Consider the following 109,927-nt stretch of genomic DNA (forward strand, 5'->3'; position numbering starts at 1 on the left):
ACCTTCTCCTATTGTTCCCCAGAAGTTTCCTATATCATTAATTCCTGCAACATCAAACCAGAATACTGAATTTAATGCATGGTGTAAACCAGTAGGAATTAATAATCTATTAAAGAATGCATATAAACCTGATCCAATTGCTCCTGTAGAAACAATTGCCTTACCAAATGCTACTAGTGCTCCATAAACTACTGGCCATACAAAGAATAATACAAGTGATGCTAATAATGATGCTAAAGCTGTCATTATAGCAACGGATCTCTTACCACTAAAAAAACCTAAAGCATCTGGCAGCTTAGTATTTTTAAATTTATTATAGCAAGCTGCACCAATTAAACCTGAAATTATTCCAATAAATTGAGTTTGAGTTTTTGAGAATGCTGCTGGAACCTCAGCTGCATCAATTCCCTTAAACATAGCAACTGCACCTGTGCTTAGTAATGTTGTAATTACAAGCCATGAAACTAACCCTGCAAGGCCTGCTGTTCCATCATTATCATCAGACATACCAACACCAACACCTATAGCAAATAATATAGCCATATTATCGATTAAGGCTCCACCAGCCTTTAATAAAAATGCTGAAACAATACTGTTAGCCCCCCATCCTGTTGGGTCAAGCCAGTAACCAATACCCATTAAAATACTTGCAACAGGTAAAGCTGCTACTGGAAGCATTAAAGATTTTCCTAGTCTTTGAAGATACTTCATCATAAAATAATTCCTCCCTTTTTATTAATACAATTTTTGACGTATATTATATATAATTCCATAAATAAACAACAAAAAAAGCCAAAAAGGAATTAGGTGCATTTAATTCCTTCTTGGCTCATGCTCAACCGTATTGATTACACGCCAAAATTCGTATTTTTAATTTACATACTAATAATAACATCTTATGATAAGGTTTTCAAGACTTATTTCATGTCATTATGCTAATTTTTCTTAACATATCTTCAATTTTCTCAAAATATCTGTATATTCTTATATATTTTAAATTATTTTTCTATTAATTTATTGACAAATCATTGTTTATATATAATAATTTAATATAGACGTGTTACTGTTTAATCAGGCATGAGTCCAACAAATTAACTTTTTTAGGACTTATGCCTTTTGTTTTTTAAGTTATCAATTTAATTATGGTATTTATTTTTACTATAATATAAATACTATAATTAGCATAATAAAAATTTGTACTAGAAAGGATGTGGATTCCTGAATATATTCAGGATATATTATGTTTGATTTTTTAAAGAAAATTTTCAAAACAGATTCTTCAACAACAAATGAAGTTGTAGCTAATCCTAATACACTTGTAGCTCCTGTTTCTGGTAAGGCTATTCCTTTATCAGAAGTTCCAGATCCAGTTTTCGCTGAAAAATTAGCAGGTGATGGAATGGCTATAGTTGCAGAAGGAGATACTGTTGTAGCTCCAGCTGACGGTGTACTTACTTTAGTTTTCAAGACTAAACATGCTTTTGCTATGACATTAGACAACGGTCTTGAATTACTTGTTCACATTGGATTAGAAACTGTTTCTCTTGAAGGAGAAGGTTTTGAACAATTAGCTGAACAAGGTGCTAGAGTTAAAGCCGGTACACCAATAATGAAAATAGATAGAGAGCTTATTAAGAGTAAAGGATTATCTTTAGCTACTCCAGTTTTAATAACTAATGTTGATGCTGCAAAATCAATAACTCCTGTTGAAAGTGGAGATGTTGTTGCTGGTAAAACAGAAGTAATAAGATTTGAAGTTTAATAAACATAAAAATCAGCCTAAAATTAGGCTGATTTTTTATTTGCTTAATGAAACTTTAAATCTTTCTATGTGCATTGCTAAATATGCTATCTCGTCTTCGGAAATATTATCTATCTCTAATATTTTACAAATTATTTTGCCTACCTCAGATGCTATCTTATAAGATAATCTATATCTTTTCCTAATAACATCTATTAAATCATTTTTTATTGGAGAATTTGTCATGATTCTTTCAATAGTAAATCTTATATGTGTTAAAAATCTTGCATAATCTAAAGATTTCTTATTTATTTTTACCTTTAATCTTTTTTCTACATGTTGAACTATAGCATTACTTAAATAACTGGATTTAATTGTAGTTGATAACTTTCCATTATTTCTTGCCGAATGAATATGAAGTGTGATAAAACCCTTTTCTCCTTCAGGTATTTCTATTTGTAACTCTTTTTTAATTCTATCAGAAATTTTTTGAGAAAGTTGAAATTCTTGAGGATATAATGTTTGTATCTCAACTAAAAATGGATTTTGTATTTCCTCATTATTTTTTAATCTTTTTATTGCATAATATAAGTGATCAACTAAGCTTATATGAATATTTTCACTAAGTTCTTCCCCTAATTCATCTACTATTTCTGCAATTACTTCTTCAACTATTACTATTAAATCGCTATCTACCCTATTTACAATTTCATTAAAATTCCTTTGATTATCTTCATTTTCAATAATAAAAATCTTCTCTACTACAGTGCCTTTTTTTATAATTTCTCCAGGTTTTTTTCCAAATCCTATTCCTTTTTGAAATAATATTTTTTCCCTCTCATCTTCTTTTACCAATAAAATATTATTATTAAAAGATTTTATCACTTCCGAATCACTATTTAATACAATATTCTTCATATTTCCTTCCTCACATAATATTATTTGCCTAAAATTTATCTAATCTAATATTTTATAAAATGTTAAATGATCTCTCCAAGCCCCATTTATGAATAAATATTTTTCATTTAAGCCTATTTCTTTAAAACCACAAGATATTAATACACCCTTTGATCTTTCATTATCAACTAATACAGAAGCTTCAATTCTATGTAAATCTAATTCTTCCTTTGCATATTTTGCAACAAGCATTACAGCTTCCTTCATATAACCTTTTCCTTGAAAATCCTTATCTATTGAATATCCTATAATTCCACTTTTAAAAACACCATTTACTATATTTGATAACTTTATTTTACCTATTAAATAACTATCTTTATAAATTCCAAAATCATAAGCTGATCCATTCATCAATTGTCTATAACTTTCTAACAACATAGATTTATGAGTTTCATAAGTATAGAAGCTTTTGTCTCTTAAAGGTTCATAAGGTCTTAAATGTTCTTCATTCCTTATATAATAATCCAATAAATCCTTTGCAGCATCTGGTGTGAAGTTTCTTACATTTATATTTCTTCCTTTCAAATCTATTAAAAATCTTCTATTTATATCATTATATTCAATTCTATTTATTCCAAAACTTAATTCATCTAAAAATATTCCATTTGCAAAAAGATTTTCTGTAAATATTCCCTCTAAAGTAAATCCTAAATCTAAAAAGGCTCTATAATCTATATTCTCATTTACATATATATTAACTTTATATATATCATTATCCTTAAATATAGCTTTTAAAATACTCTCTATTGTTTCTCTTAACAAATCATGTTTATTTTCTCTATAAAACTTAAATTTAACTGTACACTTTTTATTATCCCTATCAAACTCTATTATTGTAAATCTACCTATAAATATATTATTAATATCCTTTACAATATAATCACTTAAGGTTCCCTTAACCAATTCTATAGTTACTGTTTTGTTATCATTCATATGTTTTCTCCTCAGAATATACTTATAAACCTATTATACATATAAATTATATCCTTTTACAATATTACACATTATTTATAAATAACCTTCATATAATTAATAAGAACTTTAAGAGGTGTTTTCTAATGCTATCTAAAATGAATAAAACAAAAAAGTTTTTTAAAAAAATAATTTTTCGAATTATTATTATATTATTATTTTTTATTTTAATAAATTCTTTTTTACAAGGTAAGTTTAGAAAATATAAGGCGGATACTCCTTCGTTTAATAATATAAGCTATATTTCTGAAGAAAGTTTAATAAGGAAAATTAATGGGGTTAATAAATTAATAACCTTAGAATTAGAACTTTCACAAATAGTAACAATAGATAAAAGCATTGGTAATTTAGATTTACTTAAAAAGTACAAAAGAATAAATTTTTTTGCTGATTGTTCTTATTATATAGATTTATCTATAATAAAAGAAGAGGATATTATAATAAATCAAGAAAAAAAACTCTTATTTTTAACTGTTCCAAAACCAAAAATATATAATATTTCGATTAATGAAGATAAAACTATATTTGAAGCATCACAAAATGGTTTTCTTAGATTTGGAGAAATAAAATTATCTACAGAAGAATTTAACTCCCTTCAAGATGAAGTTCTTACTAATTTTGAAGAAAAGCTTAAAGGCAATGAAATATATCAAGAAGCATTGAATAAAAGTAAAATATCACTGGAAAACTTTTTATTAAGTTTAATAAAAGAAGATCTAGAAATTAAAATATACTTCAAATAAATATTTACTAAATAGTTTTTAAGAGTATAATATATTTAAATCATTTTAAATCTACATTTAAAGGAGATGAGCAAATGAAAAAAATAGTTCTAGCTGGTGGCTGTTTTTGGGGAGTTGAAGAATTTTTATCAAGAATTCCAGGCGTTATAGAAACAGAAGTAGGCTATTCTAATGGAAGAACAAAGAATCCTACTTATGAAGAGGTTTGTAATAACAATACATATTTTGCTGAAACTTGCTTAGTAACTTATGATGAAAATATAGTATCTCTAGAAAAAATTCTTAAAGAATACTGGTCAATTATAGATCCAACTACACTAAATAAACAAGGCAATGATGTTGGAAGTCAATATAGAACAGGAATTTATTATTTAGATGATGATGATTTAGATATTATATTAAAAAGCAAAGAAGAAGAGCAGAAAAAATATGAAAAAAGAATTGTAACTGAAGTTAAGCCTCTTGTTAATTATTATAAAGCTGAAGAATATCATCAAAAATATCTAAAGAAAAATCCTAATGGATATTGTCATATAAAATTATAATTTCTACTATTTGTATTTTAAAATTTTTACATATTATTTGAAGTTTTAATTTTAATATATTAACATATAAATCTATTTATATTTATATAAAAAGAACTCTATTATCTATAATTAATATAGTTTAATAGAGTTCCCTTTTTATTATAATTATTTATGGTTACTTATTCTTTCTATTGTACAAGAATAATTGAGTAAGAAGTCCTGTTAAACCGGCTAACATAACGCACAAACCTTGAATTCCAATATGTTTTTGACCTATAATTATCATTCCTAAAAATATTATAAAAGCAATAATATTAATAGTAATTTTTGCCGCTGTACTCATAGACTACATCTCCATCCATCTGATTTCACCAGGTTCTAAAGTGACTTCACTCTATTTCCTTCATCATCATAGACATTTGTAACCTGTTCTTTATCTGTGTTATTTAAAATAGCATATTTCTTTATGCTTGGATACGCATGTACTTCGCAATATAAGTTGTCTGCATACCATTTCTTAAATTCATCTTCTTTATGTGCTGAATAATATAAAGCTCTCATTAATATTCGAGTATTTTGCTCAGAATATGGAAGTCCTGCAATGTAAACACATCTTCCCTTTCCATAATCATTGCTTGCCATATTAACTTCTCCATTGCTATAAGCAATTATTTGTGTAGATAACTTTATAGCATAAATATTTTTCATTCCTTCACCAAAATCATAATCTTCTACTATATCTTCTGTAATAAAGTGTTTTTCTACTGGTGTATGGAAATACTTATCAGTGTGTAATGTAAAATCTAATTCTTTATCTACTCCAAATGCATCTGCTAATTGGAAGAAACGACCGCCATGTTCAACAGCTGTTGGTTCACCAACTCCAACAAATCCTCCACCGTTATAAATCCATTCACGTATAGTTGATACAAATTCAGGATCCTTCCAAATATCTCCACCAGAGAATGCTGTATGAGCATCTCCAGCATTTATTATTACATCAATATCTTTTGGAATACCATTCTGTTTTATATCATCAAAGCTAATAAATGTTACATCTACGCTGGCTCCACTTAGTGCATCTAAAATTCCATTGTAAGAATAAATTTGCTTGCAGTATAAAGCATGAGCAACCATATAAGCATGCCAACTTCTTAATTTTCCCCAGCTATTTAATATTGCTACCTTTAATCCACAATATGGAGTTACTCCATTAATAGTATCATAAATTTCTCTAAATTCATCGCAAACCTTTTTTATATAATCAACAAATTTAGGGAATTTATAAGCCAGGCTTGGATATCCACCATATCCTATACGATCTACTGGTTTTCTCATAATAGCACGTCTTGCACCTAACCAATTTTCTGTAGCTTCTATAGTTGGGTCATTTCCTTCACGGAAAACATCTGGGAAGAAATATGGTAAAAACCTACCTTCTCTATATTTTACTCCTGGAATATCAGCTATTAAACGAAGAGTAGCTCCTCCTCCAACACTTCCTACAACTGCGTCTAAACCTATTTCCGGAAAATATTTACCATATGGTTCAGTACCTATCCAGTTATCTCCAAGGAACATCATTGCTTCTTTTCCTGCTTCATGCGTTAAATCTACAAGTTCCTTTGCCATTTTAGCAACAAATCTTTGAGTAAAATCCATATAGTCTAAATATTCCTTTGTAGGAACACAAAAGCTTGAATTATAATATCCATTTTGTACAAATACTTCTGGACGTAATCTATATCCATATTCTTTTTCAAAAGCTAAAATTGCTTCTGTAGATACACTTGCTCCATATCCACACCAGTCTACAAACTTTTCTTTACCTAAGTTATTGAATATTAATGTAAAGTGATAAAAGAATGTTGTAAAACGTACAACATCTGTATCTGGATTGTCCTTTAACCATTGTTTTAAATATTCAACAACATATTTATTTGCATTTTCTTTTCTTACATCAAAAGGTATATCATGAGGAACTTTATCCCCCCAATTATTTGTAATATGGTTATACATTTGCGTTGGATCCCATATTAAATATGCAAGGAAAGAAACTGTATATTCATGGAAAGGAGTGCATCCCTTTACTATAACTACATCCCTATCTTTATCATATTCCCAATTCTCAACTGGAATAACTTCATTAGCAGTTCTATCTATAACTTCCCACCATTCCTTTGGATCATGAATATAATCAGCTTTTACTTGTTGATCAAAATAAGTATCTAAGAAACTTATTTCTATTGTATCGGATGTTGCTAATACATATTGACTCATTAAATAAGCTTGTTGACATTCATCCATATGTTTTTCTGCAAAATCATTATGATGACGTGCAACAAAATATGTTGTATAAATCTTTGCTTCTAACTTTTTAATATCATCACTAAGTTTTGTTCCATCGCTATCACGAATAGCATCTGCACCCCAACGAGATAATAATTCTTTTGTCTCCTTAAGAAAATTACTTTCACTCGGTAACGTTACTCTACCTTTAGTCTTTGCCATAATAATATACTCCTCCTAATTTTTCACCTAATCTATAATCTATTAATCTTTTAATCCTCCAAGACTCATACCTTGTGTAAGTTTCTTTTGTAATAAAATATATAAAATTAACGTAGGCAACATTACAATTACTAAACCTGCATACATAATTCCATAATTTGTTGCTGTTTTTTCAACTGCCATTAAATTTTGTAGTCCTACTGGTAATGTCTTATTTCTTGTAGTCATTAATGTAAATGCAATAATATATTCATTCCAAAATGCTAGAAAATTAAATAATATAACTGTTATAACACTTGATCTAGCCATAGGAATCATTATTTTAATCATTGTTTTAAAATATCCACAGCCATCAATTAAAGCAGCTTCTTCATAAGCCTTTGACAATGTTTTAAAATAACCTGTCAGCAAATAAATTGTAAATGGTAAGGCAGTTGATGCATAAACTAAAGCTAATATAAATCTATTGTTTAAGAAAAACTTAACACCAAATATTTTATTAGCTGAACTCAACATTAAAAATATTGGAACTACAATATAATTAACATTAATAAATAACCCTGCCATAAATCCAGTACTTATAAACTTTTTACCTTTAAAATTAAATCTTGCTAAACAATAAGATGCTGGCAATGCAACTATTAATAATAATACAAGTGCTAAGGCAGTAACAATTACGGAATTCAATAAATATTCACCCATTTTTGCCTTTCCAAAAGCAATAACAAAGTTTTCCCAAATTAACTTTTTAGGAAAAGCAAAGGGATTAATATCTTTTCCAACAAACTCAGCATTAGATTTAAGACTCGCCATAAAAACCCAAGCAACTGGCACAATAATTGAAACTGCTAGAGTTATTAATGCTATATAAATAAATATTTTATATAAATTTCTAGCACTACTTACTTTGTTTTTTTTAACATCTTTCATATCCTTCCTCCTAAAACTCTAACACTTCACGTTCAGTAATCTTATTAATTACTGCTGACAATATGAAGGAAAATGTGAATACTACTACTCCAATTGCCATACCATAACCATATGCTGATGATGTATATGCCTGCTTATACATATAACTTAAGAATACTTCAGTTTGTCCGTTGGGCCCTCCACCAGTCATAATTTGAACCATTAAAAAGCTTAGGTTAATTGTACTAATAACAAAAAATGTTAAAGTCGTACGAATATTATCCCAAATAAGAGGTAATGTAATTACAAAAAACTGCTTAATTTTGCCTGCTCCATCTAATCCAGATGCTTCATATAAACTTTCTGGAATTGATGCCATACTTGCCATATACATAACCATATAGTATCCAATTGCCTGCCAAATAAGGGCAAATATTAAAGAGTAAATTACAATATTAGGGTCTCCCATCCACATTCTTTTTAAATTATCTAACTTTAGAAAAAAAATAAATCGCTTTTCTGACTTTCTTTTATTCACTTTAACCCACCCCCCATTTAAATCAAACGGTGAGTTATAATACTCACCGTTTATTGCTTTATAACTATAATTTTAGTATCAACTACTTAAGTGCTGCTCTACATTTTTCAAAAGTTTCATTTAATTGAGTTTTCCATTGATCAGCAGTCATTGACCCATCAACTAGTGAGTCAATTGCTCCATATACAGCCTTATTAAAATCTAATCCTTCAATTGTGTCTGTTGCAGCCCAGTTACCTAATGCAGGTAATACTCCTTCTTGTTCGTAAATGCTATAGAATAATTTCATATCTCCATCAAGCTTATCAACAATTCCTTTTACTGGTTGAACAACTGGAGTAGCAACCATTTGTCCATCTTTATTTTGAACTTTATTGTCTAACATAATATCAATGGCTTCATCTGAATATAAGAACTTAATAAATTCTTTTGCATCATCGTGATTTTTACCTTCTTTAGGTACCCAAACTTGTTCAAAGAATGTATAAGCGTAACGTTTTCCACCTTCTTCATATGCTGGTAATGGCATAAAACCCCATTTAAATCCCTCAGGTGTTGATTCTGCCATTTCTCCAACTACCCAGTTTCCATTTGGCATAAAGGCTACTTGTCCATCAATTACAGCTTGTTGATTTTTCTTAAATCCACCATCACTGTTTGCATTTGCTACTGTTGCATCCCAAGTGTATTTAGATAATTTATCAACTGTATCTATTACTAATTGACCTTCCTTAGAATTCCAAGTATTTTCATCATATTCTAAGGCCTTCTTGTAGTAATCTGAACCACCTGCTTGATATAATAATGCAAATAATGTTCCATCAAAGTATCCTGAAGTTGGATAAGTAAATAATGCTTTTCCTTCTGCTTTTAATTTATCACCATATGTCCACATTTCATCCCATGTAGCTGGTAATTTTTCATTTTCAAATTGAGAAGCATCATACCATAATCCTGTTGGTGAATAGAATATTGGGGCCAAATAAGTCTTGCCATCCCCATACGGTTGAGTGATAGCGTTTTCAGCAAATCCATCAGCTAGTTTATCTTTTAATTCTCCTGTAAATACATCTGATATGTCTAATAGAGCTTCTTCCTTAATCATTGTTTCAGTAAATCCACTCTTTTGTCCAATATTATAGTAAACTACATCTGGATATTCTCCATCTAACATTTGAGGACGTAATTCTTCATCTAACTTTGATGATAGTTGCAGCTCAATATCTACATCTGGATTAGCAGTTTCAAAAGCTGTTTCAAGATTTCTCCAGATATCTCCTCCGTTACCATCTTCAAATGCAGCAACTTTTAATATTCTCTTGCCCGATGTTTCACCTGATGTTTCATCTGTTGACTTAGAACCACATCCAGTAAATGAAGTTGTGACCATAAGAGCCATTAATGACATACATAATAACTTTTTCATAAATATCAATTTCCCCTACCAAAAGATTTGTGATTTATTGTTATTTACACCATGTTTGTTTTACTTTCTATTCATAGTATAATTTATAGTAAACGTTTTTTATATAAATATATTGTGGTGTTTTTTATATATATTGTTATTGTTAAACTGATAATAAGATCTCCTTGAATTTAAATCAATATAAAACAATCCCGTTTAACACTTTAAGCTAGTAATATAGTGGCTTTTAAGATATTTATTATTCTTTAGTAATATTGTCATATTATGTAGTAAAATTTTACTTATATTGTGATATAATTATTAATATTATGGAAATAGATTGGGGGATCTAAATTGAGTATTACACGATATCTAATAAATAACAAAAAACCTTATGATCAAAATTATGAACTACTTTACATAAGCAAATCAAAATTTGAAAATGATTGGCATAGTACAGCCCATTTTCACCCCTTCACCGAAATATTCTTTATAACTGATGGTAAAGGAGCTTTTCACTTAGATGATGCCATTGTTAATGTTAATAAATGGGATTTAATTGTAATTAATCCTAACTGTCTACATACAGAAAAATCATCTTTATCAGATACTCCACTAGAATATATTGTTCTAGGCATAGATAATCTGTTATTAAATTTTCCTGAAACATATAGCTTAACTGAAAATGAACAACAACCTAATCTTTATAGACTTATGAACTTTTCAAAAGATAAAGATTTAATACTTAATTATTTAAATCAATTGATTAACGAAATTGAAAATAAAGAATTTAATTACGAACTTATTTGTAAATGTATTTTAACACTATTTATAACTCACATAATACGCAGAACAGCTTCTCTACAATTCGTAGAGGAATCCCAAGAAAAATTAAATTTAGAATGCATAAAAATAAAGAACTATATTGATTCACACTATTCTCAAAATATAACACTAGACTTTTTATCAGACTTGACTTATATGAATAAATTTCATTTAGTTCATACATTTACTAAACAAATAGGAATATCTCCTATAAATTATGTTATAAACAAGCGTATTCAAGAAGCTAAAAACTTATTAAGTACTACTGGCTATTCTATAAGAGATATAGCTTCAATCGTTGGTTTCTCAAGTTCATCTTACTTTAGTCAAATGTTTAAAAAAGTAACTGGAGTATCTCCAAAAAACTATAGATTAAAAAATGCTAAAAGTAAATAAAAAATAAGGAGCAGTTTCTGTCATAAAGCAAAACCAGCTCCTTATTTGCAAGCAACTAAATTACACCTATTATCTCTTTTATAACTTCTCCAGCTATTATCATCCCTGCAACTGGTGGAACAAAAGACATACTTCCTGGTATTTGTCTTCTAATTGTACACTTTTTAGTTCCCCCTGTACATACACAACCAGTTTTACAAGTAACTACATCTTCATCCTTTGGCTTTCTTGGTTTCTCCTCTGAATAAAGAACCTTAAGGTTTTTAACTCCTCTTTTTCTTAATTCATATCTCATAACTTTAGCAAGAGGACAAATTTTTGTGTCGTATATATCAACAATTTTAAATTGTGTCGGGTCTAGCTTATTACCTGTCCCCATTGAAGCAATTATATTAATATTTCTTTCATAACAATATTGTGCTAAAGCTAACTTTGCTGAAACAGTATCTATTGCATCTATCACATAATCAACATCATCTGTAATTATATCTTTTATATTTTCAGGAGTTACAAAAACTTCATGAGTAATAATATTACACTTTCTGTTTATAGTAAGAATTCTCTCCTTCATAACTTCTACCTTTGATTTACCTATTGTTTTATATGTAGCATGTATCTGTCTATTTAAATTAGTTAAACATACTGTATCATCATCAATTAATACAATACTTCCTACTCCTGCCCTCACTAGAGCTTCTACAGCAAAGCTTCCTACACCACCAACACCAAATACCATTACTTTTGAATTTTTTAACTTTTCTAATCCTTCTGTCCCTATTAGTAACTCAGTTCTAGAGAATGGATGTTGTAGCATTAATTATCTCTCCTTTTTTATTAAACATTATATCTTATTTTAAAACATAATTTGTTCATATACAATGATTATTATTTCCCAAGAAATAAAATGCATTTTTAAACTTTTGTTTATTTAAATACTATCTTTTATATGTTAATATAATTAAGAATTAACTTAATCAAATTTATTTTAAGGAGGTCAAGTAATGACTTTTGGAATTATTAGTGCTATGACTGAAGAATTAGAACTTCTTCTTAAAGAAATGAATATTGAAGAAAAAACAACAAAAGCTAATATGACTTTTTATAAAGGTACATTAGGAGATAAAAATATAATAGCAGTAGTTTGCGGAATTGGTAAAGTTAATGCTGCAATATGTAGTCAAATATTAATATCTGAATATAAAGTTTCTTCTATTATTAATGTTGGGGTTGCTGGTGGAATTGGTAAAGATATATATCCTGGAGATGTTGTTATAGGAACTGATCTAGTTGAACATGATATGGATACTTCTGCTTTTGGTGATCCAGTTGGACAAATACCAAGACTAGATACTTTCTCCTTTAAATGTGATGAAAATTTAGTTAAAGCAGCTCTTAATGCTGCTAATGAAATAAAAGAAATAAATAGTTTTACAGGAAGAATAGTATCTGGTGATCAATTTATAGCAAATATTGATAAAATAAAATGGTTATCTGAGACATTTGATGCAATATCTTGCGAAATGGAAGGCGCAAGCATAGCTCATGTTTGTTACTTAAACAATATTCCTTGTGTTGTTATAAGATCAATATCAGATAACGCTAATAACGGAGCTCATATGGATTATGAGAAATTTATGCCAATAGCTATTAGAAACTCTACTACAATATTAAAAAACATGTTAAAAACACTTTAGGCAGCAAATGCCTAAAGTGTTTTTATTTCAGGATATAGCTTTAAGTCTTCCTTTTGTATTCTATTTACTAATAAAGTTAATACTTTTTGACTTTCTTTTATAAATTCTGCTTTATTACTTAATATCTTGTTTTTAGTGTTAAACTTATTTTTATATTCTGTAAATATGTTATGGATATCTCCCATTTCTTCGCTGTATTCAGTAGCTATTTTCTTTAATTTATCATTATTGCTGTTTATAAGTTCTGGGTATAAAAATTTATCTTCTGTTTTCATATGAATATTTAATTTTCCAGCAAGGGTATTTATATCCCATACCATATCATCAATATTATCTTCTAAATTACTTGATTTTATATGATTATCTAATTTTTTAAATAGTTCTTTTATTTCTGTATGTTGTCTTTCTAAATTACTTATATTCATCTCCATAACTCCCTAACTTTCCTATTTTAAATTTGCTTATATTATAAGAAAATTACAAGGGGAATTATGTGATTAAAATCACACAGTTATAAAACTTATTAATCATAATTAAAATTCTTTAAACATCTCCCTTTTAACACCGCAAACTGGACATTTGTCTACTGTAACTCCAATTTCAGTAAAACCGCAAATTGGGCAAATATAAATTGATTCATCTCCTATATCTTTACCTTCTTTAGCTTTATCTTGAGCTTCTTTGAACATCTTTGCATGTATTTTTTCCGCTTCTAGTGCATAATGGAAAGATTTTTGAGCTTCACTTTCTCCTTGAAATTTTGCTGTTTCTAAATATACAGGATACATTTGTTCTACTTCGTGTAGTTCTCCATCAATGGCTCCTTGAAGATTTTCAACAATGTTTGTATGGCCAAATACAGCACCTGCAGCAACAGTGGCATCCCCTACTTGATCTCTTAATACATTAAAATGATTTTTAGCATGAACCCATTCCGCATAAGCTATTCCTCTGAAAAGTCTTGCTATATTTGGATATCCATCCTTTTCTGCTGAATCCGCCCAAATTGTATATCTCATGTGAGCCATGCTTTCTCCACCATAAGCTGATCTTAAAAAATCTGCAGTCATTGCATTTTTTAATGACATTTTTATACACATCCTTTCTTAACAATTACAAACTTTATTATTTCCAATAGTATATTAAATAATTCATTCTTTTATATTTACTTGTTAAATTTTTAAATATAAAGTCTTACTCCATTCTTTTTAAGCCAGTTATGTCTTTCTTTATAATCTGGAAGAATACTCTCTACTTTATTCCAAAAATTCTTAGAGTGGTTTTTATGAACCATATGACTCATTTCATGAACAACTACATAATCTAATACCTCTAACGGAGCCATAGAAAGCCTCCAATTAAATAACAAATCGTTTTTATAGGAACAGCTTCCCCATCTTTTCTTTTGTTCTTTTGACTTTATATTTCTAGGCTTAACATCAAAATACTTCTGGTAATACTCAACTCTTTCCTTAACTTTTCTCAAAGTTGTTTCTCTATAAAAATTCTCTATGGCAAGTTTTATTGCTTTAGTATCATTAGTATTACTTTTTACTATTAATTTTTCTTCAGAAAGTTCAGCTTTTATCTTTTTATAATTATCCTTTATATCTATATATAATTTATATTCTCTTCCAAGATATAGATAAGTTTCCCCTTCAATGCCTTCTCTTTTTATCTTTTTTGCATTTATAATACTAACTTCATTCTGCTTCTCTATTATCCATTTTGCCTTTTTCTTAACTATATCTATTACTTCCTCTTCTTTTAAAAAGTCTGGAGAAATAACCGTCACTTTCCCATCTAACTCTACTTTAATACTTAATGTCTTCCTTTTTCTATATATAAGTTCAAAATCTATATTTTTTCTTTCATATTGAAAACTTAATTTCATATTTACCTCTTAATCTATATTTACATAATATTTCTTTATAATTATAACATTTATTAAAATCCTTTATATTTCTTATAAATTATTAATCTAATATTTTAATAATATTAAAAAAGAAGAACTATAAGAATAAAATTCTTATAGTTCTTCTTTTAGCTGTTTGAGTTTTGACATATACTTTTTAAAATTTATGAATAAATATGCCACTTCTTGGCTTTGGCTCAAACCAAGTTGATTTTGGCGGCATAATATTTCCACTATCTGCAATATTCATTATATCATTTATTTCAGTGGAATACATTGAAAAACTTACTTTCATATCTGTATCTGCTCTTCTTTCTAATTCTTCTAATCCTCTTACACCACCAATAAACTCTATTCTATTAGAAGTTCTTGGATTATCTATGCCTAATATAGGTTTAAGTAAATTATTTTGAAGAATGGACACATCTAACTGCTCTATTATATCTTTTTCATTAAAGCTGCCTTCTTTAGCTTTTAATAAGTACCACTGCTTCTCTAGATACATTCCAAAAGTATGCTTTTCCTTTGGCTCAACTGGATTTTCACTTATATTTATTTCAAACTTCTCTTCTACAGCCTTTAAAAATTCATCTTTTGTAAGACCATTTAAATCTTTAACAGTTCTATTATAGGCTAAAACTTCTAATTCACTATCAGGATAAGCAATGACTAAAAAATAATTAAATTCTTCTTCACCAGTATAATTCTTAGTTTCTTCTCTTTTTATATTAGATACTTTTGCTGCAGAAGCAGCTCTATGATGTCCATCTGCAATATATAAATAATCCACAGTTTTAAAAATTTCTGAAATTTTATCCACATCTTTTCTGTTATTAATTATCCAAACTGTGTGAGTAACTTCATCTTCAGAAGTAAAATTATATAAAGGCTCTTTTTCCATCCAAGCTTCTATTATCTTTGATATTTCCTTGTTTTCTCTATAAGTTAAAAATATTGGACTTGTATGAGCACTTGTTTTATAAATATGTTTAATTCTATCTCTTTCTTTTTCTTCTCTAGTAAGTTCATGTTTTTTAATTATATCATTATTATAATCATCAATAAAGGCACAAGCTAAAAGACCTACTTGGCTTCTATTTTTAATTTTTTGTTTATATATATAGAAAGAAGGTTCCTCATCTTTAATATATAAGCCTCTTTCTATCATTCCATCTAAATTTTTCTTTGCTTGTTCATAAACTGCATCACTATAAACATCTATATTTTCTGATAAATCTACTTCAGCCCTATCAACATGTAGAAAAGAGTACGGATTATCTTTAACCATCTCCCTAGCTTCTTCTACATCCATTACATCATAAGGTAAAGATGCTATTTGATCTGCTAATTCTTTTATAGGCCTCATAGCCTTAAAAGGTCTTATTATTGCCATACAAATCCTCCTTAGTATTTTTTAATTAAAAAAATCCTTTATTATTGAAACAACTTCCTCTCCAATTCTATCTTGTGCTTCTATAGTAGATGCCCCTATGTGAGGTGTGCAGCTAACTCTTGGATGCTTAACTAACCGTTCATTTGTATTAGGCTCTACTTCAAAAACATCTATTCCCGCACCAGAAACTCTTCCTAAATCTAAAGCCTCTAAAAGAGCCTCCTCATCTACTACTTTTCCTCTTGCACAATTAATTATATATGCCCCTTCTTTAATTATGCTGAATTCTTCTTTTCCAATTAAATATCCCTTACTCTCATCATAAGGAACATGTAAAGAAACAAAATCAGCTTTTCTTAATAAGTCCTCTAATTCATAATATTCAAATTTAATATCTTCAATCTTTCCAAAACAGTCATTATATATAACTTTCATTCCCAAAGCCTCAGCCTTAATTGCAAGAGCTTTTCCTATTCTACCCATTCCAACTATTCCAAGGGTTTTGCCTTCAATTTCAACACCCTTATATTTTTTCTTATTCCACTCGCCTTTTCTCATAGTGTAATTTGAAGTTCCAAGAAATCTTGCTACTGCAAACATATGAGCAAGGGCTAGTTCTGCTACAGAGTTAGAACTTGCATAAGGAGTATTTTTAACAACCATACCATATTCCTCTGCAGTTTTTATATCTATATTATCAACACCAACTCCTGCCCTAATTATAAGCTTCAATTTTCCTGTTGAAGCCTTTTCTAATATTTCTTTAGTTACTTTTGTTGCTGATCTTACTACTAAGCAATCATAGTTCTTTAATTTATCACCAAGTATATCTTTATCATAATGTTTTGAAACAACTTCAAATCCTAAAGTTTCTAATTTCTCTATTGCTCCTTCTTGTAATCCATCATTTAATAATATTCTTATCAAAAGGATCCCCCCTATAAATAGCTATATATTGATTAATTAATTATTTATGCTAATAAGAGTTTAGATATTACTCTAAACTCTTTATAAAAAATCCTATTTATTTATTACTTATTGCAATGCTTTTAATCTAACCCCAAAATATCATTTATATTAACAAGCAATTCTTCTAAATCTTCCATTGTACAATCTGCCATATGGGCAATTCTAAAAGTCTTATCTTTTAAACTACCATATCCATTAGATATTACAAAGCCCCTTTTTCCTAATTCCTTGTTTAATTCTGATATATCGATATTTCTTGTATTTTTTACTGTAGTTAGTGTATTTGATAAATGATTTTCATCTGCAAATAAATCAAAATACTTTTTAGCCCAATTTCTAACTACTTTTGCTAATTCTAAATGTCTATTAAATCTGTTTTCTAATCCTTCTTTGTTAAGGATATAATCAAGTTGATAATCTAATGCAAACATATGAGAAATTGATGGAGTTGAAGGATATTGATAATCCTTTTTTTGAATATAATTATACAATGATAATAAATCTAGATAAGTTCCCCTATTTTTAACCTTTTCTGCTCTTTCCTTAGCCCTTTGTGAAAAAGTACATAAAGATATTCCCGGTGGAAGACCTAAAGCCTTTTGAGATGAAGTAATACAAATATCTATGCCCCATTTGTCAACTTCTATCTTTGTTCCAGCTGCTGAGCTTACTGCATCAACTATAAATATAATATCATCATATTTCTTAACTATTTCGCCAATTTCATCTATAGGATTCATTACTCCTGTTGATGTTTCATTATGGGTTACTGCTATTAAATCATATTTACCTGTTTTTAAAACATCATTTACCATTTCTGCATTAATAGCCTGCCCCATTTCAACTTCAAATAAATCTGCTGGAACATTATTTGAAACTGCCATGTCATACCATCTTTTCCCAAAAGCCCCTACGGAAAATACGGCTGCCCTTTTTGCAGTACATGATCTTATAGCACCCTCCATAAGACCACTTCCAGATGTAGTTGAAAGTAAAATTTCACTATTTGTAAAAAATACTTTTCTTAAATTATTGCTTATTCTTTTTTGTAATGAAGAAGCTTCCTTACTTCTATGACCAATTAAAGGTTGTGCCATTTGCTCCAAAACTTCTGGTCTAACTTCAACTGGTCCGGGAATAAACAACTTTTTATGCATCTTATCCCCCCCATTTATTTATTGCTTTTTGCTAATACTTTACTGATAATTTTACTACTTTTTAGAATGATAAACAACACCTTTTTATCAATTTATTAAAATTATTAGAATTATCAAAAATAATATTATGTATATTCCTAGTTTTTTATTAATATGTTATTATATTTATATGTTTTTTGTTAATATATTAATAAAAAATCACTTTATTGCTTTACTGTGCAAAATTAAAAATAAAAAGGATTTTTATTTAACTAAAAATCCTTTTATTCTAATTATGTATTTTTATTACTTATTTCTTTCAAGGTATCTCTTATTTCTGTTAATAATAATTCTTCCTTTGTTGGTTCTTTAGCTTTAGTCTCTTGCTGCGCTAATTTTTCATTTTCCCTTTTTCTATTTAACTTGCTTAAAAACTTTATAAAAATAAATAATGATAATGTAATTATTAAAAAGTCTACAACATTTTGAATAAACTGACCATATTCTAATACTGCTGGATCCTTGCCAGGTATTTCTCTTAAAGTATATGATAGATCTTTAAAATCAACTCCACCAATTATAGCACCAATTATAGGCATTATTATATTGCTAACTAATGATGATACTATTTTATTAAAAGCTCCTCCTATAATAACCCCTATTGCTAAATCTATTACATTTCCCTTCATAGCAAAATCTTTAAACTCTTTTATTAATCCCTTACCTCTTTCTTTAATCTCCATTCTATCACTCCTCAATTATTTCATAACTTAGATCTAGAACCGATTCTGTTTCCCTGCAATATTTTATACATAGGCATTGGCCTAATACTCTTGGACATCTATAACATAAACACTTCTTATCATTTCCATCACAAGATTTTTTATACTCTGGGCAATATCTACAATTAATACCACTTCCAACTGGCATTCTACTAATTCCTCCTTTAAAATAACTTTATAAAATTTATCTATTCTTTTAGTTTATCATATAAAAAATGATAATCAATAAAGTAACATCTTTTAATTGAAACCATATAATAATTACATAGAAGAGGCTTTTCACTCATTGAATGATTTGAAAACTTCTAACTCCCATCTATAAACTTATTAAATTTTATTAGTTCCCTTCTCTCGATAAAAGGAGCCTAATCATTAAAATTAATAATGATTAGGCTCCTTTTATAATTAAATTTTTGTTTAATATAAAATATCAGTTATAAATTAGATAGTCAATTTTTTTAAAAGAATAATTGAAATATTACCAATAAAATTATTCCTGGTATCCCCAAAAATCCAGCAATTAACGCAGTCACTGCATTTATGGCTATAGTAAATCCTAAATATGATCCTAATATATTCGCTAAATATAGCAAAACTAATCCTATTATTCCATTTATTAAAATTTTAAATGGCCATTTTAAAATTTTTAACACAATAATTAATAATACTAATCCTATCAAACCGAAAAATAAAGTATCCATTAACCAATCCCCCTTTAAATTATAATATGCAATATTACATAGCTATATTATTTCTATCTTCTTTAAATGTTTCTTTTTAGCTACTGATAGTAAATAATCAAATCTATTTCGTGCTGCGTTTTCACTATTAATTGCAAGTTCTATTAATTGAGGATCAGTTACAGAATTAAATAATGTTCTAGCCACTTCTAATTCAATAATTGTTTCATTAATAGACTTAAGCAATTCAATATCTTCTTCTGTGTATTGTTCTTCATTTTCTTCTTCCTTTTGCTGATCTTTAACTTTATCTTTCTTATTAAAATAATCGAATAAAACCCTTAAAATAAATTTCCTATCCATATTAATCCTCCTGAATATTATATCTAAATTTTTCCCATTTTTTAGAAAAAATATTCATTTGGATTTTATCTTTTACATAAGAGGTGCAAAAACTCTTAAAATTGCAGCAATAAATCTATTTGATAACCTTTCTTTTCTACAATCCTCAATAGAGATTTCTTGTGACTTAGATAAAATATCTAAAAAATCTTCTTTAATTTCATTAATTGATTTAGTTTTATACAATAAAACTCCACATTCAAAATGAAGATATAAACTTCTATAATCCATATTTATTGTTCCAACCACTCCAATTTCATCATCTGAAACAAAGGTTTTTGAATGTATAAATCCTGGAGTATATTCATAAATTTTCACTCCTGCTTTTAAAAGCTGTGGATAATAAGCTCTAGTAACTCTATGAACATACCATTTATCAGGGATATGAGGAGTTACAATTCTAACATCAATTCCACCCTTTGCAGCAACTGTTAAAGCTGTTACAAGCTCATTATCTACTATTAAATAAGGAGTTACTATATAAACATAATCCTTAGCCTTATTTATAATATTTAAATATACATTTTCGCCAACTGCTTCATTATCTAAGGGAGTATCCCCATAAGGCTGAACATATCCGTCACATTCAAATTTTCCAGTATAATTTATATAAGGCTTATATTTTTCAAATTCAATTTCTTCCCCTGTTGTAAATTTCCAAACTTGAAGAAACATCATAGTTATCTTCCATACTGCATCTCCCTTAAGCATTATAGAAGCATCTTTCCAATAACCAAATCTCTCTTTTTCATTTATATATTCATCAGCTAGATTAATTCCTCCTATGAAAGCTGTATGTCCATCTATTACTGTTATTTTTCTATGATCTCTATTATTCATAATTACGGATAAAAAAGGTACAAAAGGATTAAATACAACTGTCTTAATTCCCTTCTGCCTTAATTTCTCGTAATACTTATAATTCAAGGTTGTAAGGCATCCCATATCATCATATATAAGTCTTACATCAACACCTTGCCCTACCTTTTCTTCAAGGATTTCTAAAATTTCATCCCACATCTTTCCTTCTTCTATTATAAAATATTCAAAAAGGATATAATGTCTTGCTTTTTTTAGTTCCTCTATTAAAACCTTAAAAAATTCTTCTCCCGGAGATAAATATTCTGTAATTGTATTTTTATAAATTGGACTTGATGCATAATCCTTTAAGTATTTTGCTTGAGTATAGAAATGCTTATCTTGCTTATATATTTCATCTAATACTTCTTCATTCTGATCAAGTAAATATTCTGTTTCATTATGAATTTTTAATATTTTTTCTCTAAACCTTTTTGTTGTCTTCTTTAAACCAAAAATAAGATAGAATAGTCCTCCAAATACAGGAAATGCCAAAACTGGTATTGTCCAAGCTAATTTATAAGAAGGATTATCTTCTGTGCTGACTATGTACACTACAACAAATAAACTAACTAAGGTAAGTATTGAATATAAATATACAAAAGAATCTGCAAGTTTCCATATTCCAAAAGTTAAAAATAAGAATTGAAGTAAAATTAAGAGTCCGACTATAAACATTCTACTAAATAAAAATTTTATTATTCTAATAAATCATCACCACACTATTTATTTTATTTCTTTTCTTCCTTCTAAGGCCTTTGAAAGAGTTACTTCATCTGCGTATTCTAAATCTCCTCCTACAGGAATACCTGATGCTATTCTTGTTACCTTAACATCTAAGGGTTTTAATATTCTTGCTATATACATGGCTGTAGCCTCTCCCTCAATATTTGGGTTTGTTGCTAATATTACCTCTTTAATATCTGCACTCATTCGTGATACAAGTTCTCTTATTCTTATATCTTGAGGACCTCTTCCCTGCATAGGTGAAAGATTACCATGAAGTACATGATAAACTCCATTATATTCTTTAACCTTTTCTACAGTCATTATATCCTTAGGCTGCTCTACCACACAAATAGTTTCCTTATCTCTACTTGGATTGCTGCAAATTGAACAAGGATCTTTGTCTGTAAAATTTCCGCATACAGAGCAGTATTTTATTGTTCCTCTTGCCTTTACAAGTGCTTCTGCAAATTCCTTAACCTCATCCTCTGGAAGATTTAATATATGCATAGTTAATCTTTGAGCTGTTTTGTGACCTATACTTGGAAGCTTTGCAAATTCTTCTATAAGCTTTTCTATTGCAACTGGATAAAAATCCATAATATCACCCTTCCTTATTATAAAAAGGCGAAATTACTTCGCCTTTAACTCTTTTTTATCTTTAATAGTTTGTTTAAGATTAGAATAATCCTGGTATATTCATTCCACCTGTTAACTTGCCCATTTTATTTGCTGTTTCTTCTTCTGCTTTTCTTAACGCTTCATTTACTGCAGTTAACACTAAATCCTCTAACATTTCAACATCATCTGGATCTACTACTTCTGGTTTTATATTTATAGAAATTACTTCTTTTTTTCCATTTGCTTTTACAATTACAGCTCCACCGCCTACTGAAGCTTCAAATTCCTTAGTTTCAAGATCTTTTTGCATTTGCTCCATTTCTTTTTGAAGCTTTTGAGCTTGCTTCATTAGATTATTTATATTTCCTCCGCCAAATCCGCCTGGAAATCCTCCTCTTGCCATAAAAAATCCTCCTTCATAAATTAATCTTTAAAATAAATTATTTTCTCACTTTATATATATTATCATGTATTTATGTGATTTTCATTGTTATTTGTATTAATTTTTAAATTATTCATCTAAAATATTAACTATATCTGAACCTAACTTTTCTAATATAATATCTTCTGTTGACTTTTCCTCATTTAAATCATTTTCTACAACAAATACTACTTTTATCTTTTCTTTAAATACTTCTGATAATACCTCAGTAATAACATTCATATTTTCTGGCTTTTCTAACCTATCTTTATTAAACTTATATTGTTCTTCATATTCAATAGTTAAAACCCCATTTTCACATTTAACTGGTTTCCCAGTTACAATTGATGCATAAATAATCATTTTTCTTCTTGCCTTAAACTTTTCTAAAATATCCTGCCAAGACCTTTGTATATCCCTTAAAGTTACCTTTGAATATTCGTTTAATACTTCCTTAGGACTTTCTTTCCTTACAACATTTTTAGAACTATTAACTAAGTTAGATACCTTTTTAACTTCATTCTTTTTTTCGTCTCTTAATGAAACTTCTTCAACTGGAACAGCTGTAATAATTCCTCTTTTTAATTTTTCTTCTAAACTATTTAATCTAGATAATATAATTTCATTCGAAGTATCATATTCAATTTTGCACATTTTTATTATAGCAAGCTCTAAATATATTCTTGCTTGCTTACTAAGCTTAGCATCATTTTCAGCTTCTTGGAGTATTCTTATGCATCTCATCGCTTCTTCAGCTCTTATTTTACTTGCTTGTTCCTTTATTAGTATAATATTTTCCTCAGACATATCAAGGACTTCCTCTGGATTATTAGTTACCTTAATCATAAGGATATTTCTGTAATGACTTATTAAATCCTTAATAAACAAGTATATATCTTTTCCGCTGTTAACTACTTCATCAACTACATTAATCGACTTTTCTATATTTCTTTGAATTATTCCGTTAGCTAGATCAAATAAATTGTCATTGGTTACTAAACCCAACATATTTAAAAGTATGTCATATTGCACTGTTCCATTTCCCATGGATATTGCTTGATCTAATATACTCAAAGCATCTCTCATAGCTCCATCAGAAACTCTTGCAATAAGATTTAAACTTTTTTCATCAGCAATAACATTTTGATCCTTTATAATCTTTCTTAATCTTCCTGTTATATCTTCATAATTTATTCTTTTAAAATCAAATCTTTGGCATCTTGAAAGAATAGTTATTGGAAGCTTTTGAGGGTCTGTTGTTGCTAATATAAAAATTACATTTTGGGGAGGTTCTTCTAAAGTTTTTAGAAATGCATTAACAGCTCCAGTTGACAACATATGAACCTCATCCATTATATAAACCTTATATTTTGCTTCTTGAGGAGGATATTTTACATCATCTATAATATCCCTAATTTTATCAATACCATTATTTGAAGCTGCATCTAGCTCTGTTACATCTATTGCTAATCCATCATTTATTTTCTTGCACATAGAACATTCATTGCAAGGTTCTCCATCTTTTAAATTTAAACAATTTAATGCCTTTGAAAATACCTTTGCTGTACTAGTCTTTCCTGTTCCTCTTGTTCCGCAAAAAAGATATGCATGAGCAATTCTATTATTTAATATTTGATTTTTTAAGGTTGTAGTTATATGTTCCTGTCCTACTACATCATAAAAGTTCCTAGGTCTCCATTCCCTATATAAAGCGGTATATCCCATGACTTATATCCTTCCTTGCTTAGTTTTCTTATACTTATATTATAGACTAAAGTTTTTTAATTAACAATTAAGTGATAATAATTTACAATTATTAATAAAAAAGTGCCTTGTACCTTTTTGTACAATAGCACTTTAATTGTTTTTACACTCTTTTTTAATAATAGAAAATTGAATAAAAGATAAAATTAAACTAAATAATCCTAATATCCTAAATGATATCTCTAAAGAAAATAAATCACCAATATATCCACTTATGGGAAATAAAATTATCATACTTAAAGAATAAAACATACTTTCTAATGAAAGTATTGTTGCTCTTTGTTCAGATTCTATCATTGAATTTATTAAATTACTGCTAATTGGTTGAAGTATTGCTGTAAATAAATTTATTATCCATAAATTTAATAATATAAAATTTCCCTTTGAATAACCAATAATAACTATAAATGTACTTAATAATACTGGTATTAATGCTATTGCTTTACTTCTATATCTGTTATAGATTTTACTACTAAATACTGATCCTAAAGATGCTATTAAACCATTAATTAATAAAATAATCGATATAGCTAGTCTCGAATATCCATTATCACTTAAGTATTGTTGATTATAAAAATAAATTGTAGCTGAGAAGGCATAAATAGAAGAGAAAAAAGTAAGATAATTTAAAATTCTCTTATTTGATTTTAATATTCTTACACATTCCTTAAAATGATTTTTAACATCAATTTTGCTTTTTTCTTTATTAATCTTCTCTACTATTTTTGCTTCCTTAAAATTAATAGAAACTAAAAGGGCACATAATGAAATTATAACAGCAACTATATAACTTAATTTAAAATTATTTTTCGATAAAAAACCCCCTACAAAAACCGCTAAGGCTGATGACACTTCTATAATCAAATTTAATCTTCCGTTGATTCTTAAGTATTCATCTTCCCTATTTAAAATCTTTAAACTATCATAAACTAGAGCTTCTTCAGAACCTGACTGAAGATTGTAGCCTAATGCTGAAAAAATAAAAGAAATTGCAAAACCTAAAAAGCTAGCAGAAAATAACATTAATATTGCTGAAATCAATGAAAAACTTCTGCTAAATACTATTGCCTTTTTTCTTCCTATTAAATCTGCTATAGCTCCTGTGGGCACTTCAGATATTAAGCCTGTTATATGAAAAATTCCTTCAAGTAATCCAATTTCTATAAGGCTCATTCCATTAAAAGCTAGATATAAAACCCATATGGCTGAAGTTATGTCAAACGAAGATAAAAATTTATATATATAATCTATTTGTACATTCTTACTTATTTTGTTCATTTCAATCACTCCAATTTGTACTTTGTATTTTAATATAAATTTTGCCTCTGTAAATTGGAGTTACTATTCACAATTTAAGAAATAGTCCTTACCTATTTCGCTTATATTGTATTAATCCAACTTAATAATTTATCTTTGTCTTCTTCTTTTCTTTCATCAAGTATAGGTACTGCTAATATAGGCAGCCATTCCAAAATGTCCTGCTTACACTTTTTAGATTTATTAGAATAGATTTCTAGGTATAAATCTGCCATTTCTTCATCAATAAGAGCTAAAGACATATAGGTTTTGCAGGCATCAGCCTCTTGACTTCCATTTGCTGCTTTAATCCAATTAATTACAAAATACTCATTCTTATCCTTCATAATATTGAAAGGATTAAAATCGCCATGACATAGGCCTGAACCTCTTGGTAGATTATTTAACTTAACTAATAATTTGTTTTTTGTTAATTCATCAATAAAATTACTATTCTCTATTTTTTCTTTTAAGCTATCATGTAAATTAAAAGAAAGATGTACTTTTATTTGTTGAATAAATATTTGTAAATCTACCATTATTTCAAGGTAGGAAGCTAAGTTCTCCCTGTCTTGCTTTATGCATTCACCTAAATCCATTCCCTCAATATAATCCATTTTTATAGCCCATTGATTCTCTATTTTTATAACTTCATGAATTTTAGCAACAGGTAAACCTATTTCCTCCATTAAAGAAGCAACAGTTGCTTCATAAAACACAGATGTCTTATCACAACCTGGATTAAATACTTTTATTGCATACTCTTTATGCTTATACACCTTTGATTGATTATCTCTTCCAATAAACTTTCCTATCTCCCTCATTTTTATCCCCTTATATATAGATAATTTACTAATTGCTAACTATAATCAATTATACTATATTTTGTAATTACATTCCTTATTTTTTTATTTTTCTTTTTATTTTTTTATATTTATTTTTATAGATTGCTTTAATAAAATTTTATAGTAAAATTAATATAACTAATGTTAAGGGGGAATTAAATTGAGTTTATACGATAAGCAATACTTAGCAATTATTGAAAACATATTAAAGAATGGATATTATGACAACAATAGAACTGGAATGCCTACTTACAAGCTTCCTCATCAAATAATGCAGTTTGATTTACAAAAAGAATTTCCTATATTAACTACTAAAAAGGTCGCTTTTAAAACAGCTATTAAAGAAATGTTATGGATATATAGAGATCAATCAAATGATGTAACAAAACTACAAGAACAAAATGTACATATTTGGGATCAATGGGTGGATGAAAATAATACTATAGGAAAAGCTTATGGCTATCAAATAGCAAAGTTTAAGCAAGTTGATAAGCTTATTGACACACTAAAAAATAATCCGCAAGATAGAAGAATGATTATGTCTATGTGGAATATTGAAGATTTACCTGAAATGACATTACAGCCATGTTGTTATCAAACATTATGGGATGTAACAGATGGAAGGCTCAACTGCATGTTAATACAGCGTTCAGGAGACATGCCTTTAGGAGTTCCGTTTAATACTTCTCAATATGCTGTTTTAGTTCATTTAATTGCTCAAGTAACTAATTTAACACCTGGGTTATTTACTCATGTAATAAATAATGCACATATTTATGAAAATCAAATTGAAGGCATGAAACTTCAGTTAACTAGAAAAGATAAAGACTTTGAAGCACCAAAACTTTGGATAAATCCAGAAATTAAAAACTTTTATGATTTTACAGTAGATGACATTAAGCTTATTGATTATAAACATCACGATCCAATCAAAATGGAGGTATCTGTTTAATGTTATCAATAATTGTTGCTAAAGCAAATAATGATGTTATTGGTGGAGATAATAAACTTTTATGGCATATATCAAAAGATTTAAAGCGATTTAAAGAAATAACAACTGGCCATACAATAATTATGGGAAGAAAAACCTTTGAATCACTGCCAAAAGTTTTACCTAATAGAAAACATATAGTAATAACTAGAGATAGAAACTTTAAAGTTGATTCTGATATGGTTCATATTGTTAATGATATTTCTACTGTTTTAGAAAAGTTTAAAGATTCTGATGAAGAAGCTTTTGTAATTGGTGGTGGAGAAATTTATAAATCATTACTTCCTTATTGTAAAAAAATTTATTTAACAAGAGTTTATAAGAACTTTGAAGGAGATACCATATTCCCTAATCTAGACTTAGAAGATTGGAATATCATAAATAAGTCTGAAATTTTCACTAATGAAAAAGATAATTTAAAATTTGATTTTATTGATTTAATAAGAAAATAAATAATAAAGAAAACGAGGGTTTCCTTTTGGGAAGACCCTCGCTTTCTTTGTCCTATTGTATGTTAATCCTATTGAAGAGTAACCTTATTTTAATAAACTTTTATTACTAAAATTATTCCATTCTCTACACATTAAAAAAACCCTTCTAACTAGAAAGGTCAGAAATTTTAAAACCGTGCACCTAGCTTTGACAATAGCTTATAGACGTTACTATGCAGTTAGCTCTGGCAAGATTGATCCATATCACACGCAGTAATTGCTTATCGCTGCTTCCTTCCGGACCTGACGAGGTTCACACACTTACGTCGTATGGGACCTTGCCATCAACACCACTTACATAGGCAGGCTCTATAAACTAAGGCCTAGGCTAGGAATTCAACCCCACTATAGCGGATTGTGGGTTACAGGGCACCGCTAACTCCCCATCTAGCACGGCATTGGCGGAGAGAAGGGGATTTGAACCCCTGATAGAGTTGCCCCTATACACGCTTTCCAGGCGTGCTCCTTCGACCACTCGGACATCTCTCCATAATATATAGCACTATTAAATTAAGCTACTGCTATATATTATCATATACTTTTTTATATTGCAACCTTTATAGCGACAGTAGTTTTTTGTTAATAATGAACTTTTTTTCTTTTTATCCATAGAATTAATATTATTCCAAGAATTATTGATATTAAACTTACAATTTGAGCTGTCCTTAAACCAAAGACCATTAAACTATCTGTTCTTAAGCCTTCAATAAAGAATCTTCCTATAGAATATAAAATTCCATAGCCAGCTAATACTATTCCATTATCTTTTTCTTTCTTTTTAAGAACTAATAATACTAATACTATACAAACTAATAAATTCCAAATGGATTCATATAAAAAGGTTGGGTGATAATAAGCACCATTTATATACATTCCTCTTTGAATAAACTCAGGAAATCTACTAATAAATTCCTTTGTAACTTCTCCTCCATGGGCCTCTTGATTCATGAAGTTTCCCCATCTTCCTATAGCTTGTGCTAAAATAACCCCCGGCATTATTACATCTACATACTCAAGGAAGTTTATCTTTCTGTACCTTGCAAATAAATATCCTGAAATTAAAGCTCCTATTACTCCCCCGTGAATTGCCATTCCGCCATTTCTTATATTTATAACATCTATAAAGGAATGATAACTTTCGATTTCAAAAATAACATAATATAATCTCGCTGTAATTATTGATACTGGAAATACTACTAAAAAGGCATCCACTATATTTTCAAAATTAAGTCCTTTTTTCTTAGCTAAAATATTAGCTAATATTAAAGCCGCTACAACACCAATAGATATGATTATTCCATACCACATAATCTCTATGCCAAATATCTCAAAAGCTACTCTATTCATATTTATCACCTTGCCTTATTTATTATAAAATACATGTTATTATTATAGTTTATTATCAGCTCTATTTCTAGTATTATAGAAAAAATCTGTAAGCAGCTTACTACAACTTTCACTATATAACCAATTTACTTTAACATACCAGTTAAAAATATTGTAATCTATCAAATTGATTATAGAGCCACAGGCTCCCATATCTCTATTAAAGGTTCCTATATAAAGCTTAGATATTCTGCTTTGAGCAATAGCAGCTGCACACATTGGACATGGCTCTAAAGTAACATACATTTCTGCTCCCTGAAGCCTCCAATTACCTAATTTTTTACAGGCTTCTTCTATGGCTAAAATCTCTGCATGAGCAGTTGGCTTGTTTAGAGTTTCCTTTAAATTATGAGCTCTAGATAAAATTTCTCCATCCTTAACAATAACAGCTCCAACAGGTACTTCTCCCTTATTATATGCAATTTGAGCCTCTTCTAAGGCTATATCAATATAATCCATAAAAATTTCCTTTCCATAAAAAAGAGCTGTAACACAACTTATGTTATGAAACAACCCTGCTTTTAAGTTAATTATACATTGTCAACTTTGAATTATTTAAGTAAAAATTCTCACTTTCTTGACTCTATTTCTATCCACTTTCTCTACAATAAATTTAATATTATTATATTTGACTTCTTCCTTTTCCTTAGGGATTCTTCCTAATTGCCCCATTACTAAGCCACCTATAGAATCAAATTCCTCTGATTCCATATTAACTCCTATAAGCTCTGATATATCATCTAGTTTGGCACTTCCATCAACTATATATTCATCTTCTTTTACTACTATTATTTCATCATCATCTTCTTTATCATATTCATCTTCTATTTCACCAACAATTTCTTCAATTAAGTCCTCTATAGTTACTATACCAACAGTACCACCATATTCATCTAAAACTACTGCCATATGATTTCTTGTTTTCTTCATTTCATTTAATAGTTCAGATATCTTCTTATATTCAAAGGTGTAATATGGTTCTCTTATATAATCTAAGACATTAAAATTTTCATTAGGATTATCAACTAAAATAAGATCCTTTATCCCCAATATTCCTATGATATCATCTATCTTATCTTTATATATAGGTATTCTTGAAAACTGCTCTCTTTTAATGACTTCCATAACTTCTTCATAATTAGCATCAGAAGGCAATGCTACAATATCAACTCTTTGAACCATAACATCTCTGACTTGAGAGTCTGCAAATTCTATAACATTAAAGATCATTTCTTTTTCAACGTCTTCAAGAACGCCCTGCTCTTCGCTTACTCCAACCATAGTTTTTATTTCTTCTTCTGTTATAAATTGTTCCCTATTGTTAGCTTCTCCTCCTAATATTTTTATTAATAAGCCAGAAACCTTTGTAAAAATTGTTACTAACGGATTAAATATTATTACTAGAATACTGATAGGTTTTATTACTGCCAAAGAAACTTTTTCTGAATTTAGTTTTGCTAAAGATTTTGGAGTTATTTCCCCAAATATTAGTACCAAAACTGTCATAATTGCAGTTACAAATCCTATTGAACCTTCACCAAAAGAAGAAATTGCAATTGAAGTTGCTATTGAGGATGCTGCAATATTAACTATATTATTACCGATTAAGATGGCACTTAATATCTTACCAGGATCCTCTAGTAACTTTTCTATTAGTTTTGCTCCTTTTACCTCTTCATCTACCATATGCCTTATTCTAATTTTACTTAAGGCCATTAAAGCTGTTTCTGACATGGAGAAAAAGCCCGATAAAATTAATAATACTATTAGTAAAATTATCTGCCACGTGTAACTGTCCAAACTATTCCTCACTCCTAAAATAAATATATTCTTATATAAATATTATACCATAATTTATATTTAATTCCTTTTATATAAAAAATAAAAGATAAAAGCCCACAAATTTCTTATTAAAATTTGCAGACTTTCCTGGTATCCCCAACAGGAATCGAACCTGTATCTGTCCCTTAGGAGGGGACCGTTCTATCCATTGAACTATGGAGACATATTTATTAAATTTTATAATTTTATATTATTATAACATTAAAAATATGTCAATGTTTTATAAAATCATATTTTTATATATATCAGCTTTTATAGATACTAACTTTGATATATACTTAATTTATGGAAATTATGCTTGAGAGGGTGGAATTATATGATTAGATCTATTATTTGGTATTTATTCTTTTTTATAAGCTTATTAATTAGTATGCCTTGGGCAGTAAAAGCAAAAAACTTAGATAAGAAAGGGTTACTTGAAAAGAAAGATAAGCTTGTAAATAAAGTAACCAAGCTTTGGGCTAATTGCCTTTTAAAAGTAGCTGGAGTTAAAGTTAATGTCTATGGTCTAGAGAATCTTCCCAAAGATAGAACTGTTTTATTTATTGGAAACCATCAAGGAAACTTTGATATTCCAATTTATATTTCAAAAATACCTACATTAAAAGGATTTATTGCTAAAGTTGAAACCGAAAAAATCCCTGGAATAGTAACTTGGATGAAACATATGAATTGTGTTTTTATGGATAGAAGCAGCTTAAGAAAATCAAGTGAAGCTATAGTTAAGGGTATAAAGATTTTAAAAGATGGTCATTCTTTAGTTATTTTCCCTGAAGGAACTAGAAGTAAAAGTGATAATATGGGAGAATTTAAGGCTGGCAGCTTTAAACTTGCTACAAAGTCTAAAGTTCCAATAGTTCCTGTCACCATTAGCGGATCTTATAAGATAATGGAAGCTAATAAGAAAAAATGGATTATAAAACCTTCTATAGTTGATCTTTATATTCATAAAGCTATAGAAATCTCAGATTTATCAAAAGAAGATCAGGAAGAACTTCCTAAAAAAGTTAAAGAAATTATAGCTAGTAAATTAACATAAAAAGAATAGATTTTTACAAAATATATAAAACTATCTATTATAGATATAAATTATATTTTGTAAAAATCTTTTTATTTTAAACTTTTTACTGGTTTAATTGCTTTATTATAACATTAATTTTTCCTTTAAAACTAAGGATTTATATTAATTAACAATTGTAATCATTTAAATATACATTTTATTCCGTTTTATAAAAAATAAATTCTTTTCCTAGGAAATAATTCGAGCATAAATCCTAATTTTAGTGTATACTAAGTAAGTTGATTAATGATAATATATTAATCATAATTTTTTATTAATAGAAAGAGGATTTTGAATGAATGAAATTAAATTTAGTGATTTAGGGCTTAAGGATACCCTTTTAAAATCTATAACAGAAATGGGTTTTGAAAAACCATCTCAAATACAAGCAGAAGCTATTCCCATTGCTTTAGAAGGATATGACATTATAGGTCAAGCTCAAACAGGTACTGGTAAAACAGCTGCCTTTGGCTGTACTATAATTAACGGAATTTCTAAGAAAGATGGACTTAGTGCTATAATACTATCTCCAACAAGGGAATTAGCTATTCAGGTTCATGATGAGCTTAGAAGATTATCAAAATATGATAACTTAAATATATTAGCTATTTACGGCGGAGATTCAATATCGTATCAAATAAAAGCATTAAAAGGAAATGTAAATATAGTTGTTGGTACTCCAGGAAGGTTATTAGATCATATAAGAAGGAAAACTTTATCTTTAGATAATATTAAATATTTAGTTTTAGATGAAGCTGATGAAATGTTAAATATGGGCTTCATAGATGATCTAGAAGAAATAATTAAGCAGGTGCCATCAGAGAGGCAAACTTTACTATTTTCAGCAACAATGCCTGATCCAATTAAAAAGCTTGCAAAACGTTATTTAAAGAAAGATGTTAAACATGTCGCTATTAAGAAGACTTCAATGACGGTTTCTAAAATAAGCCAAAGTTATTTTGAGGTAGCTCATAAATCAAGATTTGAGGCTTTATGCAGAATCTTAGATTTTGATCAGCCAAAATCATCAATGATATTCTGTAAGACAAAAAAAGGCGTTGATGAATTAGTTGAATGTATGCAGGCAAGAGGCTATGTAGTTGAAGGTATGCATGGAGATATGTCTCAAGCTCAAAGATTAAGAACTTTAAAGAAATTTAAAGAAGGTTCTTTAAACTTTTTAGTTGCAACTGATGTTGCTGCAAGAGGTATAGATGTTGAAGGAGTAACTCATGTTATTAACTATGACTTGCCTCAAGATGTAGAAAGCTATGTACATAGAATTGGTAGAACAGGTAGAGCTAATAGAGAAGGAATTGCCTATTCTCTAGTATCACCTAAAGAATATCCTATGTTAAAGCAAATAATAAGCGTTACTAAGAGTGAAATCAATAGAAAGAAAGTTCCAACTGTAGATGAAATATTTAAGAATAAATCTAATAATCTATTAAAGGAAGTTGCTGATAATATTGAAGCTTCAGATAACGAAAGATTTATACCAATAGCAAAAAAATTAGCAGAAAAATACGATGCTGTTGATGTAATTGCTGCCTTAATGAAGAGCAGTTTTAAAGATGATTTGTTTGAATTTTATAGTTCTAATGAATTAAAGGCTCCAAAAGCTGATTCTGAATATGTGCGTTTATTCTTCTCTATAGGTAGAAGAGATGGAATTACTCCTAAAACTATAATTAACTTTATTAAAGATAATGCTAGAATTAAAACATCACATATTGGAGATATTGATATATTAGAAAACTTCTCCTTTGTAAATGTTAGTCCAGATAATAAAGATAAGGTCCTAAATAAATGTATGGGAGTTAAATTTAACAGAAGAAAAGTTAATATTGAAGTAGCTAATAAGAAGAAAAAAAGATAGCTAACTAAGGAAAAGCTGTTTTAGATAGTTAACTAAAATGGCTTTTTATTTTTGTTTAAATAGTTCAAAAACTTTTTACAATTTTCTTGTTTCATATCATATTTTTATTACATACTCAATACATTGTAACATATAAAAGATTTTTAGGAGGTTCTTAATGATTCCGCAAAAATATATATGTCTTTCTTGTACTTATGTTTATGATCCTGAATTAGGTGATCCAGATAATGACGTATATGAAGATACTCCTTTTGAAGATCTTCCAGATGATTGGGTATGTCCGGTTTGCGGTGCTACAAAAGAAGAATTTTACATGTATGAGGACTAAAACAAAAAAACAGTCCATTAAAGACTGTTTTTTATTTGCTCTTATTTAAGCCCTTCTAACTAAATTTTCTTTAAATTCTTCTATAAAATCAATAGTCTCATTAGTTAGTTTGCAGGCTTTATTAATTAAATTATTTATTTCTTTAAGTATTTCTTTAATATCCTCTTTTTTCTTTGATTTTTCATAAGCTAATCTTCCTAATGCAATAAGCCTTTCCTTTTCTTCTTTTTCAAAATTAATTAATGGTACTCTTGCTATATAACCAGACGTTATCATATTAGTTCTATTTAATACTCCCCTAACTAAATAAGTCACTAAGGTTGAATTTAAATAGGATAATAAGAAGAACTCCTCTTCTCCATCACATAAAATACAACAATTAACACCAAAAACACTATCTCTAGGCAGCTTACAGGCAGAAAACTCAACTCCCATAGAGGAGCATATAACCCCTTCCTTAAATAAATACTCCTTATTTCTAACTATAAAGTTAGCTACCTTCTTAGATATTTTAAGAAAATTCTTATCTATAAAAAGCTTTTTCTCTGTATAAAACTTATCTTTACCAGGATTTTTATAAAAAGGCACTGTATATTGAGATTTACATTCCTTAGATAGATATAATTTATCATTTCCTGTAGATATACCAGTTATACATTTATATACATCTCCTATTCTCTTATTATTAAAAAGAAGCTTTATTTCTTTAGGACATTCTATTAAAAATTCTAGATTATCTCTATCATCTTTTAATAATATATTCTCTATAAAATATTTATTGTTTTCCAGTTCTCTCTTTTTAAGTTTTGCTTCAAAATCTCTTTTATTATTAATTCTATTATTTAAAATAACTTTGCCTTGATATTTAGTACCCTTTTGTAAGATTATTATGCTTGTTCTAACATCTGCTCCTTGGTTTAAAAATAAATTAGTAGGACACATTGTAATCTCATGTATAGAACATTTATCTAGTATTTTTTTTCTAAATTTTTTATAACTTTTTGCTGTAAAAAAAGAATCGCTTGTAATAATTCCTATTAGGGCACCTTCCTTAGCTAAATCTATTACTGCTGATATAAACATAAGATACATATTTTGAATTCCAACATCTTTAAATTTTGCTTTCAACCTATCTTTGTTATCTTTAATATATTTTACTTCATGACAATTATAAGGTGGATTTAGCACATAATAATCATATTCTAAAGGACTAATCTTACCATTATAAGCTATATTAGAAATATAAAACTTCAAAAAATCAATATTTTGAAAATTACAATCATATGTGTCCTTGTATCTATATACATCTATTCCATAACATTTAATATTTTTATTTATAAAAGGCCTTAGCATTTCCTCCCTTCCACAGCAGGGATCAAATACGCTCTTTCCTTCATTATTTATAGAAAATAATCTATCTGCAATATAATTACATATGTAATCAGGTGTTGAATAATAGCCTAATTCCCTTTTATTTATAGATTTATCTTTTGATATTTCTTCTTTTATCAACTTATCTTTTCGCCCCATAAACTTTCCCTTACCTTTATAAAAAATTCTCCACTATAATTATATAAAATTAAATTCATTAATTAAAATAAAAACAGTTGAGTAAGAATTTCTATAACTAAAATTCCTTCTCAACTGTATTTTTTCTTATATTAGATATCCCTATAATTAATTAATTCAATATTATTTTCTTTTAAAAGGTTCTTTAATTCTTGTGAAGTAAGAACTTCTAATTCCTCCAGCCTTTTTAAATTATAAGAACTATTTTTTAATAAAAATAAATCTACATATGCAGGATGAGACATTACTTCTACTAATTCATAGTTTTTTTCTATTATTTTTTCAAAGGACTTAACTGAAATAGCTTCATCATAAAAAGCACCCTCAAAAGCTACTACTTTATTATAATCTAACTCATACCCTAAACCGCCTCTTATTGGTAAATTATACTTCTTTAAAATTTTTTCAATAACAGGCTTTAAAATTTCAAAGGTATGAACATGATGATGTGAATCTAAATGAGTAATATTAATTCCCCTTGATTTTACCTTTTCAATTTGAGCACAAAATTCTTCAAATACTTCATTTAAGTCTATTTTATTAAGGTCTTGTTCTGTTAGTAACTTCCTATAAAAGTTTCCTTCCTCATCTACTATAGTTTTATGAGTTTTTAATACTGGCTTATAGGCACTTAAGGTTAAGTGAACACCACATCCCAAACCTTGGTTTTCCTTAAGAAGTTCTACTGCATGATCAAAGGCCGGCATTCCAGCCATTATAGTAGTGCTTCTTACAACACCAGTTTTGTATGCTTCAATTATCCCATAGTTTACAGCCTTGCTAAACCCAAAGTCATCAGCATTTACAATTAATTTCATAAATTCATCCCCCTTATAGGTTTATAATAGCAAAACTTTCCTTAGCCTTCAATATTAACTTAAAGCTCAAATATATAATTATTTTGCATATTTAACTATACAGTCTCTTAAAGTCTCTGTTGCTTCTTTTGTTCCAACTGCATCATTATAGTACTTTGCAAATCTTTCATCTGCAACATACATTTCTGCTAAACCTACATGAGCTTCTGATGAATAAGTCGGCCATGAGAATGTTAGCCATTCCTTATGCTTTTCATAAACCTTCTTAGCAACTTCTGATTCTAAATCCTTTGTTTTTATAACTTCTTCTAAAGCTTCAAACATTTCCTTTTCAATATTTTGCATCTTTTTCATATCTTCTTCAGTCATATTCAGCCACTTTTTATTGGATTCTTCTATAATTTTCTCACCATATTTTTCTCTGATTTCTTTTCCATACTTTCTTTCATTTTCTTCTAATGCTTGTTTTTTAAATCCTTCAAACTTTTCTTTATTTGACATCTCAATCTCTCCTTTATTATAATCTATTGTTTTTTCTACTGTTTGAATAAGCAAATCTAGTTGCTTTCGTCTGGAGATAAGTCTTTCTCTGTGTTCAATTAGGGATTTATTTATATCAAAATCCTTATTATAAATAATTTCTTTAATATCTTCTAACTTTATATCCATGGACCTATAAAGTAAGATTTGTTGAAGTAGGTCTACCTCTTTTTCACCATAAATTCTATAGCCGGTAGAACTAACCCTGCAGGGCTTTAATAAACCTATTTCATCGTAGTATCTTAATGTTCTTGAGCTAACTCCAGCTAATTGTGATAATTTTTTGATTGTATATTCCATACCATTACCTCCTGACAAATACTATAATAAAGTATTCCGTAACGTCAAGGTCAATAACTTTTTAAAACTTTTTTAAAAAATTATATAGAAAAGCTGCCACACTAAAAAATAGTGTAACAGCCTATCTAATTAATTAGTTTTTATATAAGCCCCTTCTATTCCTGAAACTGCATTTCTGCAATAATTTCCTAGAAGGCCCTTAGTGTATTTACTTGGCTTTATTTCTTTTTCTAATTTTCTTTTTTCTAAAATAGCATTAACTTCATCTAATGTAAGGTTCTTATTATCTATATCTACTATATTAATGGCTCTATTTTCAATATCTATTTCAATAATATCACCATTTTCTATATATGCAATTGGACCTCCTGAAACAGCTTCTGGTGATACATGCCCTATAGCAGGTCCCCTAGTTGCACCTGAAAATCTTCCATCTGTTATTAAGGCAACTGTACTATTTAACTCCGGATCAGATGAAATTGCTTCTGTTGTATAGAACATTTCTGGCATTCCAGTTCCCTTTGGACCTTCATATCTTATAATAACAGCATCTCCAGGTTTTATATCCTTATTTATAACAGCATTATATGCATCTTCTTCACAATCAAAAACTACAGCTTTTAATCTTTGTTTCCATTGGGACTTTTGAATTGCTGAATGTTTTATTACACAGCCTAAAGGTGCCAAATTTCCCTTAAGAACAGCTAATGAACCTTCTTCATTAAGGGGTTTTTTGGCTGTAAATAGAATATCCCCATATGGATCATTATTAACATAATTTTTTTCAAATTCGTCTAAGTTTTCGCCTACAGTTTTTCCTGTAACGGTCATACAATCTAAGTGTAAATAATCCCTTAATTCCAGCATTATTCCTGGTAGTCTTCCTATATAACTTAAGCAGTCTGCAGGATATTTTCCACTTGGTCTTACATTTAAAATGTAAGGAACTTTTCTGTGTATTCTATCAAAGTCTTCTGCCGTAATCTTTATTCCTACTTCATTTGCAATAGCAGGTATATGAAGCAATGAGTTACTTGATCCTCCAATTGCTGCATGTACTATTATTGCATTTTCAAAAGCTTCTTTAGTTAATATATTTTTAGGGGTTATATTTTTTTCAACTAGGTTTAATACTGTTTTTGCAGCCTTCTTAATATATTCTTCATGCTCAGGACTAGCTGCAACTATTGCTGCTGATCCTGGTAATGCTAACCCTAAGGCTTCACTTAATAACTGCATGGTAATTGCAGTTCCTAAAAAGGAACATGCTCCATATGATGGACACGCTTTTTCCTTATACTCTTCATATTGTTCTTTTGTAATTTCGTTTCTTTTATACATAGCAGCATAAGTACCTATTTGATTTAAAGTTAAGCCCCCTTCACCAGCTCTCATTACTCCTCCTGGGATAAAAATAGAAGGTACATTGGTCCTTGCCATTCCCATTAAATGAGCTGGAACTGATTTATCACAGCTGGCAATAAATATTCCTCCATCAAAAGCTGTTGCATTTACGTGTATTTCAATCATATTTGCAATCATTTCTCTAGAGGCTAATGAATAGTTTATTCCATCATGACCTTGAGCTTGGCCATCACAAATATCTGTTACATAATAATCAGCAGGATATCCTCCCTCTTTTAAAACAACTTCACTACATAGTCTTGAAACTTTATTTAAATGAGCGCTTCCTGGATGACTTTTTCCATAACTGCTTTCAATTATTATTTGTTTTTTTTCTAAATCCTTCTTTTTCCATCCCATACCCATCCTTAAGCTGTCCATTTCGTAAGCTACTTCTCTTACTTTTTGAAAATTACTCATTTTTATCCTCCTATTTTATAAAAATAGTGTCTTTATATTAAAAGACACTATTCCCCTCATTATTTGTTTATTAATTTTAATGCTAAATCTAAAACCTTAGCTCCATTACACATACCATAATCTACAGATGGAATTACCTCAACATTTAGTCCAAACTTTTCTGCTTTTTTCTTCATGTCGTTTACCATGAATCTTATTTGTGGTCCTAATAGCACTACATCTGCTTCTTCCATATTTCTAAGAGCTGCATCTGTTGATACTGCCCAAATCTTAGTATCTAATCCTCTCTTTTGAGCTTCTTTTTCCATTTTTGTTACTAATAAACTTGTTGACATTCCTGCTGAACAAACTAATAATATTTTTTGCATAATTAATCACTCCTATTATTTCTATGATTTTTATTTATATTCATTTTCGAATATTTCCAACTCAAAACTTCTATTTTCCTGTACTTCCTTGTACCAGTTTCCAGATTTTTTAATTCTTCTATTTCTGTTATCTTCTAAATTAACTTCTACTAACCCGTATCTATTTTTAAATGCATTTTGTGGTGAAACATTATCCATGAAAGCCCATAACATATATCCCTTGCAATTAGATCCATCTTCTATTGCTTTTAAAGTCCAATATAAATGTTGTGATATATATTCAATTCTATAATCATCTTGAATTTGTCCATCTTCATTTTTATATTGAGCTTCATTTTGAACTCCCATTCCGCTTTCTGCTACAATCCACTCTACATTGTTATATTCTTCTTTAAGCCTTATGCCAATATCGTATATTATTTTAGGATATATCTCCCAGCCCCTGAAAGGATTCATTTTCTTTCCAGGTAGATCAAATAATTCGTAATAACGAGCTGGATGGAAAGGTATTTCTTCATTCCATGCTGTTGATCTAGCCTTTACTCTATGTGGATAGTATAGATTTAACCCTAAAAATTCAATAGTATTGTTTTTAATTATTTCTAATTCTTCTTCAGTATAATCAAACATACAGTTGTGTTTTTTTAAATCATTAATTAAATCTTGTGGATATTTTCCTTTTAACATAGGATCCATAAACACTCTATTAAAGTATAAATCATACATATAAGCAGCTTTTTTATCATGCTCTGCACTTGATCTTGGATAAGTAACTTCTGGATTTAATATAGCTCCAATTTTACCTTCTAATCCTAATTCCTTAAATAATTTTACAACCTTTGCATTAGCAAGGTTCTTATTGTGGTTCCATTGCATCCATTTAGCTGTATTTTGCTCATATGGCCATCTTATTGCATCAAGATAAACTCTAGTTTGAACAACAATTGGTTCATTAAAAGTAAACCAGTATTTTACCTTATGTCCAAAATGCTTAAATGCTTGTTCTGCATACTTTACAAATAAATCTACAACCTTTTTAGAACCCCATCCACCATACTTTTCAAATAAATATAATGGTAATTCATAATGTTCTAAACATATCATTGGCTCTACGCCATTTTTCTTTATTTCATCTATATAATCATTATAAAATTGAACAGCTTCTTCGTTTACTTCGCCAGTTTCATAGTCTTTAATAAATCTTGACCAGTCAATTGAAGTTCTAAAGGCATTTAATCCTACTTCCTTCATAAGCCTTGCATCTTCTTTATATCTATTATATAAATCAGCAGCTACAGTAGGTCCAATACCATCATGCCATAATTCAGGAACGGCTTTATACCATCCATCCATATAGTTCATATTTTTTTCAGTTTTTCCTGTCCAACCCTCTGTTTGCCATGCTGATGCTGCAGCTCCTAGTATAAAATTTTCAGGAAGATTTACCTTTTTTAGTGCCATTTTTATATCCACTCCTTAATAATAAAATTGGAAGTTCACAGTATGCTTAATTAAGCTTACCTAAATAATTATTAAGTATTTTATACTGTGAACTTTAAATTAATTGTTAGTTTTTATTACTAATCTTCATTAGATCTTTTCTTAAATCTATTATTTCTTCAGCAAGCTGTCTAACTGTTAATCCTGTCATTAAATGATCTTGAGCATGAATGAATAATAAATCTAATTTAACCTTATCTCCTTGTGCTTCTTTTGTTAATAGCTCTGTTTGCATATTATGAGCCATATTAAATGCTTCTCCACATTTCTTCATTAATTCTTCTGCTTTTTCTATATCTCCGTTCTTTGCTTCTCTTATTGCTTCAATTGCATAACTTCTGCCATCTCCACTAAATGTGATAATTCCAAATGCTACGCTTTCTAAATCTTCCATAAAAATTCTCCTATTCTATTAATTTTTTCTATGACTTAATAATTCTTATGCTATTGCGTCTGATTCAGCTTCTTCAAGTTCTAAAGATTTTTCTTGTTCAACTAATTGTCTATCATAAACCTTTACAAATGGTAGATATACAAGACCTACTACTATTACGTTAATGAATTGTATAACTCCTGCCATTATATCTCCATTAGTTGCTAAGATACCTGATATAAATAATGGTGTTGTCCAAGGAACTGCAATACCTGCTGGTGCTGAAACTAGTCCGAAATACATTGATAAATAAGTTATTGCTCCTGCTAACATTGGTCCTATAACGAAAGGTATTATCATTATTGGGTTTAAAACTACTGGAATACCAAATATAATTGGTTCTGATATATTAAATATTGCTGGTCCTATTGCTAATTTTGATATTGTCTTTAATTGCTTTGACTTAGCAAAAATTATCATTACTACTATTAAGCCTAAAGTTGCTCCACAACCACCTATACCGTTTACAAAGATATCATGGAATTGCTTTGTAACAATATTAGGAAGTTCTGCTCCTGCTTCTAAAGCAAGTCTGTTTTGGTCCATTGCTGGTAATAATATTGAATCCATTACTCCAAATACAACTCTTGTTCCATGGATACCCATTGTCCAGAAAAAGTGATATAAGAAAATTGTTGATAAAGTACCACCAAAAGATAATCCAACAGCTGCTAATGGTGCTCCTAGGAATTTACTAATAAATACAAAGACTGTTTCATAGCTTGTTGCTTCAAAGAATAATCTTATTCCTAAGAATGTAACAAGTATTACTAAAGCTGGTGTTATTGCTGAGAATGACTTTGATACTGCTGGAGGAACTGAATCTGGCATCTTAATTACCCAGTTCTTATTTACTATATATATGAAAATTTCTGTTGAGATTATTGCTGTTAATATTGCTGCAACTAAGCCACCAGCTGAAAAGTTTGTTGTTTGCCAAACTCTACCTAAGTTTAAAATTTCTCCACTTTGTAAAGTTTCGTTTATGTTTAATACAGGTATTAGTAGTAAGAATGCTGATAGAGCAATTGCACCTGCTGATAATCCATCAACTTCTTTATCTTTAGCAAGATAATAAGAAATTGAAAAAACAGCTAGCAAAGATACAATATCAAAGGTTACTCTTACTGGATAAAGAATTTTTGTAGTAAAGTCTGGTATTATACCGTTTACAAAATCTGCATAGCCATCTATAGGTAAGTTACCTAAAATCATAAATATTGATCCAACAATGATAAGGGGCATTGTGATTGATAATCCATCTCTTAAAGCTCTTATATGTCTTTCTGCAGCTATCTTACCAGCAATAGGCATCATTTTATTTTCCAAAAACTTAATAAATCTATCCATTTTTTTACACCTCTTCATTTAATTTATATGGAAGTTAAGTTAAAATTGTTATATAATATCTTTGTACACGTTTACTTATTAATGTCATTTAGTTTAAAGGCCAATAAACTATCTGACATTAATATATCACTTGTGAAAGTTTTTTTCAATACCTGAAATAAATTTTCTTTTATTTTTTTTATTTATTTTATTTTTTACTTTTTTATTGTATAATAACAATAAATTATCACACTATAGAAAGGATTTATTTAATGTCTAAGGAAATGAGTTGCCTTCTTCAAATGCGCAAAAATTACAGCAAATTAAGTGCTAAAGAAATTGAAATAGCTAATTTTATATTAGAAGATCCTCAACGAGTAATTTACTATACTATAGATGATTTTTCTAAGGCTTTAAATGTATCTGAAGCAACAGTTTCTAGATTTGTACGTAAATTAGGATTTAAAAAGTTTCAAGTTTTTAAGGTGGCTTTAGCTAACGAAATTACTACATCTTCTAATTACAAATCTCTAGCTATAAAAAAACCTGAAAAAAACTTTCATAGTTTTAGTAATATTATTTTTGAACTTATTAAAAATTCAAATCATGATAATAACGAAAAAACTTTAGCCAAGCTTAAATCAAATCTAATTATTTATGAAAAGGTTGCCTTTTTAGGAGTTGGAAACGCTAACGAATTAGCTTTTAATGCTTATAATAGTTTTCCTAATGCAAATAGTAAGCTTTTGTACAATCAAGATTTTATATTTCAAAAAAATATTGCTTTTGATTTATCTAAAAATGATTTAGCAGTTTTATTTTGCACAAATGAAGAAGATGAAGATTATATTTTAGAAATAATAGATGTATTGAAAAAAAATCATGTTACAACTATTGGATTTTCTTATAATTCAAACAGTATATTTTCTAAATCTGTTGCATACTCTCTAGCATCTAATATAGAAAATAATTCAGAGTTAACTGAAGATATACCTAATAAAATTTATATCTTGTCTTTAATCAAATATATGTATAATACTTGTTTTTCGGAATAAAAATAGACTATCTCAAAATACATTAAGTTTTTAATTATTTTGAAATAGTCTTTCTTTTATATTTAATTATTTTTCAAAATAGCATCAATAGTTATCTGCATCTTTTCGTTTAACTTATGATCCTCTAATAAAACCATTGATATTAAATCTATAATATACATTACAGAAAATTGGCTATTTATAAATTTATTCTTATCTACAAATTTAGGATTATACACGATAAGCTCTATATCGGATAATTTACTAACCATACTATCCTTAAAGCTAGTCATTCCTACTATTTTAGCTCCTCTTTTTTTAGATAGCCTTAAAGCTTGAATAAGTTCTTCTGTTTCTCCAGAAATAGATATTCCTATAATTAAATCACCCATTGAAACAATAGAACTATTAATTATCATCATATGAGAATCTGTTATACTATGAACATTAAAGCCCATTCTAAGGAGTCTTTGCATCATTTCTTCACCTGTTAAACCTGAGCTCCCTACTCCATAAATATAAATATGTTTTGCTTTTTTAATTTCATTTACAACTTTAAATATAGAATCCTTATCAATAATTAATTTAGTTTTTTCAATTACTTCATTGTAATACTTATATACATAAGAAAAAATTCCTTCTTCTTCATTTTGAGCAGATTCAGAACCAGTTGAACTAAGTTTTATTTTCATATCTACAAAATTATCACAGCCGATTTTTTTTGAAAATCTTGTTATTGTAGCTCCTGAAGTACCTATTTCCTTTGCTAAATCTGTAATATTTATATTTTTTATCTTATCTCCATATTGAAGTATATAATCAGCAATAGCCTTTTCTTTTTCAGAAAACTGAGTATACTTATTTTGTATCTCACATAAAATATCCACTTATTTTCCTCCACTAATTTATTTTATATTAACAATATACATAATTTTTAAAAATTATCCAAGTGGAATAAAATAATTTTCTTAACAAAAAAACAGAGGTAGAAACCAAAAGATCTACCTCTAATATATTTTTTATATTATTATAATACTTTTATAAGCTCATCATTAAATTTTTTTGTTATTAATTGTGGTCTAGTTATTGCGCTTCCTACAACTACTGCATGTGCTCCCATTTCTATAGCTCTTTTAGCCTTTTCAGGAGTGTCAAAATTACCTTCAGCAATTACTTTCCCTTTACATTTTTCTACTAAAGCCATTAATACTTCAAAATTATTCATTCCCTTTGAATGTTCTGTATATCCAACTAAAGTAGTTCCAATATAATGAAAGCCTAATTTATCAGCCCTTAGTCCCTCTTCAATTGTAGATATATCCGCAAAAAACTTTTGATTTGGATATTTTCTTAGTACTTCTTTTAAGAATTCCTCATCTTGATCTTTTGTTGCGTCTAAAGCAAGTATATCTACTCCGGCATCAACAAGGGCGTCAACTTCCTTCATTGTTGGTGTTATATATGGCTTCAGTCCAGGATAATTAATTTTTATTATTCCTATAACAGGTAAATCAACTGCTTTTTTTATTTCAATAATATCTTCAACGCTATTAGCTCTTATTCCTATAGCACCACCTTCTTTAGCAGCTACAGCCATTCTGCTCATAATATATGAACTATGCAATGGTTCGTGTTCTAATGCTTGGCATGATACTATTAGTCCTCTTTTTACTGCTTCCATTGTTATTAATCTCTCCCTATTAATTCATTTATTTTCTTGCTTAATGGATCTGCCTTTGCTCCAAATATTGCTTGAATTCCACCACCAACTTCTAATACACCAGTAGCACCTAATTTCTTTATTCTTTCCTTATCTACTTTTTTAACATCCTTAACAGCAACTCTTAATCTTGTTATGCAAGCTTCAACATCTTCTAAATTTTCTTTTCCGCCTAATGCTTCTAAAATTTGAACTGCTTTGCTATTTATTTCATCCTTTGGAGAAACTACTTTTACTTCTTCATTACCATCTTCAGCATTTTCATCCCTTCCTGGAGTTTTAACATTAAATTTAGTTATTAAGAACTTAAATGTAAAGTAATATAATGCTGCCCAGATGGCACCTTGTACTAATACTAGTAACCAGTTTGTTTTAGCATTTCCTTGAAGTATTCCAAATAGAGTAAAGTCTATTAATCCGCCTGAGAAAGTATTACCTATTGATATATTTAGTAAGTCAGCAACTAAGAATGAAACTCCATCAAAAAAGGCATGAACTACATATAGCCATGGTGCTATAAATAAGAACATAAACTCTATAGGTTCAGTGATACCTGTAATAAAGGAAGTTAATGCTGTTCCTAAAAATAAACCATAAAATGCTCTTCTTCTTTCCTTAGGTACACAATGGTACATAGCTAAACATGCTGCTGGTAATCCAAACATCATTGTTCCAAAACGTCCTGCAAAGAATCTTGTGCCTTCTGTAAATAATCCAACATGATTTGGATCAGCTAATTGAGCAAAGAATATGTTTTGAGCACCAACTATTGCTTGCCCTGCAACAGTTTCAACTCCACCTAATTCTGTATACCAGAATAGTGGATAAATCATATGATGTAATCCTACTGCTCCTGATAGTCTTAATAAGAAACCATATAGGAAAGTTCCTAATACACCTAAACCTGCTATTCCCTTACCTGCTGTTACTAACCAGCCTTGGAATGTTGGCCAAATTAAAAAGAATACAACTGCAACAAAAACTGCTCCTAGAGATGAAACTATTGGTACAAATCTTGATCCACCGAAGAAACCTAAAACATCTGGTAGTTTGATTGTGCTATATCTATTATGAAGAAATGATACCATTAACGCTATTACTATAGCCCCAACAACACCAGTATCTATAGATCCTATTTCAGGATTAAAAGTTGTTATCATTCCTGCTATTGAAGCATTCATAACTAAGAAGGCAACAGCTCCTGCTAAACCAGCAGTTCCTTTATCCTTTTTAGCTAATCCTACACAAAGACCTATACATATAATAAGCGATAAGTTTGCAAATACTGCATTTCCTGCAGCTGACATAATTGCAAAAATTCCTTGTAACCAAGCTATATTTAAAAATGGATATGCATTTATAGTATTAGGATTTGTTAATGCTCCTCCTATACCAAGCAATAAACCAGCTGCTGGTAATATAGCAATTGGCAACATAAAGGATTTACCTAACTTTTGTAATTGTTTGAACATTAATATGCCTCCTTGAAAATTATTTTAATAAAGTTTGCTTTATTAAAATTATATTCATCTGAATACATTTACATAGTATCACGAAAATAATTTTTATGCAATAGATTTTATGAATATTTTTTTCTTTATTTTCTTCCTTTTTTACCAAACTATTATCTCCTAAAATATAGTTAAATATTTAAAGGGAGATACTTTTGTACCTCCCTTTAAATTAATTTAATTATATCTTCTTTATATTTTTCCAAATTATCTTTAAATATTCCTTTTATAACAAATGGTCTTCCCCCAAGAACATATACTGTTCCATTAAAAAAGATAGCCTCATCTACATCATGGGTGACAAACAATATGATTTTATCCTTTTCTTCTAACATCTCCTTTAAATCCCTCATAATTAAATACTTAATTTTGTAATCTAAAGATTTAAAAGGTTCATCCATTAAAATAAGCTTTGAAGGTTTAAGAAAAGCTCTGGCAATATTAACTCTTTGCCGTATTCCCCCGCTTAATCTTCCAGGATATTCATTTTCTATTTCTTCAATATGTAAAAGCTTTAATATCTCTCTTATTTTCCTTATTCCTTCTTCTTTATTAAAATAATCATATATAAATAGCTCCATATTTTCTTTAACTGTAAGCCAAGGAATTAACCTATCCTCCTGAAATATATAACTTATATCTTTATTTGTATCAATTCCTATTATTTCTCCATTATCAGCCTTTACTAATCCTGCAATAATATTAAGCAAGGTACTTTTACCTCCACCTGATTGTCCAATTATACAATTTATATTATCTTTAATTTCTAAATTAAATTTATCAAATATTATTTTTTCTTCAAAAGACTTAGATAAATTTTTAATCTTTAATTTCATTTTCCTATCTCCATTTATATACCCTTTTCATAAGCAGTCTATTAATTAATTCAAAAAGTAAAGAAAGCAAAGCTATAATGAAAATCCAAGCAAAAATTGCTGTTGTATTGAAATTTACCTTTTCCAACTGAATAGCAGCTCCTATTCCATATCTTGGTTGACCATGAACTTCCCCAGCTATAACTACCTTAAAGGCTAATGAAATAGATGATATCAAAATTCCCATAATATAAAACATAATAGAAGGAATATATATTTTTAGTACTTTTTCCTTTGTTGATACACTATATACTTTACACATATCTAAAATATTTTTATCAATTTCTTTTAAAGAATTTAAAATTCCCTCATATAATATTGGGAAAACTATTGCAAAGCCTACAACATAGGGTGCCTTATTCTTATCAAACCAAATAAGCGCCAATAAAACCAATATCATAGTGGGTATTGTCTTTCCTATCGTATTTATCGGCTTTAAAAAATTTCTAAAAAAGGGATACAATAAAGATAGTATCCCTAAAATAATAGATAAAGCTAAAGCACTAGTAAAACTAATAAAAGTTCTATATAAACTGCTAAATACATTGTTTATAAAATCCTTACTCTTTAATATATCTAACATTGATAATATAATTTTTTCTATCCTTGGAATATATATTTCCTTATTAATTTTTATTGCAAGAAGCTCCCAAAGTATTATTAAAATCAGGAGTGAAATTAGGCTTTGCCTTTTATTTTTCCATAAAAACTCCTTCATCTGGAACCTTTCCTCCTATAGTTACTGGATCAAAGTCATTTAATTTATTAAAATATGTTTTATATTCATCCTTAGAATCGCTTATCTTTACAAATTTAATATTAGCCTTATCTATTGCCTTGGAAATTATAGACTTATCAGCTGAAACTCCTATTTCCTCACAATAGTTTGCTAATTCCTCCCTATTTTCATTTGCAAATATAGTACTTTCTTCCACCTTATCTAAAAAAACATCTATAAATTTACTATCATTTTCAATTAAATCTTCTTTTACTATTATAGTAGCTTGAGGAAATCCGTAATCTGAAGAATTATTATTTTTCCATTCTTCATTTAAATCCATAACTACTTTTAATTCAGGCTTCTTTGATGAAATTTGTGAGAAAGCTGGTTCAGGAACAACAGCATATTTAGTTTTTCCTGCTAAAATCATTGGGGCAAGTTCAGTAACTCCATTAACATAACTAAAATTAAAATCAGCTTCTATATCATATTCTGTATCTTTTAATATTGATTTAGTAACTATATCAGGTGTTAATCCTTTCCCAATATTATATATTGCTTCTCCCTTTAAATCATCAATAGCTTTTTCTCCATCTAATGAAATTAAATAAAATGCTCCCCATCCAGTTGTTGCTACAATTTTATATCCAGCATTCTTATTATATTGAGTTGCTGCAACATTTGATGGAACAACAGCAATATCAACTTCTCCTTTTAATACCCCTGATACAACATTTTCAGCTGTCTTTTCTATAGAATAGCTAACATTATACCCATCTATAATTTCTGGATTTTCCTTTATCATTTTTGCCATTGCCATACTAGGTAATCCATCTGGAACAATAACTTTAATTTCCCTATCTTCTTTAGGAATATTGTCTGCTTCTTCATTAGTTGATGAGCCACATCCTGTAAAAACAAATAAAGTCATTGCCATTGTAATTATTTGCATTAACTTTTTCTTCATCTTAAATTATACCTCCTGGATAAATATTACTATAACTATAATACTACTCTTTTTTCCATCTTTTTTCAATTTGTAAAAAATGAGTTGTTTCGTTAAATTTAAGAAACAACTCATTTTTTAATATTTATAGTTCAACTACTCTTTTCATTATTTCATTACTTCTTTGAATAAACTCATCAAGTTCTTCTGCATTTAATGACTTATTAGAAATTAAAGCTAAATCAACTATTTGATTGCATATTAATTTAATTATATCTTTCTTAATTTCATCATCCTTAAGGGATACTAACTTCTTAACTATAGGATTATTATCATTTATAACAAGTGTCTTTTCCTCTGGGAAGCTCATTCCAACAGCTCCGCCAAATTGCTTTTGCATTTCTGCCATTCTTCTTGAATATTCAGAAACAAGTATCATAGCTGGAGTTCCTTCACTTTTTAAACTTTCTACAGAATACTCTTTAACCTTATCGCCTATAGCTTCTTTAAATAATTCTATAATTTTATCCTTTTCTTCTTTATTTTCTTCTTTATTTTCCTTATCTTTTAGAATATCAGATAAGTCTGAATCAACTCTATTAAACTTAATATTTCCAACCTTATATTCTAGGAAGGATATAAAATTGTTATCTATTGGAGTACTTAGTATAACTGCATCTAATCCGTATTCCTTAAATAACTTAATATATTGAGATTGTTTTTCTGTATCATTAATATAGAATACCTTATTTTCATGTTTGTCCTTTGCATTTTCTAAGTAATCATTTAATGTAATATAATTACCTTCAATATTTTTAAATATTATTGAATCTTTGATTTTATCATAGAAACTTTCATCCCTTAGGCATCCATATTTAATGAATAGTTGAATATCATCCCAGAATTCATTATACTTTTCTCTATCATTTTTGAATATTGAATTTAACTTATCAGCTACCTTTTTTACTATATGCTTAGATATTCTGCTTACATCTTTATCATTTTGTAGGAAACTTCTTGAAACATTTAAAGGTAGATCTGGACAGTCAATAGCTCCTTTTAAAAGTAATAGGAACTCAGGAATAACTTCCTTTATATTATTTGCTACGAAAACTTGATTATTAAATAGCTTTACTTCCCCTTCTATTAATTCAAATTCATTTTTTAATTTAGGGAAATAAAGAATTCCTTTTAAATTAAAAGGATAATCAACATTTAAATGTATCCAGAATAAAGGATCTTGGAAATCATGAAATACCTTATGATAGAATTTTTTATATTCTTCATCTGTACATTCACTTGGCTTCTTAAGCCATAAAGGATTAGTATCATTTAATGGAGTATCCTTTTCAGAACTCTTATCTTCTTCCTTTTTATCCTCATCCTTTAAGAAAATTTCTACAGGTAAAAATCCACAATATTTTTCAATAATTCCCCTTACTTTATAGAAATCTAAAAATTCCTTACTTTCATCATCTATATATAGAGTTATAGTGGTTCCCCTTGTAGTTCTTAAATCTGAAGGACTTATTTCATATTCAGTTCCGCCATCAGAAATCCATCTAACAGCCTCCGAATCTTCTTTATATGAAAGGGTATCTATTTGTACTCTCTTAGATACCATAAATGCTGAATAAAAACCAAGTCCAAAATGGCCTATTATATCATTTCCTTCAGCCATTTTATCTTTATATTTTTCCACAAAATCCTGTGCACCTGAGAAAGCTACTTGATTAATATATTTTCTAACTTCTTCCTCAGTCATTCCTATTCCATTATCACTGAAAGTTAATGTACCTTTTTCTTTACTTACTGAAACTATTATTTTATAATTTTCTTCATTGTTACTTTTAGCTTCTCCAAAAGATACTAGTCTTTTATGCTTACTAACAGCATCACAACCATTACTTATAAGCTCTCTTATAAATATATCTTTATCTGAATATAACCATTTTTTTATGATAGGAAAAATATTTTCAGTATTAATTGAAATATTACCCTTTTCATTACTCATAATATCATCCCTCCAAAACATAATTTTAAAATTCTAAAAAGTTAATGTCAATATTTCCATTGATTGTTAACTATTTGTACAAAATTTGTACATGTTCTCACCATCGTTATTTTATTAAAAAATGTATATAATATATTAAGAATAATAAATCAAAGGAGAAAGATATGAAATCATTTAGTGAATTAGGTTTGAATGACAATATAGTAAAGGGATTAGAACTTCAAGGCATAACTGAACCAACAGAAATTCAATCTCTTACTATTCCTGAAATATTAAAAAATAAAGATGTTATAGGAGAATCTTTTACTGGCAGCGGAAAGACCTTAGCCTTTCTTGCTCCAATATTTCAAAAAATTAATACTGAAAAAAGGGAGATGCAAGTTCTTATTATTCAACCAACTCATGAGTTAGTTATGCAAACAGAAGCACAAATAAAAATGCTTGCAGTTAATTCAAATGTGTCTGTTACTTCCCTAACTTTAATTGGTGATGTCAATATTTTTAATCAAATAAAAAAGCTTAAGGAGATTAAACCTCATATAATAGTTGGTACTCCTGGAAGAGTATTAGATTTAATGAATAAAAAGAAAATTTCAGCTCATACCATTAAAACAATAGTTATAGATGAAGCCGACAATCTTTTAGATAATACAAGCTCAGCCTTTGTTAAAGATATTATAAAAAAGACCATGAAAGATAGAGAAATATTAATTTTCTCTGCAACCATAAATAAAAATACTTTAGAAACTGCTAAAGCATTAATGAAGGATCCTGTTATCTTTAAAAATGAAAGTAATTTTTCCTTAAATCCAGTTATTGAACATATGTATATTGAAACAGATCCGAGAGAAAAATCAGAAGTGTTAAGAAAATTAACTTCTGCTATAAATCCTCAAAAAGCGGTTGTTTTTGTTAATAATGTCTACAATATTGACTTAGTTGCAGAAAGATTAAACTATCATAATAAGAATGCCTTTGCTATGCATAATAAATTGACTAAAGAACAAAGACAAAATGCCATGGAGAAATTTAGAAAGGGACAAATCAAAATTTTAGTTTCCTCAGATATATCTGCCAGAGGATTAGATATAGAAAATGTAACTCATATAATCAATCTAGATTTTCCTTCAAATCCTTTAGAATACTTACATAGAGCAGGAAGAACTGCGAGAGGAAAAAATTCTGGATGCACTATTTCTTTAGTAACAGCTAAAGAAATGCACCTTATAAAAAAATATGAAAAAGAATTTAAAATTAAGATAGTAAAAAAGCAGTTAAAGCAAGGACAACTTTTATCAATTGATTAATAATATATGGGTTTTACCTTATTTATTTTAAATTTGGTAAAACCCATATTCTTTTATGTATTTTATATAAAATTTTATTCATGAAGTTCAAGCGGTAGCCCATCTGGATCTTGAAAAAAGGTCATTTTTTTATTAGTAAATTCATCTATTCTTATTGGCTCTGTTTCTATTCCCTTTCCTTTCAATTCCTTTATTACATCTTCTATACAATTAACCTTAAAAGCTAAATGCCTTAAACCACATGCTTCAGGTCTTGTTAGCCTCTTTGGGCTATTTTTCATACAAAATATTTCTAACTCAACATCTCCAAGCCTTAAATCTAATTTATAATCTTGTCTGTTCTCTCTATAATTTTCCCTTATAATCTCAAAACCTAATTTATTCACATAAAAATCTTTTGATATCTCATAATTTGATACTATTATTGCAACATGATGTATTTTATCTAACTTCATTTACTCTCATTCCCCTAACTTTAAAAACTAATTTATATAAATTATATCAAATTTAAACTCACAGCAACATAACATACTCATATATTATTATAAGTCATAAAACTAATACTTTTGTCTTATAAGGAGATATTTAATATGTCATTAAGCTTATGTATGATTGTAAAAAATGAGGAACAAAACCTTGGTCGATGTCTTGAAAGCGTAAAGGATATTGTAGATGAAATAATTATCGTTGATACAGGATCTACTGATAATACTATAAAAATTGCTGAAAAGTATAATGCTAAAATATTTCATTATAAATGGGATAATAGCTTTGCTAATGCTAGAAATTATTCCCTAAGCAAGGCCTCAAAAGATTGGATTTTAATTATGGATGCAGATGATGAGCTTGTAAGTGAAGATAAAGAAAAACTTCTTAATTTAATTAATAATAAAAATATTAAATTAAATGCCTTTTTAGGAGAAACCCTTAGCTACTCTGGAGATTCTCCAGACCATAATATTTACTCCAATTTAAATATAAGACTTATAAGAAATGGAAAGGGATATAAATTTCAAGGTGATATTCATGAACAAATTATTCCTGGAATTGAAGATAGAAATAAAGAGGGTATTATAGGAATATCTGATATTAGATTTTATCACTATGGATATTTAACCAAAACTGTCTATGAAAAAAATAAAAGAAAAAGAAATATGGAAATTATAAAAAAAGAATTAGAAAAAAATCCAGATAATGCTTTTATGCTTTATAACATGGGAGTTGAATGCTCAGCTAAAGGCGATTACATTGAAGCCTTAAAACATTTAGAAAAAGCTTATGAAAATTTTAACCCTTTATCAGGTTTTAGTCCAAAACTAGTCTTAAAAATGATTTCTTGCAATGCTATTCTGAAAAGATATGATGAATGTTTAAAACTAATTGAAGAAGGATTAAAACATTACCCTAAATGTACCGATTTTGAATATCATAAAGCAAATATTCTTTTTATGCAAAATAAATATTCCTATGCAATTGAAGCAGCAAAAAAATGTATATCCATGGGAGATTCTCCTATTTTTTTAAGAGAAATTTTGGGCGTTGGCACTTATAGACCTTACTTTCTATTAGGAAATATATATTGTGCTATTGGAGATTTAGACGGGGCTTTTGAAGCTTATGAAAAATCATTAAAACTTAATCCAAAACTTAATGATGCCTTATTTAAAATTGCTGAAATTATGGCATCTAAAAATATTAGTACTAATGAGATAAAGAAAAAACTAGAAAGTTATATTGATAATTTTGATGAAGAAAGAAACCTTTTGTTTTCAAATATATTTTACAAATTAAATGATTTTCACACTGCTTATGACTATATAAAAAAAGCAGAAGAAATAAATAAAAACTCACAAAAAATAATTTTTCATAAAGGAATATATTTATTTTATCTAGGACGTTATAAAGAAGCTCTAAGAGAATTATATAAAGTAATAGATGAAAAATATTATAATCCTTCTGTTTACTGCTGTATTTTATGTGAATTATTCACTAAAAATTATAATCAAGTAGAAAAGCTATTAAAAATAACAGAAGAATTTAATGAACCTGAAGAAAGAATGGTTTATAAAAGTTTCATAGACATTATGAAGGAAAATAGATATATAAAATTAGCAGAAACACAAGAAGAAGCTCAAAAATTCATTAAACCTATTTTCAATTTATTAGAAATTTTATTAAAAGCGAATTGCTTTGAACAATTCGAAAAAGCTGTAAATCTTCTAAAGAGCATTGAAGATAATAATATTTTTATGATTTTAGGAAAGCTTTATTTTAAATATAGTTATTTCAGCTTTGCTTATGAAGAATTTATTAAATCTATAAAAACTTACGATATTATAGATGCTGAAGCCCTTTCTATGATGAAAGTAATATTATCCTTAAAATAAGATACTGAATAAATTTAATTAACATTTTATCACGATAACTTATATAAGACCATATATTATATTATATCTTAATCTAAAGATAACTATTTTTAATTAATTAAGAGGTGATATTATGGCATTTACTGCTGATTTTAATACCCCTAAAACAGCTTCTGGAAGATACATTATTGTTTCAGGAATAGTTCCAGCTAATACAGCCTTTATCGAAGTTATGCAGCTATCAGTAAGTAGATTTGAATCAGGTGTAGACCATTTCTATATAACTAAGGAATACGAAAATTCAACTAATGACCCTGTTACAGTTAATGAGACCTTAATTATAGCTGCTGTACCACAAATCACTTCAAGTGATGATGTAACTTTCACTTCCTTTGGCTCTATAATAGGAGAAGTTGATTTAGCATAGTATAAAATTTTATATTAGTGGGGCTGTTAACACAGTCCCTTTACTTTATACATATATACTCTTGAGGTGATAAAATGAAAACTCTTTTAATACCAGCTTCAAAAAGCCTTACAATTACAAATAAATTTCCCTGGAAAAATTTTAATATTGATAGAATTAAAGTAGGTTATGACGGTAATTACCTTTATTATAGTTATCTTTTTTTTAATTTATCTTCCTTGCCTCGTAATATTGTTATATATAACTCTAAACTTATATTATATAAACTTGATAAATTCTATAATGATAAACATAGCAAATTTTTAATAAGTCCTCTTAAGGAAGATTTTAATAAATATACAACTTATTACAATCCTCCAGCCTATTATCGTCACAAAAGAATTCCCTTTTATCCTATAACTTCAAAAATTGCCATATCCACTGATATTACACCCATAGTTTGTGACTGGATAATTAATAGAAAGAATAATAAAGGAATAATATTATATAATAAAAGTGATTATATTACAGCTAGTTTCACATCTTCCAAAACACCTTATGATTATTTAGTTCCATTATTAAAAATAAATTATGATATATATCCAATTTATAAACATTCTAATTCAACTATTAAGAAAGTTAAAGTTACAGGAACAGTAGCCCCAAATTCCATTTATTATATTATTATTAATATAGAAATAACTAGGGCAGGTACTGGAAAAAAAGATAATTATTATGTCTCTGATGAGTATGATAATTCTTCAAATAAATTTTCTCTTAATATTAATAAAGCTTATAGTATTCCTATATTTCCTAAAATAAAAGCTGGAGACATTAAAAAAGTAAATTTATTTGGATCATATAAAGGTCCAATCTCAATATCCTAATCAATATAAAATAATGACCCTCTATTTTATGAAGGGTCATTATTTTTATTTCAAATAAGATTTATTCTTTAAGCTTATTTAATACATATTCTACTTCTATATTTGTTGTAATAAGTAATCCTTCTTCATCTAAATCAAAAAATTCATTATGATGCGGCTTAGCTGTATTAGGATTGCAGCTATTTCTTGTTCCTACCTGAATATAGGTACCCGGTACTAAAAGTAAGTAGTCTGCAAAATCATCAGCCCCTAATTGCTTCGGTTTATTAGTTATAAGATTTTCTTCCCCAATAATTCCTTTTACCAGTTCAGCAACTTCCTTACTAACTCTTTCATCATTTACAAGAGGGGCAGCATAATCCCTAAATTCTACTATAGCCTCTGCTCCATACATTGAAGCTATATCTTTTGCTATCTTCTCTACTGTTTTGTTTGTTTTTTCTCTTGATTCTAAATTAAAAGTTCTTGTTGTTCCTTCTAAGCTAACTTCATCTGCAACTGTATTATAAGTAGTTCCTCCTTTAATCAGTCCTATTCCAACAACTACTGTATCAATTGGATCAGTCTGCCTGCTCACTATTGATTGTAAATTTATTACTATCTGACTTGCTATATATAGGGCATCTATTGATAGGTGAGGCTTAGATACATGCCCACCTTTTCCTTTAACTATTATTTTAAAATAATCACAAGATGCACAACATGGTCCCGCCGTTACTGATACTTTCCCCAAATCTATTTCAGATGATACATGGGCTCCAAGAATTTCTTCTACGCCCTCTAAACATCCTTCTTTAACAAAGATTCTTGCTCCTTGTCCAATCTCCTCAGCTTGTTGGAAAAACAATCTTACTTCTCCAGCTAAATCTTCCTCCCTTCCTTTTAAAATCTTTGCTGCTCCAAGAAGACTAGCTATATGTCCATCATGTCCACAAGCATGATTATAACCCTTATTTATAGATTTATATCCTTCATCTTTATTATCTGGCACTTTAAGAGCATCAATATCTGCTCTTATTGCTAATACTCTATTTGAAGGCTTTTTGCCTTTTATTATTCCTAAAACCCCAGTTTCTCCAATTCTCTGATAAGGAATATTTAATTTATCTAATTCCTCTTCTATTTTATTTGCAGTATTATACTCCTTTAAGCTTTCTTCAGGATGCTGATGAAAATATCTTCTTAAAGAAGTTATATATTCCTTTTCTTTTATAACATAATCTTTTATAGTCATTAAAACGCCCCCATTTTTATTTACTTTATTTCCAAGTTGGGATATAAGAGCCCTTATACTCCTCTTCTATTATATTAGCAACTTCATCTGTTCTATAAGCTTCTACAATCTTCTTATAAATCTCATTATCTTTATCTTCTGTTCTTGCAACAATTACATTTATATATGGATTATCACTACCTTCTTTAACTTCTTCTAAATAAATTGCATCATTTTTTGGTATGAAGCCCGCATCAACTGCATGTCCTCCATTTATTACTGATGCATCAACATCTTCTAACAATCTAGGTGTTTGCGCCGCTTCTACTTCTATAATTTCTATCTTTTTAGGATTTTCAGTTATATCGTCCAAGTTTGGGGTATATCCTGCTGCTTCATCTACTTTAATAAGCCCTGCTGCCTCTAGAAGTTTCAAAGCCCTTCCTCCATTGGTTGCATCACTTGGTATTGCAATCTTTCCTCCAGCTGGAATTTCATTAACAGATGAGATTTTCTTTGAGTAAATTCCAAGAGGTGCTATTATAGTTTCTCCTATAACTGATAAATCAAATCCTCTATCTGATATATCTTGATTTAAATATGCATAGTGTTGAAATGCATTTAAATCTATTTCTCCATCTGCTAAAGCTTGGTTTGGCTGGCTATAATCTGAGAAGGAAATAAGCTCTACAGTTACTCCTTCTTCTGCCAAACTTTCTATTATTGGTTTCCATTGGGGACTATCTTCACCAACTACTCCAATTTTAACAAGCCTTTCCTCCTTAGATACTTGTCCCGCGCATCCTGTTAATAAAAAAACTAATGCTCCTGATAATATTATATTTAATAAATTTTTTGCTTTCATCTTTATTATTCCCCTTTCCTATTTTGCTTATTGCTATTATTTTTTAATGAGTAGTTTTACTTATTACTTTATTTCCTACCCATTGAATTAAATTCACTAGAATAAGTAATATTACTACTGTCACAACTGTTACATCTGTTTGATATCTTTGATGTCCATATCTTATTGCTAAATCTCCAAGCCCTCCTCCCCCTACTGCTCCTGCCATAGCTGTTAATCCGACTAAACTAACAAGGGTTATTGTTGTAGCTCTAACAATGTTTGGTATACTTTCTTTTAAATAGACTCTAATTATTATTTCAAAATATGAGGATCCCATTGCCTCTGCTGCTTCTATTACCCCATTATCTAGTTCCGACAAGGCACTTTCAATTTGTCTTACAAAGAATGGTACTGTTCCTAATATTAGTGGAATCATTGATCCTTTTGTTCCAATTGCTGTTCCTACTATTGCCCTAGTTAATGGAATAGCTAATGTTAATAAAATAATAAATGGTATTGATCTTGTTATATTTATTATCTTCTCTAAAATATAGTAAATTAGCTCATTTTCTAATATATTCCCTTTCTTTGTCACTACTAATATAATTCCTAAAAAAAGTCCGACAATAAAAGATATAATACCTGCTACTATAATCATAAGTAAGGTTTCTCCAGTAGCTTTAATAATTTCATCTACTTTCGGTAATACATTAGGCAATAACTTTTGTGCTAACTCTGCCATCTTTAATCACCTCAACTTCCACATTATTTTCTTCAAGGTATTTAATAACATTTCGGACTTTCTCTTCTTCTCCTCTTATAATTACAATAAGTCCTCCAAGAGGGGCATCTTCAATTATTTCAACATTTCCAAAAATAATATTAGCATCCACATTAAATTCCCTAGATATTATTGAAATTATTGGTTCGGTTGTACTATTTTCAAGATATTTAAGTTTTAAAATTTTCTCATCCTCTCTAATTTCTACAACTGAAGATTTGTCTTCTATGAGGTAATTAATATTGCTTAATATAGATGTACTTTCTATAAAGTTTCTTGTAATTTCTTGCTTAGGCTCTGAAAATACTTTAAATATATTTCCTTCCTCCACTATCCTTCCCTTCTCCATAACAGCAACTCTTGTACATATTTCCTTAACTACCTGCATTTCATGTGTTATTACTACAATTGTTAAATTAAGCTTTTTATTTACTTCCTTTAAAAGCCTTAGTATTGATTTCGTTGTCTGTGGATCTAAGGCACTAGTTGCTTCATCACAAAGTAGAACCTTTGGATCATTAGCTAAGGCCCTTGCAATTCCCACTCTTTGTTTTTGACCGCCGCTTAATTGAGATGGATATGCACTTTCCTTATCCTCCAGTTCAACAAGTTTTAATAGAGATAAAACTTTCCCTCTTATTTCTTCCTTAGACAATCCACTCCCCCTTAATGGGTAAGCTATATTTTCAAATACCGTTCTTGATTTCATAAGATTAAAATGTTGAAATATCATGCCTATCTTTTTTCTTTCTTTCCTAAGTTCCTTATTTGATAAAGTTACAAGATTCTTACCATCTATAATAACTTGTCCTTTATTGGGTTTTTCAAGAAGGTTTATGCATCTAACAAGGGTCGATTTACCAGCTCCACTAAAGCCTATAATTCCATAAATATCTCCCTTATTAATCTTTAGTGTTACATCTTTTACTGCCTCTACTTTGCCAGCTTTTGTAGTATAACTTTTGCATAAATTTTTTAATTCTATCACCTTTCCCCCTCCTTTTTATTTAAAAATAAAAAAACTGCTTTCCTAAAAAATAAGAAAGCAGTGTAATAAACACATTAAACTTTCTATCTTTTAGACGTAGTTAACCTGTAGAATTTAGCACCAAAAATCATCCTAATTTCGCTTAATAATTTTGGTTGCTAGACTTCACAGGGCCAGTCCCTCCGTCTTTAGATAAAAAGTTATTTAGTTTTAGATTACTTGTTTTGTATTATATATTTACAGCTGATAAATTGTCAATATATTTTTTTATTAATAACTTGTTCATCTTAAATTAAAACATATTTAAAAATAATAAAGATTGGCTAGGATAGTAGGATTCGAACCTACGAATGCCACAGTCAGAATGTGGTGCCTTACCACTTGGCGATATCCCATCATTTGGAGCAAATAGTGGGAAGTGAACCCACCTTTCCAGCTTAGAAGGCTAGAGTATTAACCAATATACAATACCAGCCCTTTATTATAGAGAATTATAACTCTAACAATATTTCTTGTCAATTTATTTTTACTTATAAAATATAAACAAAAAACCTCTGATAATTATATATATAATAATCAGAGGTTTTTAAATCCATTTATATTTTTATTATGGTAATTCAAAATTCATTAAATTAATTACTCTTCTAATTCTGAGAATTCGTCTTTACCAACTCCACAAAGTGGACATAACCAATCTTCTGGAACATCTTCAAAGGAAGTTCCTGGTTCTACTCCATTATCTGGATCTCCTAGTTCTGGATCATAAATGTATCCACAAACATCACATATAAATTTTTTCATGCTCAATACCTCCTACAATGTTTTCTATTATTAAATATATTATCAAATATATTTAATTTAATTTAACAACATTTTCCTTAGATTTGCAATGCTATATTTTATAATATTGAACTTATATAATCTGCTGCCTTTTCTACATCCTTCTTAGATTCTTCATTAAGAGAGAATCTTACTCTTACTGGGAAATTAACTTCAATCATACCAGTAGACTTTATTATTGAGGAAGTGCTTAATACCTTTGCATTAGTTTCATTTAAGTAATCCTGAATTATTTCTATAGGTTCTCCACTCCATCCAAAGGAGCCAAATGCAGCAGCTACTTTACCTTCTAAATTCATATCCTTTAACTTCTTTAAAATATTTTCAATGGATCCTATTAAATCACCATATCTTGTTGAAGTACCAAATAGCAATGCATCTGAATTTCTAATGGCTTCTATAATATCACTTTCTTCGCTCTTATCAGCATTAAATATAGCTACTTCTATATCTTCAGCTTCAAGATCCTTCTTAAACTTCTCTGCAATAGCTTTTGTTGAATTTGTCATTGTTGTATATACTATAGCAGCTTTTTTTCCTTTCTTAGTTTGCCTACTTCTCTCATCATATATACTGATATATTTTTCTATATTTTGATCTAATACATATCCGTGAGATGGTGCTATCAGTTCAATTTCTAATTCTTTTAATGCAGAAATTAATGGTCTTACATATTTTTTATGTGGTGACATTATAAGATCATAATATACTGTAAATGCTTCTGTAATATCCATATCTGTCTTGCTGTCAAAGGTCTCATTGGCTGATAAATGTGTACTAAATACATCACAAGGGAATAATATTTTATCTTCAATGCAGTAAGTAATCATTGTTTCCTCTGTATGAAGATATGGTGTCATTCTAAATAGCAATGTTTTTCCACCAATATCAACAGTATCTCTATCTTTTACAACTAAAAAGTTTCTATCATGTAGTTTGTATAATTCCTTTATATGATATACAGCTTTTTCACTACAAATTATTGTTGCATTAGTAGCTTGTCTTGCTAATCCGCCTAAAGCTCCAGAATGATCAGGTTCTGTATGGTTTATAACGATATATTGTATTTTCTTTAAATCAATAATCTTTTTTAAATTTTCTATATATTGCTTTGTAAACATTATATCTACTGTATCTATTATTGTTGGTTTTTCTGTTTCTAATAAATAGCTGTTATATGTTGTTCCTTGTTCTAATATTAGTCTATGAAATGGTACTTTTCTATCGTCTATAACTCCTACTGAATAAATATTATCTTTTAATCTAATTTTTCTTTCCATAAAATCTCCTCCTAAATAAATAGCTTATCTCTTTATCAATTCTATAGCCTTATTATAGGAGATAACTTTAAAAGTTAATGTGATTATAATCAAATCTAAATATAAATGATAACTTTTTTCATTAAATAAAAAAAGAAGATTGTAACCAATCTTCTTTTTGAAAATACTATTTATTATCATCTTCTTTAGTTATTACTGCTTTACTAGAAATAAGTTTTTTGCAATTATTACAGAAATAATTAACAGCTCCACAGCCTTTTATTAATTCAACTTCTTTTTTACATTCTGGACAATAGTATTTCATAATCTCACCTTCATATATGAAAATAATTTATATTAACTTTATTATTTATTATATATATTCAAGTGAATTTATGCAAAATAAAAATACTATTTCAATTTATTGTTTATTATTAAATTTATACTCTTCCTTAAGATTCACCATCTTATAACGATCAGTTGCGCCCAATCGTTCTTATAGTTTTAACAATACTTCATTACAATTATCTATAAAAGATAATTGTAAGACTTATTATTTCAAAAACATACTTTAATAAGACTTTAAAAATCTCAAAGTTTAATAAAAAACTAACCCTATTAAAAGACCACTTAAATCATTAAATTAATGATTTAAATGGTTTTTAGTACTAGTCTTAGTTATTATACATTTTAACTGTTTTAATAATTTCATCTTTACAGCCATTAATTATTTCTTGTATCTTATCAAGCGTTTCTTTATCAATTTTGTAGTGTTTTCCTATATATGCTATATCTACAAAGCCAACTACTTTATCATCATCTATTACAGGAAGTAAGTAAATACTATGTATATTAAGGACTTGGAATTCCTTTTGTGGAGGGTTAAGTTTAAAAACATCCTCAACTGCAACATATCTTTTATTAGAAACTAAATCAACAAGAACTGGTATATTCTTTATTATTGTTGGATACTCAACTTTATGAAACTTTTGCCAATCTTCCAAACTGAATAGTTCTGTATCAGCTTTATAAAAAGCAAAGGCCTCAGCTTCATCTTTTACAGTTAAATAGGCAAGTTCGTCTATTTCAATTATTTCTTTTAATTTTTCTCTTAAATCATTAAATACCTTCATTGCTTTTTCCTCCAATTTTATTTAACTTTCTTTAATCTATCTGTATCAATGAATATTTCTGTTCCATCAGTAACAATTTCAACAAGTAATGGACTTGTTCTATCCTTCATAAGTCCTTCCAAGCTCTCTACTTGTGATAAATCTGTTATTTGAACAGCTTCTATACCCATTGCTTCAGCAATAGAAGCTATACTGATTTTATCAAATTGAACTTTAGCATCAAATTCTCTACCGAAAATAGCCTTCATACCATTTTTAACTAATCCAAACATAGAATTATTAATTACAAAATACATAATTGGCATATTATATTCTTTAGCAGTCAATATATCCATACCATTCATATAGAAGCCTCCATCACCAACAAATACTGCGTAAGGTCTTCTTTTATCTGCAAGGTATGAACCTAAAGCTCCTGCTACTCCTGCACCCATACAAGCATAATTGACACTGCCTTGGAAATCCATATCTTCTCTTATAGGCATATATTTAAAGATATAGTTAAAGAAATCTCCTACATCTACAATAACACAGGTATCTTTAGGGAATATATCAGGTAGCATCTCATATAATCTTCTCAATGAAATTCCTGTATGATTTTTAACATATGGCTTGTTCATTTCTGGCTTAAGGAAGGAATTATTCTTCTTAGATACTTCTTTATTTAAAATCTTAACTGCCTCTCTCAAATCATAACATACTGATACATCTTCCTTAAATACTCTATTAAACTCTTTAGTATCCCAATCTATTCTTATAACTTTTCTTCCTCTTACAAGAACATCATTATAATCTCTTGTTGCGCTTTGACCAAGGGATGTTCCTAGTATTAAGATGCAATCAAGATCTTCATTTTCAACATATTCTATGGCACCATCAGAAGAACAGAAACCATAATTTCCTATATAATAAGGGAAATCAGAATTTACTATTCCTTTAGCATTTGGGGTTGAAATTATTCCCCAGCCAAGTTTTTCACTTAATTCTTTTATTTCTTTAGATAATCCTCTTGTTCCTCTACCAATAAAAATTAATCCCTTTTTAGCCTTCTCTATTTCTTCAACAGCAAATTCTAAGGCTTTATTATCATTTACTGGTTTTTCAATTGTGTTATCACATTCTAATTCACCTTTAAATTCTGGCATTTGAATATCATATGGAATTGACACAAGAGTAACGCCACAAGGAGGTGTAAGAGCTATTTTTATTGCCTTTTGAAGCTCTGGTATAACATCTTCTTCTCTTTCTACATTTACAGAGTATTTTGCAAAACTTTCTACTACTTTTGCATTATTAAATTCTTGTAAGGCACCCTTTCCCATATATGATAATCTAACATCGCCATTTATAACAAGCATAGGTACTTTGTTTCTTTGTGCATCTGCCATACCATTAATAGCATTATTTACGCCTACTCCTCCTGCTAACATACATACTCCTAATTTATTGGACATATCAGCATATTTTGAGGCTGAATAAGTTGCACCTGCCTCATTCTTTGTAATTATATATTCGATTTGGCTATCATTAAGCGCGTCAAGAATACCTCCAAAAGTACTAGCAGGTATACCAAAAACGTGTTTAACGTTATGATTTTCCAATACTTTAATTACTGCATCTGCTATTCTCATCTTACATATTCCTCCCTTATTCATTTTTAACATTTATACTATACTTTACCATTATATATTATAACTTTTAACATGTCATATTCTTGTTTACTTTTTATTATTAAAAAGAGAGAACACCTAAAAAGGTGTTCTTAAAATATTTTAATATCCAGCTGATTTAAGGTAGTTATCTGCTTCTACTGGGTCAGTAAATGCAACTGGCTTAAATGCTTGAGCTTCTCCAACCCTATTCATTTGCATTTCAAGAACTTTTGTTGCAACTATTAAAGCAGCCTTGTCCATACCATTGCGATAACATTCTCCAACAAATTCTTGAGCTTCTGGAACATTTTGAGTCATCATATAATTTCTCATATCACATAATTTAGCCCATTTTTTACCTTTAAATAATGGAAAAATCTTATTTCTGTAATCTTCTGCCATTCTTGTTACTGCTTCCTTAGTGAATAATTTCTTTTCATAAGTTTCAGTAACAACCTTTCTGTCTAAGTCTACCTTTAATTCATAAATTCCTTCTTTGTCCTTGATTATCATACTTTTACCACCTTTTAAAACTATTTAATAATTATTTTAAAATTATTGACTATAGCTAGTTTTTATTTTATCACTATTGTCAATAATAATTTGCGATAAAACTAAAAATATTCTATTATTGCCTTTTTATTTTTAAACCTTTATTTTTAATAAGCCTACTAATAATTACCTATAAACTGATATTTTTCTTTTGGTAATTTTATTTAAGTATCTAATTTATTTATAAAAAAAATGGCAATGTAATTATATTCTTCCTATATTATAACATATTTTGATAAAATATTACAATATATTTTAAATAGAATTTTAAATGATATTATATTTTCTATTATATTTAATTTTCAATATTATAAAATCAAATTATATATAAAAAGAGCCTACATAGATATACTTTTCATAAATCTTTATATGCTCTCTTTACTTCACTCCTATATTTTTCTTTTTTCTTAAAAGCTTATTTTTTATGATAAGGTTCTCCTGTAATTCTTGTTGTATAATACTTTCACATCTTATAAATTTGTAATTATTTATTTTAAGTAATATATTTCCTCTTTATTTAAATAATGGTATAATATAAGCTATGAGTATTATTGAGAACATATTAAGTTATACAGGAGGAAAATTAACAATGTCAACATCAAGAATATTAAAATGGGTTTCAGGCGGGCTTGAGGCACTTTTGGGAATTCCAGTTCTAGGAGCTTCAATTATTTTGGGATTATTTTGGAGCCCATTAGTTATTATGTTAGCATTGCATATCGTTACTCTAGTTCTTACTAAAAAAGATGGAGGAGGATCAACTGGTAGTATTTTAGGAATCGTAACAAGCTGCTTAGGTTGGATTCCATTCGTAGGAATGGTTCTTCACATACTTTCAGCCATATTCCTTATGATTGATGCTTCAAAACCAGAAAACTTATCACAAAACAATTTATAATCGCAAGAAATAATAAAAATGAGCTATCACATTAGAGGATTAAATTTCCGTTAGTGATAGCTTTAATTCAGTTTTTAGCATTGTTCTAAATACTCTCATAATCCAATTCCTCCATTTTAAACTAACATCCTTCAGCACTTGAACATCTCCATAGAGCTTATAAAGGTTATTAACTTTTATTACTTCCATGTGTTATTCCCTCCTTTTGATAAAAGAATAACACCAGCACAAAGTCTGGTGTTAAAGTGTAGGGTATAAATTTTTTAATAAATCTTCAAACCATTTAAGATTAACTAAATGATGAGAAAGTGAATTTTCCATCATCTTTTTAAAATATATCTCAACAGTATTATCATTTTTAATAGCTTCTTCTAATAAAAAAATTTTTTCCTTAGTTTGTTCTATTTGAATTTCTATTATTTTTTTTAAGTTCTCCTTTTCATATTCATCAGAAAATAACATTGCCCCATAAAAAGGTAAATTTATATATTCAGTTTTAGAGCCATACTTAAACATTAACCTTTCAAATTCTTTATTTCCTAGTTCGGTTATAATATAATTTTGAGTTTCTCTAGTATTATCTAACTTATCAACTCTTTTAATATATTTTTTTCCTCTAATTTTTGAAGATTATAATAAAAAGATCCCTTGGTAAAATTAACTATATATCTGTAATGTCTTTCTTCCATTAATGATAATAATTCATATCCATAAGAACCTTGATTTTGTTTTATTAAACCTAAAATTAATAGTGGTATCAAAATATTATCTCCTTTACATTTTAAAATTATAATATACTATTTTTAATTATAATTAGTCATTATTAATTTTAGTAGCTTCTGCTAAAAATTCATCATATGTTATTTTTTCCAACGCAAAATCCATACTTTTTATATATATTTTATCCGACTTGGTATGTACTCTTGAACAAATAGAATCTACTAAATCACTTTCATTTGCCAATGGTTCTAATATGTGCTTTTTATTATAAAAATCTTCAAAATGTCTTAATCCAAATTTTCTTTGAGAAATTGCATTAATATGAATACCATCAGGATTAGAACTTAAACCTGATGCAGTAACAAAATAACAATTATCTTGTTCAATTGCAAACTTTTTTAACCGTTGATTTATAAAACTATACTCTGTACAGCTTTTTCCGAATCCTTCTTTTCCTAAAAAATCTGGCAGTCCACCAATAATAACTGGAATATTGGGTGCATTTAATTCCTTTCTAAGCTCTTCAATTATTAAAAGTAACTTTTCATAATAAACTTTATATTTTCCATTATGACTGTCACTTTCTCCTTGATGCCATAAAACTCCAACTAGTTCACTGCTTTGCATAGCAAATTTCGCTTCATTTATAGCATGTCTAAAAAGCACTTTATCTACAGCCCACTCATCTATAGAACTTCCTCCTTCTGCACAAGGAATTAAACCAATAATATCATCTTGATTCTTGCGACACCATGCCTCTCAAAATGAAGCAGCTAAACTTATTCCTGAAACAGGTCTATCATAATTAATTGGTTCAGTCATCATTTGCCATTACGCAACATTTGTATTCTTTCATTGTAAATTAGAGGCACTTCATTAATAAAACCTCTTCATGCCATATTGGACTACCCTAACATTAAAACTGATTTAATCATTTTTTTCATCCTTTCTTTTATTCATATAAACCAAGGTAATCAACAATAGTCTAATTAGACTATTTGTTAACTAAATTTCTTATGTAAATAGATATTATATAATTTAATTATTTCACTTAAAGAAAAAACTTATATATAAATAAAAGTAAGAGTCTTGATTCTTATAATTACTCTTACTTATAATTCCAATAAAAACTTCACTTATTTATGATATGGTTCATTCTTCATTATTCTAAAAGCTCTATATATTTGCTCTAATAACATTACTCTAAATAATTGATGGGGAAAGGTCATTTTAGAAAAACAAAGCTTATAATTTGATCTACTAATTACCTTCTTAGATAGTCCCAAGCTTCCCCCTATTACAAAAGCTATATTAGAATTACCCATAACTCCTAAGTTTTCTATATAATTTGCAAATTCCTCTGAAGGCATTTCCTTTCCCTTAAGGTCTAAAGCAATAACAAACATATTATCTTTTATTTTTGATAATATTAAATCGCCTTCTTTATCCTTTATTTGAAGCTCTTCCTTTTCACTTGCATTATCTGGTGTTTTCTCGTCTGCTAGTTCTATTATTTCTAATTTGCAGTATCTTGATAATCTTTTTGAATATTCATCTATGGCTTCTTTTAAATATTTCTCTTTTAGTTTTCCTACTGATATTATTGTTATATTCATTACATCCTCCAATATATCTCTTTAGCCGTTATATTTATAACTTTAGCTTAAACTTTTTTATTGTTAAAAATACAAAAAATCTATTTATAGCAAATTAATTGTACCATAAATAGATTTTTCTTAAAATTATCTTAATGTTTCGTTTAGCTTACTGAAAGCTTCATAGAATTATAAATATATTGATTTTAATCCGTTTTTTGCTACATAATTAAAGTAAAGAAATATTTATAAGGAGATTTTAATTATGATCGTTTATAAAAAGTGTTCTGAAGTAAGCATAGATTTAGTATTCGATGCTTTTAATATTGGATTTTCAGACTATATTATCAAACTATCAATGAATAAAGATGAATTCATAAAAAGATTTTTAGGGCCTGAAGGAAATTCTTTAGAACTATCCTATATAGCCTTAGCTTATGATAAGCCTGTAGGAATACTTTTAGCTGGTATTAGACTTTGGAATGGTATTAAAACCTTGCGTTGCGGAGCCTTAGCTATTCACCCTGAATATAGAAATAAAGGGATTGCTAACAAGCTTATGTCTCTTCATAAAAAAACTGCTATTGAAAATAATTGTAAGCAGATGTTCTTAGAAGTAATTGTCGGTAATGATAAAGCTATTAACTTTTATAAGAAAATAGGGTATGAAAAAATATATGATTTATCTTACTTTTTTCATGATAACCCATCAGAATTAAGGAATTTTGATAACTCTAATATAAATATAAAAGAAATTGATTTTAATAACTTTAAAGAGGCTATATATAATCATAAAGACTTTCATATAAACTGGCAAAGTGATTTAGATTATGTTGAAAAATTAGGCAATATAGTCTGCCTTGCTGCTTATGATAATGAAAAATTAATAGGATATTTATGCGGAAATAAACCTGGAAAAATTAATTTTATATGGGTTAATAAAAATTATCGATTAAAAGGCATTGGAAAATCTCTTTTATCAAGATTTTGCAGCTCAATAGATGCTGAAAAATTCTCTATAGTTGTTTCAAATAATAATTATCTTGAAGGCTTCTTAAAACATATGAAATTTAAAAAGGATCCAATTTCTCAATATGAAATGTATATAACAATGTAAAAATAATTTTTATAGTCTTTATATTTTAAATAGAAAAAAGTTGATTTCAATTTATCAGAAATCAACTTTTCTTGTTTATATATGTATGAAATGTTATGAATTACTCATATGTTTTTTATTCATATAAATATATACTGGAAGACCTATAATGGTTATTATTACACTTCCTAACGAAAGCATTGTTGCCGTAATAAATTGATTTAACACAACAAAAATACCACTTATTATTGCTAATATTGGAATTATAGGATATAACGGAACCTTATAACTACGTTTAATATCTGGTCTTTGATTACGATAAACAATAACTGCTACAAATGTAAGGGTATAAAAAATCCATGAAGAAAACACTCCCAAGTCAGTGAGAAGATTATATTGTCCGGTAAGTGCAAAAATACAAGAAAGTGCCCCTGTAAATATAATCGAATTTGCTGGTGTTTGAGTCTTATTTAGTTTCGATAAGAATTTAAAAAATGGAAGCTTTCCTCCTTCAGCCATAGCATAAGTTACTCTTGATCCTGACATTAAAAATCCATTACAAGTTCCAAAACAAGAAATCATTATCCCAATAGTAATTAAAATAGATCCAAAATCCCCAAATATATGTCTTGCAACTAATGTTGCTGGCGCTGATGTTGCAGCTAATTGATCTGCTGGAATAACCCATAAATAAGCTAAATTTATTATAAAGTAAATAGCTGTAATAACAGATACCCCGCCTACAATAGCTATTGGTAAATCACGTCCAGGATTCTTCATTTCTCCAGCAATAGCACCAACATTTGTCCATCCCTCAAAGGCAAAAAGAATAGCAACCATTAATGTTCCTAAAACGGTAATAGGGCTTAATCCCTCTCCTACCATTGGAGTAAACACTGTATTAGTTCCACTTCCCTTTATAAATCCAAAAACAATAATAAGTACTAGAGGAACAAGCTTACATATAGTAAATACAACCTGAACCCCTCCACCAACTTTAGAACTCATACAATTAAGAATAACTACAAAGATTAGAACAAATATTGCAACAGGAATTGTTACATTATTCCCTGTAAGTAAAGTTACTTGATCGGCAAATATAACAGCAAGTCCAGCTGCCATTGCAGGTAATGCAAGTACAACCTGCATCCATCCAGCTAGATATCCAACCCTCTCTCCAAATACCTTAGATAGATATTCAACCATTCCACCAGTTTTAGGGATAAGAATAGCTATTTCAGCAAAGGTAAGAGCAGCAGCTATACTTACCAAACCTGTTATTAGCCAAGCAATCATTCCAAGGCCAGGCTTCCCTCCAGTGGCAGTATATATAGCTTGCGGCTTAAAAAATATTCCTGATCCAATAACTGTACCAACAACCATAGTAATTGCCGTCATTATTCCAAAGGTCTTTTTCATAACTTGTTTATTTTCCATAAAAATCTCCTATAATTTACTTATTATTTCACATTTCAAAATTATATCACCAACTTTCTAGCTATTCCATAATCTATTTTTATAGTTTTACATTTTTATCAAATCATTAATATATTTTATTATTCCTAGTATAAATCTATATTGATAAATAATATCATTATTTTAAACATAAAAAAGCTCTCTAAAAAGAGAGCTTTTTTATTATTATACCTTAATTTGATGAATATAACTTTACATCTAATTCATTTGAAATAGCCATATTATAAATATATACATTGCTTATTTCTATACCAAATAATTTTTGCATATCTTCTGATAAATTTAGTTTTTCAAATTTCTTGTGATAGTTCATCACATATTCTCTTACATCTCCAATATTAACATCTTTATAATAGTTTAATGCATTGTCTGGAATACCATAAACCTTTGTTAATACTCCTGGGAATATTCTTCCACCAAATAAATCAGCAATAAATCTAACATAAGCATATGTTGAAAGTAATTCTGGATATTCTTTATTCACTTGATTTATTCTTGCTATGCATGCTTCAGTAGAAGGTAATAACTTCATTTCTGATAATTTATCTCCTGCAAGAACTTCTAAATCTTTTTTTATTAATTCAGCTCTATATAATTCTTTAGTAGCAAATTCCTTAATGCCTTCTTCACTTAAATGACTATCAAGAGAAGTTTCTATAGCTTCATACATTGCATGTAAATTAAAAATATATTCAATATATCCTTCTTTTGTTGCCTTTCCTTCAAGTAATCTTTTTATAAAGCCACTCTTTTCAGATGCTAAATGTAATTCTTTTGTATTATTTTTTATTTCTATCATAAAATTCATAAACCTTCACCTCATATAATCCATAAAAAATAACAAATAATTAATAATAATTATTAATTAATATTATTAATTATTTATATCACTTTATATTTATATTGTTAACTCATACTTTATTTTCTCCACAAAATAATAATATTATACTAGGAATGATTTTCTTTATAAAATTAGCCTTAGATAATTTATATAAATCTCTAAGGCTAAAACTTATTAATTGTTAATTTCCGTAAAATCATCTACATCAATTATTTCTCCATCAGTAATAATATCTCTCTTTTTCTTTAAATATATTCTTAAAATATTAGAGGTATAAACAGCCCTAATACTCTTTTCATCAATATTAGGAACATAATATGTTTCTTCTAAAACATTTCCCTCTTGATAAAACCACATTATCATATTGTCATTTTTATTGCTTAAATTAAGATTTTTTTTCACTGAAATTTTTATATGATTATCTTCATAATCAATATCGATATCTTTTTTATCAACTCCAAAGAGTTTTCCCTCTATTAAATAACTATCATCATATTCTCTTAACTTGAAATATGATTTTTCTTCGATAGCATTGATTAATGAATTTACTGCATCACTATTTAAAACATTATCTATAATATTATTTATTAAGTCTTCATTTTGCACTAAACTTTCAAATACTGTAGTAAAACTTCCTGTAATAGAATTTATTATGTTATTAATATCCTGTTGGCTAAAATTTTTCTTATCATAACTATTCTCAAAATTATTATTTATACTCTTATTAGTCTTTCTTACTTTAGAAGCATTGTTTTTATAAAAAGGAAACATTATTTATCTCACTCCTGTTGCAAAAATTCTTATATTAATATATCTATTTAATATAAAAACTTTTGACACATAATAAATTAGAGAGAATATCAATTTATTTCCTGTATCACTTCTTATATTTGCAATTTGAGCCTTACAAGATAATTTTTCATAAAATTAATTATAATTTATTTATTAATGGTTCAATATATTCTTGAATAAATTCTACTCTATCAAATATTGTAGGCTTAAAATATGATGTCACTGCTATTACTATATTATTTTCTGGGTTTATATATATAACATTACCACTATCACCTATAGCTGCATATATATTTTTCTTAGGATCTATAATCCACCACAAATATCCATACATCATTCCTCTAAACTTATCATTTTCAATAATCCTTGGCTCAGTCATTTCTTCTATCCATTTTGAAGAAACAATTTGTTTATCATTATATTTACCTTTATTCAAACATAATAATCCAATCCTTGCCATATCATCTGCTGACATACATAATCCATATCCTGGTGTTCCTAAATTTTCAGAATCACATAACCAAAACTTATCTTTTGGCAATTTATCTATTATAAATTTCTTATGTTCTTCTGCACTTGCTGCATAATAATTAATATGTTTTTTAATGCCTAAAGGTTCAAATAAATATTTATTTGCATAATCAACTGTTATCATGTTGGTTGCTTTATATAATATTCCAGATAGTATATGAAGACAAACAGTTTGATAATTAAATTCATTCGTTATTCCTTTTCTTCCTCCTAAAAAATCAAGGGATGTGTAAGTCCAATTATCACTTGAACAAACTTTAGTCCAAGGGTCTCCTTTACACTTATAAGGAGCTCTCATTGTTAACAAATGTTTAATTGTTATATTTTGTATTGTTTTTTCTCCTCTTTTAATTTTATAATCCGGAAAATAATCCAATACTCTTTCATTAACATTTTTTATTTGACCTTTATCAATAGCAATTCCAATAAGTAAGGAAATAATACTCTTTGTAGCAGATGCTATATGCACAGAGTCATCCTCTTTATAATTATTCCAAGTATCAAAATATATTTTTTGATTGTTTTTATATGCGACAATCTGACAAATATTAGGTTGATTTTTCTCTACATAATTATGTAACTCTTTTTTATTCATATATTCCTCCTTAATCACCATATAGTATCCACTTAAACTAAAATAAACATATAACACTATAAAATATAAAAACCCCTCGCAAAACCTTTATTTACGAGGGTCTGTAGACTATTTACCGCAGCACTTTTTATACTTTTTACCGCTTCCGCATGGACAAGGATCATTTCTACCTATTTTATTTTCATTTCTAACTACAACTGAAGCCTTATATTGTTTTTGTATTTCCTTTCTCTTTTCTGGTGAAAATATACCATCCCATTGTGGTAATGTATATAAATATTCTGCTTTTGCATCTAGCATATTATAATATAATTTTTCTAAATCTACTTTAAATGTAATTTCTTCAATTTCTGTTACTTTCTCTAAATCAAGTGGATTTTTTAAACTATCGTTAATGCCATCTACAAATCCCATAATAAATTCTGAAGTTGTATCATATTTTTTAGCTAAATCTGAAATTGTAAAAGTATACTCCTCTTTATGTTTTGATAGTATATCTTTATATATGGCTGTTTCTAATTCCATATACTCCTTCCAGAAAGCCTTTTCTCCCTTTGTTTTAACATAATCAACTACCATATCTGTCCATTGCTTATATAAGCTCATAATATATTCTCCTTCTTCATAAATTTATTAAATTTATATTTTTATTACTATTTTATCTTAATATAATTATTAAATTTCAATTAAATTGCTTGGACCACTTCTGCTTGCCATAGTTATAGTTATGTCTTTCTCTGTAATATTATTTTCTCGTAATACTGAACATACAGTTTCAAAGGCCAAATCAGGATTATTATTAGTTCCACTTAAATGGCCTAGTATTACTTTTCTATGTAATTTACTATGGACCAAATCCACTATGGCCTTACCACAATCTTCATTGGATAAATGACCAACTTCACTTAATATCCTTCGTTTTAATACATAAGGATATGGTCCAAATTTAAGCATGTTTACATCATGATTGCTTTCAAACAATAAAACATCTGAATCTTTTATATTATCTTTAATTTCTTGAGTATATATACCAAAATCAGTAGTTACACTTACCTTTTTTCCATTGCTATGAAGTATATATCCTACTGGAGCTGCTGCATCATGAGGTATATTGAAAGATTTTATATCTAAATCTTTAATAGACTTTGTTGATCTTCTATCCATTATTTTTATATTATGCTCTTTTATTTTTCCTATGTTCTTCTCCATGGCTGCCCATGTATCTGCATTTGCATATATAGGTATATCATATTTCCTTGATATAACTCCTATCCCTTTAATATGATCTGAGTGTTCATGCGTTACAAATATGCCATCAATCTCTTCTAACTTTTCTCCTATGCTTTGCAACGCATCTCCTATTTTTTTTCCTGGTAAGCCAGCATCGATTAATACTTTTGCATTATCTGAGGCTATAAATATACTATTCCCGCTGCTACCACTATACAATGAACAAAACCTCATTTTTTTATCCCCCATGTTTTGGCCTACTCTTCTACTCTATATATATCAGCACCTAATGCAGTAAATTTATCTTCTATATTAGGATATCCTCTATCAATATGTTCTATTTCTAATATTTCTGTTTGACCCTTTGCTACTAGTCCAGCTATAACCATAGCTGCTCCTGCTCTTAAATCTGTAGCTATCACTTGAGTTCCTGTTAACTTTTCTACTCCTTCAATAATAGAAGTTCTTCCTTCAACTTTTATATTTGCTCCCATTTTCTTTAATTCATCCATATGTTTAAATCTATTTTCCCATATGCTTTCTGAAACTATACTTCTTCCAGGAACAATACATAGAAGAGTTGACATTGGCTGCTGAACATCTGTTGGGAAACCTGGATATGGAGCAGTTTTTACATTTACCCCTCTTAAATCTCCCTCAACATATACTCTAACGCTATCGTCTCCCTCTTCAATCTTAGCTCCCATTTCTGAAAGCTTTGCAGATATTGATTCTAAATGCTTTGGAATTACATTTTTTATTGTAACATCACCCTTAGTTGCAACAGCTGCAATCATAAATGTTCCAGCTTCTATTTGATCTGGTATAACACTATAATCACATCCAACTAACTTTTTAACACCCTTAATTCTAATTACATCTGTTCCTGCACCTTTTATATCAGCTCCCATAGAATTTAGGAAGTTTGCTACATCAACTACATGAGGTTCCTTAGCAACATTTTCAAGAATTGTAGTTCCTTCTGCTAAAGTAGCTGCTAACATTACATTTATTGTTGCTCCAACAGAAACAACATCAAAGAATATGTTAGTTCCATAAAGATGTTCTGCTTCAACTATAACTGCACCATGTTCAATTGTGACCTTTGCTCCTAAAGCTTCAAATCCCTTTATATGCTGATCTATAGGCCTTACTCCAATAGGGCATCCCCCTGGAAGTTCAACTCTTGCTTTTTTAAATCTTGATAATAAAGCTCCTATAAAATAATAAGAAGCTCTCATTTTTCTTACATCATCAGTACATGCATTAATACTTGTTACATCAGTAGCATCTATTTCTAAAGTATTATTACATATCTTATTTACTGAACAACCTAAGCTTTTTAAAATTCTTTCAAGGCAATGTACATCTTCTATATCTGGAATGTTTTCTATTACACACTTTCCTTCACTTGCCATAATTGCTGCTGGTAATATTGCAACTGCTGCATTTTTAGCACCATTTATTTCAACTGAACCTTTAAGAACCTTACCACCACTTATAACTAACTTTTTCATAATTTCACCCTTATCATCTTTTATATCTATCTATATAATATTTCCTAACTTTTCAACTTTTAACCATTTTATATTTACATTATAAAAACTTACAGTAATCATTATATCATAAAAATAGCTTATGAAAATAGGGATTTTTCGCCCAATAGCAATTTTCAAAGGCTTACATTATTTATAATTTTCTTACTATCAACTATCATAATATCTTTTTATATTTTTTTTATTATGATATAATATAAAGAAAAGTTTATAGACTATTCATAATATTTTATAAACTAATTTAATATGAGAGGCTAAAACTATGAAATATTATTTAGTAGCATTATTTGATGAAGACTCTTATAAAAACTTTATACCTATTCAGAAAAAATTATCTAAACGTTTTAGAGCAAATAGGAATTCCCCTGTCCCATATATACCATTAGAGGTAGTGGAAAATCCTAATATTGAAAAACTTGATGAAGTACTTAATAAAATTATTAAACCATATAAGCTTTTTAAGGTTGAATTAACTAATGAAATTTTAATTAGTGAAGCTAGGAAAACCTTAAATGTTAAAATTTCTGATATAGGTTATATAAAAAGGCTTAACAGGCTTATAAGTGATACATTAAAACTGTATAACTTTAATGTTTTAGATTTAAATTCTGAATCATCAATGCATCTATCTATTGCTAATTTAAACTTTATTCCAAAAGATATTAAGAAGTCTTATAATGATATTACTTATAAGTCAGATTTAGAGACTTTAAAAGTAGATAGAATTGAGATTTGGAAAATTTCAAATAATAAAAAAGAAACAGTAATAAAAAGTTATCCTTTAAAAAGAAATCTATATATATAATTAAAAAGTGTATTTCTATTAATACACTTTTTAATTTTTTCATAAATTTTTAAGATTTTAAAAATTTATTTTTTGTATTCGTTTACCACACTTTTCATTTTCGAATACATTTTGTAAAATAGAATATGGTAAATCCTTAAGAATTGGAGGATATTTATGGAAATATTATCGTTTTTTCAAAAACAAAAAGATAGGAATAAGGAAATTATTATTGATAATACCTTAAGCGAATATAAAATTCGCACAAGAAAACATTTAGAGTTACATACAAAAATAAGTTCTCTAGCTGAAGAGACTAAGTGTTATAAATACTGGATTTCTGATGATGTTGAAATTAATTATTCTAAGATATTTCAAAAATACTTAGATTGCTTTAATCACATAATAGGCATTGGTATTGATAAAAATTATGATAATATTGAAGATATTACCGTTAAGCCTAATGATTATTGTCTAAGTGATCAGTTTTTTAATTTATTTATAGATTTAAATGACTTAATAATATCTCCATCAGAAGATCACTTTATTACTCTTATGGAAGATTTCTTAAGCCTTGGAATTTCCTTAGGCTATTCAGAAGAGCAAATTAAAAAGGCCCTAATAAATCAATGATTTAAAACCTTCTAGTTAACTAGAGGGTTTTTTAATATTTTTATATCTCAAAGGTAATAATAGCTTTGAGGTGATTTTATGTTAGCAATTATATTTGCAATAATTTCTGGAATATCCATGACTCTTCAGGGAGTATTTAACACTAACCTGGAAAAAAAGATTGGAACTTGGGAAACTGCTCTTTTATCTCAAGGAATAGCTTTTATCATTACTCTCATAGTTGTCTTTATTTGGGGCAAAGGAGATATAAAAGCTATTAAAACCGCTAATAAATTATATTTATTAAGTGGAGTCTTAGGAGTTGTAATCATATTTACTGTTATGAAAAGTATTGGTGCTATGGGTGCTACTATTGGAATTGGAACAATATTAACAGCTCAGCTTTTATCTGCTGCAATTATTGATGCAATGGGACTATTTGAAACAGAAAAAGTTGCTTTTAGCTTAAATGAGTTTATTGGCGTTGCTTTAATGATTACTGGCATAATAGTATTTAAACTTAAGCTGTAACTGTATTTTTAAATTTTCTTATAATATTAACAAAAATACTCCTATTTATATATTATATATGGTAATCAATTTTAGGAGTATTTTTTATGTTTTTTAATAATAAAAAGTTAGATAATAACTTAAAAAAATATATTGATTTCAATCCAAATGTTAAATATAGAATAATTATTAAATATAAAAAATTTAAAGATAATATTATTAGAAAGATTAACTCCTACAATGGAGAATTTATAAATGCTATAGAGCACTGTAAAATAATAACTGCCCGTATCAATTCTAAAGGAATTAAAAGATTGATTGAATATCCTGAGATTGAATTTATATCCTTTGATGAATATTTCTTTCTTTGTGGTACAAGTGTAACAGCTGCAAACAAAATAAAATTATCTAGTAATAGCGGTTTAAAAGGTACTGGTATTACAATTGCAATAATAGATAGCGGAGTTTACCCACACCCTGACTTAACTAATCCTAATAACAGAATTATTAAATTTGTTGATTTAATTAATGGATTAAATTATCCATATGATGATAATGGACATGGAACATGTATTGCTGGAATAATTTCTGGAAATGGAAATAATTCTAATGGAACATATAAAGGTATGGCACCAAACTCTAACATAATATGTTATAAGGCTTTTGATAAAACCGGAAAGGGTTATATTTCAGATATACTTTATTCTATAGATATGATAATAAATGAAGTTGAAAAAACTAACACAAAAATTTTATGTATGCCTTTTGAGATGTTAAACTATAATGCCTTTTTGCAAAACTTATTTAGCAAATTAATTGCTAAGGCAATTGCTCAAAATATAACTTGCATTGTACCAAGTGGAAGCAATAAAAATATAGATGGATCAATTACAGGAATTGCCCTATGTAATGATTGTATAACTGTTTCAGGATATGATTCTACTTATAAACCTTTACCTAAATCTTATACTTATTCTTCTGTAGGTCCATATAAAAAATCAAATAAACCAAATTTATGCGCTGCTTGCGTTGACATTGTCTCTTTGAACTCAAATACAAACTATGTTTCTGAAAGAGATGGAATAAAGTTATATCCACCAAAACTTAACTCTTCTTACAAAACATTTACTGGAACTTCCTTAGCAGCAGCCTATGTTGCCGGAATATGTGCCCTAATTTATGAAACTAATCAAAATCTTACTCCAAAGGATGTACTATCCTTATTGGAATTATCTTGTGAAAAACTAGATATACCTGATAATTGCCAGGGAAATGGCAAAATCAATATAAATAATATCTTTAAAAATGAAAAAAAATAATAATTTTACTTATTAAAAATAGAACCTATAAACTGTACACTTTAAATAATAGCATCAGTTTATAGGTACTTTTGTATATTAATAAATTTAAATCTTATTATTGAATTATATATTCATATGGATCTACTGGATTATTATTTACTCTTAGTTCAAAGTGTAAGTGAGGCCCCGTACTAAAACCTGTATTTCCAATAGCTCCAATAACATCACCCTTATTAACTTTATCTCCAACTTTAACGTAAAAATCATTTAAATGACCGTAAAAAGTCTTCATATTGTTTTCATGTTCAAGTATTATTAAATTTCCATATCCACCGTCATTATATTCTGCATAAACAACTTCTCCTTCTAATGCCGCTAAAACATCATCGCCAATATTACCTGATATATCAATTCCCTTATGGAAAGATTCCCACCTTTCTCCATAACCAGAAGTTAAATATCCTCCTCTAGTAGGTTGATTTAAAAAAGCTATTCCATATTCATATGGATTTTTTGTTCCTCTATATATTTTTGTACTTATTGCTTCCTTAGCAATATCATCTTTTACTAACTTTCTAGATTTTTCACTATTATTCTCTAAAGAAATTTCATAAACCTTTTTTTCTATTCCTGGCTTCCCATTGATTGTTTTACTTTCTCCTAAAAACATTTCCTCCGTTGGTAATATTATTGTACTAGGCTTTATTTCTAATATATTTTCTTGAAGGTATTTTATACTTAAAGTTATATTATTGCTCTTTGATAACTCATATATCTTTTTAGCAATTTCTACATCTTCTTCAATTACTTCTTCATATACCTTTTCCTTGCTTATATTTATATTTCCCTTTATATTAAAATCTAATACTAAATTTTCATTTACTCTAATATCTTCTAAATAATATTTCAATACTAAATTCTTTATATTTTTAAAATTTGTATTTTCTGAAAAATATCCTATAGCTTGATTATCTATATTTATCTTATAAGCAGTTACTTTCCCTGTTATAGCTTTATATATTTCATCAAAAAAATTTCCTTCATTATATATAAAATAAAAGCCTATATCCTTATTTAAATTATTAACTGTTTCTGCATTTACAAGTTTTATATTAATATTTAATAAAAGAACAATTAATGTTATAAATATATTAATCATTCTTATCTTATTAAAAGACGTCGAACTCGTATCCATATGTTCTCCTTTCATTTTTTAGGATTAAACAACGACATTTAATAGTTTTCCCACTTTTAAAAATATTATTCTCTATATCTGATTATTGTTGTATTGAGCCTCTCCTTACACTTTGTTATAATTAATTTACTGTTTAATATTAATTAGAAAGGTAGGTGTTAATATGAGTACCTTTATGTTTAAATCAAAACCTTCAAAATTTACTCCTCTTAGTAATATTTTTATAGAAAGGTATATGCCCAAAGCCCGTGGAGAATTTATTAAGGTATATATTTTAATGCTTAAATATAGTTATACTGGAGAAATTGGAGTAAATACATCTATTTTAGCAACTATATTAGATCTTTTAGAATCAGATATAATAAATGCATTAAATTATTGGAATGAAGAAGGTGTTATTAAATTAACCCCTATCGACAAAATGGGAAACTTCAATATAGAATTTATTGATTTAACTTCAGAAAATGATGCAAGTAGTAATGAAATTAACTTGTTAGAAGAATTATCAAATGAAGCTAATAAGGGAATGATAAGAGATATAGAAAAGCTAATGGGAAGACCTGTTTCCCCATCTGAAATAACAGCATACATACAATGGAAACAAGATTATAATTTTTCTCCTGAGCTTATATTGCTATTGATAAATTATTGCGTATCTAAAGGAAAAAATAATTATAGATATATCGAAAAAGTTGCAATAGCTTGGCATGAACTTAATATAAAAACAGTAGAAGATGCTCAAAACTATATCAGAAAAACAGAAGACAAATGGGGAACTTATAGAGAAATACTCAAATTTTTAGGAATTAGAAATACAGAAATAATGAAACCTCAAGAAGATATGCTTGAAAAATGGACCACAGTTTATAGTTTCTCTTTAGATGTAATAAAAAAGGCTTGTGATATATGCTTCCAGAGATTAAATAGGGCAGATTTTAAATATATAGATGGAATACTATCTAGCTGGCATAAGGATAATCTTAAAAGCTTAAAAGATATTGAAGAAAAAGAAACTGCTTATAAAAATTCCTCTTCTAATAAGACTTATAATAATAAAACTACCACATATAATAAATCTAATTTAAAATTTAATAATTTTAAGGGCCGCGATTATGATTACGATTCCTTAGAAAAAAAATTGTTAGGATGGGATAAAGATGATTAAAGGTTATCAGAAAGAATTATCATTAATCTATGAAAATATAAGATTAGAAGAACAAAAAAAATTAGAAATTAGACGTAAAGAAATTGAAGAGAAATATCCTGAGATTCTAGAGTTTGATAATTTAATTCAAAAAAAATCTCTTAATCTCACCTTATCTATATTAAAAGGAATAAGCGAAGAAGAAATAAAGAATATTAGAGAAGAGATAACTGATTTAAGATTCAAAAAATATGAAGCTTTAGTTGCTAAAGGTTATGATCCTGAATATTTAAATCTTAGGTATCAATGTCAAAAGTGTAAAGATCAAGGCTTCATAGGAAATAAAAGATGTTCTTGTTACAAACAGAAATTAATAAATCTTTATTATAAAGATTCCGATCTAAAAGAAAACCTTAAGACTAATAACTTTAATAATTTAGATCTTTCGCTATTCCCTAATTATAAGATTAGTGATGATAAGTATACTCCAAGAAGGAATATTGAAAATATAGTGAAATATTTTAAGGAAGAATTTATACCTAATTTCAATAACATGGATGAAAATATTTTATTTTATGGCAATTCTGGTACTGGTAAAACATTTTTAAGCTGCTGTATTGCGAAGGAACTTTTAGATAATGGTCACCTAGTAGTTTACAGAACAATTGATGAATTAATAAAAAATTTAAGAGAAATAATCTTTGAAAATAATCATGAACTAGAAGATCTACTAATAAATTGTGATTTCCTAATAATCGATGACTTAGGAGCTGAACAGATAACAGATTTCTCTACTACAGAATTTTTTAATCTTTTAAATAAAAAATTATTAAAGAAAAAGAAAATGCTTGTATCAACTAACTTATCTCTATCTGATATAAGTAAAATCTATACTGAGAGGATTTCTTCAAGATTACTTGGAAACTTTAAATTATATAAATTTTATTCAGAAGATATAAGAATTCAATTAAATTTAAAGAAAAGATAATTAATTAAATATGCTATTTATACAGTTAGAAAATACTATATTTCTAACTGTATTTTTTAAACAAAAAAAGACTTTGGAATAATCCAAAGTCTTTTTTGGAGCTGGCAATAGGACTCGAACCTACAACCTGCTGATTACAAGTCAGCTGCTCTACCATTGAGCCATGCCAGCATAATTATCTATATTATTTAAAGTGGCGACCCAGAAGGGGCTCGAACCCTCGACCTCCGGCGTGACAGGCCGGCACTCTAACCAACTGAGCTACTGGGCCTAACTTGGTGGAAACAACAGGGATCGAACCTGTGACCCCCTGCTTGTAAGGCAGGTGCTCTCCCAGCTGAGCTATGCTTCCATATTGGTGACTCCTAGGGGAATCGAACCCCTGTTACCACCGTGAAAGGGTGGTGTCTTAACCGCTTGACCAAGGAGCCATGTTAAGTGGAGCTGGCAATAGGACTCGAACCTACAACCTGCTGATTACAAGTCAGCTGCTCTACCATTGAGCCATGCCAGCACAATAATATATTTATATTTAAATGGCGACCCAGAAGGGGCTCGAACCCTCGACCTCCGGCGTGACAGGCCGGCACTCTAACCAACTGAGCTACTGGGCCAACTTGGTGGAAACAACAGGGATCGAACCTGTGACCCCCTGCTTGTAAGGCAGGTGCTCTCCCAGCTGAGCTATGCTTCCATAATTGGTGACTCCTAGGGGAATCGAACCCCTGTTACCACCGTGAAAGGGTGGTGTCTTAACCGCTTGACCAAGGAGCCATATTATATTTTACAAATAAGCATTTTAAAGTGGCGACCCAGAAGGGGCTCGAACCCTCGACCTCCGGCGTGACAGGCCGGCACTCTAACCAGCTGAGCTACTGGGCCAACTTGGTGGAAACAACAGGGATCGAACCTGTGACCCCCTGCTTGTAAGGCAGGTGCTCTCCCAGCTGAGCTATGCTTCCATATTGGTGACTCCTAGGGGAATCGAACCCCTGTTACCACCGTGAAAGGGTGGTGTCTTAACCGCTTGACCAAGGAGCCAAATCTACTTAAAATGTCCTCTCTCAAAGAGCACATTATTTATAATACATAAAGTTTTATCTTATGTCAACACTTTTTTACAACTTTTTTATTTTATTGTTTTTTATAAAGTTGCTACTTATATCTTTACCATTATTATAAATTTCATTACATATTTTGTCCAATATTTATAAACTTTTTTTACTGTGATAAAATATATTTATTATACTTTAAGGAGTTTTATTATGATATATCATGATTTAATTATAGTTGGTGGTGGTGCTTCTGGACTTATGGCTGCCATAACCGCAAAAGATTATGGTTTAGATGTTGCTATTATAGAAGCTACTGATCGAATAGGAAAAAAAATTCTTACAACTGGTAATGGAAGATGTAACATTTCTAATAAAGGTATTTCTTCTCCATTTATAAATTACCATAGTGAGAATAATAACTTTTTTATTAATACTCTAACTTCATTTACCGTTGAGGATACAGAGAACTTTTTTCTAACTTTAGGTTTACCTATTATAGAACTTCAAAATAAAAAATTATATCCAAAATCATTACAAGCTTCTTCTGTTGTGGATATTTTTAGATTAGCACTAGAAGATAAAAACATACCTTTATACACAAGCTGCAAAATAAAAGATATCCACAAGAATAAGAGATTTATTTTATCCACAGATAATGATGAATATAAGTTATTCACATGTAACAAATTGGTTTTAGCTTGTGGAGGAAAATCTGCTGTAAAAACAGGTTCAGATGGGTCAGGTTATAATTTAGCAAAATCCCTTGGCCATAGCTTAATTGAACCTATACCTGGTATTGTTCAACTAAAACTTGATGCTCCTTATTTAAAATCTATTTCTGGAGTTAAGTTTGATGGATATGCAACTTTACTTGTAAATAATGAAGCCATACGAAAGGAATTTGGTGAAATCCTATTTACCGATTATGGAATATCTGGTCCACCAATTCTTCAAATATCAGGCTTGGCATCAAGATCATTTTCAAAAAATGAAAAGGTTGAAATTGTAGTTGATATGATGCCAAAGGAAAGTAAAGAATATTTATCTGATTTTATTGAAAATCATCTAGCTGTATTTTCCTATAGATCAATATCTAATGCTCTAATTGGAATAATAAATAAAAAGCTTATTCCTACTATTCTGAAATGTGCAGGAATACAAAATATACATACTCCTTGTTATGAGCTAACTTGGAAAGAAAAAAATAATTTAATTAATTTATTAAAAGAATGGAAATTTACTTGTATCGGTACTAATGGATTTAATCAAGCTCAAGTTACAATTGGAGGAGTTAACACAAAAGAAGTTAATCCAAACACCCTAGAATCAAAAATAGTTAAGGACTTATACTTCTGTGGTGAAATATTAGACGTGGATGGAGATTGTGGTGGTTTTAATCTCCAATGGGCTTGGAGCTCAGGTCACTTCGTTGCAGAAAGCATTTATACCAGCATACAAAACAAAAAATAATAACAAAAAACTCTTCTGTAGAATAAGCAGAAGAGTTTTTATATTTTTTATAAATTAGTAAAATTGATTATTTCCTTAATTATTAATGGCTTTCATTTTTCCTTCTAATTTTGTTAATTCTTTACCTTCTGAATTTATAACCTTATGTTTTATAGTTAAGGTTCCATCTTCATTTTCTATTATCTTTGATAGTACTTTTACTTCTTCACCATATCTACATTCTTTTTCAAATATAACCTTTATTTCTTCTAACATATAATTATCAACTATATTTTTAGGTAAACTTTCTATCGACCATTCAATATATTTTGTATTATTTACATGTCCATTAGAATCAATATCAGAATATCTCACCTTAAATGTTTCTTCATAATCGTACTCTTCAAAATCACTCAATCTAGGAAGCTTAAATTCACCTTCCATATCTCCTTCTTCACCATATACAGCATACTGATCCTTAGGTATTCTCATTGCTCTTCTTTTTTTAATATCTAACATTAAAAAGGTTGCACTTCCCTCAACTATTTTTTCTCCATCTTCACCTATTATTTCATAATTTCTTACTGCATAAAACTTTTTAAATCCAATTGATTGAGTTATAACATTAATTTTTTCTCCATACTTAGGATATCTTTTTACTTTTACATCATAATTATAAAAAATCCATGTCATATTTTTATTTAATAGCTCATTAACACCTGAACCTAAATCTTCCGAATCCTTATTTCCTACATCTGATAAAATACCAAGAACTACAGGCATTGTGCAGTTTAATTTGCTATCTACATTATAATAATAAATTTCATATTTCTTGCTATATTTTCTTCCCATTATATCCTCCTAAGAAAATTAAATAATAGGGACTAAAATAGTCCCAATTATTTATTAAGTTCTGCTAATAAGCCTTCTAAATTTAATCCATGAACAGCAGCTGCCTCTTCTAATGTTTCTCCTTGTGCTGACGGACAACCAACGCATCCCATACCAAATGCCATTAGTATTTCAACAGAATCAGGATTATTTCTTATTATTTCTCCTATAGTCATATCTTTGCTTATCATAATTATCCCACCTTTTATAATTTTTGCTAATAATTAAATTATAGTCTATTTTTTACATAAGTAAAATAAATAAAATATTAATTTTATTATTACCATAATACTCATAGCATAACTTTAATTTATGTGTACAAACTATATTATATAAGGAGGGATAAATTTATGGGAAATTATATTTTACTTAGAAATGCTGAAAATAAAATAAATTCTTTATTAGATACTAATTCAATAAAAAAAAATAAATTTCCAATAATAAAATTAGTACAAACTCCTAATTATTATTATATATATATTTTTCTTAACGGACTAATAAAAAAACATATTTCTTTAAGATACATAAATAATTTTCTTATATTAAACCTATCTTTAGTATGCACAAATAATAATATAATATCAGAATATAAAAGAACTATTTATTTAAAAAATTTAGATATAAAAAATATAGAAAATACAAATAAAAATAATTTAATTAAATACAAAATACCAATAGAATATCAAGTAACAATTAAGGATTAAAATTAAAAATTGATAATATAAAATAAAATTCCTCATGGTACAAGCCTTGAGGAATTTTATATATTGTATTATTCTTTATAAACCATCTCTAAATTAGCAAACTTACTATGAGAACCAATCCATGCCATTTTAACAGTTCCTACAGGACCATTTCTTTGTTTTGCAATTATACATTCACCAATACCTTTTTCTTCTGTTTCTTTATTATAGTACTCGTCTCTATATAAGAACATTACAAGGTCAGCATCCTGTTCTATAGAACCAGATTCTCTTAAGTCAGATAGCATTGGTCTGTGGTCAGCTCTTTGCTCAGGAGCACGTGACAATTGTGATAAGGCTATAACTGGACATTGCATTTCCTTAGCTAATGCTTTTATTGATCTTGATATTTCAGATACCTCTTGCTGCCTGCTTTCACTTCCAGAACTACCACTCATAAGTTGAAGGTAATCAATCAGAATTAAGTCTATCCCATGTTCCATTTTAATCTTTCTACATTTTGATCTCATTTCCATTACACTTAATCCAGCAGTATCATCAATGAATATTTTAGCCTTTGATAAAGGACCTGTAGCTCTTGCAATCCTTTCCCAATCATCATCATCTAAGTTACCAGTTCTTAACTTAAGCATATCTACATTAGCCTCAGAACATAATAACTTATATGCTAATTGCTCCTTTGACATTTCTAATGAAAATATAACTACACTTTTATTTTCTACTAAAGCAGCATGTTCTGCTATATTTAATGCAAATGTTGTTTTCCCCATTGATGGTCTAGCTGCAATTAGTACCATATCACCCTTTTGAAAACCAGATGTTTTTGCATCTAAGTCTCTTATTCCTGATCCTACACCAGTTATGGCTCCTCTATTATTGAAAAGTCTTTCTATTTCTAAAAAACCTCTTTCTAAGACAGTTGATAAACTTTCATATTCACTAGTATTCTTAGTATCTGTTATATCAAATATTTTCTTTTGAGCAAAATCAATAACTTCATTTACTTTATCTTGCTTATTATAACTTTCTTCTATTATTGCAGTAGAAGATTTTATTAATTTTCTTAACATAGATTTATCTTCTACTATCTTTATATAAGCATCTAAATTTGCTGTAGTTATAACAGACGAAGTTACCTCTGATATATATGTTACTCCCCCTGCTTTTTCTAGCTTTTCAGTTGATTTTAAGTATTCTAACAAGGTTACTAAGTCAACAGCCATATCTTCTGAGTACATTTCTTTTATAGCCCTAAATATAACCTTATGTCCATCCCTATAGAAGTCTTCTTCATTTAATTTTTCTAAAGCCTTAGATATTGCCTCCTTATCTATTATCATAGAACCTATAACAGATTGCTCAGCTTCTAGACTTTGGGGCAAACTTCTCATTATTGGCCCTTCCATAAGTAACCACCTTTCCTTTACTGTATAATACTTATACATTATATCAAATTTTTTTCTATTATAAAATAAGGATTAAGCTTTCTTAGTAAAAGCTTAATCCCCTTATTACAAATTTAATCTAACTTATTTTCAAAGACTATATCAATTACTTCTTCTATATTGCTTACAGTTTTCACTTCAATATCTGTTAAATTAAGAGGAATTTCTCTTTCATTATCTTTTGGAATTATAACCAGCTTAATTCCCTTTCTTCTAGCACCATATATTTTTTCAAATATTCCTCCAACTGGTTTTACTTCTCCTCTTAATGATATTTCTCCTGTTATTGCAACATCTTGTCTCATAGGCTTATTCAATAAAGCACTAATAATACTTACTGTTATTGCAGCTCCAGCAGAAGGTCCATCTATTCTTCCTCCACCTACTACATTTACATGAATATCATAGTCTTTAATATCTTTATCAGTTATTCTTCTTATTACTGATGCAGCATTAAATACAGAATCTTTTGCCATAGAGCCTGCTGTATCATTAAATTTTATTGTTCCAGCTCCTGCCTTTCTTGATTCAAATGCTACTGCCTCTATTTCTAAAGTTGAACCTATAAAACCACTTACACCGAGTCCATAAATATGTCCAACTTGAGGCTTTTTGTTATAATCTATTTTTTCAAAAGGTACATATCTTCCTATTGATATAACCTCTTCTACGTCCTTAAGTGTTATACTCTTACATTCTTCATTAGAATTGTATAAGGCATAACCATAAGCATCTGCTAGTATATTTACAGCTTTTCTACCCTCTATAGTATATCGGCTTATGAGTTCTGAAACACCATCTTCTAATTCAACTCCAAGCTTCTTTGCAGCATTTTCAATAATACCTTTAATATCTTCTGATGATAATGGTTCAAAATATACTTCTGTACATCTTGATCTTAACGCTCCATTGATCTTACTTGGATCCTTTGTAGTTGCTCCAATTAGAACAAAATCTGCTGGTGCTCCATTTTCAAATAGATATTTTATATATTGAGGAACATTTTCATCATCTGGATCATAGTAAGATGAAGAAAATTCAACTCTTTTATCTTCTAATACCTTTAAAAGCTTATTTTGAAGTATTTCATCTAATTCTCCAATTTCATCAATAAATAAAACTCCACCATGAGCTTCTGTTACTAATCCTGTCTTAGGTTCTGGCACTCCAATTTCCGCTAAGTCTCTTTTACTTCCTTGATATATAGGATCATGAACAGAACCTAATAATGGATTAGTTATTTCTCTAGGATCCCATCTTAAAGTAGTTCCATCAACCTCTACAAATTTTGATTCTTCTCCAAAAGGAGTAAACTTTAGCTTTTTAGCTTCTTCTAAAGCTAATCTAGCTGCTGAGGTCTTACCAACTCCAGGTGGACCATATAAAATTATGTGTTGTGGATATGGTGAAGACATTTTGGAAATTAGTGATTTTATCGCCCTCTCTTGACCTATTATTTCTGAAAAACTTTCTGGTCTTAAGAGGCTCATAATATTCTTATTTATTTTTTTTGCATCTAAGTTCTTTAATCTTTCTAATTTTTTCTTTGTTTTTTCATTTTCAGGTCCCTTTTGTTTTTTAATTATGGACATTTTAACTTCATCCATATATTTATCTTGTCTCTCTTGAAGGGCCCTTTCAACTTGTGTTTCTATTTTATTTTGAACATATTTTTTTGCTATAATTTCAGAAATATAATAAATAGTGTCTTCTAATACTCCTCTTACTTCTTCTTCAGTAGGAACTACTTTTGCTCCCTTTCCTTCTGAAGCAATAACATTAAGCGCATAAATTCTCTCGAAAACATCTGGTGAATTAATATACTTTTGAAGCTTAAATCTTACAGTTCTTGCCCTAATGGCTCCTTCATCAAGTACATTACTTAATATTTGATTTATTACATTAACCTGTGCATCTAAGGACAAATCACTATCTAATATAGTTTCAAAATTTTTTTCGTCATAAGTCTTCAAACTTAGTCCTCCTTATGATTGTGGTACAATTACAACCTTCATTTTAGTAGAAACTTCTGGATATAGTTTCACTTCTATATTATATTCTCCAGTAAGTTTTATTGTATCCATTACTATTTTCTTCTTATCTATTTTTAAATTATAATCTTTATTTATTCTTTCTGCTATATCCTTACTTGTAATAGCACCAAAAAGCTTTCCATTATCTCCGCTTTTAACTTGTAACTTAATTACTTTATCTTTTAATTCAGCAGCAAGTTTTTGAGCTTCTTCCATTTCCGCTAACTTTTTCTTTCTCTCATTTTCCTTTTTAGCGTTTAATATATGCATATTAGCTTCATTTGCTTCTTCTGCTAATTTCCTAGGAAATAGAAAATTCCTTGCATATCCATCAGATATATTTACAACATCACCTTTTTTACCTAACTTTTTAACATCTTGTAATAATATTACTTTCATGTTATTCACCCGCCTTTAAATGTTTTTTTATAGCATCCTTTAAGATTTTTTTAGCATTTTCTAAGGATATATTATTTAGTTGAGCTCCAGCCATATTCATATGGCCTCCTCCACCAATAGCTTCAAGTATCACTTGAACATTTACCTCTCCACTTGATCTACCACTAATAATTATATCAGAGTTTATTTGAGCTAACACAAAGCATACATTTATTCCTGCTATATTTAAAAGCTCATCTGCAGCTTTAGCAGCCATAAAACCTTTTTTTATTCTACCAGGTGCCACTGCAATAGCAATACCGTCTTTTACCTCTGCTGATCTAATAGTATCTGCTATCAATAAGTAATCATCCATATTATCCATAAACATTTTTTTAATCTCTACAGTATCTGCACCTAAGCCTCTTAAGAATGAAGCTGCTTCAAAGGTTCTTACACCTGATTTAAATGAAAAGCCTTTTGTATCCATAAAAATTCCGGCTAAAAGACCTTCTGCCTCTATTGCTTTTAAATTTGGTTTTTGCACCATATACTGTATTAATTCTGTTACCATTTCTGAAGTTGATGATGCATATACTTCAATATAATTTAATAACGCTCCTTCTACAATTTCAGGGCTTCTTCTATGATGGTCTATTATTATTTTTCTTTGTATTTTTTCAACAATATCTACGTCTAATATATAACCATTATTATGGACATCTACAATCATTAACAAAGTCTTTTCATTTATCAAGTCATAAGCCTTTTCTCTGCTTATAAATAAATTATCATAATTTTTATCTTCTTTCAATTTATTTAAGTAATAATCAATAGCATAGGTATCATTACCTAAAATTATATTACACAATTTACCTAATTGCTTAACAACTGAAGACATTCCTACTGCAGAACCAAAACAATCCATATCTATATTTTTATGTCCCATGATTAGAACATTACTACTCTCATATATTAATTCCTTTATAGAATGTGATACAATCCTTGCCCTAACTCTTGTTCTTTTTTCTATTTCTCTTGTATTACCACCAAAAAATCTTATTTGTTCATTGTTTTTAATGACTGCTTGATCCCCGCCTCTTCCTAGAGCTAATTCCTTTGCAGTAATTGCAAACTTATTATTTTCTAAAGGGCATGTTCCGCCCCTTCCAACTCCTATGCTTAAAGTAACTTCGAATTTATTTCCTCTATCAATTTTTGAAATTTCTTCTAACACCTTAAATTTATTGTTTATTTCTTCATCAATAAATTTATCTTGCACTGACATAACATACTTATTTGTATCATACTTTGTTATCATTGCCTTTAATCTTTGAGCATATGCATTAATACATTTCTCTATATCAGCAATTAACATTGGTCTATTAGCTTCTTCTGTACCCTCTAGTACTTCTGAAAGATTATCTACTTCTATGAGCATAATACTTTCTTTTGTGTTTTCCATGTTTTTAAAATTACTTATATCATTAAAATAAACTATATAGATATCTTCATCTGAATTTAATTTTTCTAACTTACTTGCATATATTTTATATAATGAATCTAAAATCTTTATTTTTTGATGTAATTCTTTATCGCAACTTAACAATCTAGATAAATTTAAACCTCTTGCTATGCTAACAACATTTACTCCAATTGGTGATTCATTTTCTGTAAGTTTTTCAAATTCTTTATTACACCAAAAAATTTCACCTGACTCTCTTATTAAAGCAACAGGAGATATTAAATTCATTATATTGTTTTTTATTTCCTGTTCTACTCTCTCTGTAATTTTAGCTATATTGTCTTCTTCTGTTTCTTTTACAACATAATTAGTTATATTGAATACAATAAAAATAATAAGTAAAAAGGAACCAAGCAAAGCATTATTCATAAAATAAAAAGTTATGCAAGCCAAAACAAAGATAATAGGTGTAACAATAGGTACAACACCCTTAATAGTCTTTGTATACTTTGTTATTAAATCATTCCACTTCATAAAATCAATGGTGCTCCTTTAAATGTAATTGAAGTTTACTTAAACTTCTTCCATCCTTTTCATATTCATGTCCTTCAGCTATGCCAGTTTTTAATTTTCTTTTCATGTCATTATCAACATCTTCACATGAATATCCTAATTTTTGCGCCAATACATATAATATTAATATAGCTCCTGATATACAATTTAAAATCGCATCCTGTGCTACATTACTTCCTTTTGTAAGTAAATGATAGAATTCTCCAATTATACATAATAAATTAGCCTTTAGTTTTTCTATCATTTTTATATTGGACATAATATTTAGTTCTTCCCTTTTCATAACCTCACCCCTATGCAAATACCCTGTATATCTATTTTAATTATAATTTATCATTAATGCAACAAATTATAAGGATAATTACAATTTTTGTAAATCTTTTAAATAAAATAAAACCCCTGATAATCAGGGGTTATTTTTATTACTCTGTTGTAAATGGTAATAATGCTATATTTCTTGATCTCTTTATAGCAGTTGTTAATTCTCTTTGATGCTTAGCGCATGTTCCAGAAATTCTTCTTGGTAATATCTTACCTCTTTCTGTAACGAATTTTCTTAACTTATTAATATCTTTGTAATCTATTTGTTCAGACTTTTCTACGCAAAAAGCACATACTTTTTTTCTAGATCTTCTAATTCTTCCACTAGATTTTTTTACATCTTTCATGCTAATTCCCTCCTTTTATATTAGACTTTTAGAAAGGCATATCTCCATCATCTACTGGAGTCATATCCTCATCAAAATTTATTCCCCCGAAATTAGAGGAATTTGAATAATCAGAATCCATATTAGAAGCGCCATATCCATTGTCAAATGAATTATTTTCTCTTCCGCCCATTCCAGAATTATTAGTTCCAATAAACTCAAAAGTTTCAACTACAACATCTGTTGTATATCTTTTAGTTCCATCTTTTGCATCATAACTGCCGGTTCTAATATTTCCAGTTACAGCGATTTGTCTTCCTTTAGCAAGATATTGTCCTATTGTCTCAGCAGTTTTATTAAAAGCTACACAGTTTATAAAGTCAGCTTCATCCCTTTTAAAAGGCCTTGTAACTGCTAATGTGAATCTTGCTACCGCAACTCCACTTCCAGCTGCATAACTTAACTCTGGATCTTTTGTTAGTCTACCAATAAGTATAACCTTATTCATAACAATATCACCTCTTACGCTTCTTGTTTAACAATGATGTGTCTTATAACACCATCAGTGATTCTGAAAATTCTGTCTAATTCTTTAGGTAATTCTGAATCAGCACTGAAGTTGATTAATGTATAGAAACCTTCGTTAATCTTTGCGATTTCGTAAGCAAGCTTTCTCTTACCCCAAACATCAACGTTTTCTACTGTTCCTCCACCATTTTCTATTACACCCTTAAATTTTTCGATGTTAGCTTTGCAAGCTTCTTCATCTAATGATGGGTGTTGTATGAATATAGTTTCGTACTTTCTCATCATTTTCACCTCCTCCCCTCGGACTTCGGCTGTGTTTTACACAGCAGGGATTTACAATTTACTATTATATCACTCTGTAAATACTTTTTCAAGCTAAACTTGATCTGCTTTTATTAATTTCTTTGCATTTTTTTGAAACTTACTTCTTGGAAGCATTACTATTCTTCCACATTCTATGCATTTAATTTTTATGTCTGCCCCCAACCTTGTTATTTCAAACTTATTATTTCCACAAGGATGCTCCTTTTTCATTTGTACTATATCTCCTAAATCAAAATTCTCTATCATAGTTATTCCTCCCCAATCTTTAATTTATTATTTGAGTTTTAAGATAAGGCATTTTTATATTATTCTCATATAAAGTAACCTTTAATTGCTTCCTTAAAGCTCTTTCTAATTTCCACTGTGATAAAGGTTTAGCTTTTCCTGATATAGTAATTGTTGTTCCATATACATTAAGTGCCTTAACACCTAAAACTTCTGGCTTTTGAACAATATCATCTTTATATTCATCTGCAAACTTTTCACAGCTCTCTTTCATTATTTCTATTGCCTTATCTACATCTTCTTCATTTGAAATTTCTATGTCCACTATAAAGCTTATATTTCCTCTTGAATGATTTGAAATTTCACTTATACTTCCATTTGGAATTATATGTGTATCTCCATTAAAATCTTTAAGAACAGTTGAACGTATCCCTATGTTTTCAACAATTCCACTAAATTCACCAACCGTAATATAATCTCCTACCCCATATTGGTCTTCAAACAATATAAAAAATCCATTTATTAAATCTTTAACTAAACTTTGTGCTCCTATACCTACCACAAAACCTATTCCACTTAATACAGCTGCCGAAACCTTGAATATATTACTAATTATAATTGCAGTTCCAGAAAAATAAACAGCATATTTTACTGTGCTTTTTAATATTGTTCCAACAGTCATAGCTTTATTCTTATCAATTGAAAAGTTAGATTTGCTCTTAACCTGCCTTTCTACAAACCTATCTATAAGCTTATCAGAAAATTTTCTTACTAAATTAGCACAAATTATTACAATTAAGATAAGTATTAATTTATTTATAAGTTGCTCTAGTAACTCTCCACTTTTATCAAATATAGATTCCCAATTGATATTTACATTAAATCCCCCATCCAGATTTTTACTTATCTTTAATATTGCAAACAAACCTTTCATCACCTTCTATTTTATTTTTATAAATTCATCATTATTTTTTCTATATATATTTTTATATATTATTAAATTATTAGAAATTATATTATCTATATCTTCTTTATTTTCTGTTCTTACGCATATTCCACAGCTTTGGGTTATAGATGTTGGTGTAGGCATTATTTTAAATTTATAATTATTTTCTTTTAGTTTTTTTTCTGCATTCATTGCATCTAATGTGTTTTTAAAAACTATAACATAATAACTCATATTTTCCTCCAATTTAAGAAAACTTATTTATTTTGATTTTCTTTAATTAATTATATTATATTGAATATTCTTTTTAAATAGCTTTAAATGACAACTTTTTTAATATATTATGTAAATGTATATTATTTATTTTATAATTTATATTATTAAAGATATAAATAAATAAGGAGTAAAAATATGAATATTTATTTAGATAATGCAAGCACAACTTTTCCAAAACCAAAAGCTGTTGCTGATTCAATATATAATTTTCTTACAAAAATTGGAGGAAATCCAGGCAGAGCTAATCATGATAACGCTTTAGAAACAAATCGACTTTTAATAGAGGCAAGAGAAACTATAGCAAACTTCTTTAATTTTGATAAAATAGAAAATATTATTTTTACAAGTAATATAACTTCTTCAATAAATATATTAATCAACGGAATTTTAAAAAATGGTGATCATGTAATAACTTCTTCTATGGAGCATAATTCAGTTATTAGACCTCTTTATAGACTAAAAGAAAACCATATTATTGAACTTGATATTGTATCAGCAAATAATTTTGGTTTTATATCTCCAAAGGATATAGAAAATAAAATAAAAGAAAATACAAAATTAGTTATACTAAATCACGCCTCTAATGTTTTTGGATCAATTCAGCCAATACAAGAAGTAGGCAAATTATGCAAAAAACATAACATCTTTTTTATAATAGATTCAGCCCAAAGTGCTGGTGTATTAAGTATAGACTTTAAAACTCTGAATTTGAGTGCCTTAGCCTTTACAGGACATAAGAGCCTTTTTGGACCTCAAGGGATAGGCGGCTTTATTATTAATGATGATTTAAACTCAATTTGTTCTCCATATACCCTAGGAGGAACAGGCAGCTTGTCTTATTCTTTGACTCAACCTGACTTTTTACCAGACAAATTTGAAGCTGGAACATTAAATATGCCTGGAATATGTGGCTTGTTAGAGGGTATTAAATTTATAAATAATGAAGGTATTAATACTATATATGAAAAGAATTTTTATTTGCGTTCTCATTTGCTAGAAGAACTTCATAATATTAATAATGTTATATTATATGATGATATAAATAAAGCTGACAGCTATACATCTTGCCTTTCTTTAAATGTTAAAGATATGGATACTTCTGAATTATCTTATATTTTAGATAATGATTATAATATAAAAAATAGATCTGGATTACACTGTGCTCCTTTAGCTCACAAAACTGTGGGTACTTATCCTTCAGGTACTGTTCGCTTAAGTATCAGTTATTTTAATACCCTAGAAGAAATCAATTATGTTATAAACTCTATAAACAATATAATAAAATTAAAATAATTTTTTACTGTATAGTTACCTCCTTTATTGTTAATAATTTCAATAAAGGAGGTTTTTTATGGATACTAATTTTTCTGTTGATTCTTTTATGCCTAATACTTATTTAGATATTAAGAATTTCTTATTAAAAAATTTGAATGATGTTCTTTTATCAGATAGAGAAATAATTTTTTTATGTATAGGAACTGATAGATGTACTGGGGATTCTTTAGGTCCTTTAGTTGGTCACAAATTAAAACCCTTAATACCTAAAAATAAATTTTATGTTTATGGAACACTAGAAAACCCAGTACACTCTAGAAACTTAGTTTCTATTTTAGATAAAATATATAGTAATTTTTCTAATCCATATATTATAGCAATAGATGCCTGTCTAGGTAAAATAAATAATATCGGTAAAATATTTATAGAAAACAAACCCTTAAGCCCAGGACTTGCTTTAAATAAAGACCTTCCTAAAGTTGGTGATTTAAGCATAACTGGAATTGTTAATATTTCTGGAAGTTTTGAGTTTTTAGTATTACAAAATACTAGATTATATGTAGTTATGAATTTAGCAGAAGTAATTTATAAAGGAATACTTCATTTTGCATTATCAGCTTCAAGATTAAATACAAAAAAAACTCTATCTAACATTTAATATTTACCTTATTTAAATAATTTCTTAATAAAAAAGGAGCTATTCAAATTAATCTTGAAATAGCTCCCTTTTTATTGTCTATATTTTTTATACAACTATTTATTTATTGCTTCATTTAATACATAAGTTTCTTCCTCAGAAAGCTCATATCTTGATATTCCCTTATCTACTGGCTTAGCATAAGTTCTACTATCTTGTCTTGAATATATACCTGTTAAAATAATTCCATCATTATAAGAATCTAAAATTGCAATTGAAAAACTTAGATCACTTCCTACATCCTCAAAGGCTTTATATCTCATAATAGCTATTTTATTTACACAGCTCTTCATTTCTTCTTTCAAATCTTCGTATTTATTTAAAGCTTCTTCAGAGGCTTTCATAGACTTATCTATTTCTTCAAGCTTAGAAGCTATAAGTTCCTCTAGGTTTTTATTATTACTTCCCCTCATAAGTCTTCTATACTTTTTTTCTAATTTATTTACCGAACTATATAATGATATTACAACTATAAAAAGTAAAATTGTTATGATTAGTAGACCTATTATAATAAATGAAGAATATTCATTTATTATGTTTAATATATTTTCCATCAATTGTTCCTCCTTTTGAGTATTATCAAAAATATGTTTCACGTGAAACATTAATAATAAAATGTTTCACGTGAAACATTATAGGTTCATTATTTCTAATATTCTTTGTAAATCTTCATTTGAATAATATTCAATTTCAATTTTTCCTTTGTTATTTTTATTGCTTATACTTACTTTTGTCCCTAGATAATCTTGTAATCTTTCTGTGATATCTCTATAATAAGGATCTAATTCTGTTTTTCTCTTTCTTTCTTTTTTTTCTGAATTTAAACTTTTAATTAATCTTTCTAAATCTCTCACTGAAAGATTTTCATCTATAACCTTCTGAGCCAATTCACATTGTAACTTTTCATTTGTAATTGATAATAATACTCTTCCATGTCCTTCTGTAATCACTTCATCAATAAGATATTGCTTAACAGTATCACATAAATTCATTAATCTTAAAGTATTAGTTATTGAAACTCTAGATTTCCCAATTCTCTTACTTAATTCTTCTTGAGTTAAATTAAAATCCGTTAACAATTTTTTATAAGCAATTGCTTCTTCTATAGGATTTAAATCTTGTCTTTGAATATTTTCAATCAAGGAAATTTCTAAAATATTTTTTTCACTTAAATCCATAACTAGTACAGGAACCTCTTTTAAACCTAAAAGTTTAGCTGCTCGCCATCTTCTTTCTCCAGCAACTATAATATAATAGTCATCCTTTTTATTTACTATTATAGGTTGAATTATTCCATGCTCTTTTATTGATTGTGCTAATTCAGCTATTTTATCATCATCGAAGTTTTTTCTAGGCTGTTCATCATTACTTCTAATTAAGTTTATACTAATTAAATTCTTTTCAGCTTCTTCTTTATTATTTATATCTTCAGGAATTAATGCTCCTAATCCCTTACCTAATGCAAATTTTTTACTCACTTTCTTCACCTACTTATTGTTTACTTAAAAACTCTTTAGTTAAAGACTTATAAGAATCAGCACCTTTACATTTCTCATCATACAACATTATTGGAAGTCCAAAACTTGGCGCCTCTGCCAATCTTATATTTCTAGGTATCTTTGTGTTATATACTTTGTCTTTAAAAAAATTCTTAACTTCATCATAAACTTCATTACTCAAATTAGTTCTATAATCATACATGGTCATTACTACACCTTCTATTTCTAGCTTCTTATTTAATGACTTCTTAACTAATTGTATAGTATTTATTAATTGACCTACACCCTCTAAAGCATAAAATTCACATTGTATAGGTATAAGAACAGATTCTACAGAAGTTAATGCATTTATTGTTAATACTCCTAGCGAAGGAGGACAATCTATAAAAATAAAGTCATATTCATCTTCTATTTCTTTTATCTTGTTTTTTAAAATACTTTCTCTATCCTCTTTAGCAATAATTTCAACCTCTGCTCCTGCTAACTCCATTGTAGATGGTGCTATATAAAGATTTTGAACTAATTCACTTCGAATTATTACTTCCCTAAGGGATGCATCTGCTGTTAATACATCATACATTGATAATTCCAAATTTCTCTTATCTAAACCTAATCCACTTGTTGTATTTCCTTGTGGATCTATATCTATTGTTAATACCCTATAGCCTTCTAGTGCAAGATATGCACATAAATTTATATTAGTTGTTGTTTTTCCTACTCCACCCTTTTGATTGAATATGCAAATTTTCTTCATATAAAGCTCTATTTTTAGAGCTTCACCCCCTTCCCTAATATTATTATATATACTTTTAATTCATAATAAAAGATTAACATAATAAATTTATTATATATCTTTATAATATAATTAAAATTTATAATTTATTTTTTCAAATATAAGGTTTGCAAAAAAATTTACATAAAAAAATTGACAATTAACAAGCAAAAATAATTTATTTATTACTTTATGTTAGTGATAAATAAACTACCATTTGCTGAAGTTAATAGTCAATTATATTAATTATATGAAAATTATGTTATTAAATATTATTTTTTAGGTATAGTAACTGTAACTTGAATAAATTCCTCACTATCCTTAAATTTATATTCTGCAGGTATATTAAATTTACTAAAAACCTGCTTAATTGTATTAACATATAATTTAGCAGGAAATACACTCTTTACCTTCTTTTTATCTTTATTATTTAATTCCTCACCAGCTAACTTTAGAAGCTCCTTATTAATAGCCTCTTCTGTAGCCTTAACATTTAAAGAGTTCTTTATTATTTTATCAATAATTTTTAATTGTAACTCTTCATCTGGTAAAGATAATAAAGCTCTTGCATGTCTTTCTGTAAGCTTATGTTCAACACAAAGTTCTCTAACCCTTGAGCTCAATTTTAATAATCTTAATTTATTAGCAATAGTAGATTGCTTTTTTCCCATTCTTCTTGCTAATTCTTCTTGTGTGAATTTATGATCATGGATAAGATTATAATAAGCTTCTGCTTCTTCAATAAAATTTAAATCTTCTCTTTGAAGGTTTTCAAGTAATGCAATTTCGGCAGATTGAGTATCTGTAATATCTATAATATTACAAGGTACCTCTTCAATTTCTGCCATTCTAGCAGCTCTCCATCTTCTTTCTCCTGCTACTAATTCATAATTTTCCCCTCTTTTTCTAACTGTAATAGGTTGTATTATTCCATGTGTTTTTATAGATTCAGATAATTCTTCTAGTGCTTCCTCATTAAAAAACCTTCTAGGCTGATAAGTATTTGGAAATATCTTATCAACTCTTATACTAGTAATTTCCTTATTCATATGCAATCAACCATCCCCTACTATTATGAATCACCGTTTTTTCAATAAATTAAAAATTCTATTTTCTTCTCTAAATTCCTTCTTTTTGTTCCCTAATATTGTAAGACAAATTCATATATTAAATCTTAATAATTTACAAATCTCAATATATAAATTATTCATATATTATTTATCGACTTTTTTTATTGTACAATTTTGTAGAATATACTTTTATTTTATTGGTTTTTTATTTACAGTTCCTGCTTTTCTTGGGTATATTTTAGGACAAACTTTTATCTTTTTTATTTCTACAATATTATGATTCAAATCAGATCCTTCTATATTTACTTTTATAATTCCCTTCAGTTCTCCACCTAAAACATCTATTGCTTTTTGTCCATCTTTTAATTCTTCTTCTATAGCAGGTCCTTTTAAGGCAACAAAATAACCATTCATTCTTACATAAGGAAGACAAAACTCTGATAAAACAGCCATATTTGCTACTGCTCTAGAAGTAGCAACATCAAATTTTTCCCTAAGTTCCTTATTTCTCGCTCCATCTTCAGCTCTAGAATGTATTGTTATAACATTCTTTAAGCCTAATTCTCCTATAACCAAATTAAGAAAATTGATCCTTTTATTTAAAGAATCTAATAATGTTACCTGAACATTAGGATTCATAATAGCTATAGGCAGGCCAGGAAAGCCAGCACCCGTTCCAATATCTATTATGTTTTTTGCATTTTTTATAGCTTCCGATTTAAATGCTTTTATGCAATCTATAAAATGTTTTTTTATTATTTCTTCATCCTCTGTAATGGCTGTTAAATTTATTTTTTCATTCCATTCCTGAAGAAGTCTCATATATTTTATAAATTGGTCATATTGATGTTCTGATAAGTCAATCCCTGCCTCTAAAGAAGCTTCTTTCATTAATTGAAAAAATTCCATTATTTCCTCCAAAGAAATTTATTTTTTATATTTATGTTCTAAATAAATTAATAATACAGATATATCAGCAGGTGAAACTCCTGATATTCTTGATGCTTGACCTATACTTATAGGTCTTATTTTAGAAAGCTTTTGAATAGCTTCTGTTCTTAATCCTTTAACATCATTATAATCTATCTCTTCTGGTATTAATTTCTTTTCAAATTTCTTAAATTGTCTTACTTGCTCTAACTGACTTTCAATATATCCTTCATATTTAGTAATTATATTTATTTGTTCACCAATATCTTCGTTATATTCTGGTCTATCTGGGTCTAAAGAGGCTAATTTAAAGTAATCTAGTTCTGGTCTTTTAATAAGTTCATAAAAGCTTATTGGCTTTTTAAGTTCCGTTGATCCTAAGGAAATTAATATATCATTCACTTCTTTTTTATTTGTTATTTGTAGATTTTTTAATCTTTCTACTTCACTCTCAACCGCATTTTTTCTTTGTAAGAACTTTTGATATCTTTCTTCTGTTACGAGACCAACTCTATATCCTATTTCAGTTAATCTAAAGTCAGCATTATCTTGTCTCAAAAGAAGTCTATATTCAGCTCTAGAAGTCATCATTCTATAAGGTTCATTTGTTCCTTTAGTAACTAAATCATCTATAAGAACTCCTATATATCCATCTGAACGAGTTAAAATCATCGGTTCTTTTCCCTTAATTTTTAAAGCAGCATTAATACCTGCAACTATTCCCTGAGCTCCTGCTTCTTCATAACCTGAGCTGCCATTTAATTGTCCAGCGCCATATAAACCATCGATATTCATAAATTCAAGAGTTGGTTTTAATTGAGTTGGATCTATTGAATCATACTCTATAGCATAACCAGTTCTTAATATTTCAGCATTTTCTAAACCAGGAACAGTTCTTATCATTTTTATCTGTACATCTTCTGGTAATGATGATGACATTCCCCCTATATACATCTCTTGGGTATCTTCTCCTTCTGGTTCAATAAATAATTGATGTCTATCTCTATCTGGAAATCTCATAACCTTATCTTCAATTGACGGACAGTATCTAGGGCCTACTCCTTCTATTAATCCATTATACATCGGAGCCCTATCTATATTTTCTTTTATTATTTCATGGGTATCTTCACTTGTATATGTTAGCCAACAATCTACTTGTTCTCTGCTAATATCACCACTTATAAATGAAAATGGAACTATTTTTTCATCTCCTGGTTGTCTTATCATTTTTGAAAAGTCAACAGATCTTTTATTAATTCTCGCAGGTGTACCTGTTTTGAATCTTCTTAAGGATATTCCTAAATCTATTAATGATTTAGATAATTCATTTGCAGCAGCTAATCCATTTGGCCCACTATTATATTTAACATCTCCAATGATTATACTTGCTCTTAAATAAGTTCCAGTTGTTAATATTACCGCTTTAGCTGAAAAATATCCGCCGTTTCTTGTTAAAACGCCTTTTACTTTTCCATCTTCTACATCTAATTCTATTACTTCTAATTGTCTCAAATCTAAATTTTCTTGATTTTCTAGAACTTGCTTCATTCTATTTTGATACTTCTTTTTATCTGCTTGTGCTCTTAGTGAATGAACTGCTGGTCCCTTTGAGGTATTAAGCATTCTAGATTGTATATATGTATTATCTATATTAATTCCCATTTCACCGCCTAAAGCATCTATTTCTCTTACTAAATGCCCTTTTGCAGTACCACCTATATTAGGATTACATGGCATCATTGCTATTGAATCTAAGTTGTTTGTACATACTAATGTTTTTAATCCCATTCTAGCAGAAGCTAAAGCTGCCTCACAACCAGCATGGCCAGCTCCAACAACTACTACATCATATTGTCCTGCGTTGTATCTTCCCATTCTCCTTACTTCTCCCTACTTTCCACAACAAAATTCCTTAAATATTTTATTAACTAAATCTTCTTCTAATTCTGTACCTGTAATTTCCCCTAGTGCTTTTAATGCCGAAGTTACATATATAGAAACCAAATCAAGATATTCATTATTTTTAACACTAATAATAGCTTTCTCACAATTTTCTTTTGCTCTTATTAAAGCCTGCTTATGTCTTGAATTAGAAATAACTAAGCTCTCGCTATCAATAGTTCCATTAAAGAACATGTTTTTTATTTCTTCCTTTAATTTATCTATTCCTAAGTCTTCTTTTGCCGATATTTTTATTTTATACTCAAAATTATTTAATGAGTTTAAATCAATTTTATTTTCTAAATCAATTTTATTTAATAAAAGAATAGATTTTTTATTTTTTACAGCCTCTATAATTTCATAGTCTTCCTTATCTAATTCTCTTGAAATATCTAATACTAATAAAACTAAATCAGCCTCTTCTATTTTTTCCTTAGACTTTTCTACACCTATTCTCTCTACTATATCTTCTGTTTCCCTAATTCCAGCTGTATCAATAATTTTTACTGGTATTCCATCTAAATTAATATATTCTTCAATTACATCTCTTGTTGTTCCAGCAATATCCGTTACAATAGCTCTCTTTTCCCTTAATAATACATTAAGTAGAGATGACTTTCCCACATTAGGTTTGCCTACAATTGCAAGACTTAATCCATCTCTAATAATTCTTCCTTCATCTGCATTTTTCATTAATCTATTTATATTATTAAGAGCTTCTTCTAAGCTCTCACTTACTCTAGGTGGTATGCTAGGGTCAATTTCTTCCTCATCTTCTGTAAAGTCTACTGCATACTCAATTAAAGCTAATACATTTAGTAAATATTCATTTAATCTACCTATTTCCTTAGATAAGGAACCATTACTTTGCATTAATGCAGATTTCATTGCTAAGTCTGTTTTTGCACTAATTAAATCCATAACTGCTTCTGCTTGAGATAAATCTATTCTTCCATTTAAAAATGCTCTTTTAGTGAATTCACCAGGCTCAGCTAGTCTAGCTCCTGCCTTGATTGTCATTTCAAGAACCTTATTAGTTGAAGTAACACCTCCATGACAGTTAATTTCTACTACATCTTCAGCAGTATAACTTCTTGGACCTTTCATAAAACTAATAATAACTTCATCAATAGGCTCCTTTGTATCTATATCAATAATATGACCATATCTCATAGTGTAGGTCTTCATATCCTTTATATCCTTGCCATTTTTAGCTCTAAATATCTTTGAAACAATATCTAAAGCTCTATCACCCGAAACTCTTATAATGGCAATTCCACCTTCGCCTATGGCAGTTGATATAGCACTTATTGTATCAAATTCTCTCATGCTTCTATCCTCCTTTTCTTATATTATCCCTCTATATAAAAGTGTCTATAATATTCATTTAACACCGATTTTCGTATTTAATATTATATCCCTTTTTAACTAATATTCATTGTACAAAACTATTTATATTTAGTCAAAATAAATAAAGGTAGGAAAGCCATAGGCTTCCTTACCTTTATTTTCTAATATCTACAACAACTCTTCTATATGGTTCTTCACCTTCACTGAAGGTATAAACATATTCATTACCTTGTAATGCTGAATGTATAATCCTTCTTTCATAAGGATTCATAGGCTCAAACTTATAAGATCTTTTACTTCTTCTTACTTTATAGGCAGTTTTTTCAGCAACTCTTATTAGAGTTTCTTCCCTCTTCTTCCTGTAATTTTCAGTATCTAAGATAACCTTTTTATATGGCTCATCATGATTTTTATTTACTACTAAAGATACTAAATACTGAAGTGCATCTAAGGTTTCTCCCCTATAACCAATAATTAATCCCATTTTAGGACCACTTAAATTTATATAAAGAGAATCATCCTCTTCCCTTATTCTAATTTCAGCCTTTATTCCCATGTTATCACAAATACTTCTTAAGAATGTCCTAGCCTCTTCTTTATAATCTCTTTTTACTTTTACAATTATTCTTGCAGGCTTACTTCCTATAAGATTAAGAAAACCCTTGCTTCCCTCATCTAAAACTTCGTAATCTACCCTGTCTTCAGTTAAATTCAGCTCTTTTAAAGCATTTTGTAAAGCTTCGCTTACAGTTTTACCTGTCATTTCTAATATTTTCATACCCTATTCACCACCTAGTAAAATCCTATCTCTTTATTATCTTTTTCTAGTCTTTGGTGTTGCTTTTTTTGCATTTTCCATAACTTTGTATTTTTCAAGTTCTTCTTTTTCTTTTTGCTTCTTCTTAGCAGGTAAATAATTTACAAAGTAAGTTTGTATTAATTGAATTACTCCGCCAATTACCCAATAAATAACTAAAATCGCTTTAAAATTTAAAGCCATAATTCCCATCATACCAGCCATCATTATATTCATGCTTCCCATATTTGGCCCATTTTCTGTTTTAGGGGTTGCTTTACTTAATAGCATTGTTGGTAAATAAGTACTTAAGAATGCTAAAACTGGTAATATAAATATTGGATCTTTTTCAAATACGTTTGGTATCCATAAGAAAGATGCACTTTTCATTGCATCTGGACTTATACTATTAAATACAGCATACAATGCAAATAAGATTGGTAATGGTAACAAGGATGGTAAACATCCACCAAACATACTAGCATTATTTTCTTTTAAGCACTTATTATATTCTTCTTGCATTTTTTTAGGATCATTTGCATATTTCTTTTGTATCGCATTTAATTGTGGTTGAATTTCTTGCATTCTTGCACTTGACCTACTAGATTTTATGTTTAATGGCAATATTAATAATCTTATTATTAATGTAAATATTGCAATTGTTAATACATAGGATACTCCACTTGGTTCCATATTAAATAATGTAATAATCCAGTCATGAAGTCCTTCAAAAGCATTAGTCAAGAATTGCGTTAAACCGTTCATAGTAACCTCCTTATTTTAATGGGTCATACCCGCCCCTGGAACATGGATGACACCTTAATATTCTCTTTATAGCTAAAAATCCACCTTTTAGTGATCCATATTTGGTTATTGCTTCAATAGCATACTGAGAGCAACTCGGAACAAATATGCACTTTGGTGGTCTCATAGGTGAAATATATTTCCTATATAAATGTATAGATTTTAGAAGTATCCTTTTTATCATTCCTTATATAATCCTGCCTTTTTAAAAAGTTTCTTCATAGCATTTTCAACTTCAAAATAATCCTTTCCTTTTATTGCATTTCTTGCAATAAAAACAAAATCATATCCATCTTTTAAATTATCCTTATTCAATCTATAACTTTCAGCTATCAATCGTTTACTTCTACTTCGAACTACACTATTGCCAACTTTTTTACTAACAGATATCCCTATCCTATTATAGGAAATGTTTTCCTTTGTTTTATTTTTATTGTTTTTATAAATATATAAAACTAAAAGATTATTAGCTATTGATTTTCCTCTTCTATACACCAATTTAAATTCATTATTTTTTTTTATTCTGTATACCATTGGAAATTCAGTCTCCTTTTTTCTGCCTTGCAGAAAAAGGCCACTGTATGCGGCCCTTATGCTGTTAATCTCTTTCTACCTTTTTGTCTTCTTCTCTTAAGAACATTTCTACCTGATTTAGTTTTCATTCTTTTTCTGAAACCATGTTCTTTTTTTCTTTGTTTCTTTTTTGGTTGGTATGTCATGAACATATCATTCCACCCCCTTTAAATAAAAAATTCTATAGATCTATAGCAAATTACTATAATCCTAATTATTAAATTCACCTTATTATTATATATATATCAAGTTTTGATGTCAATACAATATAATTTTCTAATTTCTGTTGATAAAATATATAATATTGTCCACTTTTTGTGGATAACTTATTGAATACACCATTTAACTTATGTTATTATTAATATTGACTGTGAATAATTTTATTTACTTCAAAGGTTATCCACAATTGTGGATATGTTTGTGGATAATTTGTGTTATTTTTATTAATATTTTACCAAAATTTTAGAACTTTCTCTTAAATACTGGGCTTTTATTGTGTTAACAATGTTAATATTTGTACATAATTATATTGTGAATATTTTTTTGTTTTAATTTTAATAAACATAATTATTAACATGTTCATATTATTTTTAAACTTATCAACATTTATTTATGTCTGTTAATAAAATTGTTGAGTAATTGTTATTAATTTTATAAAAAAATTTTTATGGAGGATATGTA

The 109,927-nt window shown here is 28.4% G+C and carries 114 protein-coding genes, 15 tRNA genes, 1 other RNA gene, 4 pseudogenes and 1 riboswitch (1 of these 135 cut by a window edge); of the genes and pseudogenes, 27 read left to right on the forward strand and 107 right to left on the reverse strand.

Annotation, left to right across the window (positions count from 1 at the left end):
• Positions 1 to 714, reverse strand: partial view of an N-acetylglucosamine-specific PTS transporter subunit IIBC gene (gene nagE, locus BEN51_RS13050; RefSeq protein ID WP_119866434.1) — the 5' portion only. The gene continues 735 nt to the left of window position 1, outside the view; 714 of the gene's 1,449 nt are visible here — the first part of the coding sequence; it begins with the start codon at positions 712 to 714; its stop codon lies beyond the left edge, outside the window.
• A gap of 526 nt (positions 715 to 1,240) precedes the next feature.
• Between nagE and BEN51_RS13055 the strand changes: the two genes are divergently transcribed.
• Positions 1,241 to 1,762: a PTS sugar transporter subunit IIA gene (locus BEN51_RS13055; protein WP_119866435.1), complete on the forward strand. Its 522-nt coding sequence runs from the start codon at positions 1,241 to 1,243 to the stop codon at positions 1,760 to 1,762.
• Positions 1,763 to 1,798: 36 nt separating this feature from the next.
• Here BEN51_RS13055 and BEN51_RS13060 read toward each other — a convergent pair whose 3' ends face one another.
• Both BEN51_RS13060 and BEN51_RS13065 read right to left on the reverse strand, forming a co-directional pair.
• On the reverse strand, positions 1,799 to 2,659 hold the full coding sequence (locus tag BEN51_RS13060; protein WP_119866436.1) for a PRD domain-containing protein: 861 nt from the start codon (positions 2,657 to 2,659) through the stop codon (positions 1,799 to 1,801).
• A gap of 39 nt (positions 2,660 to 2,698) precedes the next feature.
• Entirely contained in the window at positions 2,699 to 3,631 is a 933-nt protein-coding gene (locus BEN51_RS13065; protein WP_119866437.1) for a GNAT family N-acetyltransferase, read from the reverse strand.
• Positions 3,632 to 3,768: 137 nt separating this feature from the next.
• Between BEN51_RS13065 and BEN51_RS13070 the strand changes: the two genes are divergently transcribed.
• Positions 3,769 to 4,413 carry a DUF4230 domain-containing protein gene (locus BEN51_RS13070; protein ID WP_164704125.1) on the forward strand — a complete coding sequence of 215 codons (645 nt, stop codon included), beginning with the start codon at positions 3,769 to 3,771 and terminating at the stop codon, positions 4,411 to 4,413.
• Between the two features lie 74 nt (positions 4,414 to 4,487).
• Positions 4,488 to 4,958 (forward strand): peptide-methionine (S)-S-oxide reductase MsrA, encoded by a 471-nt coding sequence (gene msrA, locus BEN51_RS13075; RefSeq protein ID WP_119866439.1) that lies wholly within the window; start codon positions 4,488 to 4,490, stop codon positions 4,956 to 4,958.
• 157 nt (positions 4,959 to 5,115) lie between these two features.
• Here msrA and BEN51_RS13890 read toward each other — a convergent pair whose 3' ends face one another.
• The 5 genes and pseudogenes from BEN51_RS13890 to BEN51_RS13095 all read right to left on the reverse strand — a co-directional run bounded on the left by BEN51_RS13890 (position 5,116) and on the right by BEN51_RS13095 (position 10,324).
• A complete protein-coding gene (locus BEN51_RS13890; protein WP_164704126.1) occupies positions 5,116 to 5,283 on the reverse strand; it encodes a DUF6903 family protein in 168 nt (55 codons plus the stop codon).
• A gap of 3 nt (positions 5,284 to 5,286) precedes the next feature.
• Positions 5,287 to 7,451 (reverse strand): annotated as a pseudogene (gnpA, locus tag BEN51_RS13080) (1,3-beta-galactosyl-N-acetylhexosamine phosphorylase).
• Positions 7,452 to 7,493: 42 nt separating this feature from the next.
• The gene (locus BEN51_RS13085) at positions 7,494 to 8,381 is read right to left on the reverse strand and encodes a carbohydrate ABC transporter permease (RefSeq protein WP_119866440.1); all 888 of its coding nucleotides are present in this window, start codon (positions 8,379 to 8,381) and stop codon (positions 7,494 to 7,496) included.
• 10 nt (positions 8,382 to 8,391) lie between these two features.
• Positions 8,392 to 8,859 (reverse strand): annotated as a pseudogene (locus tag BEN51_RS13090) (carbohydrate ABC transporter permease); the annotation flags it as partial.
• Between the two features lie 121 nt (positions 8,860 to 8,980).
• Positions 8,981 to 10,324, reverse strand: coding sequence for a carbohydrate ABC transporter substrate-binding protein (locus BEN51_RS13095; RefSeq protein ID WP_119866441.1), 1,344 nt, complete (start codon positions 10,322 to 10,324; stop codon positions 8,981 to 8,983).
• Between the two features lie 333 nt (positions 10,325 to 10,657).
• Here BEN51_RS13095 and BEN51_RS13100 point away from each other — a divergent pair, with 333 nt between their 5' ends.
• Complete coding sequence (locus BEN51_RS13100; RefSeq protein WP_119866442.1) at positions 10,658 to 11,524, forward strand: helix-turn-helix domain-containing protein; 867 nt, start codon at positions 10,658 to 10,660, stop codon at positions 11,522 to 11,524.
• A 55-nt stretch (positions 11,525 to 11,579) separates the two neighbouring features.
• On the opposite strand, the gene BEN51_RS13105 is transcribed toward BEN51_RS13100, so the two are convergent.
• A complete protein-coding gene (locus BEN51_RS13105) occupies positions 11,580 to 12,338 on the reverse strand; it encodes a tRNA threonylcarbamoyladenosine dehydratase (RefSeq protein WP_119866443.1) in 759 nt (252 codons plus the stop codon).
• 187 nt (positions 12,339 to 12,525) lie between these two features.
• Between BEN51_RS13105 and BEN51_RS13110 the strand changes: the two genes are divergently transcribed.
• On the forward strand, positions 12,526 to 13,218 hold the full coding sequence (locus tag BEN51_RS13110) for a 5'-methylthioadenosine/adenosylhomocysteine nucleosidase (protein ID WP_119866444.1): 693 nt from the start codon (positions 12,526 to 12,528) through the stop codon (positions 13,216 to 13,218).
• 11 nt (positions 13,219 to 13,229) lie between these two features.
• Here the strand turns inward: BEN51_RS13110 and BEN51_RS13115 are convergent, their stop codons facing one another.
• From BEN51_RS13115 to BEN51_RS13190, 16 genes are all read right to left on the reverse strand, one after another.
• On the reverse strand, positions 13,230 to 13,643 hold the full coding sequence (locus BEN51_RS13115) for a hemerythrin domain-containing protein (protein ID WP_119866445.1): 414 nt from the start codon (positions 13,641 to 13,643) through the stop codon (positions 13,230 to 13,232).
• 108 nt (positions 13,644 to 13,751) lie between these two features.
• Entirely contained in the window at positions 13,752 to 14,306 is a 555-nt protein-coding gene (locus BEN51_RS13120; protein WP_119866446.1) for a rubrerythrin family protein, read from the reverse strand.
• Positions 14,307 to 14,398: 92 nt separating this feature from the next.
• On the reverse strand, positions 14,399 to 15,112 hold the full coding sequence (locus BEN51_RS13125; protein WP_119866447.1) for a M48 family metallopeptidase: 714 nt from the start codon (positions 15,110 to 15,112) through the stop codon (positions 14,399 to 14,401).
• 178 nt (positions 15,113 to 15,290) lie between these two features.
• Positions 15,291 to 16,526 (reverse strand): DUF1015 domain-containing protein, encoded by a 1,236-nt coding sequence (locus BEN51_RS13130; protein ID WP_119866448.1) that lies wholly within the window; start codon positions 16,524 to 16,526, stop codon positions 15,291 to 15,293.
• 21 nt (positions 16,527 to 16,547) lie between these two features.
• Positions 16,548 to 17,453 (reverse strand): D-2-hydroxyacid dehydrogenase, encoded by a 906-nt coding sequence (locus BEN51_RS13135; RefSeq protein ID WP_119866449.1) that lies wholly within the window; start codon positions 17,451 to 17,453, stop codon positions 16,548 to 16,550.
• A gap of 122 nt (positions 17,454 to 17,575) precedes the next feature.
• Positions 17,576 to 18,652 carry a pyridoxal-phosphate-dependent aminotransferase family protein gene (locus BEN51_RS13140; protein WP_119866450.1) on the reverse strand — a complete coding sequence of 359 codons (1,077 nt, stop codon included), beginning with the start codon at positions 18,650 to 18,652 and terminating at the stop codon, positions 17,576 to 17,578.
• Positions 18,653 to 18,924: 272 nt separating this feature from the next.
• Positions 18,925 to 19,374, reverse strand: coding sequence for a large-conductance mechanosensitive channel protein MscL (gene mscL / locus BEN51_RS13145; RefSeq protein ID WP_119866451.1), 450 nt, complete (start codon positions 19,372 to 19,374; stop codon positions 18,925 to 18,927).
• A gap of 4 nt (positions 19,375 to 19,378) precedes the next feature.
• The gene (locus BEN51_RS13150; protein ID WP_119866452.1) at positions 19,379 to 19,561 is read right to left on the reverse strand and encodes a hypothetical protein; all 183 of its coding nucleotides are present in this window, start codon (positions 19,559 to 19,561) and stop codon (positions 19,379 to 19,381) included.
• Positions 19,562 to 19,871: 310 nt separating this feature from the next.
• Positions 19,872 to 20,114 (reverse strand): pro-sigmaK processing inhibitor BofA family protein, encoded by a 243-nt coding sequence (locus BEN51_RS13155; RefSeq protein WP_119866453.1) that lies wholly within the window; start codon positions 20,112 to 20,114, stop codon positions 19,872 to 19,874.
• Positions 20,115 to 20,156: 42 nt separating this feature from the next.
• Positions 20,157 to 20,456, reverse strand: a complete 300-nt coding sequence (locus tag BEN51_RS13160; protein WP_119866454.1) for a DUF2508 family protein — start codon at positions 20,454 to 20,456, stop codon at positions 20,157 to 20,159.
• 72 nt (positions 20,457 to 20,528) lie between these two features.
• Entirely contained in the window at positions 20,529 to 22,031 is a 1,503-nt protein-coding gene (gene cls, locus BEN51_RS13165) for a cardiolipin synthase (RefSeq protein WP_119866455.1), read from the reverse strand.
• 48 nt (positions 22,032 to 22,079) lie between these two features.
• Positions 22,080 to 22,679, reverse strand: coding sequence for a recombination mediator RecR (gene recR / locus BEN51_RS13170; RefSeq protein ID WP_119866456.1), 600 nt, complete (start codon positions 22,677 to 22,679; stop codon positions 22,080 to 22,082).
• Positions 22,680 to 22,758: 79 nt separating this feature from the next.
• Positions 22,759 to 23,103: a YbaB/EbfC family nucleoid-associated protein gene (locus tag BEN51_RS13175; RefSeq protein ID WP_119866457.1), complete on the reverse strand. Its 345-nt coding sequence runs from the start codon at positions 23,101 to 23,103 to the stop codon at positions 22,759 to 22,761.
• A gap of 108 nt (positions 23,104 to 23,211) precedes the next feature.
• Positions 23,212 to 24,846, reverse strand: a complete 1,635-nt coding sequence (gene dnaX, locus BEN51_RS13180; protein WP_119866458.1) for a DNA polymerase III subunit gamma/tau — start codon at positions 24,844 to 24,846, stop codon at positions 23,212 to 23,214.
• Between the two features lie 132 nt (positions 24,847 to 24,978).
• The gene (locus BEN51_RS13185; protein ID WP_119866459.1) at positions 24,979 to 26,163 is read right to left on the reverse strand and encodes an MFS transporter; all 1,185 of its coding nucleotides are present in this window, start codon (positions 26,161 to 26,163) and stop codon (positions 24,979 to 24,981) included.
• Between the two features lie 101 nt (positions 26,164 to 26,264).
• Positions 26,265 to 27,005: a phosphotransferase gene (locus BEN51_RS13190; protein ID WP_119866460.1), complete on the reverse strand. Its 741-nt coding sequence runs from the start codon at positions 27,003 to 27,005 to the stop codon at positions 26,265 to 26,267.
• A gap of 181 nt (positions 27,006 to 27,186) precedes the next feature.
• Here BEN51_RS13190 and BEN51_RS13195 point away from each other — a divergent pair, with 181 nt between their 5' ends.
• Together BEN51_RS13195 and BEN51_RS13200 are read left to right on the forward strand one after the other, a co-directional pair.
• Positions 27,187 to 27,978 carry a thymidylate synthase gene (locus BEN51_RS13195; RefSeq protein ID WP_119866461.1) on the forward strand — a complete coding sequence of 264 codons (792 nt, stop codon included), beginning with the start codon at positions 27,187 to 27,189 and terminating at the stop codon, positions 27,976 to 27,978.
• Positions 27,978 to 28,469 carry a dihydrofolate reductase gene (locus BEN51_RS13200; RefSeq protein WP_119866462.1) on the forward strand — a complete coding sequence of 164 codons (492 nt, stop codon included), beginning with the start codon at positions 27,978 to 27,980 and terminating at the stop codon, positions 28,467 to 28,469. The genes BEN51_RS13195 and BEN51_RS13200 overlap by 1 nt, the downstream gene beginning before the upstream one ends.
• Before the next feature lie 173 nt (positions 28,470 to 28,642).
• Here the strand turns inward: BEN51_RS13200 and ffs are convergent.
• The 6 genes from ffs to BEN51_RS13230 all read right to left on the reverse strand — a co-directional run bounded on the left by ffs (position 28,643) and on the right by BEN51_RS13230 (position 31,899).
• An RNA gene (ffs, locus tag BEN51_RS13205) (signal recognition particle sRNA large type) lies at positions 28,643 to 28,904 on the reverse strand.
• Between the two features lie 3 nt (positions 28,905 to 28,907).
• Positions 28,908 to 28,997: transfer RNA gene (locus BEN51_RS13210), tRNA-Ser, on the reverse strand.
• A gap of 90 nt (positions 28,998 to 29,087) precedes the next feature.
• The gene (gene lgt / locus BEN51_RS13215; protein WP_119866463.1) at positions 29,088 to 29,855 is read right to left on the reverse strand and encodes a prolipoprotein diacylglyceryl transferase; all 768 of its coding nucleotides are present in this window, start codon (positions 29,853 to 29,855) and stop codon (positions 29,088 to 29,090) included.
• A gap of 42 nt (positions 29,856 to 29,897) precedes the next feature.
• Positions 29,898 to 30,353, reverse strand: a complete 456-nt coding sequence (locus BEN51_RS13220) for a nucleoside deaminase (protein ID WP_119866638.1) — start codon at positions 30,351 to 30,353, stop codon at positions 29,898 to 29,900.
• A 96-nt stretch (positions 30,354 to 30,449) separates the two neighbouring features.
• The gene (locus BEN51_RS13225) at positions 30,450 to 31,694 is read right to left on the reverse strand and encodes an HlyC/CorC family transporter (protein ID WP_119866464.1); all 1,245 of its coding nucleotides are present in this window, start codon (positions 31,692 to 31,694) and stop codon (positions 30,450 to 30,452) included.
• A 130-nt stretch (positions 31,695 to 31,824) separates the two neighbouring features.
• Positions 31,825 to 31,899 (reverse strand) — tRNA-Arg (locus BEN51_RS13230).
• Positions 31,900 to 32,052: 153 nt separating this feature from the next.
• On the opposite strand from BEN51_RS13230, the gene BEN51_RS13235 reads away from it, so the two are divergent.
• From BEN51_RS13235 to BEN51_RS13245, 3 genes are all read left to right on the forward strand, one after another.
• Positions 32,053 to 32,775 (forward strand): lysophospholipid acyltransferase family protein, encoded by a 723-nt coding sequence (locus BEN51_RS13235; RefSeq protein ID WP_119866465.1) that lies wholly within the window; start codon positions 32,053 to 32,055, stop codon positions 32,773 to 32,775.
• Positions 32,776 to 33,091: 316 nt separating this feature from the next.
• The gene (locus tag BEN51_RS13240) at positions 33,092 to 34,675 is read left to right on the forward strand and encodes a DEAD/DEAH box helicase (protein ID WP_119866466.1); all 1,584 of its coding nucleotides are present in this window, start codon (positions 33,092 to 33,094) and stop codon (positions 34,673 to 34,675) included.
• Between the two features lie 157 nt (positions 34,676 to 34,832).
• Positions 34,833 to 35,003, forward strand: a complete 171-nt coding sequence (locus BEN51_RS13245; RefSeq protein ID WP_119866467.1) for a rubredoxin — start codon at positions 34,833 to 34,835, stop codon at positions 35,001 to 35,003.
• A 45-nt stretch (positions 35,004 to 35,048) separates the two neighbouring features.
• Here BEN51_RS13245 and BEN51_RS13250 read toward each other — a convergent pair whose 3' ends face one another.
• The 8 genes from BEN51_RS13250 to celB all read right to left on the reverse strand — a co-directional run bounded on the left by BEN51_RS13250 (position 35,049) and on the right by celB (position 43,705).
• Positions 35,049 to 36,533 (reverse strand): HsdM family class I SAM-dependent methyltransferase, encoded by a 1,485-nt coding sequence (locus BEN51_RS13250; protein ID WP_119866468.1) that lies wholly within the window; start codon positions 36,531 to 36,533, stop codon positions 35,049 to 35,051.
• Between the two features lie 131 nt (positions 36,534 to 36,664).
• Entirely contained in the window at positions 36,665 to 37,390 is a 726-nt protein-coding gene (gene chbG, locus BEN51_RS13255; RefSeq protein WP_119866469.1) for a chitin disaccharide deacetylase, read from the reverse strand.
• Positions 37,391 to 37,468: 78 nt separating this feature from the next.
• Positions 37,469 to 38,230, reverse strand: a complete 762-nt coding sequence (locus tag BEN51_RS13260; protein WP_119866470.1) for a MerR family transcriptional regulator — start codon at positions 38,228 to 38,230, stop codon at positions 37,469 to 37,471.
• 129 nt (positions 38,231 to 38,359) lie between these two features.
• Complete coding sequence (ilvD, locus tag BEN51_RS13265; RefSeq protein ID WP_119866471.1) at positions 38,360 to 40,054, reverse strand: dihydroxy-acid dehydratase; 1,695 nt, start codon at positions 40,052 to 40,054, stop codon at positions 38,360 to 38,362.
• 59 nt (positions 40,055 to 40,113) lie between these two features.
• Entirely contained in the window at positions 40,114 to 40,422 is a 309-nt protein-coding gene (locus BEN51_RS13270; protein ID WP_119866472.1) for a PTS sugar transporter subunit IIB, read from the reverse strand.
• Positions 40,423 to 40,452: 30 nt separating this feature from the next.
• Positions 40,453 to 41,883 carry a glycoside hydrolase family 1 protein gene (locus BEN51_RS13275; protein ID WP_119866473.1) on the reverse strand — a complete coding sequence of 477 codons (1,431 nt, stop codon included), beginning with the start codon at positions 41,881 to 41,883 and terminating at the stop codon, positions 40,453 to 40,455.
• A gap of 106 nt (positions 41,884 to 41,989) precedes the next feature.
• Entirely contained in the window at positions 41,990 to 42,316 is a 327-nt protein-coding gene (locus BEN51_RS13280) for a PTS sugar transporter subunit IIA (RefSeq protein ID WP_119866474.1), read from the reverse strand.
• A gap of 45 nt (positions 42,317 to 42,361) precedes the next feature.
• A complete protein-coding gene (gene celB / locus BEN51_RS13285; RefSeq protein ID WP_119866475.1) occupies positions 42,362 to 43,705 on the reverse strand; it encodes a PTS cellobiose transporter subunit IIC in 1,344 nt (447 codons plus the stop codon).
• Positions 43,706 to 43,956: 251 nt separating this feature from the next.
• On the opposite strand from celB, the gene BEN51_RS13290 reads away from it, so the two are divergent.
• Positions 43,957 to 44,739, forward strand: coding sequence for a MurR/RpiR family transcriptional regulator (locus BEN51_RS13290; RefSeq protein WP_119866476.1), 783 nt, complete (start codon positions 43,957 to 43,959; stop codon positions 44,737 to 44,739).
• 62 nt (positions 44,740 to 44,801) lie between these two features.
• Here the strand turns inward: BEN51_RS13290 and BEN51_RS13295 are convergent, their stop codons facing one another.
• The 7 genes from BEN51_RS13295 to htpG all read right to left on the reverse strand — a co-directional run bounded on the left by BEN51_RS13295 (position 44,802) and on the right by htpG (position 52,505).
• Entirely contained in the window at positions 44,802 to 45,605 is an 804-nt protein-coding gene (locus BEN51_RS13295) for a MurR/RpiR family transcriptional regulator (protein ID WP_119866477.1), read from the reverse strand.
• Between the two features lie 140 nt (positions 45,606 to 45,745).
• Positions 45,746 to 46,399, reverse strand: a complete 654-nt coding sequence (locus BEN51_RS13300) for an N-acetylmannosamine-6-phosphate 2-epimerase (protein ID WP_119866478.1) — start codon at positions 46,397 to 46,399, stop codon at positions 45,746 to 45,748.
• A gap of 5 nt (positions 46,400 to 46,404) precedes the next feature.
• The gene (locus tag BEN51_RS13305) at positions 46,405 to 47,910 is read right to left on the reverse strand and encodes a PTS transporter subunit EIIC (protein ID WP_119866479.1); all 1,506 of its coding nucleotides are present in this window, start codon (positions 47,908 to 47,910) and stop codon (positions 46,405 to 46,407) included.
• Between the two features lie 206 nt (positions 47,911 to 48,116).
• On the reverse strand, positions 48,117 to 48,785 hold the full coding sequence (locus BEN51_RS13310; protein WP_119866480.1) for an ATP-binding cassette domain-containing protein: 669 nt from the start codon (positions 48,783 to 48,785) through the stop codon (positions 48,117 to 48,119).
• Positions 48,786 to 48,789: 4 nt separating this feature from the next.
• Positions 48,790 to 49,542, reverse strand: a complete 753-nt coding sequence (locus tag BEN51_RS13315) for an ABC transporter permease (protein WP_119866481.1) — start codon at positions 49,540 to 49,542, stop codon at positions 48,790 to 48,792.
• Complete coding sequence (locus BEN51_RS13320) at positions 49,517 to 50,512, reverse strand: ABC transporter substrate-binding protein (RefSeq protein ID WP_119866482.1); 996 nt, start codon at positions 50,510 to 50,512, stop codon at positions 49,517 to 49,519. Before BEN51_RS13320 ends, BEN51_RS13315 begins: the two co-directional genes overlap by 26 nt.
• 124 nt (positions 50,513 to 50,636) lie before the next feature.
• On the reverse strand, positions 50,637 to 52,505 hold the full coding sequence (htpG, locus tag BEN51_RS13325; RefSeq protein WP_119866483.1) for a molecular chaperone HtpG: 1,869 nt from the start codon (positions 52,503 to 52,505) through the stop codon (positions 50,637 to 50,639).
• A 164-nt stretch (positions 52,506 to 52,669) separates the two neighbouring features.
• On the opposite strand from htpG, the gene BEN51_RS13330 reads away from it, so the two are divergent.
• Entirely contained in the window at positions 52,670 to 53,812 is a 1,143-nt protein-coding gene (locus tag BEN51_RS13330) for a DEAD/DEAH box helicase (RefSeq protein WP_119866484.1), read from the forward strand.
• Positions 53,813 to 53,886: 74 nt separating this feature from the next.
• On the opposite strand, the gene gloA2 is transcribed toward BEN51_RS13330, so the two are convergent.
• Positions 53,887 to 54,267 (reverse strand): SMU1112c/YaeR family gloxylase I-like metalloprotein, encoded by a 381-nt coding sequence (gene gloA2 / locus BEN51_RS13335; protein WP_119866485.1) that lies wholly within the window; start codon positions 54,265 to 54,267, stop codon positions 53,887 to 53,889.
• 135 nt (positions 54,268 to 54,402) lie between these two features.
• Here gloA2 and BEN51_RS13340 point away from each other — a divergent pair, with 135 nt between their 5' ends.
• From BEN51_RS13340 to BEN51_RS13350, 3 genes are all read left to right on the forward strand, one after another.
• Positions 54,403 to 56,199 (forward strand): TPR domain-containing glycosyltransferase, encoded by a 1,797-nt coding sequence (locus tag BEN51_RS13340; protein WP_119866486.1) that lies wholly within the window; start codon positions 54,403 to 54,405, stop codon positions 56,197 to 56,199.
• Positions 56,200 to 56,311: 112 nt separating this feature from the next.
• Entirely contained in the window at positions 56,312 to 56,605 is a 294-nt protein-coding gene (locus BEN51_RS13345; protein WP_119866487.1) for a hypothetical protein, read from the forward strand.
• Between the two features lie 74 nt (positions 56,606 to 56,679).
• On the forward strand, positions 56,680 to 57,471 hold the full coding sequence (locus tag BEN51_RS13350; protein ID WP_119866488.1) for a DNRLRE domain-containing protein: 792 nt from the start codon (positions 56,680 to 56,682) through the stop codon (positions 57,469 to 57,471).
• A gap of 61 nt (positions 57,472 to 57,532) precedes the next feature.
• Here the strand turns inward: BEN51_RS13350 and BEN51_RS13355 are convergent, their stop codons facing one another.
• The 12 genes from BEN51_RS13355 to BEN51_RS13410 form a co-directional block, all read right to left on the reverse strand.
• Positions 57,533 to 58,705 carry a M20 metallopeptidase family protein gene (locus BEN51_RS13355; protein WP_119866489.1) on the reverse strand — a complete coding sequence of 391 codons (1,173 nt, stop codon included), beginning with the start codon at positions 58,703 to 58,705 and terminating at the stop codon, positions 57,533 to 57,535.
• A gap of 25 nt (positions 58,706 to 58,730) precedes the next feature.
• On the reverse strand, positions 58,731 to 59,549 hold the full coding sequence (locus BEN51_RS13360) for a MetQ/NlpA family ABC transporter substrate-binding protein (RefSeq protein WP_119866490.1): 819 nt from the start codon (positions 59,547 to 59,549) through the stop codon (positions 58,731 to 58,733).
• Between the two features lie 43 nt (positions 59,550 to 59,592).
• Positions 59,593 to 60,273, reverse strand: coding sequence for a methionine ABC transporter permease (locus BEN51_RS13365; RefSeq protein ID WP_119866491.1), 681 nt, complete (start codon positions 60,271 to 60,273; stop codon positions 59,593 to 59,595).
• Positions 60,242 to 61,300: a methionine ABC transporter ATP-binding protein gene (locus tag BEN51_RS13370; RefSeq protein ID WP_119866492.1), complete on the reverse strand. Its 1,059-nt coding sequence runs from the start codon at positions 61,298 to 61,300 to the stop codon at positions 60,242 to 60,244. Before BEN51_RS13370 ends, BEN51_RS13365 begins: the two co-directional genes overlap by 32 nt.
• Positions 61,301 to 61,380: 80 nt before the next feature.
• A riboswitch (SAM riboswitch) is annotated at positions 61,381 to 61,499 on the reverse strand.
• A gap of 121 nt (positions 61,500 to 61,620) precedes the next feature.
• Positions 61,621 to 61,695 (reverse strand) — tRNA-Gln (locus tag BEN51_RS13375).
• A 5-nt stretch (positions 61,696 to 61,700) separates the two neighbouring features.
• A tRNA-Arg gene (locus BEN51_RS13380) sits at positions 61,701 to 61,775 on the reverse strand.
• Positions 61,776 to 61,936: 161 nt separating this feature from the next.
• Positions 61,937 to 62,101: a rubredoxin gene (gene rd, locus BEN51_RS13385; protein ID WP_119866493.1), complete on the reverse strand. Its 165-nt coding sequence runs from the start codon at positions 62,099 to 62,101 to the stop codon at positions 61,937 to 61,939.
• Positions 62,102 to 62,199: 98 nt separating this feature from the next.
• A complete protein-coding gene (locus BEN51_RS13390; RefSeq protein ID WP_119866494.1) occupies positions 62,200 to 63,420 on the reverse strand; it encodes an FprA family A-type flavoprotein in 1,221 nt (406 codons plus the stop codon).
• Positions 63,421 to 63,586: 166 nt separating this feature from the next.
• Entirely contained in the window at positions 63,587 to 63,724 is a 138-nt protein-coding gene (locus BEN51_RS13395; protein WP_119866495.1) for a YfgJ family double zinc ribbon protein, read from the reverse strand.
• Between the two features lie 349 nt (positions 63,725 to 64,073).
• The gene (locus BEN51_RS13400; RefSeq protein ID WP_119866496.1) at positions 64,074 to 64,532 is read right to left on the reverse strand and encodes a hypothetical protein; all 459 of its coding nucleotides are present in this window, start codon (positions 64,530 to 64,532) and stop codon (positions 64,074 to 64,076) included.
• A gap of 17 nt (positions 64,533 to 64,549) precedes the next feature.
• Positions 64,550 to 66,163 carry a thiamine pyrophosphate-binding protein gene (locus tag BEN51_RS13405; protein ID WP_164704127.1) on the reverse strand — a complete coding sequence of 538 codons (1,614 nt, stop codon included), beginning with the start codon at positions 66,161 to 66,163 and terminating at the stop codon, positions 64,550 to 64,552.
• 141 nt (positions 66,164 to 66,304) lie between these two features.
• Positions 66,305 to 66,697, reverse strand: coding sequence for a hypothetical protein (locus tag BEN51_RS13410; RefSeq protein WP_119866498.1), 393 nt, complete (start codon positions 66,695 to 66,697; stop codon positions 66,305 to 66,307).
• A 628-nt stretch (positions 66,698 to 67,325) separates the two neighbouring features.
• On the opposite strand from BEN51_RS13410, the gene BEN51_RS13415 reads away from it, so the two are divergent.
• Positions 67,326 to 67,634, forward strand: coding sequence for a hypothetical protein (locus BEN51_RS13415; protein WP_119866499.1), 309 nt, complete (start codon positions 67,326 to 67,328; stop codon positions 67,632 to 67,634).
• Positions 67,635 to 67,673: 39 nt separating this feature from the next.
• Here BEN51_RS13415 and BEN51_RS13895 read toward each other — a convergent pair whose 3' ends face one another.
• The 4 genes and pseudogenes from BEN51_RS13895 to rlmH form a co-directional block, all read right to left on the reverse strand.
• Entirely contained in the window at positions 67,674 to 67,823 is a 150-nt protein-coding gene (locus BEN51_RS13895; RefSeq protein ID WP_164704128.1) for a hypothetical protein, read from the reverse strand.
• Between the two features lie 51 nt (positions 67,824 to 67,874).
• A pseudogene (locus BEN51_RS13420) lies at positions 67,875 to 68,395 on the reverse strand (PadR family transcriptional regulator).
• Positions 68,396 to 68,447: 52 nt separating this feature from the next.
• Positions 68,448 to 69,253: pseudogene (locus tag BEN51_RS13425) on the reverse strand (sialate O-acetylesterase).
• 237 nt (positions 69,254 to 69,490) lie between these two features.
• Entirely contained in the window at positions 69,491 to 69,970 is a 480-nt protein-coding gene (gene rlmH, locus BEN51_RS13430) for a 23S rRNA (pseudouridine(1915)-N(3))-methyltransferase RlmH (RefSeq protein WP_119866500.1), read from the reverse strand.
• A 244-nt stretch (positions 69,971 to 70,214) separates the two neighbouring features.
• Here rlmH and BEN51_RS13435 point away from each other — a divergent pair, with 244 nt between their 5' ends.
• Complete coding sequence (locus BEN51_RS13435) at positions 70,215 to 71,066, forward strand: GNAT family N-acetyltransferase (RefSeq protein WP_119866501.1); 852 nt, start codon at positions 70,215 to 70,217, stop codon at positions 71,064 to 71,066.
• 93 nt (positions 71,067 to 71,159) lie between these two features.
• On the opposite strand, the gene BEN51_RS13440 is transcribed toward BEN51_RS13435, so the two are convergent.
• The 7 genes from BEN51_RS13440 to BEN51_RS13470 form a co-directional block, all read right to left on the reverse strand.
• Positions 71,160 to 72,482: an APC family permease gene (locus tag BEN51_RS13440; protein ID WP_119866502.1), complete on the reverse strand. Its 1,323-nt coding sequence runs from the start codon at positions 72,480 to 72,482 to the stop codon at positions 71,160 to 71,162.
• A gap of 211 nt (positions 72,483 to 72,693) precedes the next feature.
• Positions 72,694 to 73,329, reverse strand: a complete 636-nt coding sequence (locus BEN51_RS13445; RefSeq protein ID WP_119866503.1) for a biliverdin-producing heme oxygenase — start codon at positions 73,327 to 73,329, stop codon at positions 72,694 to 72,696.
• A gap of 207 nt (positions 73,330 to 73,536) precedes the next feature.
• Positions 73,537 to 74,133, reverse strand: a complete 597-nt coding sequence (locus tag BEN51_RS13450) for an Hsp20 family protein (protein WP_119866504.1) — start codon at positions 74,131 to 74,133, stop codon at positions 73,537 to 73,539.
• Between the two features lie 160 nt (positions 74,134 to 74,293).
• Positions 74,294 to 75,280: a serine hydrolase domain-containing protein gene (locus tag BEN51_RS13455; protein ID WP_119866505.1), complete on the reverse strand. Its 987-nt coding sequence runs from the start codon at positions 75,278 to 75,280 to the stop codon at positions 74,294 to 74,296.
• A gap of 108 nt (positions 75,281 to 75,388) precedes the next feature.
• Positions 75,389 to 75,886, reverse strand: coding sequence for an SEC-C metal-binding domain-containing protein (locus tag BEN51_RS13460; protein WP_119866506.1), 498 nt, complete (start codon positions 75,884 to 75,886; stop codon positions 75,389 to 75,391).
• Positions 75,887 to 75,955: 69 nt separating this feature from the next.
• The gene (locus BEN51_RS13465) at positions 75,956 to 76,744 is read right to left on the reverse strand and encodes an MBL fold metallo-hydrolase (RefSeq protein WP_119866507.1); all 789 of its coding nucleotides are present in this window, start codon (positions 76,742 to 76,744) and stop codon (positions 75,956 to 75,958) included.
• A 23-nt stretch (positions 76,745 to 76,767) separates the two neighbouring features.
• Positions 76,768 to 78,027: a UDP-N-acetylglucosamine 1-carboxyvinyltransferase gene (locus BEN51_RS13470; RefSeq protein ID WP_119866508.1), complete on the reverse strand. Its 1,260-nt coding sequence runs from the start codon at positions 78,025 to 78,027 to the stop codon at positions 76,768 to 76,770.
• 301 nt (positions 78,028 to 78,328) lie between these two features.
• Between BEN51_RS13470 and BEN51_RS13475 the strand changes: the two genes are divergently transcribed.
• The 4 genes from BEN51_RS13475 to BEN51_RS13490 all read left to right on the forward strand — a co-directional run bounded on the left by BEN51_RS13475 (position 78,329) and on the right by BEN51_RS13490 (position 81,291).
• The gene (locus BEN51_RS13475; protein ID WP_119866509.1) at positions 78,329 to 78,871 is read left to right on the forward strand and encodes a hypothetical protein; all 543 of its coding nucleotides are present in this window, start codon (positions 78,329 to 78,331) and stop codon (positions 78,869 to 78,871) included.
• A 156-nt stretch (positions 78,872 to 79,027) separates the two neighbouring features.
• Complete coding sequence (locus BEN51_RS13480; protein ID WP_119866510.1) at positions 79,028 to 79,483, forward strand: dUTP diphosphatase; 456 nt, start codon at positions 79,028 to 79,030, stop codon at positions 79,481 to 79,483.
• A gap of 78 nt (positions 79,484 to 79,561) precedes the next feature.
• Positions 79,562 to 79,993 (forward strand): DMT family transporter, encoded by a 432-nt coding sequence (locus BEN51_RS13485; RefSeq protein ID WP_119866511.1) that lies wholly within the window; start codon positions 79,562 to 79,564, stop codon positions 79,991 to 79,993.
• 86 nt (positions 79,994 to 80,079) lie between these two features.
• Entirely contained in the window at positions 80,080 to 81,291 is a 1,212-nt protein-coding gene (locus tag BEN51_RS13490; RefSeq protein WP_119866512.1) for a S8 family serine peptidase, read from the forward strand.
• 97 nt (positions 81,292 to 81,388) lie between these two features.
• Here BEN51_RS13490 and BEN51_RS13495 read toward each other — a convergent pair whose 3' ends face one another.
• Positions 81,389 to 82,483 (reverse strand): peptidoglycan DD-metalloendopeptidase family protein, encoded by a 1,095-nt coding sequence (locus BEN51_RS13495; RefSeq protein ID WP_119866513.1) that lies wholly within the window; start codon positions 82,481 to 82,483, stop codon positions 81,389 to 81,391.
• Positions 82,484 to 82,631: 148 nt separating this feature from the next.
• Between BEN51_RS13495 and BEN51_RS13500 the strand changes: the two genes are divergently transcribed.
• Positions 82,632 to 83,633: a DnaD domain protein gene (locus BEN51_RS13500; protein WP_119866514.1), complete on the forward strand. Its 1,002-nt coding sequence runs from the start codon at positions 82,632 to 82,634 to the stop codon at positions 83,631 to 83,633.
• Positions 83,626 to 84,600, forward strand: a complete 975-nt coding sequence (locus BEN51_RS13505) for an ATP-binding protein (protein ID WP_119866515.1) — start codon at positions 83,626 to 83,628, stop codon at positions 84,598 to 84,600. The genes BEN51_RS13500 and BEN51_RS13505 overlap by 8 nt, the downstream gene beginning before the upstream one ends.
• 96 nt (positions 84,601 to 84,696) lie before the next feature.
• On the opposite strand, the gene BEN51_RS13510 is transcribed toward BEN51_RS13505, so the two are convergent.
• The 11 genes from BEN51_RS13510 to BEN51_RS13560 form a co-directional block, all read right to left on the reverse strand.
• Positions 84,697 to 84,771, reverse strand: a tRNA-Thr gene (locus BEN51_RS13510).
• 23 nt (positions 84,772 to 84,794) lie between these two features.
• A tRNA-Asp gene (locus tag BEN51_RS13515) sits at positions 84,795 to 84,871 on the reverse strand.
• A 5-nt stretch (positions 84,872 to 84,876) separates the two neighbouring features.
• Positions 84,877 to 84,952, reverse strand: a tRNA-Val gene (locus BEN51_RS13520).
• Between the two features lie 4 nt (positions 84,953 to 84,956).
• Positions 84,957 to 85,031: transfer RNA gene (locus BEN51_RS13525), tRNA-Glu, on the reverse strand.
• 8 nt (positions 85,032 to 85,039) lie between these two features.
• A tRNA-Thr gene (locus tag BEN51_RS13530) sits at positions 85,040 to 85,114 on the reverse strand.
• 23 nt (positions 85,115 to 85,137) lie between these two features.
• Positions 85,138 to 85,214, reverse strand: a tRNA-Asp gene (locus BEN51_RS13535).
• Positions 85,215 to 85,218: 4 nt separating this feature from the next.
• Positions 85,219 to 85,294, reverse strand: a tRNA-Val gene (locus tag BEN51_RS13540).
• 5 nt (positions 85,295 to 85,299) lie between these two features.
• Positions 85,300 to 85,374 (reverse strand) — tRNA-Glu (locus BEN51_RS13545).
• 31 nt (positions 85,375 to 85,405) lie between these two features.
• Positions 85,406 to 85,482, reverse strand: a tRNA-Asp gene (locus BEN51_RS13550).
• 4 nt (positions 85,483 to 85,486) lie between these two features.
• Positions 85,487 to 85,562 (reverse strand) — tRNA-Val (locus BEN51_RS13555).
• A 4-nt stretch (positions 85,563 to 85,566) separates the two neighbouring features.
• A tRNA-Glu gene (locus tag BEN51_RS13560) sits at positions 85,567 to 85,641 on the reverse strand.
• 224 nt (positions 85,642 to 85,865) lie between these two features.
• On the opposite strand from BEN51_RS13560, the gene BEN51_RS13565 reads away from it, so the two are divergent.
• Entirely contained in the window at positions 85,866 to 87,125 is a 1,260-nt protein-coding gene (locus BEN51_RS13565; protein WP_119866516.1) for a BaiN/RdsA family NAD(P)/FAD-dependent oxidoreductase, read from the forward strand.
• A gap of 75 nt (positions 87,126 to 87,200) precedes the next feature.
• Here the strand turns inward: BEN51_RS13565 and BEN51_RS13570 are convergent, their stop codons facing one another.
• Positions 87,201 to 87,956, reverse strand: coding sequence for an acyl-[acyl-carrier-protein] thioesterase (locus tag BEN51_RS13570; protein ID WP_119866517.1), 756 nt, complete (start codon positions 87,954 to 87,956; stop codon positions 87,201 to 87,203).
• Positions 87,957 to 88,003: 47 nt separating this feature from the next.
• A complete protein-coding gene (locus BEN51_RS13575) occupies positions 88,004 to 88,186 on the reverse strand; it encodes a DUF1858 domain-containing protein (RefSeq protein WP_164704129.1) in 183 nt (60 codons plus the stop codon).
• 159 nt (positions 88,187 to 88,345) lie between these two features.
• On the opposite strand from BEN51_RS13575, the gene BEN51_RS13580 reads away from it, so the two are divergent.
• Positions 88,346 to 88,699 (forward strand): hypothetical protein, encoded by a 354-nt coding sequence (locus BEN51_RS13580; RefSeq protein ID WP_119866519.1) that lies wholly within the window; start codon positions 88,346 to 88,348, stop codon positions 88,697 to 88,699.
• A gap of 68 nt (positions 88,700 to 88,767) precedes the next feature.
• Here BEN51_RS13580 and BEN51_RS13585 read toward each other — a convergent pair whose 3' ends face one another.
• The 11 genes from BEN51_RS13585 to BEN51_RS13635 form a co-directional block, all read right to left on the reverse strand.
• Positions 88,768 to 90,105, reverse strand: coding sequence for a replicative DNA helicase (locus tag BEN51_RS13585; RefSeq protein WP_119866520.1), 1,338 nt, complete (start codon positions 90,103 to 90,105; stop codon positions 88,768 to 88,770).
• Positions 90,106 to 90,218: 113 nt separating this feature from the next.
• On the reverse strand, positions 90,219 to 92,084 hold the full coding sequence (lonC, locus tag BEN51_RS13590; protein ID WP_418219559.1) for a Lon family ATP-dependent protease: 1,866 nt from the start codon (positions 92,082 to 92,084) through the stop codon (positions 90,219 to 90,221).
• 45 nt (positions 92,085 to 92,129) lie between these two features.
• Positions 92,130 to 92,576 (reverse strand): 50S ribosomal protein L9, encoded by a 447-nt coding sequence (rplI, locus tag BEN51_RS13595; protein WP_119866522.1) that lies wholly within the window; start codon positions 92,574 to 92,576, stop codon positions 92,130 to 92,132.
• A gap of 1 nt (position 92,577) precedes the next feature.
• On the reverse strand, positions 92,578 to 94,554 hold the full coding sequence (locus BEN51_RS13600) for a DHH family phosphoesterase (protein ID WP_119866523.1): 1,977 nt from the start codon (positions 94,552 to 94,554) through the stop codon (positions 92,578 to 92,580).
• A 4-nt stretch (positions 94,555 to 94,558) separates the two neighbouring features.
• Positions 94,559 to 94,876 (reverse strand): MazG-like family protein, encoded by a 318-nt coding sequence (locus BEN51_RS13605; protein ID WP_119866524.1) that lies wholly within the window; start codon positions 94,874 to 94,876, stop codon positions 94,559 to 94,561.
• Between the two features lie 139 nt (positions 94,877 to 95,015).
• Complete coding sequence (gene rpsR, locus BEN51_RS13610; protein WP_119866525.1) at positions 95,016 to 95,261, reverse strand: 30S ribosomal protein S18; 246 nt, start codon at positions 95,259 to 95,261, stop codon at positions 95,016 to 95,018.
• Between the two features lie 28 nt (positions 95,262 to 95,289).
• Positions 95,290 to 95,748, reverse strand: coding sequence for a single-stranded DNA-binding protein (locus BEN51_RS13615; RefSeq protein ID WP_119866526.1), 459 nt, complete (start codon positions 95,746 to 95,748; stop codon positions 95,290 to 95,292).
• Positions 95,749 to 95,762: 14 nt separating this feature from the next.
• Positions 95,763 to 96,050 (reverse strand): 30S ribosomal protein S6, encoded by a 288-nt coding sequence (gene rpsF, locus BEN51_RS13620; RefSeq protein ID WP_119866527.1) that lies wholly within the window; start codon positions 96,048 to 96,050, stop codon positions 95,763 to 95,765.
• Positions 96,051 to 96,143: 93 nt separating this feature from the next.
• Complete coding sequence (locus BEN51_RS13625) at positions 96,144 to 96,338, reverse strand: DUF951 domain-containing protein (protein ID WP_119866528.1); 195 nt, start codon at positions 96,336 to 96,338, stop codon at positions 96,144 to 96,146.
• A 19-nt stretch (positions 96,339 to 96,357) separates the two neighbouring features.
• The gene (locus tag BEN51_RS13630; RefSeq protein WP_119866529.1) at positions 96,358 to 97,251 is read right to left on the reverse strand and encodes a mechanosensitive ion channel family protein; all 894 of its coding nucleotides are present in this window, start codon (positions 97,249 to 97,251) and stop codon (positions 96,358 to 96,360) included.
• Between the two features lie 6 nt (positions 97,252 to 97,257).
• On the reverse strand, positions 97,258 to 97,497 hold the full coding sequence (locus BEN51_RS13635) for a putative Se/S carrier protein (protein WP_119866530.1): 240 nt from the start codon (positions 97,495 to 97,497) through the stop codon (positions 97,258 to 97,260).
• A 177-nt stretch (positions 97,498 to 97,674) separates the two neighbouring features.
• Between BEN51_RS13635 and BEN51_RS13640 the strand changes: the two genes are divergently transcribed.
• Positions 97,675 to 98,832 (forward strand): aminotransferase class V-fold PLP-dependent enzyme, encoded by a 1,158-nt coding sequence (locus BEN51_RS13640; RefSeq protein ID WP_119866531.1) that lies wholly within the window; start codon positions 97,675 to 97,677, stop codon positions 98,830 to 98,832.
• Between the two features lie 58 nt (positions 98,833 to 98,890).
• On the forward strand, positions 98,891 to 99,472 hold the full coding sequence (gene yyaC, locus BEN51_RS13645; protein ID WP_119866532.1) for a spore protease YyaC: 582 nt from the start codon (positions 98,891 to 98,893) through the stop codon (positions 99,470 to 99,472).
• A gap of 95 nt (positions 99,473 to 99,567) precedes the next feature.
• Here yyaC and BEN51_RS13650 read toward each other — a convergent pair whose 3' ends face one another.
• From BEN51_RS13650 to rpmH, 12 genes are all read right to left on the reverse strand, one after another.
• Positions 99,568 to 100,065, reverse strand: a complete 498-nt coding sequence (locus BEN51_RS13650) for a DUF4446 family protein (RefSeq protein WP_119866533.1) — start codon at positions 100,063 to 100,065, stop codon at positions 99,568 to 99,570.
• Between the two features lie 78 nt (positions 100,066 to 100,143).
• Positions 100,144 to 100,989, reverse strand: coding sequence for a ParB/RepB/Spo0J family partition protein (locus BEN51_RS13655; protein WP_119866534.1), 846 nt, complete (start codon positions 100,987 to 100,989; stop codon positions 100,144 to 100,146).
• 13 nt (positions 100,990 to 101,002) lie between these two features.
• Positions 101,003 to 101,764 carry a ParA family protein gene (locus BEN51_RS13660; RefSeq protein WP_119866535.1) on the reverse strand — a complete coding sequence of 254 codons (762 nt, stop codon included), beginning with the start codon at positions 101,762 to 101,764 and terminating at the stop codon, positions 101,003 to 101,005.
• A 290-nt stretch (positions 101,765 to 102,054) separates the two neighbouring features.
• Positions 102,055 to 102,831, reverse strand: coding sequence for a nucleoid occlusion protein (gene noc / locus BEN51_RS13665; protein WP_119866639.1), 777 nt, complete (start codon positions 102,829 to 102,831; stop codon positions 102,055 to 102,057).
• A 210-nt stretch (positions 102,832 to 103,041) separates the two neighbouring features.
• Positions 103,042 to 103,761, reverse strand: coding sequence for a 16S rRNA (guanine(527)-N(7))-methyltransferase RsmG (gene rsmG / locus BEN51_RS13670; protein ID WP_119866536.1), 720 nt, complete (start codon positions 103,759 to 103,761; stop codon positions 103,042 to 103,044).
• A gap of 18 nt (positions 103,762 to 103,779) precedes the next feature.
• Positions 103,780 to 105,657, reverse strand: coding sequence for a tRNA uridine-5-carboxymethylaminomethyl(34) synthesis enzyme MnmG (gene mnmG / locus BEN51_RS13675; protein WP_119866537.1), 1,878 nt, complete (start codon positions 105,655 to 105,657; stop codon positions 103,780 to 103,782).
• Between the two features lie 15 nt (positions 105,658 to 105,672).
• Positions 105,673 to 107,052, reverse strand: a complete 1,380-nt coding sequence (mnmE, locus tag BEN51_RS13680) for a tRNA uridine-5-carboxymethylaminomethyl(34) synthesis GTPase MnmE (protein WP_119866538.1) — start codon at positions 107,050 to 107,052, stop codon at positions 105,673 to 105,675.
• A 175-nt stretch (positions 107,053 to 107,227) separates the two neighbouring features.
• A complete protein-coding gene (gene jag, locus BEN51_RS13685) occupies positions 107,228 to 107,851 on the reverse strand; it encodes an RNA-binding cell elongation regulator Jag/EloR (RefSeq protein ID WP_119866539.1) in 624 nt (207 codons plus the stop codon).
• A gap of 36 nt (positions 107,852 to 107,887) precedes the next feature.
• Positions 107,888 to 108,634 (reverse strand): membrane protein insertase YidC, encoded by a 747-nt coding sequence (gene yidC, locus BEN51_RS13690; RefSeq protein ID WP_119866540.1) that lies wholly within the window; start codon positions 108,632 to 108,634, stop codon positions 107,888 to 107,890.
• Positions 108,635 to 108,644: 10 nt separating this feature from the next.
• Complete coding sequence (gene yidD / locus BEN51_RS13695) at positions 108,645 to 108,857, reverse strand: membrane protein insertion efficiency factor YidD (RefSeq protein WP_207652786.1); 213 nt, start codon at positions 108,855 to 108,857, stop codon at positions 108,645 to 108,647.
• Positions 108,854 to 109,207, reverse strand: coding sequence for a ribonuclease P protein component (rnpA, locus tag BEN51_RS13700; protein WP_119866541.1), 354 nt, complete (start codon positions 109,205 to 109,207; stop codon positions 108,854 to 108,856). Before rnpA ends, yidD begins: the two co-directional genes overlap by 4 nt.
• A 56-nt stretch (positions 109,208 to 109,263) precedes the next feature.
• Positions 109,264 to 109,398: a 50S ribosomal protein L34 gene (gene rpmH / locus BEN51_RS13705; protein WP_119866542.1), complete on the reverse strand. Its 135-nt coding sequence runs from the start codon at positions 109,396 to 109,398 to the stop codon at positions 109,264 to 109,266.
• Positions 109,399 to 109,927: the final 529 nt, after the last annotated feature.

The organism is Clostridium isatidis (assembly GCF_002285495.1).
Taxonomy (GTDB): Bacteria; Bacillota; Clostridia; order Clostridiales; family Clostridiaceae; genus Clostridium; species Clostridium isatidis.

What these genes read in the sequence shown, in the direction of transcription:
- BEN51_RS13055 (WP_119866435.1), top strand. Translation starts at nt 1,241, where the DNA reads ATGTTTGATTTTTTAAAGAAAATTTTCAAAACAGATTCTTCAACAACA.
- BEN51_RS13060 (WP_119866436.1), bottom strand. Translation starts at nt 2,659, where the DNA reads ATGAAGAATATTGTATTAAATAGTGATTCGGAAGTGATAAAATCTTTT.
- BEN51_RS13065 (WP_119866437.1), bottom strand. Translation starts at nt 3,631, where the DNA reads ATGAATGATAACAAAACAGTAACTATAGAATTGGTTAAGGGAACCTTA.
- BEN51_RS13070 (WP_164704125.1), top strand. Translation starts at nt 3,769, where the DNA reads ATGAATAAAACAAAAAAGTTTTTTAAAAAAATAATTTTTCGAATTATT.
- msrA (WP_119866439.1), top strand. Translation starts at nt 4,488, where the DNA reads ATGAAAAAAATAGTTCTAGCTGGTGGCTGTTTTTGGGGAGTTGAAGAA.
- BEN51_RS13890 (WP_164704126.1), bottom strand. Translation starts at nt 5,283, where the DNA reads ATGAGTACAGCGGCAAAAATTACTATTAATATTATTGCTTTTATAATA.
- BEN51_RS13085 (WP_119866440.1), bottom strand. Translation starts at nt 8,381, where the DNA reads ATGAAAGATGTTAAAAAAAACAAAGTAAGTAGTGCTAGAAATTTATAT.
- BEN51_RS13095 (WP_119866441.1), bottom strand. Translation starts at nt 10,324, where the DNA reads ATGAAAAAGTTATTATGTATGTCATTAATGGCTCTTATGGTCACAACT.
- BEN51_RS13105 (WP_119866443.1), bottom strand. Translation starts at nt 12,338, where the DNA reads ATGCTACAACATCCATTCTCTAGAACTGAGTTACTAATAGGGACAGAA.
- BEN51_RS13110 (WP_119866444.1), top strand. Translation starts at nt 12,526, where the DNA reads ATGACTTTTGGAATTATTAGTGCTATGACTGAAGAATTAGAACTTCTT.
- BEN51_RS13115 (WP_119866445.1), bottom strand. Translation starts at nt 13,643, where the DNA reads ATGAATATAAGTAATTTAGAAAGACAACATACAGAAATAAAAGAACTA.
- BEN51_RS13120 (WP_119866446.1), bottom strand. Translation starts at nt 14,306, where the DNA reads ATGTCATTAAAAAATGCAATGACTGCAGATTTTTTAAGATCAGCTTAT.
- BEN51_RS13125 (WP_119866447.1), bottom strand. Translation starts at nt 15,112, where the DNA reads ATGAAATTAAGTTTTCAATATGAAAGAAAAAATATAGATTTTGAACTT.
- BEN51_RS13130 (WP_119866448.1), bottom strand. Translation starts at nt 16,526, where the DNA reads ATGGCAATAATAAGACCTTTTAAGGCTATGAGGCCTATAAAAGAATTA.
- BEN51_RS13140 (WP_119866450.1), bottom strand. Translation starts at nt 18,652, where the DNA reads ATGCATAAAAAGTTGTTTATTCCCGGACCAGTTGAAGTTAGACCAGAA.
- mscL (WP_119866451.1), bottom strand. Translation starts at nt 19,374, where the DNA reads ATGGAGATTAAAGAAAGAGGTAAGGGATTAATAAAAGAGTTTAAAGAT.
- BEN51_RS13150 (WP_119866452.1), bottom strand. Translation starts at nt 19,561, where the DNA reads ATGCCAGTTGGAAGTGGTATTAATTGTAGATATTGCCCAGAGTATAAA.
- BEN51_RS13155 (WP_119866453.1), bottom strand. Translation starts at nt 20,114, where the DNA reads ATGGATACTTTATTTTTCGGTTTGATAGGATTAGTATTATTAATTATT.
- BEN51_RS13160 (WP_119866454.1), bottom strand. Translation starts at nt 20,456, where the DNA reads ATGGATAGGAAATTTATTTTAAGGGTTTTATTCGATTATTTTAATAAG.
- cls (WP_119866455.1), bottom strand. Translation starts at nt 22,031, where the DNA reads ATGTTTATAGTCGGACTCTTAATTTTACTTCAATTCTTATTTTTAACT.
- recR (WP_119866456.1), bottom strand. Translation starts at nt 22,679, where the DNA reads ATGGATTTTTATCCAGTTGCAATAGAAAAGCTTATAGAAGAATTTGCA.
- BEN51_RS13175 (WP_119866457.1), bottom strand. Translation starts at nt 23,103, where the DNA reads ATGGCAAGAGGAGGATTTCCAGGCGGATTTGGCGGAGGAAATATAAAT.
- dnaX (WP_119866458.1), bottom strand. Translation starts at nt 24,846, where the DNA reads ATGGGATATACCGCTTTATATAGGGAATGGAGACCTAGGAACTTTTAT.
- BEN51_RS13185 (WP_119866459.1), bottom strand. Translation starts at nt 26,163, where the DNA reads ATGAACAAAATAAGTAAGAATGTACAAATAGATTATATATATAAATTT.
- BEN51_RS13190 (WP_119866460.1), bottom strand. Translation starts at nt 27,005, where the DNA reads ATGAGGGAGATAGGAAAGTTTATTGGAAGAGATAATCAATCAAAGGTG.
- BEN51_RS13200 (WP_119866462.1), top strand. Translation starts at nt 27,978, where the DNA reads ATGTTATCAATAATTGTTGCTAAAGCAAATAATGATGTTATTGGTGGA.
- lgt (WP_119866463.1), bottom strand. Translation starts at nt 29,855, where the DNA reads ATGAATAGAGTAGCTTTTGAGATATTTGGCATAGAGATTATGTGGTAT.
- BEN51_RS13220 (WP_119866638.1), bottom strand. Translation starts at nt 30,353, where the DNA reads ATGGATTATATTGATATAGCCTTAGAAGAGGCTCAAATTGCATATAAT.
- BEN51_RS13235 (WP_119866465.1), top strand. Translation starts at nt 32,053, where the DNA reads ATGATTAGATCTATTATTTGGTATTTATTCTTTTTTATAAGCTTATTA.
- BEN51_RS13240 (WP_119866466.1), top strand. Translation starts at nt 33,092, where the DNA reads ATGAATGAAATTAAATTTAGTGATTTAGGGCTTAAGGATACCCTTTTA.
- BEN51_RS13245 (WP_119866467.1), top strand. Translation starts at nt 34,833, where the DNA reads ATGATTCCGCAAAAATATATATGTCTTTCTTGTACTTATGTTTATGAT.
- BEN51_RS13250 (WP_119866468.1), bottom strand. Translation starts at nt 36,533, where the DNA reads ATGGGGCGAAAAGATAAGTTGATAAAAGAAGAAATATCAAAAGATAAA.
- chbG (WP_119866469.1), bottom strand. Translation starts at nt 37,390, where the DNA reads ATGAAATTAATTGTAAATGCTGATGACTTTGGGTTTAGCAAGGCTGTA.
- BEN51_RS13260 (WP_119866470.1), bottom strand. Translation starts at nt 38,230, where the DNA reads ATGGAATATACAATCAAAAAATTATCACAATTAGCTGGAGTTAGCTCA.
- ilvD (WP_119866471.1), bottom strand. Translation starts at nt 40,054, where the DNA reads ATGAGTAATTTTCAAAAAGTAAGAGAAGTAGCTTACGAAATGGACAGC.
- BEN51_RS13270 (WP_119866472.1), bottom strand. Translation starts at nt 40,422, where the DNA reads ATGCAAAAAATATTATTAGTTTGTTCAGCAGGAATGTCAACAAGTTTA.
- BEN51_RS13275 (WP_119866473.1), bottom strand. Translation starts at nt 41,883, where the DNA reads ATGGCACTAAAAAAGGTAAATCTTCCTGAAAATTTTATACTAGGAGCT.
- BEN51_RS13280 (WP_119866474.1), bottom strand. Translation starts at nt 42,316, where the DNA reads ATGGAAGATTTAGAAAGCGTAGCATTTGGAATTATCACATTTAGTGGA.
- celB (WP_119866475.1), bottom strand. Translation starts at nt 43,705, where the DNA reads ATGGATAGATTTATTAAGTTTTTGGAAAATAAAATGATGCCTATTGCT.
- BEN51_RS13290 (WP_119866476.1), top strand. Translation starts at nt 43,957, where the DNA reads ATGTCTAAGGAAATGAGTTGCCTTCTTCAAATGCGCAAAAATTACAGC.
- BEN51_RS13300 (WP_119866478.1), bottom strand. Translation starts at nt 46,399, where the DNA reads ATGGAAGCAGTAAAAAGAGGACTAATAGTATCATGCCAAGCATTAGAA.
- BEN51_RS13305 (WP_119866479.1), bottom strand. Translation starts at nt 47,910, where the DNA reads ATGTTCAAACAATTACAAAAGTTAGGTAAATCCTTTATGTTGCCAATT.
- BEN51_RS13310 (WP_119866480.1), bottom strand. Translation starts at nt 48,785, where the DNA reads ATGAAATTAAAGATTAAAAATTTATCTAAGTCTTTTGAAGAAAAAATA.
- BEN51_RS13315 (WP_119866481.1), bottom strand. Translation starts at nt 49,542, where the DNA reads ATGAAGGAGTTTTTATGGAAAAATAAAAGGCAAAGCCTAATTTCACTC.
- BEN51_RS13320 (WP_119866482.1), bottom strand. Translation starts at nt 50,512, where the DNA reads ATGAAGAAAAAGTTAATGCAAATAATTACAATGGCAATGACTTTATTT.
- htpG (WP_119866483.1), bottom strand. Translation starts at nt 52,505, where the DNA reads ATGAGTAATGAAAAGGGTAATATTTCAATTAATACTGAAAATATTTTT.
- BEN51_RS13330 (WP_119866484.1), top strand. Translation starts at nt 52,670, where the DNA reads ATGAAATCATTTAGTGAATTAGGTTTGAATGACAATATAGTAAAGGGA.
- gloA2 (WP_119866485.1), bottom strand. Translation starts at nt 54,267, where the DNA reads ATGAAGTTAGATAAAATACATCATGTTGCAATAATAGTATCAAATTAT.
- BEN51_RS13340 (WP_119866486.1), top strand. Translation starts at nt 54,403, where the DNA reads ATGTCATTAAGCTTATGTATGATTGTAAAAAATGAGGAACAAAACCTT.
- BEN51_RS13345 (WP_119866487.1), top strand. Translation starts at nt 56,312, where the DNA reads ATGGCATTTACTGCTGATTTTAATACCCCTAAAACAGCTTCTGGAAGA.
- BEN51_RS13350 (WP_119866488.1), top strand. Translation starts at nt 56,680, where the DNA reads ATGAAAACTCTTTTAATACCAGCTTCAAAAAGCCTTACAATTACAAAT.
- BEN51_RS13355 (WP_119866489.1), bottom strand. Translation starts at nt 58,705, where the DNA reads ATGACTATAAAAGATTATGTTATAAAAGAAAAGGAATATATAACTTCT.
- BEN51_RS13360 (WP_119866490.1), bottom strand. Translation starts at nt 59,549, where the DNA reads ATGAAAGCAAAAAATTTATTAAATATAATATTATCAGGAGCATTAGTT.
- BEN51_RS13365 (WP_119866491.1), bottom strand. Translation starts at nt 60,273, where the DNA reads ATGGCAGAGTTAGCACAAAAGTTATTGCCTAATGTATTACCGAAAGTA.
- rd (WP_119866493.1), bottom strand. Translation starts at nt 62,101, where the DNA reads ATGAAAAAATTTATATGTGATGTTTGTGGATACATTTATGATCCAGAA.
- BEN51_RS13390 (WP_119866494.1), bottom strand. Translation starts at nt 63,420, where the DNA reads ATGGAAAGAAAAATTAGATTAAAAGATAATATTTATTCAGTAGGAGTT.
- BEN51_RS13395 (WP_119866495.1), bottom strand. Translation starts at nt 63,724, where the DNA reads ATGAAATACTATTGTCCAGAATGTAAAAAAGAAGTTGAATTAATAAAA.
- BEN51_RS13400 (WP_119866496.1), bottom strand. Translation starts at nt 64,532, where the DNA reads ATGAAGGTATTTAATGATTTAAGAGAAAAATTAAAAGAAATAATTGAA.
- BEN51_RS13405 (WP_164704127.1), bottom strand. Translation starts at nt 66,163, where the DNA reads ATGAGAATAGCAGATGCAGTAATTAAAGTATTGGAAAATCATAACGTT.
- BEN51_RS13410 (WP_119866498.1), bottom strand. Translation starts at nt 66,697, where the DNA reads ATGATAATCAAGGACAAAGAAGGAATTTATGAATTAAAGGTAGACTTA.
- BEN51_RS13415 (WP_119866499.1), top strand. Translation starts at nt 67,326, where the DNA reads ATGTCAACATCAAGAATATTAAAATGGGTTTCAGGCGGGCTTGAGGCA.
- BEN51_RS13895 (WP_164704128.1), bottom strand. Translation starts at nt 67,823, where the DNA reads ATGGAAGTAATAAAAGTTAATAACCTTTATAAGCTCTATGGAGATGTT.
- rlmH (WP_119866500.1), bottom strand. Translation starts at nt 69,970, where the DNA reads ATGAATATAACAATAATATCAGTAGGAAAACTAAAAGAGAAATATTTA.
- BEN51_RS13435 (WP_119866501.1), top strand. Translation starts at nt 70,215, where the DNA reads ATGATCGTTTATAAAAAGTGTTCTGAAGTAAGCATAGATTTAGTATTC.
- BEN51_RS13440 (WP_119866502.1), bottom strand. Translation starts at nt 72,482, where the DNA reads ATGGAAAATAAACAAGTTATGAAAAAGACCTTTGGAATAATGACGGCA.
- BEN51_RS13445 (WP_119866503.1), bottom strand. Translation starts at nt 73,329, where the DNA reads ATGAATTTTATGATAGAAATAAAAAATAATACAAAAGAATTACATTTA.
- BEN51_RS13450 (WP_119866504.1), bottom strand. Translation starts at nt 74,133, where the DNA reads ATGTTTCCTTTTTATAAAAACAATGCTTCTAAAGTAAGAAAGACTAAT.
- BEN51_RS13455 (WP_119866505.1), bottom strand. Translation starts at nt 75,280, where the DNA reads ATGAATAAAAAAGAGTTACATAATTATGTAGAGAAAAATCAACCTAAT.
- BEN51_RS13460 (WP_119866506.1), bottom strand. Translation starts at nt 75,886, where the DNA reads ATGAGCTTATATAAGCAATGGACAGATATGGTAGTTGATTATGTTAAA.
- BEN51_RS13465 (WP_119866507.1), bottom strand. Translation starts at nt 76,744, where the DNA reads ATGAGGTTTTGTTCATTGTATAGTGGTAGCAGCGGGAATAGTATATTT.
- BEN51_RS13470 (WP_119866508.1), bottom strand. Translation starts at nt 78,027, where the DNA reads ATGAAAAAGTTAGTTATAAGTGGTGGTAAGGTTCTTAAAGGTTCAGTT.
- BEN51_RS13475 (WP_119866509.1), top strand. Translation starts at nt 78,329, where the DNA reads ATGAAATATTATTTAGTAGCATTATTTGATGAAGACTCTTATAAAAAC.
- BEN51_RS13480 (WP_119866510.1), top strand. Translation starts at nt 79,028, where the DNA reads ATGGAAATATTATCGTTTTTTCAAAAACAAAAAGATAGGAATAAGGAA.
- BEN51_RS13485 (WP_119866511.1), top strand. Translation starts at nt 79,562, where the DNA reads ATGTTAGCAATTATATTTGCAATAATTTCTGGAATATCCATGACTCTT.
- BEN51_RS13490 (WP_119866512.1), top strand. Translation starts at nt 80,080, where the DNA reads ATGTTTTTTAATAATAAAAAGTTAGATAATAACTTAAAAAAATATATT.
- BEN51_RS13495 (WP_119866513.1), bottom strand. Translation starts at nt 82,483, where the DNA reads ATGAAAGGAGAACATATGGATACGAGTTCGACGTCTTTTAATAAGATA.
- BEN51_RS13500 (WP_119866514.1), top strand. Translation starts at nt 82,632, where the DNA reads ATGAGTACCTTTATGTTTAAATCAAAACCTTCAAAATTTACTCCTCTT.
- BEN51_RS13505 (WP_119866515.1), top strand. Translation starts at nt 83,626, where the DNA reads ATGATTAAAGGTTATCAGAAAGAATTATCATTAATCTATGAAAATATA.
- BEN51_RS13565 (WP_119866516.1), top strand. Translation starts at nt 85,866, where the DNA reads ATGATATATCATGATTTAATTATAGTTGGTGGTGGTGCTTCTGGACTT.
- BEN51_RS13570 (WP_119866517.1), bottom strand. Translation starts at nt 87,956, where the DNA reads ATGGGAAGAAAATATAGCAAGAAATATGAAATTTATTATTATAATGTA.
- BEN51_RS13575 (WP_164704129.1), bottom strand. Translation starts at nt 88,186, where the DNA reads ATGATAAGCAAAGATATGACTATAGGAGAAATAATAAGAAATAATCCT.
- BEN51_RS13580 (WP_119866519.1), top strand. Translation starts at nt 88,346, where the DNA reads ATGGGAAATTATATTTTACTTAGAAATGCTGAAAATAAAATAAATTCT.
- BEN51_RS13585 (WP_119866520.1), bottom strand. Translation starts at nt 90,105, where the DNA reads ATGGAAGGGCCAATAATGAGAAGTTTGCCCCAAAGTCTAGAAGCTGAG.
- rplI (WP_119866522.1), bottom strand. Translation starts at nt 92,576, where the DNA reads ATGAAAGTAATATTATTACAAGATGTTAAAAAGTTAGGTAAAAAAGGT.
- BEN51_RS13600 (WP_119866523.1), bottom strand. Translation starts at nt 94,554, where the DNA reads ATGAAGTGGAATGATTTAATAACAAAGTATACAAAGACTATTAAGGGT.
- BEN51_RS13605 (WP_119866524.1), bottom strand. Translation starts at nt 94,876, where the DNA reads ATGAAAAGGGAAGAACTAAATATTATGTCCAATATAAAAATGATAGAA.
- rpsR (WP_119866525.1), bottom strand. Translation starts at nt 95,261, where the DNA reads ATGAAAGATGTAAAAAAATCTAGTGGAAGAATTAGAAGATCTAGAAAA.
- BEN51_RS13615 (WP_119866526.1), bottom strand. Translation starts at nt 95,748, where the DNA reads ATGAATAAGGTTATACTTATTGGTAGACTAACAAAAGATCCAGAGTTA.
- rpsF (WP_119866527.1), bottom strand. Translation starts at nt 96,050, where the DNA reads ATGAGAAAGTACGAAACTATATTCATACAACACCCATCATTAGATGAA.
- BEN51_RS13625 (WP_119866528.1), bottom strand. Translation starts at nt 96,338, where the DNA reads ATGATAGAGAATTTTGATTTAGGAGATATAGTACAAATGAAAAAGGAG.
- BEN51_RS13630 (WP_119866529.1), bottom strand. Translation starts at nt 97,251, where the DNA reads ATGAAAGGTTTGTTTGCAATATTAAAGATAAGTAAAAATCTGGATGGG.
- BEN51_RS13635 (WP_119866530.1), bottom strand. Translation starts at nt 97,497, where the DNA reads ATGAGTTATTATGTTATAGTTTTTAAAAACACATTAGATGCAATGAAT.
- BEN51_RS13640 (WP_119866531.1), top strand. Translation starts at nt 97,675, where the DNA reads ATGAATATTTATTTAGATAATGCAAGCACAACTTTTCCAAAACCAAAA.
- yyaC (WP_119866532.1), top strand. Translation starts at nt 98,891, where the DNA reads ATGGATACTAATTTTTCTGTTGATTCTTTTATGCCTAATACTTATTTA.
- BEN51_RS13650 (WP_119866533.1), bottom strand. Translation starts at nt 100,065, where the DNA reads ATGGAAAATATATTAAACATAATAAATGAATATTCTTCATTTATTATA.
- BEN51_RS13660 (WP_119866535.1), bottom strand. Translation starts at nt 101,764, where the DNA reads ATGAAGAAAATTTGCATATTCAATCAAAAGGGTGGAGTAGGAAAAACA.
- noc (WP_119866639.1), bottom strand. Translation starts at nt 102,831, where the DNA reads ATGAATAAGGAAATTACTAGTATAAGAGTTGATAAGATATTTCCAAAT.
- rsmG (WP_119866536.1), bottom strand. Translation starts at nt 103,761, where the DNA reads ATGGAATTTTTTCAATTAATGAAAGAAGCTTCTTTAGAGGCAGGGATT.
- mnmG (WP_119866537.1), bottom strand. Translation starts at nt 105,657, where the DNA reads ATGGGAAGATACAACGCAGGACAATATGATGTAGTAGTTGTTGGAGCT.
- mnmE (WP_119866538.1), bottom strand. Translation starts at nt 107,052, where the DNA reads ATGAGAGAATTTGATACAATAAGTGCTATATCAACTGCCATAGGCGAA.
- jag (WP_119866539.1), bottom strand. Translation starts at nt 107,851, where the DNA reads ATGAAAATATTAGAAATGACAGGTAAAACTGTAAGCGAAGCTTTACAA.
- yidC (WP_119866540.1), bottom strand. Translation starts at nt 108,634, where the DNA reads ATGAACGGTTTAACGCAATTCTTGACTAATGCTTTTGAAGGACTTCAT.
- yidD (WP_207652786.1), bottom strand. Translation starts at nt 108,857, where the DNA reads ATGATAAAAAGGATACTTCTAAAATCTATACATTTATATAGGAAATAT.
- rnpA (WP_119866541.1), bottom strand. Translation starts at nt 109,207, where the DNA reads ATGGTATACAGAATAAAAAAAAATAATGAATTTAAATTGGTGTATAGA.
- rpmH (WP_119866542.1), bottom strand. Translation starts at nt 109,398, where the DNA reads ATGTTCATGACATACCAACCAAAAAAGAAACAAAGAAAAAAAGAACAT.